The 114228-nt window shown below is 57.7% G+C and carries 104 protein-coding genes, 4 tRNA genes and 7 pseudogenes (2 of these 115 running past the window's edge); 77 read left to right on the top strand and 38 right to left on the bottom strand.

Annotated features, from left to right (window positions below; all coding sequences use genetic code 11):
* The 3 genes in view from ACA058_RS24340 to ACA058_RS24330 are tightly spaced (at most 1 nt apart) and all read left to right on the top strand, a layout consistent with a single transcriptional unit that may run on beyond the window.
* Window positions 1-863, top strand: partial view of a hypothetical protein gene (locus ACA058_RS24340; protein WP_497636255.1) — the 3' portion only. It extends 787 nt beyond the left edge of the window; the window shows 863 of its 1650 coding nt (coding positions 788-1650); the start codon falls outside the window, past its left edge; the stop codon is at window positions 861-863.
* Window positions 853-3147: a hypothetical protein gene (locus ACA058_RS24335; protein ID WP_497636254.1), complete on the top strand. Its 2295-nt coding sequence runs from the start codon at window positions 853-855 to the stop codon at window positions 3145-3147. The genes ACA058_RS24340 and ACA058_RS24335 overlap by 11 nt, the downstream gene beginning before the upstream one ends.
* Window position 3148: 1 nt before the next feature.
* Window positions 3149-3568: a hypothetical protein gene (locus ACA058_RS24330; RefSeq protein ID WP_497636253.1), complete on the top strand. Its 420-nt coding sequence runs from the start codon at window positions 3149-3151 to the stop codon at window positions 3566-3568.
* A 73-nt stretch (window positions 3569-3641) separates the two neighbouring features.
* Here ACA058_RS24330 and ACA058_RS24325 read toward each other — a convergent pair whose 3' ends face one another.
* The gene (locus ACA058_RS24325; protein WP_497636252.1) at window positions 3642-3848 is read right to left on the bottom strand and encodes a helix-turn-helix domain-containing protein; all 207 of its coding nucleotides are present in this window, start codon (window positions 3846-3848) and stop codon (window positions 3642-3644) included.
* A 101-nt stretch (window positions 3849-3949) separates the two neighbouring features.
* Between ACA058_RS24325 and ACA058_RS24320 the strand changes: the two genes are divergently transcribed.
* Together ACA058_RS24320 and ACA058_RS24315 are read left to right on the top strand one after the other, a co-directional pair.
* A complete protein-coding gene (locus ACA058_RS24320; protein WP_497636251.1) occupies window positions 3950-4537 on the top strand; it encodes a VspR family transcription factor in 588 nt (195 codons plus the stop codon).
* On the top strand, window positions 4534-5934 hold the full coding sequence (locus ACA058_RS24315; RefSeq protein WP_497636250.1) for a DEAD/DEAH box helicase: 1401 nt from the start codon (window positions 4534-4536) through the stop codon (window positions 5932-5934). The genes ACA058_RS24320 and ACA058_RS24315 overlap by 4 nt, the downstream gene beginning before the upstream one ends.
* Window positions 5935-6220: 286 nt before the next feature.
* On the opposite strand, the gene ACA058_RS24310 is transcribed toward ACA058_RS24315, so the two are convergent.
* From ACA058_RS24310 to ACA058_RS24300, 3 genes are all read right to left on the bottom strand, one after another.
* Window positions 6221-7768, bottom strand: coding sequence for a TerC family protein (locus ACA058_RS24310; protein ID WP_497636249.1), 1548 nt, complete (start codon window positions 7766-7768; stop codon window positions 6221-6223).
* A gap of 1173 nt (window positions 7769-8941) precedes the next feature.
* Window positions 8942-9187: a hypothetical protein gene (locus ACA058_RS24305; RefSeq protein WP_497636248.1), complete on the bottom strand. Its 246-nt coding sequence runs from the start codon at window positions 9185-9187 to the stop codon at window positions 8942-8944.
* Window positions 9177-9797, bottom strand: a complete 621-nt coding sequence (locus ACA058_RS24300) for a DNA-binding protein (protein ID WP_497639992.1) — start codon at window positions 9795-9797, stop codon at window positions 9177-9179. Before ACA058_RS24300 ends, ACA058_RS24305 begins: the two co-directional genes overlap by 11 nt.
* Before the next feature lie 790 nt (window positions 9798-10587).
* On the opposite strand from ACA058_RS24300, the gene ACA058_RS24295 reads away from it, so the two are divergent.
* The 17 genes from ACA058_RS24295 to ACA058_RS24215 all read left to right on the top strand — a co-directional run bounded on the left by ACA058_RS24295 (window position 10588) and on the right by ACA058_RS24215 (window position 26460).
* Window positions 10588-10836 (top strand): hypothetical protein, encoded by a 249-nt coding sequence (locus ACA058_RS24295; protein ID WP_497636247.1) that lies wholly within the window; start codon window positions 10588-10590, stop codon window positions 10834-10836.
* A 551-nt stretch (window positions 10837-11387) separates the two neighbouring features.
* Window positions 11388-12386, top strand: a complete 999-nt coding sequence (locus tag ACA058_RS24290) for an ATP-grasp domain-containing protein (protein WP_497636246.1) — start codon at window positions 11388-11390, stop codon at window positions 12384-12386.
* Between the two features lie 103 nt (window positions 12387-12489).
* Window positions 12490-13629 carry a trypsin-like peptidase domain-containing protein gene (locus tag ACA058_RS24285; RefSeq protein ID WP_497636245.1) on the top strand — a complete coding sequence of 380 codons (1140 nt, stop codon included), beginning with the start codon at window positions 12490-12492 and terminating at the stop codon, window positions 13627-13629.
* A gap of 72 nt (window positions 13630-13701) precedes the next feature.
* On the top strand, window positions 13702-14829 hold the full coding sequence (locus ACA058_RS24280) for a phosphoribosyltransferase domain-containing protein (protein WP_497636244.1): 1128 nt from the start codon (window positions 13702-13704) through the stop codon (window positions 14827-14829).
* Entirely contained in the window at window positions 14819-15577 is a 759-nt protein-coding gene (locus ACA058_RS24275; protein WP_497636243.1) for an HAD family hydrolase, read from the top strand. The genes ACA058_RS24280 and ACA058_RS24275 overlap by 11 nt, the downstream gene beginning before the upstream one ends.
* The gene (locus ACA058_RS24270; protein WP_497636242.1) at window positions 15570-16664 is read left to right on the top strand and encodes a cysteine protease StiP domain-containing protein; all 1095 of its coding nucleotides are present in this window, start codon (window positions 15570-15572) and stop codon (window positions 16662-16664) included. Before ACA058_RS24275 ends, ACA058_RS24270 begins: the two co-directional genes overlap by 8 nt.
* Window positions 16664-17614, top strand: coding sequence for an HpcH/HpaI aldolase/citrate lyase family protein (locus ACA058_RS24265; RefSeq protein WP_497636241.1), 951 nt, complete (start codon window positions 16664-16666; stop codon window positions 17612-17614). Before ACA058_RS24270 ends, ACA058_RS24265 begins: the two co-directional genes overlap by 1 nt.
* Window positions 17611-18369 carry an HAD family hydrolase gene (locus ACA058_RS24260; RefSeq protein WP_497636240.1) on the top strand — a complete coding sequence of 253 codons (759 nt, stop codon included), beginning with the start codon at window positions 17611-17613 and terminating at the stop codon, window positions 18367-18369. The genes ACA058_RS24265 and ACA058_RS24260 overlap by 4 nt, the downstream gene beginning before the upstream one ends.
* A 2-nt stretch (window positions 18370-18371) precedes the next feature.
* Window positions 18372-18956, top strand: a complete 585-nt coding sequence (locus ACA058_RS24255) for a TerD family protein (protein WP_497636239.1) — start codon at window positions 18372-18374, stop codon at window positions 18954-18956.
* Entirely contained in the window at window positions 18956-20134 is a 1179-nt protein-coding gene (locus ACA058_RS24250; RefSeq protein WP_497636238.1) for a TerD family protein, read from the top strand. The genes ACA058_RS24255 and ACA058_RS24250 overlap by 1 nt, the downstream gene beginning before the upstream one ends.
* Window positions 20135-20179: 45 nt before the next feature.
* The gene (locus ACA058_RS24245; RefSeq protein WP_497636237.1) at window positions 20180-20629 is read left to right on the top strand and encodes a tellurite resistance TerB family protein; all 450 of its coding nucleotides are present in this window, start codon (window positions 20180-20182) and stop codon (window positions 20627-20629) included.
* 44 nt (window positions 20630-20673) lie between these two features.
* Window positions 20674-21672 (top strand): TerC/Alx family metal homeostasis membrane protein, encoded by a 999-nt coding sequence (locus ACA058_RS24240; protein WP_497639991.1) that lies wholly within the window; start codon window positions 20674-20676, stop codon window positions 21670-21672.
* Between the two features lie 31 nt (window positions 21673-21703).
* A complete protein-coding gene (locus ACA058_RS24235) occupies window positions 21704-22279 on the top strand; it encodes a TerD family protein (RefSeq protein WP_497636236.1) in 576 nt (191 codons plus the stop codon).
* A 77-nt stretch (window positions 22280-22356) separates the two neighbouring features.
* The gene (locus tag ACA058_RS24230; RefSeq protein WP_033896483.1) at window positions 22357-22935 is read left to right on the top strand and encodes a TerD family protein; all 579 of its coding nucleotides are present in this window, start codon (window positions 22357-22359) and stop codon (window positions 22933-22935) included.
* A gap of 134 nt (window positions 22936-23069) precedes the next feature.
* A complete protein-coding gene (locus tag ACA058_RS24225; RefSeq protein ID WP_497636235.1) occupies window positions 23070-24083 on the top strand; it encodes a hypothetical protein in 1014 nt (337 codons plus the stop codon).
* Window positions 24084-24170: 87 nt separating this feature from the next.
* Entirely contained in the window at window positions 24171-25124 is a 954-nt protein-coding gene (locus tag ACA058_RS24220; protein WP_497636234.1) for a lysozyme inhibitor LprI family protein, read from the top strand.
* A 142-nt stretch (window positions 25125-25266) separates the two neighbouring features.
* Window positions 25267-26460 (top strand): DUF4236 domain-containing protein, encoded by a 1194-nt coding sequence (locus ACA058_RS24215; protein ID WP_497636233.1) that lies wholly within the window; start codon window positions 25267-25269, stop codon window positions 26458-26460.
* Window positions 26461-26708: 248 nt separating this feature from the next.
* Here the strand turns inward: ACA058_RS24215 and istB (ACA058_RS24210) are convergent, their stop codons facing one another.
* The 8 genes and pseudogenes from istB (ACA058_RS24210) to ACA058_RS24175 all read right to left on the bottom strand — a co-directional run bounded on the left by istB (ACA058_RS24210) (window position 26709) and on the right by ACA058_RS24175 (window position 34966).
* Window positions 26709-27464 carry an IS21-like element ISPsy14 family helper ATPase IstB gene (istB, locus tag ACA058_RS24210; RefSeq protein ID WP_497636232.1) on the bottom strand — a complete coding sequence of 252 codons (756 nt, stop codon included), beginning with the start codon at window positions 27462-27464 and terminating at the stop codon, window positions 26709-26711.
* Between the two features lie 20 nt (window positions 27465-27484).
* A complete protein-coding gene (istA, locus tag ACA058_RS24205; protein WP_497636231.1) occupies window positions 27485-28999 on the bottom strand; it encodes an IS21 family transposase in 1515 nt (504 codons plus the stop codon).
* 245 nt (window positions 29000-29244) lie between these two features.
* Window positions 29245-29825, bottom strand: a pseudogene (locus ACA058_RS24200) (plasmid pRiA4b ORF-3 family protein).
* 3 nt (window positions 29826-29828) lie between these two features.
* The gene (gene tnpC, locus ACA058_RS24195) at window positions 29829-31334 is read right to left on the bottom strand and encodes an IS66 family transposase (protein ID WP_497636230.1); all 1506 of its coding nucleotides are present in this window, start codon (window positions 31332-31334) and stop codon (window positions 29829-29831) included.
* 35 nt (window positions 31335-31369) lie between these two features.
* Window positions 31370-31714, bottom strand: a complete 345-nt coding sequence (gene tnpB, locus ACA058_RS24190; protein ID WP_497636229.1) for an IS66 family insertion sequence element accessory protein TnpB — start codon at window positions 31712-31714, stop codon at window positions 31370-31372.
* The gene (tnpA, locus tag ACA058_RS24185) at window positions 31711-32097 is read right to left on the bottom strand and encodes an IS66-like element accessory protein TnpA (RefSeq protein ID WP_497636228.1); all 387 of its coding nucleotides are present in this window, start codon (window positions 32095-32097) and stop codon (window positions 31711-31713) included. The genes tnpB and tnpA overlap by 4 nt, the downstream gene beginning before the upstream one ends.
* A 41-nt stretch (window positions 32098-32138) precedes the next feature.
* Window positions 32139-33368, bottom strand: coding sequence for a vWA domain-containing protein (locus ACA058_RS24180; protein ID WP_497636227.1), 1230 nt, complete (start codon window positions 33366-33368; stop codon window positions 32139-32141).
* Window positions 33369-33661: 293 nt separating this feature from the next.
* Window positions 33662-34966, bottom strand: coding sequence for a TerD family protein (locus ACA058_RS24175; RefSeq protein WP_497636226.1), 1305 nt, complete (start codon window positions 34964-34966; stop codon window positions 33662-33664).
* A 389-nt stretch (window positions 34967-35355) separates the two neighbouring features.
* Here ACA058_RS24175 and ACA058_RS24170 point away from each other — a divergent pair, with 389 nt between their 5' ends.
* The 6 genes from ACA058_RS24170 (at window position 35356) to ACA058_RS24145 (ending at window position 41768) form a co-directional block, all read left to right on the top strand.
* Window positions 35356-36615 carry a hypothetical protein gene (locus ACA058_RS24170; RefSeq protein WP_497636225.1) on the top strand — a complete coding sequence of 420 codons (1260 nt, stop codon included), beginning with the start codon at window positions 35356-35358 and terminating at the stop codon, window positions 36613-36615.
* A 23-nt stretch (window positions 36616-36638) separates the two neighbouring features.
* Window positions 36639-37493, top strand: a complete 855-nt coding sequence (locus tag ACA058_RS24165) for an SH3 domain-containing protein (protein WP_497636224.1) — start codon at window positions 36639-36641, stop codon at window positions 37491-37493.
* Window positions 37494-37501: 8 nt separating this feature from the next.
* The gene (locus tag ACA058_RS24160; protein WP_497636223.1) at window positions 37502-39448 is read left to right on the top strand and encodes a hypothetical protein; all 1947 of its coding nucleotides are present in this window, start codon (window positions 37502-37504) and stop codon (window positions 39446-39448) included.
* 11 nt (window positions 39449-39459) lie between these two features.
* Window positions 39460-40668 carry a hypothetical protein gene (locus ACA058_RS24155; RefSeq protein WP_497636222.1) on the top strand — a complete coding sequence of 403 codons (1209 nt, stop codon included), beginning with the start codon at window positions 39460-39462 and terminating at the stop codon, window positions 40666-40668.
* Between the two features lie 87 nt (window positions 40669-40755).
* Window positions 40756-41232, top strand: a complete 477-nt coding sequence (locus ACA058_RS24150; RefSeq protein ID WP_497636221.1) for a DUF2059 domain-containing protein — start codon at window positions 40756-40758, stop codon at window positions 41230-41232.
* Window positions 41233-41342: 110 nt separating this feature from the next.
* A complete protein-coding gene (locus tag ACA058_RS24145; protein WP_497636220.1) occupies window positions 41343-41768 on the top strand; it encodes a hypothetical protein in 426 nt (141 codons plus the stop codon).
* Window positions 41769-41914: 146 nt separating this feature from the next.
* Here the strand turns inward: ACA058_RS24145 and ACA058_RS24140 are convergent, their stop codons facing one another.
* Complete coding sequence (locus ACA058_RS24140; RefSeq protein WP_497636219.1) at window positions 41915-42454, bottom strand: DUF1523 family protein; 540 nt, start codon at window positions 42452-42454, stop codon at window positions 41915-41917.
* 256 nt (window positions 42455-42710) lie between these two features.
* On the opposite strand from ACA058_RS24140, the pseudogene istA (ACA058_RS24135) reads away from it, so the two are divergent.
* Both istA (ACA058_RS24135) and istB (ACA058_RS24130) read left to right on the top strand, forming a co-directional pair.
* Window positions 42711-44223, top strand: a pseudogene (istA, locus tag ACA058_RS24135) (IS21 family transposase).
* Window positions 44216-45019 carry an IS21-like element helper ATPase IstB gene (gene istB / locus ACA058_RS24130; RefSeq protein ID WP_497636218.1) on the top strand — a complete coding sequence of 268 codons (804 nt, stop codon included), beginning with the start codon at window positions 44216-44218 and terminating at the stop codon, window positions 45017-45019. The pseudogene istA (ACA058_RS24135) and the gene istB (ACA058_RS24130) overlap by 8 nt, the downstream one beginning before the upstream one ends.
* A gap of 168 nt (window positions 45020-45187) precedes the next feature.
* Here istB (ACA058_RS24130) and ACA058_RS24125 read toward each other — a convergent pair whose 3' ends face one another.
* The 3 genes and pseudogenes from ACA058_RS24125 to ACA058_RS24115 form a co-directional block, all read right to left on the bottom strand.
* Complete coding sequence (locus ACA058_RS24125; RefSeq protein WP_497636217.1) at window positions 45188-46726, bottom strand: IS3 family transposase; 1539 nt, start codon at window positions 46724-46726, stop codon at window positions 45188-45190.
* A gap of 238 nt (window positions 46727-46964) precedes the next feature.
* Window positions 46965-47306 (bottom strand): hypothetical protein, encoded by a 342-nt coding sequence (locus ACA058_RS24120; protein WP_497636216.1) that lies wholly within the window; start codon window positions 47304-47306, stop codon window positions 46965-46967.
* Window positions 47307-47346: 40 nt separating this feature from the next.
* Window positions 47347-48119: pseudogene (locus ACA058_RS24115) on the bottom strand (inositol monophosphatase family protein).
* A gap of 690 nt (window positions 48120-48809) precedes the next feature.
* On the opposite strand from ACA058_RS24115, the gene ttcA (ACA058_RS24110) reads away from it, so the two are divergent.
* The 3 genes and pseudogenes from ttcA (ACA058_RS24110) to ACA058_RS24100 all read left to right on the top strand — a co-directional run bounded on the left by ttcA (ACA058_RS24110) (window position 48810) and on the right by ACA058_RS24100 (window position 51298).
* Window positions 48810-49703, top strand: a complete 894-nt coding sequence (gene ttcA, locus ACA058_RS24110; RefSeq protein ID WP_497636215.1) for a tRNA 2-thiocytidine(32) synthetase TtcA — start codon at window positions 48810-48812, stop codon at window positions 49701-49703.
* A 166-nt stretch (window positions 49704-49869) separates the two neighbouring features.
* A pseudogene (ttcA, locus tag ACA058_RS24105) lies at window positions 49870-50571 on the top strand (tRNA 2-thiocytidine(32) synthetase TtcA); the annotation flags it as partial.
* A gap of 52 nt (window positions 50572-50623) precedes the next feature.
* Window positions 50624-51298, top strand: coding sequence for a DNA-3-methyladenine glycosylase I (locus ACA058_RS24100; protein WP_497636214.1), 675 nt, complete (start codon window positions 50624-50626; stop codon window positions 51296-51298).
* Between the two features lie 114 nt (window positions 51299-51412).
* On the opposite strand, the gene ACA058_RS24095 is transcribed toward ACA058_RS24100, so the two are convergent.
* Genes ACA058_RS24095 through arsC form a run of 3 tightly spaced genes read right to left on the bottom strand, consistent with a single transcriptional unit; the run spans window position 51413 to window position 52787 of the window.
* Entirely contained in the window at window positions 51413-51838 is a 426-nt protein-coding gene (locus tag ACA058_RS24095) for a DUF2069 domain-containing protein (RefSeq protein ID WP_497636213.1), read from the bottom strand.
* 2 nt (window positions 51839-51840) lie between these two features.
* The gene (wrbA, locus tag ACA058_RS24090; RefSeq protein WP_497636212.1) at window positions 51841-52437 is read right to left on the bottom strand and encodes an NAD(P)H:quinone oxidoreductase; all 597 of its coding nucleotides are present in this window, start codon (window positions 52435-52437) and stop codon (window positions 51841-51843) included.
* Entirely contained in the window at window positions 52434-52787 is a 354-nt protein-coding gene (arsC, locus tag ACA058_RS24085) for an arsenate reductase (glutaredoxin) (RefSeq protein WP_083349660.1), read from the bottom strand. The genes wrbA and arsC overlap by 4 nt, the downstream gene beginning before the upstream one ends.
* Window positions 52788-52901: 114 nt before the next feature.
* Here arsC and ACA058_RS24080 point away from each other — a divergent pair, with 114 nt between their 5' ends.
* Window positions 52902-53369: a TlpA disulfide reductase family protein gene (locus ACA058_RS24080; protein ID WP_497636211.1), complete on the top strand. Its 468-nt coding sequence runs from the start codon at window positions 52902-52904 to the stop codon at window positions 53367-53369.
* 123 nt (window positions 53370-53492) lie between these two features.
* Here the strand turns inward: ACA058_RS24080 and ACA058_RS24075 are convergent, their stop codons facing one another.
* The 4 genes from ACA058_RS24075 to ACA058_RS24060 form a co-directional block, all read right to left on the bottom strand.
* Window positions 53493-53897: an META domain-containing protein gene (locus ACA058_RS24075; protein WP_497636210.1), complete on the bottom strand. Its 405-nt coding sequence runs from the start codon at window positions 53895-53897 to the stop codon at window positions 53493-53495.
* Window positions 53897-54331 (bottom strand): hypothetical protein, encoded by a 435-nt coding sequence (locus ACA058_RS24070; protein ID WP_020799714.1) that lies wholly within the window; start codon window positions 54329-54331, stop codon window positions 53897-53899. Before ACA058_RS24070 ends, ACA058_RS24075 begins: the two co-directional genes overlap by 1 nt.
* Window positions 54332-54408: 77 nt before the next feature.
* Window positions 54409-55401, bottom strand: coding sequence for a 2-hydroxyacid dehydrogenase (locus ACA058_RS24065; protein WP_497636209.1), 993 nt, complete (start codon window positions 55399-55401; stop codon window positions 54409-54411).
* Window positions 55402-55422: 21 nt separating this feature from the next.
* Window positions 55423-58176 (bottom strand): response regulator, encoded by a 2754-nt coding sequence (locus ACA058_RS24060; RefSeq protein WP_497636208.1) that lies wholly within the window; start codon window positions 58174-58176, stop codon window positions 55423-55425.
* A gap of 214 nt (window positions 58177-58390) precedes the next feature.
* On the opposite strand from ACA058_RS24060, the gene ACA058_RS24055 reads away from it, so the two are divergent.
* The 3 genes and pseudogenes from ACA058_RS24055 to ACA058_RS24045 all read left to right on the top strand — a co-directional run.
* Window positions 58391-59110, top strand: coding sequence for a response regulator transcription factor (locus ACA058_RS24055; protein WP_497636207.1), 720 nt, complete (start codon window positions 58391-58393; stop codon window positions 59108-59110).
* Entirely contained in the window at window positions 59100-60485 is a 1386-nt protein-coding gene (locus tag ACA058_RS24050) for a sensor histidine kinase (protein WP_497636206.1), read from the top strand. Before ACA058_RS24055 ends, ACA058_RS24050 begins: the two co-directional genes overlap by 11 nt.
* Window positions 60442-60648: pseudogene (locus ACA058_RS24045) on the top strand (DUF1016 N-terminal domain-containing protein); the annotation flags it as partial. The gene ACA058_RS24050 and the pseudogene ACA058_RS24045, both read left to right, overlap by 44 nt.
* A gap of 57 nt (window positions 60649-60705) precedes the next feature.
* On the opposite strand, the gene ACA058_RS24040 reads toward ACA058_RS24045, so the two are convergent.
* Window positions 60706-61965 carry an IS256 family transposase gene (locus ACA058_RS24040; RefSeq protein WP_497635083.1) on the bottom strand — a complete coding sequence of 420 codons (1260 nt, stop codon included), beginning with the start codon at window positions 61963-61965 and terminating at the stop codon, window positions 60706-60708.
* 52 nt (window positions 61966-62017) lie between these two features.
* Here ACA058_RS24040 and ACA058_RS24035 point away from each other — a divergent pair.
* The 6 genes and pseudogenes from ACA058_RS24035 to ACA058_RS24010 form a co-directional block, all read left to right on the top strand.
* Window positions 62018-62839 (top strand): annotated as a pseudogene (locus ACA058_RS24035) (PDDEXK nuclease domain-containing protein); the annotation flags it as partial.
* A 107-nt stretch (window positions 62840-62946) separates the two neighbouring features.
* Window positions 62947-63849 carry a cysteine synthase CysM gene (gene cysM / locus ACA058_RS24030; protein ID WP_497636205.1) on the top strand — a complete coding sequence of 301 codons (903 nt, stop codon included), beginning with the start codon at window positions 62947-62949 and terminating at the stop codon, window positions 63847-63849.
* Window positions 63849-65201 carry a 23S rRNA (uracil(1939)-C(5))-methyltransferase RlmD gene (gene rlmD / locus ACA058_RS24025; protein ID WP_497636204.1) on the top strand — a complete coding sequence of 451 codons (1353 nt, stop codon included), beginning with the start codon at window positions 63849-63851 and terminating at the stop codon, window positions 65199-65201. Before cysM ends, rlmD begins: the two co-directional genes overlap by 1 nt.
* 121 nt (window positions 65202-65322) lie before the next feature.
* A complete protein-coding gene (relA, locus tag ACA058_RS24020) occupies window positions 65323-67566 on the top strand; it encodes a GTP diphosphokinase (RefSeq protein WP_497636203.1) in 2244 nt (747 codons plus the stop codon).
* A gap of 128 nt (window positions 67567-67694) precedes the next feature.
* Window positions 67695-68528, top strand: a complete 834-nt coding sequence (gene mazG, locus ACA058_RS24015; protein WP_497636202.1) for a nucleoside triphosphate pyrophosphohydrolase — start codon at window positions 67695-67697, stop codon at window positions 68526-68528.
* A gap of 28 nt (window positions 68529-68556) precedes the next feature.
* A complete protein-coding gene (locus ACA058_RS24010) occupies window positions 68557-69099 on the top strand; it encodes a DUF2058 domain-containing protein (RefSeq protein ID WP_497636201.1) in 543 nt (180 codons plus the stop codon).
* 231 nt (window positions 69100-69330) lie between these two features.
* On the opposite strand, the gene fabB is transcribed toward ACA058_RS24010, so the two are convergent.
* The 4 genes from fabB to ACA058_RS23990 all read right to left on the bottom strand — a co-directional run bounded on the left by fabB (window position 69331) and on the right by ACA058_RS23990 (window position 74156).
* Window positions 69331-70551, bottom strand: coding sequence for a beta-ketoacyl-ACP synthase I (gene fabB, locus ACA058_RS24005; RefSeq protein WP_007957797.1), 1221 nt, complete (start codon window positions 70549-70551; stop codon window positions 69331-69333).
* A gap of 11 nt (window positions 70552-70562) precedes the next feature.
* The gene (gene fabA / locus ACA058_RS24000; RefSeq protein ID WP_003179264.1) at window positions 70563-71078 is read right to left on the bottom strand and encodes a 3-hydroxyacyl-[acyl-carrier-protein] dehydratase FabA; all 516 of its coding nucleotides are present in this window, start codon (window positions 71076-71078) and stop codon (window positions 70563-70565) included.
* Window positions 71079-71325: 247 nt separating this feature from the next.
* Complete coding sequence (locus ACA058_RS23995; protein WP_497636200.1) at window positions 71326-73227, bottom strand: ATP-binding protein; 1902 nt, start codon at window positions 73225-73227, stop codon at window positions 71326-71328.
* Window positions 73224-74156 carry an ABC transporter substrate-binding protein gene (locus tag ACA058_RS23990; RefSeq protein WP_497636199.1) on the bottom strand — a complete coding sequence of 311 codons (933 nt, stop codon included), beginning with the start codon at window positions 74154-74156 and terminating at the stop codon, window positions 73224-73226. The genes ACA058_RS23995 and ACA058_RS23990 overlap by 4 nt, the downstream gene beginning before the upstream one ends.
* Before the next feature lie 260 nt (window positions 74157-74416).
* On the opposite strand from ACA058_RS23990, the gene ACA058_RS23985 reads away from it, so the two are divergent.
* The 10 genes from ACA058_RS23985 to pyrF all read left to right on the top strand — a co-directional run bounded on the left by ACA058_RS23985 (window position 74417) and on the right by pyrF (window position 83198).
* Window positions 74417-75442 (top strand): NAD(P)H-dependent glycerol-3-phosphate dehydrogenase, encoded by a 1026-nt coding sequence (locus ACA058_RS23985; protein ID WP_497636198.1) that lies wholly within the window; start codon window positions 74417-74419, stop codon window positions 75440-75442.
* 29 nt (window positions 75443-75471) lie between these two features.
* On the top strand, window positions 75472-75819 hold the full coding sequence (locus tag ACA058_RS23980) for a DUF4389 domain-containing protein (RefSeq protein WP_497636197.1): 348 nt from the start codon (window positions 75472-75474) through the stop codon (window positions 75817-75819).
* Complete coding sequence (gene sixA, locus ACA058_RS23975; protein ID WP_497636196.1) at window positions 75816-76271, top strand: phosphohistidine phosphatase SixA; 456 nt, start codon at window positions 75816-75818, stop codon at window positions 76269-76271. The genes ACA058_RS23980 and sixA overlap by 4 nt, the downstream gene beginning before the upstream one ends.
* 109 nt (window positions 76272-76380) lie before the next feature.
* Window positions 76381-78036: an AMP-binding protein gene (locus ACA058_RS23970; RefSeq protein WP_497636195.1), complete on the top strand. Its 1656-nt coding sequence runs from the start codon at window positions 76381-76383 to the stop codon at window positions 78034-78036.
* A 33-nt stretch (window positions 78037-78069) separates the two neighbouring features.
* Window positions 78070-78513 (top strand): hotdog fold thioesterase, encoded by a 444-nt coding sequence (locus ACA058_RS23965; RefSeq protein ID WP_497636194.1) that lies wholly within the window; start codon window positions 78070-78072, stop codon window positions 78511-78513.
* A 119-nt stretch (window positions 78514-78632) separates the two neighbouring features.
* Window positions 78633-79439, top strand: coding sequence for an alpha/beta fold hydrolase (locus ACA058_RS23960; protein WP_497636193.1), 807 nt, complete (start codon window positions 78633-78635; stop codon window positions 79437-79439).
* Complete coding sequence (locus tag ACA058_RS23955; protein ID WP_497636192.1) at window positions 79436-80290, top strand: alpha/beta hydrolase; 855 nt, start codon at window positions 79436-79438, stop codon at window positions 80288-80290. Before ACA058_RS23960 ends, ACA058_RS23955 begins: the two co-directional genes overlap by 4 nt.
* A gap of 118 nt (window positions 80291-80408) precedes the next feature.
* Window positions 80409-81215, top strand: coding sequence for a DUF4892 domain-containing protein (locus tag ACA058_RS23950; RefSeq protein WP_497636191.1), 807 nt, complete (start codon window positions 80409-80411; stop codon window positions 81213-81215).
* Between the two features lie 69 nt (window positions 81216-81284).
* Complete coding sequence (locus tag ACA058_RS23945) at window positions 81285-82337, top strand: AI-2E family transporter (protein ID WP_497636190.1); 1053 nt, start codon at window positions 81285-81287, stop codon at window positions 82335-82337.
* Between the two features lie 162 nt (window positions 82338-82499).
* The gene (gene pyrF, locus ACA058_RS23940; RefSeq protein WP_008016546.1) at window positions 82500-83198 is read left to right on the top strand and encodes an orotidine-5'-phosphate decarboxylase; all 699 of its coding nucleotides are present in this window, start codon (window positions 82500-82502) and stop codon (window positions 83196-83198) included.
* A 134-nt stretch (window positions 83199-83332) separates the two neighbouring features.
* Here pyrF and ACA058_RS23935 read toward each other — a convergent pair whose 3' ends face one another.
* Window positions 83333-84337 (bottom strand): NADP-dependent oxidoreductase, encoded by a 1005-nt coding sequence (locus ACA058_RS23935; protein WP_497636189.1) that lies wholly within the window; start codon window positions 84335-84337, stop codon window positions 83333-83335.
* A 236-nt stretch (window positions 84338-84573) separates the two neighbouring features.
* Between ACA058_RS23935 and ACA058_RS23930 the strand changes: the two genes are divergently transcribed.
* From ACA058_RS23930 to ACA058_RS23920, 3 genes and pseudogenes are all read left to right on the top strand, one after another.
* Window positions 84574-85335 carry an SDR family oxidoreductase gene (locus ACA058_RS23930; RefSeq protein ID WP_497636188.1) on the top strand — a complete coding sequence of 254 codons (762 nt, stop codon included), beginning with the start codon at window positions 84574-84576 and terminating at the stop codon, window positions 85333-85335.
* 134 nt (window positions 85336-85469) lie between these two features.
* Window positions 85470-86576 (top strand): annotated as a pseudogene (locus ACA058_RS23925) (HAMP domain-containing protein); the annotation flags it as partial.
* Complete coding sequence (locus ACA058_RS23920) at window positions 86553-87434, top strand: methyl-accepting chemotaxis protein (RefSeq protein ID WP_497639990.1); 882 nt, start codon at window positions 86553-86555, stop codon at window positions 87432-87434. The pseudogene ACA058_RS23925 and the gene ACA058_RS23920, both read left to right, overlap by 24 nt.
* Before the next feature lie 127 nt (window positions 87435-87561).
* Here ACA058_RS23920 and ACA058_RS23915 read toward each other — a convergent pair whose 3' ends face one another.
* Window positions 87562-88320: a hypothetical protein gene (locus ACA058_RS23915; RefSeq protein ID WP_497636187.1), complete on the bottom strand. Its 759-nt coding sequence runs from the start codon at window positions 88318-88320 to the stop codon at window positions 87562-87564.
* Window positions 88321-88703: 383 nt separating this feature from the next.
* On the opposite strand from ACA058_RS23915, the gene ACA058_RS23910 reads away from it, so the two are divergent.
* The 4 genes from ACA058_RS23910 to ACA058_RS23895 all read left to right on the top strand — a co-directional run bounded on the left by ACA058_RS23910 (window position 88704) and on the right by ACA058_RS23895 (window position 89118).
* A tRNA-Glu gene (locus ACA058_RS23910) sits at window positions 88704-88779 on the top strand.
* Between the two features lie 3 nt (window positions 88780-88782).
* Window positions 88783-88858 (top strand) — tRNA-Gly (locus tag ACA058_RS23905).
* A 105-nt stretch (window positions 88859-88963) separates the two neighbouring features.
* Window positions 88964-89039 (top strand) — tRNA-Glu (locus ACA058_RS23900).
* A gap of 3 nt (window positions 89040-89042) precedes the next feature.
* A tRNA-Gly gene (locus ACA058_RS23895) sits at window positions 89043-89118 on the top strand.
* A 111-nt stretch (window positions 89119-89229) separates the two neighbouring features.
* Here ACA058_RS23895 and ACA058_RS23890 read toward each other — a convergent pair.
* The 3 genes from ACA058_RS23890 to ACA058_RS23880 all read right to left on the bottom strand — a co-directional run bounded on the left by ACA058_RS23890 (window position 89230) and on the right by ACA058_RS23880 (window position 91371).
* Window positions 89230-89868 (bottom strand): LysE family translocator, encoded by a 639-nt coding sequence (locus ACA058_RS23890; protein WP_497636186.1) that lies wholly within the window; start codon window positions 89866-89868, stop codon window positions 89230-89232.
* Between the two features lies 1 nt (window position 89869).
* Window positions 89870-90640, bottom strand: a complete 771-nt coding sequence (locus ACA058_RS23885) for a 2OG-Fe(II) oxygenase (RefSeq protein ID WP_497636185.1) — start codon at window positions 90638-90640, stop codon at window positions 89870-89872.
* Window positions 90641-90744: 104 nt separating this feature from the next.
* Entirely contained in the window at window positions 90745-91371 is a 627-nt protein-coding gene (locus ACA058_RS23880; protein ID WP_497636184.1) for an alanyl-tRNA editing protein, read from the bottom strand.
* Window positions 91372-91462: 91 nt separating this feature from the next.
* On the opposite strand from ACA058_RS23880, the gene ACA058_RS23875 reads away from it, so the two are divergent.
* Window positions 91463-92461 (top strand): LysR family transcriptional regulator, encoded by a 999-nt coding sequence (locus ACA058_RS23875; RefSeq protein ID WP_497636183.1) that lies wholly within the window; start codon window positions 91463-91465, stop codon window positions 92459-92461.
* A 59-nt stretch (window positions 92462-92520) separates the two neighbouring features.
* Here ACA058_RS23875 and ACA058_RS23870 read toward each other — a convergent pair whose 3' ends face one another.
* Window positions 92521-92928: a PA2817 family protein gene (locus ACA058_RS23870; protein ID WP_497636182.1), complete on the bottom strand. Its 408-nt coding sequence runs from the start codon at window positions 92926-92928 to the stop codon at window positions 92521-92523.
* 81 nt (window positions 92929-93009) lie between these two features.
* Complete coding sequence (locus tag ACA058_RS23865; RefSeq protein ID WP_497636181.1) at window positions 93010-95457, bottom strand: acyl-CoA dehydrogenase; 2448 nt, start codon at window positions 95455-95457, stop codon at window positions 93010-93012.
* A gap of 263 nt (window positions 95458-95720) precedes the next feature.
* Between ACA058_RS23865 and ACA058_RS23860 the strand changes: the two genes are divergently transcribed.
* From ACA058_RS23860 to ACA058_RS23845, 4 genes are all read left to right on the top strand, one after another.
* Window positions 95721-96380: a transglutaminase-like domain-containing protein gene (locus ACA058_RS23860; protein ID WP_497636180.1), complete on the top strand. Its 660-nt coding sequence runs from the start codon at window positions 95721-95723 to the stop codon at window positions 96378-96380.
* Window positions 96381-96423: 43 nt separating this feature from the next.
* Window positions 96424-97047, top strand: a complete 624-nt coding sequence (locus ACA058_RS23855) for a glutathione S-transferase family protein (RefSeq protein ID WP_497636179.1) — start codon at window positions 96424-96426, stop codon at window positions 97045-97047.
* A gap of 132 nt (window positions 97048-97179) precedes the next feature.
* Window positions 97180-98112 (top strand): ABC transporter ATP-binding protein, encoded by a 933-nt coding sequence (locus ACA058_RS23850; RefSeq protein WP_497636178.1) that lies wholly within the window; start codon window positions 97180-97182, stop codon window positions 98110-98112.
* A complete protein-coding gene (locus ACA058_RS23845; protein WP_497636177.1) occupies window positions 98109-98888 on the top strand; it encodes an ABC transporter permease in 780 nt (259 codons plus the stop codon). The genes ACA058_RS23850 and ACA058_RS23845 overlap by 4 nt, the downstream gene beginning before the upstream one ends.
* A 158-nt stretch (window positions 98889-99046) precedes the next feature.
* Here ACA058_RS23845 and ACA058_RS23840 read toward each other — a convergent pair whose 3' ends face one another.
* Window positions 99047-100306 (bottom strand): IS256 family transposase, encoded by a 1260-nt coding sequence (locus ACA058_RS23840; protein WP_497635083.1) that lies wholly within the window; start codon window positions 100304-100306, stop codon window positions 99047-99049.
* 449 nt (window positions 100307-100755) lie between these two features.
* Window positions 100756-101283 carry a DUF2062 domain-containing protein gene (locus ACA058_RS23835; RefSeq protein ID WP_497636176.1) on the bottom strand — a complete coding sequence of 176 codons (528 nt, stop codon included), beginning with the start codon at window positions 101281-101283 and terminating at the stop codon, window positions 100756-100758.
* A 136-nt stretch (window positions 101284-101419) separates the two neighbouring features.
* Here ACA058_RS23835 and ACA058_RS23830 point away from each other — a divergent pair, with 136 nt between their 5' ends.
* The 11 genes from ACA058_RS23830 to ACA058_RS23780 all read left to right on the top strand — a co-directional run bounded on the left by ACA058_RS23830 (window position 101420) and on the right by ACA058_RS23780 (window position 110065).
* Window positions 101420-103654, top strand: a complete 2235-nt coding sequence (locus ACA058_RS23830) for a DNA internalization-related competence protein ComEC/Rec2 (RefSeq protein WP_497636175.1) — start codon at window positions 101420-101422, stop codon at window positions 103652-103654.
* A 98-nt stretch (window positions 103655-103752) separates the two neighbouring features.
* Window positions 103753-104388: a flagellar polar localization protein PocA gene (gene pocA / locus ACA058_RS23825; RefSeq protein ID WP_008066570.1), complete on the top strand. Its 636-nt coding sequence runs from the start codon at window positions 103753-103755 to the stop codon at window positions 104386-104388.
* Window positions 104385-104813 carry a flagellar polar localization protein PocB gene (gene pocB, locus ACA058_RS23820; RefSeq protein WP_497636174.1) on the top strand — a complete coding sequence of 143 codons (429 nt, stop codon included), beginning with the start codon at window positions 104385-104387 and terminating at the stop codon, window positions 104811-104813. Before pocA ends, pocB begins: the two co-directional genes overlap by 4 nt.
* A complete protein-coding gene (gene lpxK, locus ACA058_RS23815; protein ID WP_497636173.1) occupies window positions 104813-105823 on the top strand; it encodes a tetraacyldisaccharide 4'-kinase in 1011 nt (336 codons plus the stop codon). Before pocB ends, lpxK begins: the two co-directional genes overlap by 1 nt.
* 25 nt (window positions 105824-105848) lie before the next feature.
* Complete coding sequence (locus ACA058_RS23810) at window positions 105849-106034, top strand: Trm112 family protein (protein ID WP_007945752.1); 186 nt, start codon at window positions 105849-105851, stop codon at window positions 106032-106034.
* Window positions 106031-106795: a 3-deoxy-manno-octulosonate cytidylyltransferase gene (gene kdsB / locus ACA058_RS23805; RefSeq protein ID WP_497636172.1), complete on the top strand. Its 765-nt coding sequence runs from the start codon at window positions 106031-106033 to the stop codon at window positions 106793-106795. The genes ACA058_RS23810 and kdsB overlap by 4 nt, the downstream gene beginning before the upstream one ends.
* Window positions 106795-107259: a low molecular weight protein-tyrosine-phosphatase gene (locus tag ACA058_RS23800; protein ID WP_497636171.1), complete on the top strand. Its 465-nt coding sequence runs from the start codon at window positions 106795-106797 to the stop codon at window positions 107257-107259. Before kdsB ends, ACA058_RS23800 begins: the two co-directional genes overlap by 1 nt.
* Window positions 107256-108275, top strand: coding sequence for a UDP-N-acetylmuramate dehydrogenase (murB, locus tag ACA058_RS23795; RefSeq protein ID WP_497636170.1), 1020 nt, complete (start codon window positions 107256-107258; stop codon window positions 108273-108275). The genes ACA058_RS23800 and murB overlap by 4 nt, the downstream gene beginning before the upstream one ends.
* Entirely contained in the window at window positions 108241-108489 is a 249-nt protein-coding gene (locus ACA058_RS23790) for a hypothetical protein (protein ID WP_497640036.1), read from the top strand. The genes murB and ACA058_RS23790 overlap by 35 nt, the downstream gene beginning before the upstream one ends.
* On the top strand, window positions 108489-109472 hold the full coding sequence (locus ACA058_RS23785) for an XdhC family protein (protein ID WP_497636169.1): 984 nt from the start codon (window positions 108489-108491) through the stop codon (window positions 109470-109472). Before ACA058_RS23790 ends, ACA058_RS23785 begins: the two co-directional genes overlap by 1 nt.
* Window positions 109469-110065 (top strand): nucleotidyltransferase family protein, encoded by a 597-nt coding sequence (locus ACA058_RS23780; RefSeq protein ID WP_497636168.1) that lies wholly within the window; start codon window positions 109469-109471, stop codon window positions 110063-110065. Before ACA058_RS23785 ends, ACA058_RS23780 begins: the two co-directional genes overlap by 4 nt.
* 161 nt (window positions 110066-110226) lie before the next feature.
* Here the strand turns inward: ACA058_RS23780 and rne are convergent, their stop codons facing one another.
* Entirely contained in the window at window positions 110227-113451 is a 3225-nt protein-coding gene (gene rne / locus ACA058_RS23775; protein WP_497636167.1) for a ribonuclease E, read from the bottom strand.
* Window positions 113452-114153: 702 nt separating this feature from the next.
* Between rne and rluC the strand changes: the two genes are divergently transcribed.
* Window positions 114154-114228, top strand: partial view of a 23S rRNA pseudouridine(955/2504/2580) synthase RluC gene (gene rluC / locus ACA058_RS23770; RefSeq protein WP_095963753.1) — the start only. It continues 888 nt past the right edge of the window; the window shows 75 of its 963 coding nt (coding positions 1-75); the start codon lies at window positions 114154-114156; its stop codon lies off the right edge, out of view.

The following is a 114228-nucleotide window of genomic DNA, read 5'->3' as shown; positions in this document are numbered from 1 at the left end:
TCTCGAGGGAGTGCCCCGAGCGCTATCCTATCTATATTTCCGATGATCTTTCAAAAATGCTTATAGAATATAAGAGAGTAATGTTGGAAGGGCTAGCGATGTTAATGCAGTCATTGGAAGTCAAAGTGGACAAGTCCGAGCTATTGTATTTAATGACTGATATGCCTATGTTTCCTCATACTAGTCTTTTTGAAATACGTTTTAAGTCTATCGATGTTTTGAAAAGCCTTTTTACATCACGTTCTACGGCCTACCACGTTTCGGAGGGGGCTGTTACGAACGCAATGAGATGGGTTTCGGTAACCTCTGATCGAACTGCAGATTGCATGGTCACTTCCAATAGAATTCGTCATACCGTATTAACTCGTGGCGCTCAAGATGGTTTGTCCGCTGCTCAGTTGGCAAAAATAACTGGTGTTACTGTGCCAGCTGCAAGGCACTATATAGACTTGGACTACAAATCCAGGCGGGAAATTGACTCCAAATATATCGGAAATGATTTTCTGAAGAAGGCATTCAGCAGTAATGTAACGGTAGGTTCGGCAGACGACGAAACTATATTTGACAATAAATTCAATCCTATTGGCAGCCCTCGAAACAAGCGTTCATGTACTACTTGCTCAACAATAATGGGGAGACCATTGGGGTGCTATGGGTGCCCAAATTTTCGCCCAATGCTTGAAGCCGATCACAGGTCAGTGTTAGAGCTCGCGGAGAATAAGCTTGCGGTAAATCTCAGTTCCTTAATCAATCCTCTTCACGCCCGAAGCATTGAAAAGTTGGAGCGACAAATTGCTTGGGTAAAACTGACAATAGCCGTTTGCGATGAAAACCTTCCAAGGCAGAGCGCAATTGAAGATTAACAAGTACTTTGATCGGTTAGAGTCGTTAATCGATTCATATCGTGACGCCGAACTAAAACAATTTGAAGGGCTTGGTGGTAATGCCGAGTTCGATGATCTGATTTGGTACCACATTGACCCTAATACCGGCCGCCGAACTAGGTATCTATGCGGAGTTCATGGGCGTAAGGGAAAGGGTAACGCCGGTAATCTACCCACAGATGCGCTTCCTTACCCCTATAGTCATCTGATAAAAGTGTGGGTAATCGAAGTAACAAATACACATTTATCTGCCAGCGAAAAAAAAGCTCAAACGTCCGCAGCTAGAAAGCTATTGTCATTTATGGAGGGGGATCTCTATACCCAATCAGAATCTACAATTCGCAGACTTAATTTAGGAGTAAGATCTGCCGACCGTCTACGCCCGTTTCTCGATTTTTGCGCTAAGAAAGGAGTGATGCGAAAGATTGACTTAAAGGGAAGTGATGATAGAGACAGAACTGGGCATGCTTCCGTAGATCACGCGTTGGAGAAATTGCCGGATATCACGACAGTTCTCGCTCTGGGCAATATATTCTCATGTGTGTTTGAACATGTGGATGAATGTGGATCGCTTCTCCCTGGTGAGAACATTATAATGCATGATGCCTTGGTTGTTACGTTTACCACATTATCCCTGGCGTCACCTAATCGTACTTCTGCGGAGATACCGCTCCTTCCTAAACAAAAGCTTAACTGCCACTCCGAAGGAGATGGGGTACCAGTCTACTATCTCGATTGGATTGGAAGCAAAGGATATAGGAACAATAAAAATCATGTACTTTCGGCGCTAGCTGAACCAATCACAAAAGCTACGAATTTCTTTTTTAAGACATGTGAACCGGCAAGAGTGTTATGTAGGTACTACGAAAAGCCTAACCAAAGCTTGAGCCGACTGCTCGGAGAGCTCGAAATTGCGCCAGACCTAAAGCAAAATTTATCTTTGACCCAGCGACCCAATCTTTTCATTTTGGGTTATGCGTTAGGGTTTTATGGAGTTGATCAATGCGTTCCGGTACTGAAGGAAGGTGTTGATCTGACTTCCATTTACCGGACTAAAAAAAGTCAATGCTTTGAAATGAAACCAATTTGGTCTTTGCGGTCTGAAGACCGGTTATCTGTATCATATACTGATTCTGCTTCTTTATCAGCGCTACCACAATTGTTCGGTTACTCTAATATGCCTAGGGTATTTTTCGATAAAATCACTGTCACAGTCGAAGAGGTTCAAAACTGGTGGATTTCCTTTTACAAGGAAAATATTCTTCCAGAGTTTCCACTTTCGTTTTCTAGCGGCGAGTCAAGTATCAATATAAAAAATGCAATGTTTTGCTGCTTGGGAAGCTGGCTTTATGGGAAAACATCGAAAGGAGGCACCGGTGGGAAAATATTTCAAAAGTCGAAGTATTCAGTAGTACCGCTCGCATCTCTAGGGAGCTCGGTGTCATCTCGAATTGGCCTTAATCCAAAAATAAAGTCAATTTTTCAAAGTTACGGATTTTCCTCAGATTTAACGCTGTCCCCGCATAGTTTGCGACACTTGTCCAATACCCTCGCGGATTTAAGTCATATCCCGGTAGAAATAATAACTGCTTGGTCTGGTAGAAAGAATTCTGAGCAAACTCATACTTATATCCATACGGGCGACGACGAGAAGGCAGGCCGAGTGAGTGCGATAATGAATCCACCCGATATCGACAAGCGTAATATTAGGGTTGTCTCTCAAGAGCAGCTTACTAAAGCTACAAATCTGCCGGCGTCGCTTACTTCTACGGGGGTTTGTACTCAAAATCTAAATGTGACTCCATGCAATTATTTGAATGATTTCGTCTCCCAGTGCTTTCTATGTCCAGAGACTTGTCACGTTGCCGGCGATGTAAATGCTATAGAGTTGTTTGAGAAAGATTTATCATTTCAAGTTGTGAGGTTAGAGTCCGTGGCAGCGGATCCTCGTCTACCCTCATCTCAGGCAATGAAAAAATGGTATGTTATTCATTCTCGAAATGTTCATGTTCTTTCAATGTTGATTGATCTGATGAAAAGTTGTTCCGCAGGTATGACAATTCGTTACTCAAACAAAGACTCTGAATTCAATTTAATCGATTTAGATACGATGGTCATAAAAAGGGTTGCGTGTGCCCTCCCAAATTTTGAGGCACGCCTGAAAAGTTTGATTGAAGATGAAGGTATGAACGCTACGGCAGATACCAATCCTAAGCTACGCTCTCTTTTTTCGTCTTTCGGACTGTCCGATAAGGAGGTATGACGTGGTGGAACCAAAAATATCTGCCCAGGCGCAACGTAAGATAGAGATTATGCTGACCAAGTGGACAGGTAAGCTTACTTGGGACGCGCTAGTGATAAAGGTTGAGCTTGAACTCGCAATAAAAACTACAAGACAAACTCTATGCACTTATGTAGGTATAAATACATCGTACAAAAACAAAAAAGCGCAACTTCGGGGTGTATCACCTTCGCTCTATACAAAAATCACGACTTCTGATGTGAAGTTGGATAAACAGATAGAGCACTTAAAGGCTGAGGTTGAGGTGCTAAAAAAAAATAATGCTGAGCAATTACGAATGATTGAAAGAATGCTTTTGAATGCGAATGATATTCCAAATCTAGATCTCTATGCTTTAGTTAAGAGGAGGCCTGAGGAAATACAAGTGTCTAAGAAGTCCTAGACAACAGGGGTGATTCAGTTTTATGCAGCGGTTAAGTGTTGTGTCGTCTAACATATTATCTTTTAAATATTTTCTACGGTAATAGGTCTGCTGGGCCACACTCCAGGCTTTCGGCAATTTGGTATAGCTTTTCGACCGTAATATTGACTTCGCCCCGCTCAATTCGGCCCATGTAGCTTCGGTCTACTTGGCAAATCAGAGCGAAAACGTCCTGCGATAGACCTTTCGATTTTCTCGCTTGCCTGATCTTTTTTCCCAATTCTTTCGCCAGATTCCCCATAGCCGCCTCGACACACATGAGGAAGGACTATCGAGTGTTTGCGGATGAATCGGCCACGGACTATAATCCGCATTTTTTTTAAAGATCATTGAGGTGCCTGCATGAAACAAGATTTATTCGAATTCGACAGGCAGCTCCATTCTTTGCTTTGCCAGCATTTTTCTGAGGAATTCACGACCCGTCAGTTGAGAGACGCGTATGCAGCTCTCCTTCCTCCCTCAAGCTTTCGGCTCGCGGATGTGCGTGTTTATGTTTATGAACAGATCCGTAGGCTAATTCGCGTTGGCTGGGCGGAGACGACAGAGCAGCGCCAGAAGCGGGGGCAAGTGTTTCGTTTGTTGGATATGCCGCAACGGCTGCAGCTCGTACTGGTAGATGGGAACTTCTCCAAGAGCGTCGATTCGCTGGATGTTCTCGCAGATGAGGGAAGAGAAAGACCATGCCGTTCGTCTAACCCAATGGACGAGCAAGACGACCAAGCCCGCCTTCAAGTGATGCTGAAGGAGACCCGGCTTGATCTGCTCTCATCCTTGGGCGAGACCGAGCGCTACAAGCAGTTGTTTGAGGAGATCCCACATCTGAAGGGGCGTCTTGAAGGGGTATATCTAGAAGTTCGCGACAGGAGCTCAAAGCTCCTTGGTCACGTTCGTGCAATCGAGAATACGCTTAAGGCGATTTCTGCCGCATGAACACCACTCTCAGGGTATGGCAACACGACTGCATTACGTTGGCGCTGCAGCATTACATCCAGCAACCTCATTTTTTTTGCCAAGCAACTCCCGGTGCCGGCAAGACGAAAATGGCAGCGGAGTTGGCCAGGCAATTGCTGCAGCAAGACAAGATAGATCTGATCCTCTGCTTTGCGCCGTCACGGCAGACAATGGATGGTTTTCAAAGAACGTTCTCCGCGGTTATCGGGAGGCGCCTGGATGGCTTGATCGGTGCCGTCGGTGCTGCTTGCACGTATCAAGGTATGGAATTTCGAGACGCAGCATTCTGGAGACTCTTCGACGACTATAGGGTGCTCGCAGTTTTTGATGAAATCCATCACTGCGCCGGTCATGACTTACTGTTGAGCAATGCTTGGGGTCAGCAAATTGTCCAGAGGATTCAAGATCGAGCCACCTTCACCCTTGCCCTCTCGGGGACTCCCTGGAGATCTGACCACAAAGCAATAGCGCTTGCTCGATATTCTCAACCAGATGGGATGTTGATCTGTGATTACCGGTATGGCTTGCAGGAGGCAATCGCTGACGGCGTGTGCCGGTCGCCGCGCATCGTCGTATTGGATAACAGCATGGTGAGGTTAACTGAAACGCTCTCCTCGGAAGGCACCGTTACGACGTTTTCGAGTATCGCCAGGCTACTTTCCGAGTCACCCGTGTCCTATGAGGATTTGCTGTTTCACGACGATATTCTGCGGCAGATTCTGTTGCTGGGGTGTACTAAGTTGCGCGAAATTCGCGAGCGACACCCCGAAGCGGGGGGGCTCGTGGTTGCGACAAACATTGAGCATGCTCATCGTATAGCTGACCTTATGCGTGCTCAAGGCGAGGTTTGTCAGGTAGTGACTAATAAGACGCCAAACGCACAGCAGGTCATCAATGATTTTCGAAATGGTGGCTGCACTTGGATTATTGCGGTTGGCATGATCAGCGAGGGAACGGACATACCCAGGCTGCAGGTTTGTTGCCATCTGAGTCGTATACGTACCGAATTACACTATCGCCAGGTGTTGGGCAGAATTCTCAGGCGCTCAAGCAATGCGGACGATAAAGCTTGGCTGTATGTGCTCGCGGAACCGGCGCTCCAGCAGTATTCGGAGCGTTTGGCCGATGATTTGCCCGATGATCATGCCGTACTGAGTGTCGTGCGAGCTTCGGAGTTTGAATGTCACGACCAGATTGAAGACCAACCAGCAGATCCTAGCGGCATCGAGATCGCCATCTTAGGAAGCTCAACGGGTGGAGCTGTTTCCCGAATGGGTAGCGACCACGCAATTTCGATTATCGGCTCATCCGAACCCGCATTGTATGAACTCAATTTTTCTCAGCACTACCGAACTCAGCTTCTGAGCGTGTATTGAGAGCATGAGCTCATTAGCGTGGTTGTGGTTGGAAAGGTTCAGCTTCGGCTTCACAGTTCACCGACCCAGCGGACACAAAATGCCGGCTCCCTAAAGTTAATTTTGGTAGTGGCAGCACTGCGTTGGTGCCAATGCGAGAAACCTCTTGTGCGGAAACAGAAAAACAGACGTAAGAAGGCGCAGCGGCGGCGAGAAAGAAGCAGCACTTAGAGGGCTGACCACGGGCATCGCACGAGTAATACCCTGAAAACAAACAAGGCCGTAAATGCGGCCTTGTTTTCTATTCTCACTCTTTACGCAACAGCACCTTCGTCACTCGTCGCTCTTCGACCTCGACCACGGTCATGCTCCACTCCTGCCAATTGAGCTTGTCTCCTATGATCGGCAGACGATCCAGCAAGCTCATGACCAACCCCGCAAGCGTCTGATAGTCATCAGTAGCTTTAGCTTGGAAGCCTATGTGTTCGCGAATCTGGCTGAGATTCAGCGCACCGCTGACGAGGAAACCGCCATCCTGAGCAACGATGTTCGGGCCTTCAATTTCACTGGCATCCGGCAACTCACCCGCGATGGATTCGAGGATGTCAGTCATGGTGAGAAGACCGATGAAGTCGCCGAATTCGTTCACCACGAAAGCGATGTGAGTCGACTCTTTGCGCATCTGTTCCAGTGCGTTGAGAATCGTGAAGTTGTCCAGCAAGTTGATTGCCTGGCGGGCAATGGTTTCCAGATTGGGCTGGTTACCTGCCAACAGCTCTTTCAGCAGCTCCTTCTTGTGGACGAACCCCAAAGGCTCATCAACGCGTCCCTCCCGGATCAACGGCAATCTGGAGTACGACGAGTGCATCAGCATTGTGCGGATTTCTTCTGGAGAGTCGGCCAAGTCAATGTGGTCGATTTCTGCACGAGGAGTCATAACAGCGCGTATCGGGCGTTCCGCCAACTGAAGCACGCCACTGATCATGACGCGTTCCCGTCGATGGAAGACCTGATCGGCATCTCCGCCTGAGAGCATGTCAGCGATTTCCTCGCCGACTTCATCGGCCCCCAACTTGTGGCCACCCAGCAAACGCAGAACTGCATGCGCGGTACGCTCACGCATAGGGCGATGACCTTGGGCGCTCTTCTTGCGGCGCGAGCGAGCCAACTGGTTGAACAGTTCGATCAGGATCGAGAAACCAATCGCCGCGTACAGATAGCCCTTCGGAATGTGGAAGCCAAGGCCCTCAGCGGTGAGGCTGAAGCCGATCATCATCAAGAAGCCCAGGCAGAGCATGATGACGGTTGGGTGCCTGTTGACGAAGTTAGTCAGTGGCTTACTCGCGATGATCATCAGGCCAATGGAAAAAATCACAGCGATCATCATGATCGACAGGTGTTCCACCATGCCCACAGCAGTGATCACAGCGTCCAGCGAGAAGACCGCATCTAACACCACAATCTGCGCAACGATAGGCCAGAACATTGCATAGGCCGCATTACCTGAACGTTCTGTCACATGCCCTTCAAGTCGCTCATGCAATTCCATGGTTGCCTTGAACAACAAGAACACACCACCGAACAGCATGATCAAATCTCGGCCCGAGAACGTCTTGTCGAAGACCTCGAACAAAGGTTCGGTCAAGGTCACCATCCAGGAGATGCTGGCCAGCAAGCCAAGACGCATCAACAAGGCAAGGGATAGGCCGATGACACGCGCACGATCTCGCTGCTCTGGCGGTAGCTTGTCAGCCAAGATGGCAATGAACACAAGGTTATCGATGCCGAGCACCAGCTCCAGCACGATCAGGGTCAGCAGGCCAAGCCATGCCGTGGGGTCAGCAATCCATTCCATAGGGATTATTCAATCTCTCGTAGAGTTAGGGCGAATGAGTGAACTGCACGAACACACGAACTCCTGCTCGACGGAGCGGATTTGATGTTCAGGGCGAAAATCATAAGAAAGAAAGGTTTCACCGAGCGTATGCAAGTAGGTGAAGCTTTGGAGATGACACAGCACGTCTTGGAGAAGGTAATCGCTGAGAAACCTGCAGCCGAGATTCCGAGATTAAACGATCTTAAAAAACGAGATCTACGCCTGATAGCGGAGATCGAACTGATACGGGGTGTGGATTGAAAAAAGCTACTGGGAGGCTCCAGGAGGGGGCTCATATAGACCTGAAAAAAATTGGGGATGAAATCCTACAATGTTTCGGAACGCCTCATACGAGACGAATTATTACAGAATCTGACAATGCGGCAGTCGATATTGGGAATGGCTCTGCGCCTGATTTTTCCCCCAGTGACTCGTAGCACCATCCGGCCAACACATCTTCCTGGCTCCATCGCTTCAATAATCTGCGTCAGGAAGATGAATTGGCCAGACGGTTACGGAACGTCGTCCTGTGAGGCGGATTGTTCATACAACGCCTGTGGGTGATTGGCACGCTTCTTCCGTTCACCAATGAGGGGATGGAGACCTTGTGCGGTTGCTCCGACTGGACTCGGCTGGCTTACCTGGTTGCACTACTGCGCTGGCGTGCGCTGGACTACATGATCCACAGGTTAAGGCTGCAAAAGAACCTTTGCTGTTATATACAGCTCGTGTGTCTGACGACGCCATACTGCGACTATTGCTCGGAACTTTTATTGGCACTTGCATGCACTCTATCTTCTCGGCCGACTAGGCGGCCGATGCACCTGCAGGCCTTTCAAGCGGCGTTGGAAGAGCAGGAGTTACTGTGGGATACGCTGGAAACTGGTTCCATGAATGGGACGCCTTTAGTGTAACGATGCTCTGACAAGTAGCATCCGAGTGTCGGTTGATAGCGGAGCGATTTGACCAAGGCCAAAATGACTGTCCGCGAGGACTGTTGCGGCGGGCACGCCACTCTTTCAACCTACGCTAAGGCGGTGATCAAGTTGGTTGATTAGCGCTGGTGGCGAACTCGATAATATTGAGGTCATCGCGCTGCTCATCTTGTTACCGTTACCGGCGCGACGACGGCGACATCCAGCCGTTTGCCACCTAAGCGGAGGCCGTTATTTGACGCAGGAGCGTTTGCAGCGTTTCAATTTGGCGCGCTTGTTCGCGCAACTGCCGCCGATCCTCGCGGTGCAGCAGGTACGGTTTGACCCGGTCACGCAGCACCGCTTGTTCGGTCACCGATTGTCGCAATTGAGCGTTCAATGCGTCGTGGGTGTGCTGGCTGTCGCGGACGGTCCTGGCGTGTTGTCGCAGTTGCTCCAGTTGCGCTCGGTGTTCATTGCGCAAGCGTTCGTGCTCGCGGTACACCGCGACCAATTCTTCCTGTTTGGCCAGTTGCGCATTCTGCAGTGTCCGTAGTTCCTGGCGTAATTGCTGGACTAGCTCGTCGTGTCGCCGTAGTTACTGCCCTCGTTGGGCCAGTTGCTCTTGACGATAATTGCTCCAGCGCCTCTCGAGCGTGTCGATGTTTGTCCTCCAGCGATTGCATCTGAGCAGCGCGTTCTTCGAGCATTTGTTGTTGGTCCGTCACCACCTGTCGCAGTCCTTGACGTTCACCGTCGCTGTCTTGTAATTGCTCACGCAGTTGCCGTTCGCATTGGCGCTGGTCCTCCAGTTCGTTTGTTAGATGAGCGATGGTGGCCAGTGATTGTTCAAGGCGTTCACACAGTTTTACGCGCTCCTGCGTACAAGTCGCCTGTTGCCGGTCGAGTTGCCCCCGTTCCTCAGCAACCGCCTTTTGAGCATGCTGGGTCAGGCGCTCGGCTAGACTGATCACAAACGAGAGCACTTCGTCATCGACGGTTGGTGGCAGGATGTCGGTGGTGACGTTGTTGAGTTCCTTCAGGTAGCGCTGAATCGTGCTTTTCGAGCCGGTATTGCCCAGCTCGAAAAGCACCAAGTCGATGCTCCTGCCACCCCAATGTGCGGTCTAGGTAGTCGACCCTAGGCCACATACTGTCCTGCAAATCTAGCAATTGGCGATATAGCTCATTGGGCTGGATTTCTACTGTTCCGTCGCTTGAGTGGCAAGCCATCCATCGAACAAGTGGGCCATTTCCTCTATGTGGTCGAGCGCGGGGGACGGCTAATGACTTCTCTCGCCGCTGAAATGCTGAATCGTACTTGGATGACAGGGGAAATCCACGCTCAGTACATCAGAGGCGGGGCAGAGCTTTTCCGGGTAAGGCCGGCTTTCACTTGAACCCACAATTTGAACATGCGTTCACCGCCGACGGCCGACGCTAGGAGATCAATTTGACCGCGAGAGACATCCACCTTTTGCCTGTTTTTTTTCGAGCGGTACCGTTGGGAAAAAAAACCACCAGGTTTACGGGTATCCCGCGGACACGTTTCCCGGGTTTAATTGGATCAAGTCGCTCGAGGAGCGCGGAGCATGGCTTGCCGCACAGAACAGGATAACTGTTGCCCCAACCAACTTGATCCGCGAACTACTGGACTGAGGAGAGGGCGCGAACAGCCCTCGCACAAAATTCGAAGCGGGCTTGGGCAATGTTTCTCTTCTTGAGTTGTTCCGCCCTGTAGTTGCGGAGCTTCACAATCCCGCCCAGGCAATCAGGAATGCCATGGCCATCCCCGGTTGCGGCCTAACGTACGGATCTAAACTTTTGCGCTTTCTTCGCGGCGACATGCATGCGAGCTTGGATAACCGAATCCGCGGAGCGCTGTTGAAAGAAGGCCTGCTTCCGGTTATCCGCGATGGCAGTAAGTCTTCCATGGTGGAAGGGTATATAGCATTTTTAGATCTCATAGGTGGCCTAATTGCACGCCTCGAGTCTGCTGGTATCGCCCGCCCGGAATGTCAACTCCCGAAGGGGAGAAACACAACGGGTTGGCGGGTAGCCGATGTTGAAATGGCTCTTTTCGCCTGGGCTGATCGCCGCTTAAAGAAAAAAATGTCGGGGATCAGGACCTAGGATAGATACATCACTCGCCAGCTTGATATTCCAGACACTGTTTCGTGGTGCAATCTTCAGCGCCGCATGAAACCTTAATGCCGGACTCGAGCTAGTTGGTTCTATCTCGGAGCTTCGGGTGCACTGGTGGAGCTGGCGATTTTTTTAGCCTAATACGCTGAAATAGTTTGGCAGTGGACGGCCAATACGAGGCCACCGCAGAATAGTTAGGGAAATGCTGTGATCTCACCTCAGATGGTTATTTCGGGATCGACTCAACGAAGATGTCGTGATGCCCTGGTACTGATCACCACCTCTCAACCTGATTTGCTGCACCACTAGACCCACCGAAGTCCCGAGCGTCTTCCCTCATACGTGCAATTCAGGCTCAAACCTGCAAGTTGAAATTGTGGGTGCTCACTTTGCTGGAGAGGTTTGTTACGCAGTAAGCATTGCGCCTCAATACCTTGAAGCTACAGCGGGACGCGTTATGTTCCCGGTACAACCATCAGCATCTGGCAGTCCCCGTACTTTGGTTGACTGGCAGTGCAAATCAACAAGTGAGGTACAACATGATCTGGTTTCTCGAAGGGCAATCCAGCCAGCGCGATATCATTCTTGGCGCGCGTGAGGCGTTGCCACCTGAGGTAAAGGTCTTTGCTTCCCATCGAGACGATCGCCCAGAGATCACGTCGGGAGCAGACATCAGCTTCACCGAGCCACGTGACAATGAGGAACGTATCGCCTGGGTCATTGCCACGGCTCGAGAGCACGGCATCAAGGTGATCCTGGCCGGTCGTGTCGGCGGCGTTTTTGAGCAAGCACGCGATCGGTTCGAGCAAGCCGGTCTGGTGCTGGTCACCGGTGGCACGTCGATGAGCACTTTTGACCTGGTTGACAACAAGAGCAAATTCACTGCCGAAGCTGAGCGGGCAGGCTTGGCGTGTGTGCCGGCAATCACCGCAACGAATGCCGCAGAGATGTTTGCTGCTTACGAAACGCTTGCTGCCTCGGGCGAGGTCTGCGTGAAACCCGCAGTCGGCATCTATGGCAAGGGTTTTTGGCGCTTCAAAGAAGACGCTGATCCCTTTCTTTGCTTTGCCGATCCTGATGCGCGGGTTGCGAACTTCGAAACGTACATGCGTGCTTACGGTGATGGGGCCAACCGGCCGGCAATGCTCGTAATGCCCTACATGGCGGGTAACGAGTGTTCCGTGGACATGGTCTGCGAAGCCGGTCGACCAATTGCCTATGTGGCCCGTCGAAAGTCTGGCGTTCACCAGGTTTTTGAAAATGAAGGACCGGCAGTGGAGCTCGCCCTCAGAGCGGCCGAGCACTTCCAGTGTGACGGCATCGTGAATGTCCAGACTAAGGACGATTCGCACGGTCAGCCCCATTTATTGGAAATCAACCCGCGCTACTCTGGTGGCGTCGGCTACACCCGTTTGGCAGGTGTCAATCTTGCAGGTATTTTTGCAACAAGCCGGCTTGGCCTCCCTGAGCCAGCTACCGTTTGGCGGCCGGATGTAAGAGTGAAGGGTGTCACCGTTGCAGCTGTAGCATCAAAATGACATCCTGATCCATGTCCGTTTCACAACGAGATATCGGAAGTTTGGTACCATTGCACCGCTGCCATTGGCGCGGTGGTTGAAGCACTCAAGGAGAGATCAAGGGATGATGGTGCTCGCGCCTGGCGCAAACACCGCGGTATCAAGCGCACGGAGTGAATGGGCTCTGGAATGCGGAAACTCCTCGGCTTTCGGGGAGTACGCAGCGATTGCCATATTGCCGGTTGATGACAAACGCCGCCCGACTGGTGAGCCTGCGCTTTTTCAAACGTCCCAGTCGTGGATGGAGTGGAGCGGGGATCAGGCAAAGGTCGGTTGCAAACTGAACCTGTCAGGCCTTCCGGCCGGTAGCGATCGGTTGCTTCTCATCGCCTACACCTTTTCTGCAGCAGGTCCGGTCAGCGAACTTCGGACACTGCATTTGCTGGTGGACAACCAGATTGAATACCGCCTCGACCTTCGTGACAACGGTGAGGCGGCAATCATCATCGGCGAATTCTACAGCCGAAATCAGCAATGGAAGTTTCGCGCCCTGGCTGAGGGTTCGGCATATGGCTTGGCGGCGCTTGGCCGCCGTATCGGCCTCGATATCAATGATGCCCATCCAAAGGGGCGCAGCAGCGCACCAGACTCTGATCGTTCTCATAGTGGCGCAACCGGTACCGGGTTTGCAGTCTCGCAGAACCATGTGCTCACTTGCGCCCATGTGATCGAGAGCATGAGTGAGATCTACATTTCTTCTTTCGATGGGCGTTATCGCGCTGAGCCGGTTGTTGTCGATCAGCGAAACGATATTGCACTCCTCCGGGTAATGGAGTCCCCAACACTCAAAGCCGTGTCCTTTAAAGAGGGCTTCGGCTGTGACCTTGGAGAATCCGTTGTCGCCTTGGGTTTCCCAATGTCGGGTTTCGCCGGCGGTGGTGTTCACGTAACCCAGGGCGGTGTGTCGGCTTTATTTGGCCTGCATAACGATTCAAGCCTTCTGCAATTTACCGCGGCCATCCAACCCGGCTCCAGCGGCTCTCCATTGTTTGATTCTTCAGGCGCTGTAGTCGGTTTGGTCACTTCGACAATGCCTGATGCTCAAAACATGAACTTTGCGGTTAAAGCCTCATTGCTCATGTCTTTCCTCGACGCGTGCCGAATTGAGCCAAGCAAAGGGTTCAGCGGCAAAACGTTCACAACTGCTGAGCTGGCGCGTAACGCCCAGGCGTCAATGTGGCGCGTCGAAGCTCGGAATTTTTAACCCCCAATTTGACTTGAAAGCTGCGGACGAGACGTTAGGTTATCGACCTCACGCCAATCTAGGAATTTGTTCATGGAAAGTAACGCAGTTACACAAACGCTAAGCGCGCAACTGATGCGCGGGCGACTTGATGTCACCGTCGACGGTTCAGTAATCGACCCATACTCATTGTTTGGTTTTGCTGAGCGCCGAAATCCCAAGCGTGCGTTTCTGTTCGTGTCCAAAGTACTGGGACGACATATCCCTGTGCGTCCATCGATCATGAACTCGAGCTTCCAAAGTCTCGCGTCGCAGATCCCTGACGATCTCCCAGGCCCTGTATTGGTCATCGGCATGGCTGAAACTGCCGTAGGCCTCGGTGCCGGCGTTCATCGCGCCTACAGCGCCACCCGACCTGACACCGTGTATATGGTCAGCACGCGTCACCCGACGGGCAACGAGGTGTTCGCCCGCTTCGAAGAGGAGCACAGCCATGCGAGCTCTCATATTTTTCACAGGCCCATCGATCGCGATGTTCTGGAAATGATGTTGAACGCCCGCTCTCTGGTGCTGGTCGATGACGAAGCCTCCACAGGCAAAACTTTCATCAATCTGCACCGTGCGTTGGTCGATGCAGGCCTGAACCAGATTGAGCGCGTTGTCACTTGCGTGCTTACGGATTGGTCAGGCGACGCTGTGCGTAAAACCATCGGTGATACAGCACACCAGGTGTCTCTGTTGCAGGGTTCGTACAGCTTCCATGAAGACGCTGACGCACCGCTACCAGAAATGCCGGCCGTGGGTACCATCGAGGCGGGTGAGTGGCCGGTGCCGACCGACAGCGATTGGGGTCGCCACGGTGTACGCGCTGTAGCCGACACTTTGGCTCCAGATCTGCAGATCAAGGCCGGCGAACGCGTGCTGGTGGTGGGTACCAGTGAGTTCGTTTGGCGGCCGTTCCTGCTAGCCGAACGCCTGGAACGTGCTGGCGCTGAAGTTCATTTCAGTTCTACCAGCCGCTCGCCGATTGCGCTTGGTCATTCCATCGAGCACGCATTGTCCTTCGCGGACAACTACGGACTGGGCATTCCCAACTTCCTCTATAACGTCCGTCCTAGCCAGTTTGATCGTGTCCTGATCTGCTCGGAAACCCCTGCTCAGGCTGTCTCTGCCGATCTGATTGCGACCCTGAACGCGGAGGTAATTGTCGATGGTCAATAATCGCCCCCTCGCTTTGGTCGACCTCGACGACACACTGTTCCAAACAGCCCGGAAGATGACCGAGGGTACGCCGCGCTTTCCCGCGACACTGGATGTTGAAGGGCAGCCGAATGGGTATATGAGCCCGGTGCAACTCGCCCTGGTGTCATGGCTGCTGTCCTCGACAGATGTTGTTCCGGTTACAGCGCGTAGCGTTGAAGCGTTCAGTCGCGTTCAACTGCCTTTCAAACTCGGTGCTGTCTGTTCCCATGGCGGCGTGATACTCGGTGCTGATGGGAAGCTTGACCAGGAATGGCAAGCACGCATGAGCGATGTGCTGGCGGACTATCAAGCTCGCCTGCCAGATCTCAGTGAAGCGACCCTCGCCATCGGCAAGGAGTTAGGCATTTCGTTGCGCGGGTGGGTTGTTGAGGAAGAAGGCCTGCGTCATTACGTGGTGACCAAGCACAACGAAACCGACGACGGCGTCTTACAAACCGTCCTGGCCGAAGTCCAGGCCCGAGGGTTGCTGGAAGGGATGCACGTCCACGCGAACAGTAACAACCTCGCCTTTTTGCCGATTGGCCTGTCGAAACAGGTGGCTGTTCAGGAGTTGTTGCGCCGCGATCGTGCAGCGAACGGCGAACGCCCGGTCCTGGGCTTCGGTGACAGCATTACCGATTTAGGCTTCATGGACGAGTGCCACATGTGGGCCACCCCTGCGCGCAGCCAATTGGCCAAGCTGGTTGGGGGAAAAGTCCATGACTAAAGCCATTGCGGGTCTGGTAACTGTCGGAAGCGGCAGCTACGCGCAGGACGATGTTCAGTTTCTGCTGCAGGCTGTCCAGATGGAAACGACGGATGTTGTGGAGAAGGAGCGACTGATTCAGACGAAGCAGAAGCACTACTCCGAAATGATCAGTCTGGAGAGTGCGCCGACTGATGTGCACAAAGCGCTGTACGAACGCGCCCTTGTGCAGAACGGTACCCGCATGGCCATGGATGTTCAGTCCCTGGCGTTGGCGCTGAGCGAAGAGTGCACCGGCCCCTCAATTGTACTAGTGTCGTTCGTCCGGGCTGGCCTGCCACTTGGTGTGTTGCTACGTCGCGCTCTGATCGAGATGGGGCGAGATGCTCACCATTACGGTATTAGCATCGTTCGCGACCGCGGAATCGACAAGACGGCACTTGAGGCGATCATCCAAACCCACGGGGCTGAGAACATCGTCTTCGTTGACGGCTGGACCGGCAAGGGCGCTATCTCGGGCGAGATTCAGCGCAGCCTCAACGGCGACGCCCGCTTCCCTCAAGATCCGCGCCTTGTAGTGTTGGCCGACCCTTGCGGCCGAGCCTGGCTTTCCGCGTCAGCGGAGGATTGGGTTATTCCATCCGGCATCTTGGGTGCGACGGTGTCTGGCCTGGTTTCGCGCTCTATTTGGCCCGCTGACGGTGGTATGCACGGCTGTGTGGTTTATGACCACCTCAGGGATCACGATGTCACCCGCGAGTTCATCGAGCGGATCGAAGCTGAACGGAAGGCGTTGGGCACAGTCCCTAAAGCAACTCCTTGGACCGACAGCCAACAGTTTGAACTTCAAGGTGCGGCCCGCCACGTTGTGGAATCGTTGGCCAATCGCTTCAGCATCACCAATCTCAATCGGGTCAAGCCAGGCATCGCTGAAGCAACCCGAGCTGTACTGCGCCGCGTCCCTGATCATGTGTTGGTACGCAGCCGCAGTGATAGCGATGTTCAGTTGCTCATGCACCTCACAGAGGGTGCTGGCGTATCCGTCGAAGAAGTCGGTGAGGCATTGGGGCCGTACCGGGCCGTGACCATCATTCGGAGTGTGCGCTGATGAAGATTCTTTCTCCATATGCACTTGGTGCCACGCTCTACATGCCGGCCACCCGCGCAGATCTACTCGATGTTGTTTTCGGGACCAAGCTCTCCGAACTGCGCTCTTTGGTTGTTTGCCTGGAGGATGCCGTCGCCGAAATCGATGTTGACACTGCTTTGCGCAATTTGCATGGCCTGTTGACCGCGATCAGTGAGCGCGGTGGCAGGCCGGCTGATGGGCCACTGCTGTTCGTTCGTCCCCGAGATTCGGTTATGGCCGCCGTGCTTAACGAATGGCCTCTGATGGATCACGTTGATGGCTTCGTCGTGCCAAAGCTGACACTGCGCAACCTTGGCAAATGGGAGCAGGCCGTGACTAACCCGGCGCTGTACCTCATGCCGACGTTGGAAACAACGGATGTGTTCAACCCAGGTGCAATGGTCGAGCTGGGCCAGGCGCTGAAGGCCAACCTGAACCAGCGGATCATCGCGCTGCGCATTGGTGGCAATGATTTGATGGGCAGTCTTGGTCTGCGCCGAAATCCTGCAACGACTCTCTACAGCACACCAATGGGGTACGTGATCCCAATGTTGGCCGGCGTAATGGGGTCGCAAGGATTTGCTCTGACCGCTCCAGTTTTTGAGCAGCTTGCAACTCCGCATCTGCTGAAGGAAGAACTGGAACTGGATATCGCCCATGGCCTTGTCGGCAAGACGGCTATTCATCCGTCGCAGATCAGCACGATTCAGGACACGTTGCGCGTGAGCCTGGAGGACCTCAACAGTGCCAAGATGATTGCTAGTGATGTGGCTCCAGCCGTGTTCAAACACAACGATGCGATGTGTGAGCCCGCGACTCACTTCAAGTGGGCTATCAACATCCTTGAGCGTGCGAAGTGGCATGGGGTTCGCCACGCGGAAGCTGGTCCTGTAGAGGCGACCATCCGTTTGGCAGAGGCGACCCGATGACACTGGGGATTGGCGACGCTGGCGAGCTGGGAAAACAGGTGCTGTCGGTTTTTGACTTCGACGGCACGCTGACCCGGCACGATAGCTTCGTTCCTTTCCTCAGGTTTGCGTTCGGTACCCGGGAATTTAATCGACGCCTGTTGCGGCTAGCACTGCCGAGCGTTCGTTACCTGACTCGACGATTGAACCGTGATGAACTCAAAGCGCAGTTGATCAGCACGTTCCTGACGGGTGTTGAAGCGAGCTGGGTCCAGGAGCACGCCGTGAAATTCTGCGGGTTGTTTTGGGAACAGCTCATGCGTCCTTCAGGGTTAACATCCGTCGCCGCCGAGGTTCAAGCGGGTGCAGTGGTTACCCTCTGCTCCGCTTCACCAGCCTTGGTGCTGCAACCGTTCGCGGATCGACTTGGCATCAAGTTGATCGGCACCGAGCTTGAGGTTGTAGAGGGTCAGTTGACCGGGCGCATAACGGGCAATAACTGCAGATGCGAGAACAAAGTACTCAGGCTTGAGGCTGTTTATGGACCACTGAGCCAATACAGGCTCAAGGCCTGGGGCGATACCCGCGGCGACCACGAATTGCTAGCTGCGGCGCAAGAAGCACACTGGCGACATTTTCACCCTGCATGGCGTCGAGGACGTTTGCAGGTTGGTAAAAGCGGGAATCCTGGCGTGAGCGACGTCGCACACGCCAAGCCGCAAGTGACGGTCAACCCTGATCGCCACACGAACACTGATGACCAACAAGGAGCGTAACCATGGCACTTTCTCTGCAAAAACAGCAATCCATCTCCCTGGAAAAAACCGCCGGCAGTTCGCTGTCCAGCATCAGCCTCGGTTTGGGTTGGGACCCAGTTAAAGCCGGGTTCCTCGGCAAGATGTTGGGTGGCGGTTCCGACATCGACCTCGACGCTTCTTGCATCCTGCTGAACAGCGATTTCCAAAAAATCGATCTGGTCTGGTTCCGTCAACTGAAGTCCCAGGACGGTTCGATCAAGCACTCCGGCGACAACCGTACCGGCGACGGCGATGGCGATGACGAAACCATCCACGTTGACCTGCAGCGTCTTCCAGCGTCCGTGAAGTACCTGGTCTTCACCGTAAACGCTTTCACGGGACAGTCCTTCGAGAAAGTTGAAAAGGCCTACTGCCGTATCGTGAATGCTGGCAACAATTCCGAGCTGGCGCGCTTCAACCTTTCGGAAAAGGGTGGCCACACCGGCATCGTCATGGCAAGTCTGACTCGCCAGAACAACGACTGGGAATTCAAGGCGATCGGCACCACCACCAATGGTCGCACTGCTGACGACTTGATCACTCTGGCCGTTCAGGCGCTGCGCTAATGGCGACTCTTGTACCTGGTGGTAATGCGCCGGTTGCCAGCGGCCAGCTTCGCGTTGATGTCAATTATTCGCCAATCCCAGGGGCCGATATCGATGTCTCGGCTTTTGCATTGAGCGCAACGGCAAAAGTCCGTGGCGACGGCGACATGTGCTTTTATGGCCAGCCTCAGATCCTGGGCGGAGCTGTTCAGTTGACTGATTCGTCAGCCGGACGCGCCATGTTCACACTGGATCTGAGTCGCCTAGAGGCTGCGGTCGAGAAAGTGGCGTTGACCGCCACAATTTACGAGAACAAGGCCAGCTTTGACCGCGTATCGCAACTCTCTGTTGTGGTGTCGGGTGGTATTGAAGCTCCGATCCCCACCAGCGGAATGAAGGAAACAGCACTCATCCTCGGCGAGTTTTATCGCCGCAACGGTGAGTGGAAGTTCCGCTGTGTTGCCCAAGGCTTCAATGGTGGCTTGGAGCCTCTGGCCAAGCATTTTGGTGTTGAAGTGGCAGCCCCTGCCGCCGCTCCAGCTCCCGCGCCTGTGGTACCAACACCGCCGCCGCCAGCAGCACCGGCAGCGCCGAAGTCCACAATCAGCCTAAGCAAGGTCACCCTCGATAAAACACGATCGTCGATCAGTCTTGAGAAGACGGCAGCCGGGTTCGGCGAAATCAAGGTGAACTTGAACTGGAACAAAGGCAGCACTGGGGGCTTCTTCAAGCGCAGCCAGTCCATCGATTTGGACGTTGGTTGCCTGTACGAGTTGCAGGACGGCGAGAAGGGCGTTGTTCAAGCCCTCGGAAGATCGTTCGGCAGCCTTACAAGTGAACCATTCATCCAGCTGATGGGCGACGATCGTACCGGTTCTGTGGCCGGTGGCGAGTGGCTGCACATCAACGGGGCCAAATGGAGCGAAGTGCGCCGTATTTTGATCTTCGCCTTCATCTACGAAGGTGCACCGAACTGGCGAGAAACAGATGGTGTTGTGACCATCTATATCCCTGGCCAGCCGGACATTGAGGTGCGTCTCAATGAAGAGGGCGGTCGCGATGGAATGTGTGCCATTGCGATGCTTGAAAATGTGAACGGCGCCGTTAAGGTCTCTCGGCGTGTGGATTTCCACCGTGGCCATTCGGTAATGGATAAGGCATACGGCTGGGGCATGAACTGGCGAGCCGGTTCTAAATAGTAATTATGGCGGGGTCATACGGCCCCGCCCTTGGGGGAACACAACATGTTTGCATGGCTTAAACAAAACGCTGCTGCTGCGCGTGAATCACTGACTAACGAAGTGTCGAAGTTTAAAAATCAGAAGTTTCTCGATGCCATGACAGCCAACTGCGCACTCATCTCGGCAGCTTCTGGCGGTATCTCTTCTGAAGAAAAACAGAAGATGACCGGCTTCATCAAAAATTCGCCAGAGTTGAAAGTGTTCGACATGGGCGATGTGATCAAGGCGTTCAACGCGCATTGCGAAAAATTCGAGTTCGACTTTCAACTCGGCCAAGCCGAAGCACTGAAGGTCATCGGCAAGATCAAGAACGATGCCGGCGCTGCCCGACTCCTGGTGCGCGTTGGTTGCGCCATCGGTGCGTCTGACGGCGACTTTGACGCCCAAGAAAAAGCGGCCTGCCGCTTGGTCTGCCTTGAGCTGGGCCTGAACCCAGCTGACTTCGAACTCTAAGGAGCGGTACTTTGGATACTCACATCGGTTTTCCCCCGCTGACCATGGCGGTATTCGTTGGGATCGCGCTCGGTGCGCTGCTCCTCGACATGGTCACTCACCGCGGTGACAAGCCAATTTCATTGGCGAAGGCCTCGATCTGGTCGATTTTCTGGATCGCGATCTCGTTAGCGTTCGCTGGTTTCCTGTATGTACAGCACGGCCCGGAAGTTGCCAGTCTGTTCGTAACTGGCTACGCACTGGAAAAAGTCCTGAGCGTCGACAACCTGTTCGTGTTCATGGCCATCTTCGCCTGGTTCAAAGTACCGGATGGCATGCGCCACCGCGTTCTGTACTGGGGCATCATCGGCGCGATCGTGTTCCGTGGCATTTTCGTTGCCATTGGTACCGGCCTGCTGGCTTTCGGTCCTTGGGTCGAAATCGTGTTCGCGGTGATCGTTGCTTGGACAGCAGTTATGATGCTGCGAGCCGGCGGGGATGACGAAGAGGAGGAGGACTATTCCAAGCACATAGCCTACCGCTTCGCTCAGAAGCTGTTCCCTGTGTGGCCAAAGCTGCACGGTCACAACTTCTTCGTGAGCCGTAAGCAGCTGCAGGTTGAGCTTCAGAAGCCTGAAAACAAAGGCATGACCCTGGCAGCAAAAGGGACAATTTTCGCCACCCCACTGTTCCTGTGCCTTGTGGTTGCTGAAGTGTCCGACGTACTGTTCGCTTTTGACTCGGTTCCTGCGGTGATCGCTGTTAGTCGCGAGCCCCTGATCGTTTACTCGGCCATGCTGTTTGCCATCCTGGGTCTGCGTACCATGTACTTCGTGCTCGAAGCGCTGAAACGCTACCTGGTACACCTGGAAAAATCGGTTGTCGCATTGCTTTTCTTCATCGCCATTAAGCTTGGCTTGAATGCGACCGACCATATGTTCCACCACGGCTACACCATCGACGCGAACACCAGCTTGCTGATCGTTATGGTTGTATTGGCGATCGGTGTAGTTGCAAGCCTTGTCTTCCCAGGCAAGGAAGAAGCTCAACCCGAAAGCAACTGATTAACAGCCCTCACTACAAGGAGAAGTACCCATGGCTTTGACACTTCAGAAAGGCGGAAATCTCAGTTTGACCAAAACCGACCCGAGCCTGACCAAAATTTTGGTTGGCCTGGGCTGGGACCCACGAGCAACTGATGGCGCGGAGTTCGACCTGGACGCCAGTGCGCTATTGCTGGGTGCAAACGGTAAAGTACGCAGCGAAGCCGACTTCATTTTCTACAACCAACTGAAAAGCGTTGACGGATCGGTTGAGCACACTGGCGACAACCGCACCGGTGCGGGCGATGGCGACGATGAAGTTATCAAGGTAGACCTGAGCCGCATCCCGGTCGACGTCGACAAAATTGTCTTCATCGTTACTATCCATGACGCAGAAGTCCGCAAGCAGAGCTTTGGTCAAGTCGGCGGTTCCTTCATTCGCATCCTTAACGATGTGACCAGCGCCGAAGTTGTTCGCTACGACCTGGCTGAAGATGCTTCGACTGAAACGGCGATGGTGTTCGCCGAGCTGTATCGCAACAACGGCGAGTGGAAATTCCGCGCTGTGGGTCAGGGCTACGCTGGCGGTCTGCGTGCACTGGCAAACAACTACGGCATGAACTTCTAATCTATTGATTTAAAACAGTTTTATGTGTTCAGGTCTCGATTTGTAGGCCTAACTTACCCCACTAAAAGGAATCAAAAATGGCCGTATCCCTTCAGAAAGGCGGAAATGTAAGCTTGTCCAAAGAGGCTCCAGGCCTCACTGAAGTAACCGTAGGTCTGGGCTGGGACGCACGTGTAACTGACGGCTCGAAATTCGACCTCGACGCTTCGATTTTCATCCTCGGTGAAAGCGGCCAAGTGCTCGACGACGCCAGTTTCATTTTTTACAACAACAAAAAATCGGCTGACGGTTCGGTTGAACACCTGGGCGACAACCAGTCTGGCGAAGGCGCTGGTGATGACGAACAAGCCAACGTCAAGCTGACCGGCCTGGCAGCCGCTGTGAAGAAGCTGGTTTTTGCTGTGACCATCCACGACGCAGAAGCACGCAAGCAGAGCTTCGGTCAGGTTGCCAACGCTTACATCCGTGTAGTGAACAAAGCTGACGGTAAAGAGCTGGCTCGCTATGACCTGAGCGAAGACGCTTCGACCGAAACCGCAATGATCTTCGGTGAGCTGTACCGCAACGGCGACGAGTTCAAGTTCAAAGCGATCGGCCAAGGTTTTGCTGGCGGCCTGGCGCCTCTGGCTAAATCGATGGGCGTGAACATCGGCTAACCCGAGCTAGTTGAGAAAGCCCCCTGCGATTGGGGGCTTTTTCTTGCCTACAGAATGACCACAGAGATGGTTTGTGTCGGCGGTGGAAGATCCACTTTATTACGCTAGTTGGAAACACTGAAAAGGATATTTGGATGGGCAGGTTTCGTGGGGTTGCGGCTGTTGGTGTTTTGGTGTCCTTGGCAGGCTGTGGAGCTTACAACGACTTCCAGGCAAACAATGCGGTGCGAAAATATCGAGAGGCTTGCTTCGGTACCTATACGAACGAGTGTGAAAGCAAGTTGGTCGATACCAACATCATCATGCTCGAGCTCGCGCGCAGCAACATCGAACGGGAGAAGGACACGCTTCTGAGTGCTGTCGGCAAAGAGGGATTCGAACGTTTCTCCAAAGCCGCCAACGAAGTGATTGACGGTTTGATCGAGCAGCAAGAAAAGAAGCGCCCCGGAATTTTCGCCCGATGGGTCCTTGGCGAGGGCCAACCATTCAGGAACACACGTAACCAACTTTTCGACATTTCGGACATGCAAGAACTGCGAGCCGCCGTGCTTAGGAAGGTCAGCGCTGGCAATCAGCTTGCTAGCGGCACCCCCGCCAAACCGGTAGAACCGATGTCCGAGACGGCTGCAATTTTGTTGGGCAAGGAAGTCCCACAACAACCTAGCCCGGCACCAGTGTCCTTGAGTGCGTCGGCAGCGCAGCCAGCAAGTCAGCCAGTGGAGCCGGCAGTTCAAGCTAAGGTGGCAGTGCCCGTCGAGCTTGATGCATCAGCAGATCGAATGATCGCTAATGAGATTGCCCAGGATGGTGGGGATGAGTACAAGGATGGTCGTCAGGTCATCTTTGTAGACTTGAACAACGACGGCATCAAGGATGCTGTGGTGCTTTACACCATCGAAGGCCAGGGCGGTGGCAATGGGTACTTCCAGACATTGGCGGCGTTCATAGGCAACTCTGCAGGGTGGGACTATCGCGGTAAAGCTGTTGTTGGCAACGGCGTCCAGAATATCCAGGTGGTCGACTCCCAAATCCTCAGCCTCAAGGTGCTTTCCGTTGGGCCTGAGGACGCTGATTGCTGCCCAACTGTTGAGAGTACGGAAAACTACAAGTGGGACGGCACTACCTTCATCCGGACGCCGAACACGTAAAACTGCACCGCAGGACGATCGCCTGATCGAGTGGCACCAAACATCGGTTAGGCCGCGCTGGAACAAACATAAAAGGGAAAATTGAGTATGTCTCGCTTCAAGAACGGATCAGGCGTTGTCGCTTTGCTGCTGTCACTGTGTTCACTGCAAGCCTACGCAACGAGTTTTGACTGCACCAAGGCAGCGAGTTTTGCCGAAAAATCCATTTGCACCGATTCACAACTCAGTCGGTTGGATGAGCAGCTGAATTCGCAGTACGTCCGTGCGCTCGATGGCGCGCAGGATAAAACTCAGGTACGTCAGGAACAGCGTGATTGGCTGCGGTTGCGCGATAACTGTAAAACCACGTCTTGCCTTACCGCATCGATGTCTGAGCGCCTGAATGTACTCTCTGCCAAGGGCCATCAACAGGCAAACCCTGAGGCTGACTTTGACATCAAGCGTGTTGAGCAAGTGGCAGCGTCTCGGACTTCTGTGGCCGAGACCACCACTACCGCGTCGGCCCCAGTAAAATCGGTTGCCACACGCAGCGCCGCGGACGATCACCAAGCAATCCTGAATTTGAAGATCGGCCTGTTTGTAATGGCGATCATGCTGCTGGTCTGCATTTATCTGCACCGCCGCGGCACCATTACGATTTACCAGGATTACACCGACGCGCTCTGGACCAGTTTGACCCCGATCTTGGGCATCGGAGCTTATTTCGTGGCTAGCGCCTGGCTTGAGATTCCACGCAACTATTCTGTCATCGCAGCCTGTGTATTGGGCGGCCTGATGTCGCTGCAGGTGCTTGTTCAAACGTACCGTACCAACAGAATCTGGTTTTTCCCTTTCTCATTGTTTGCCAAGCTCACACTGCTGACCTTCTACTTCCTGATGATGGCGCTTCTGCTTTGCGGGGGGGCGAAAACAAAAAGCGAAGCGCGGCGTCGTCGCGGTTGGGCCGTCCTCGCGACTACCGTTTTTGTTTTCCTCTCAGGGTGGATGTGTCGTAATCGCCATTTCAGCTCGATCGACGATTACATTGCCGGCCGCACCTGAGTCGTACAGCTTTGGGGGGGCCTAGAAACCGGGGTGGCTTGAATTTAACTGGACGCCGATCACGGCGTCCGGTGATATCTCAGTCGATGCGGATCTTCCAAAATAAACGAAGTAACCAGGAATACTGGATCAAGGAGCAGTCATGGGGTTTCGGTTCAGCAAGCGGATAACGATCGTGCCAGGCGTACGCCTGAATATCAGCGGTAAGGGTTTGAGTACTTCCATTGGGCCTCGAGGCTTGAGCATGACAATGGGTCGCAATGGCACCTTTCTGAATGCCGGTATACCCGGCACTGGCCTTTCATACCGGGAACGGATCGATCGACCCAGCAGATCAAGCAACACACAGCCAGCGCCCGCCGGCAGCGAGTATTCCGGACAGGTAAAAATCAAGGTTTCTGAAGATGGCACCTTGCTGATTACCGACATGGCCGACATAGAACTCCCGCCCGGCGTCATCAAGCGGGTTAAGACGGAGATGGGTGACTCCATTCAGGATTTGCTGGAGAAAGCCGCGGACAAGGTCAACCAAGAGCTTGATGCCTGCCTGGGTGTGCATCTGCTGACGCCACGGCCGGGCACCCTGCCAGTGATTCCAGCGCCTTTCGCAATCGATGAACCACAGAGACCTACACAGCAAACGCCTGGCTTGATGGACAGAATGCTTCTGCGGGGCCCGAAGATCGAACGCGAAGCCGAGTCTGCAGAGGAGCAGTATCGCCAGGACCTGGCCAGCTGGCAGGAAACGCGGGACGCGCATGAGCTCGAACGGACAGAGATCGAGAAGGCTTTCCGGCTAGCGGCCAAGGGTTTCAGTGCGCAGATGGAGAAGGCTCTTGATTACGTCCTGAGCGGCATTGCCTGGCCAAAAGAGACTCTGGTTGAGTATGAATTCACGCAAGACGTGATGGGTGTGGCACTCGATGTGGATCTGCCTGATGAGGGCGATATTCCTCAGCGTACCGCCGAAGCTCGTGGCAACGGAAAGCTGACGTTCAAGAATCGGTCGGACGCCCAAGTACGCAGGGATTTCGTCGCGCTCTGCTATGGGTCTCTATTTCGAGTGGTGGGGGAAGTTTTTGCACTATTGCCGGCGATCCAGAAGATTCTCGTGTCTGGCTACATCCAGCGCGACAATCCAGCTACTGGCGTAGTGGATGATCATTACGTGCTCTCTGTCCTGGTAACCCGAGATCAGTGGGATGGGATCGACTTCAATCGTCTGGATGCGATCGACCCGGCGGCGACCCTGAATGGTTGTGGGGCTGTGGTGAAGCTGGACCGTTCAGCGCGATTTGTAGAGGTGACTCCGATGGACATGTCTGTCCTGGGCTGATGTTTAGATCCCGCGACGGTCTGGCGCCGTCGCGGGAAATCTGAAGTTGTCAGCGAACAATCCCTTTGGCTGTAGCTTCCTTGATCCACAGAGGAAATTCCGTAAGCGTACGCCCAACACCTGCGGATTCCACGACACTTGGACACTCAGCCCACGATCATTTGGACACTCGTTCCATGCTCACTTGGACACCTGATCCACGTCCACTTGGACAGGCAGTCGGAGCGCAGCGACGCAGGTTTGCATTGTTAGTCTGAAGTCTCTGTCGCCGTCAATTTCGTTGCGCGCCTGCGCATCGATTCGCCCTTCAGTTCGATCCGATAAGCGTTGTGCACCAGCCGGTCGAGGATCGCGTCGCCCAAGGTCGGATCGCCGATCAGTGCATGCCATTTGTCCACCGGCATTTGGCTGGTCACCAGTGTCGAGCGGTTGCCGTAACGGTCGTCCAGCAGTTCGAGCATGTCGCGCCGTTGCGCAGCGGTAAACGGCGCCAGGCCCCAGTCGTCCAGGATCAGCAAGTCGGTCTTGGCATAACCCGCCATCAGTTTCGCGAAGCGGCCGTCGCCGTGGGCCAGGCCTAGTTCTTCCATCAAGCGCGGCAGGCGCAGATAACGCACGCTGTAACCGTCCCGGCAGGCCTTGTGGGCCAGCGCGCAGGCGAGCCAGGTTTTGCCTACGCCAGTCGGGCCGCCGATGATCAGGTTCAGGCCGTCGCGCAGCCACTGGCCGCTGCCCAGTTGCAGGATCAGCGCCTTGTCCAGGCCACGGGGGCTGCGGTAGTCGATGTCTTCCAGGCAGGCGTTATGGCGCAGTCGTGCGGATTTGAGGCGAGTCGTCAGGCGGGCATCTTCACGCTCGGTCAGCTCGCGGTCGACCATCAGACCGAGGCGTTCGTCGAAGCTGAGATCGTTGATGTCGGGCGTTGCGTGTTGTTCGCCAAGCGCCTTGATCATGCCGTGCAGTCGCAGGGTTTGTAGCTTGTCGAGGGTCGGGTTAGGCAGCATTTTGGTGCTCCTTTTTCAGGTCAGTGGTAGTAGCCAGGGCCACGCAGGTTGATGTGTTCTTCGGGCAGTAACGGCAGGTTTTGCTGGGCCAGCGGCAGCCGTTCCAGCCCTTGACGCAGGATCGATTCCAGGCTTTTGTAGCTGCACGCGCCCAGTGCCAGCGCTCGCTGGCAAGCGGCTTCCAGCCGCTCTTCGCCGTGCTGTTTGCTCAGGCGCAGGATGCCCAGGCAGGCGCGGAAGCCGTGCTGCGGATGGATCCGGCGTTCGAGGATGTAGGCGATGACGCCGGCCGTATTCGGGCCGGTCTGCTCTGCCCAGTGGATCAGTCGCTGCGGCGTCCATTCGGCATGTTCGCGGTGACTTTTGGGCATGTGCTCGGTTTGGGTGGTGTGGCGGCCTTTGTGCGGCGAGCGCAGATGGCTGGCCACCCGCTGGTTGGCGTGGAAGCACTCGACGGTCTTAGCGGTTAACCGCACTTCGAGTTGGTGTTTCACCAGCTGGTACGGCACCGAGTAGTAATGACCATCGACCTCGACGTGGTAGTCGATGTGTACGCGCACCTTTTTCCATTCGGCGTAGACGTATGGGTGCTCCGGCAGTGGTTGCAGAGCGGGTTGGTCGATGGTATCGAAGGCTGACCGGCGTGAGCCGGGCAGCTTCTTGAAGGGCTTCTGATTGAGGCGATCCAGCAGCAGCGCGATGGCTGTGTTGAGTTCGCCCAGCGAGAAGAACTGACGGTTGCGCAGCGCTGCGAGGATCCAGCGCTCGACCACTTGAACGCCGACTTCAACCTTGGCTTTGTCCTTGGGTTTACGCGAACGCGCGGGCAGCACGGCTACGCCGTAATGCTCGGCGAGATCGCGGTAACTGGGGTTGATATCCGGCTCGTAGCGATGCGCCTTGGTGACGCCGCTGCGCAGATTGTCCGGTACCAGGATCTGCGATGTACCGCCGAGAAAGGCGAAGCAGCGCCCGTGCGAGCCCAGCCAGTCGGGCAGTTTCTGCGACCAGGTGGCCTCGGCGAAGGTGTAGCTGGACGCGCCGAGGACGGCGACGAAGATCTGCGTTTGGCGGATCTCGCCGGTTCGCCGATCAATGACTGGCACGGTCTGGCCGGCGTAATCAACGAACAGCTTCTCGCCGGCACGGTGTTCCTGGCGCATGACCACATCGATCTTCGCGGCCCAGAGGCGGTAGTGCTCGCAGAACCAGCTGTATTGGAAGCCTTGCGGATAGGCGAGTCGATACTCTTGCCAAAGCAGGGCCAGGGTGACGCCGGGGCGGCGCAACTCGGCGTGAACCCATGCCCAGTCCGGCATCGGACGTTGATCACTGGGCACTGTCGGCGCTGGCGGGAATAGACGTCGCTCCAGTTCGGCGTCCGACAACTGCGTGGGCCAAGTCAGCCCGCAAGCGTTGAAGCGGTGCAGGTAATTGCCGGCACTGCCGCTGCTAATGCGCAGGCTGGTAGCAATTTTGCGCACGGACAGGCCGGCGTCGAACTTTAGGCGTAGTACCTCTCGGATTTTACGCATGGATATACGCTCCACGACGACCTCTTCGCTTCGAGAAAAGAGGTCGATGGTAGTGAATAATCCTGCGTTGCTGCCTGCCTGAGCTTGGGTCGGATCAGTGAGAGATCACTGTCCAAGTGCTCGTGGAATCAGTGTCCAAGTGGCCGTGGAATGAGTGTCCAAGTCAGCGTGGAATCGCTGTCCAAGTGTTCGTGGACTGGGTGTCCAAGTGCGCATGGAATCCCCACCCAACACCCTCTTGCTGATCAGACCTTCGCCTGCTTCAACCATTGATTGACCCACTCGCAATCAAACGCCGTCGGATCGAACACATCATCCCCATACCACTCCGACATTGCCTCGTGCTCAGGGTGATTCGGATCCGCCAACGCCGCCAGAAAATCTTCGTACCCTGGGGCGCCACCGATGTCCTCCGGCGGGCGAGCATTGGCTCCTTCGATGCAACACGGCACTTGCGGGAAAATAATCGCGGGCAACGTTTTCTCGACTTTAATTCGCAGCTCCCAGTTGTCGCCGAAGTCATAGACATAGCGAAACGTCTTCTTCCCGTACAACACGCTGATCAGCTTTTTGCGCTGCTCCGAAATCACTGGCGGGCCCATTCCGCGTCCGGCACACCATAACTTTCACCATCAATTTCAAACTCGTGCAGGTGCGTATCGCTCCAGCCAAAAACGGTCTGGATCACGCGATGCAACTTGCTCAAGGTGATGCTTTCAGGCACCGCCACCCGGCGCCAGATCGAAGGTTTTATCCATTTAAATTCCATGTGCAGTATCAGCACACGGTCGGTTTCAACCACGGACAGATGAGATGTTTTTGGCATGGATCAAGCAGCCTCGCAGTATTCAAGAGGGTTAAGAGAAACGTTCCAGGGCAGTAGTTCGTCCACCCGATTGATCGGGTGGTCGGCGATACGCTCCAGCACATGGGTCAAATAGGCTTGCGGGTTCAGGTCGTTCAGTTTGGCCGAGCCTACCAGGCTGTAAATTGCAGCGGCTCGCTCTCCACCGGCATCGGAACCCACGAACAGATAATTTTTGCGACCCAAAGCAACGGCACGTAGCGCTCGCTCAGCAGCGTTATTATCGATTTCGATCCGGCCGTCATCGCAGTAGCACACCAAGGCCTGCCACCGGTTGAGGGCATAGAAAATCGCACCGCCTAATGCCGATTTTTTCGACAGCTGAGTCAGCGTCTGGTTAAGCCACGCGTGCATCTGTTCCAGCAGTGGGCTAGCCCGGCTTTGCCGAGCGGCTTTTCGCAGGTCGGGTGGTTGGCCTCGAATCTCGCTTTCGATGGCATATAAGACCGCGATTCGTTGCAGCACTTCGGCGGCAAGTGGTGAGGCCTGGTCTTTATAAACGTCGTAAAACTTACGCCGGGCGTGAGCCCAGCAGGCAGCTTCTTGAACACCACCCGAGCTATACAACTGAGCAAAACCGGCGTAGCCGTCGGCCTGCAAGATCCCGCTGAAGTTTTTGAGATGAGCACGGGGATGTAGCCCCTTGCGATCCGGCGAGTAAGCAAACCATACCGCCGCCGGCGTCGTGTAGCCGGCGGGTCGGTCATCGCGCACATACGTCCACAGGCGTGCCGTTTTTGTTTTGCCGGTGCCCGGCGCAAGTGCGCCAATCGGCGTGTCGTCAGCGTGGACTTTATGACCACTCATCACGTGGCTCTTGAGGGCGTTGATCAGCGGCCTGAGCAACTGGCTGCTCTGGCCGACCCAGTCGGCCAAGGTCGAGCGCTCCAGATCCACGCCCTCGCGGGCGTAGATCTCGGACTGTCGATACAAAGGAAGATGGTCAACGAATTTGGAGACCAATACATGAGCCAGTAGCCCAGGGCCTGCCAGGCCCCGGGCTATCGGGCGGCTCGGCGCAGGTACTTGGGCGATGTGCTCGCAGCAGCGGCAAACCAGCTTGGGACGAACATGGCGAATCACCTTGAAACGTGCCGGAACGTACTCCAGCACCTCAGACACATCCTCCCCCAACTGACGAAGCGCCCCACCACAACCGGAGCATTGCGACTCGGGCTGATGGACATGGATTTCGCGGGGGAGATGTTCAGGCAATGGTTTACGGCGGGAAACTGTACGAGGTGCTGGCTCAGTGATTGGCATCACTTCGGCCTGTCTGACCTCCAGCTCTTCAAGGCTCAACTGGAGTTGGTCGATCATCGCGTCCAGTTGCTCGGAACTGCGACCGAACTGCGTGCGCCGCAACTTGGCGATCATCATTTTCAGGCGCTCAATCTCTGCCCGCTGGGCAGAGACGAGCGCCTTTAAGGTATAAAGATCATTGGGCAAGGAGTCGGTCATGTGAGTCATGGCCGAATATTACTAAGAATTTTCAGCGCGTAAAGTCAGACCGCGAGGACGGGTGATGTACGAATTGGCCTGCGCCAATCAATGCCCTCCAACAGCATCGACAACTGCGCCGCCGTCAGCGACACGCTGCCGCTGTTCGCTTGCGGCCAAAGAAAACGGCCTTGTTCCAGGCGTTTGCAGAACAGGCACAAACCGTCGCCGTCCCACCACAGCAACTTGATCCGATCACCGCGTCGTCCGCGAAAGGCAAAGATCTGGCCGGAGAAGGGATCGGCTTTTAGCTGTGTTTGTACCAATGCTGCCAATCCGTCGAAGCCACGGCGCATGTCGGTGACGCCGGCGGCGATCCAGATACGGGTTCCTGCGGGAGGGGCAATCATCGCAGCAACTGCTGCAAGGTGAGGTGCAAGGTCTGCGGGTCAGGCGTGCCGGTGATGCGTAGCTTGGCTTTTCCTACTTCTAAAAGGATCTCGGAATGGGATTCTTGCGGCAGCGGCGCTGCTGATGGCAAGTCGACAGGTGCTTTGATCACCTCGACTGGCAAGAACGTTGCGCTCTGGCTGACCGGGCCGAATGCTCCGTCCTGGTATTGCTGCCGCCAGCGAAAGACCATGTTGGCATTGACGTCGTGCTCGCGAGCGATCATCGACACTGAGGCGCCGGGTTGATATGAGGCTTCGACGACTTTGCGCTTAAATGCGGATGGGAAGTTCGGGCGGCGACCGGAGCGACGAGCGGGAGCTATATCCAAGATAGTGTCCACTAAAAAATGGTGTCCACTATCTTGGCTAATTTGGAGAACGGTCAGGAGTGGGTGCTGACCGGACGGTTACGAAATTCCTGCATCAGCCGGTCGTACAGCTGCTCTTCAGTCATGTCGTGCAGGTCATCCAAAGCGAAGAATCCGCAGTTGTCCACGACTCGGCCCTGCATGGTGTCGAGCTTTTCAAGAATGCCGTAATTCCGGCCTGCAAGCCCAACGAACTGCCAGAAAATCCCCAGCTTTGCGGCATCAACCATAAGTTGTGTGATCTTGCGGTTTTCGGACACGCCACCGTCACTGATGAACACTACGAACATAGGCGTTTTGTCACCTGACGCCTGAAAGGATTCGATCACCTTTTGAATCGCTTTCGGCTCATCGTTGTAACGACGACCGACGTCCCACTTCGTCCAGCCGCTGCTGTCGGTATCGATAAAGTTTTGGTAGTTGGTTAGCGTCACAGGTGAGAGCCGCAGCGGTCTCTCCGCAAACGACCAGCATTCAAGTTCGGCATCTGTATCAAGGGCCACGGCGATTGGTACAAGTCGATTGAGGACTTCCTGTACTCGGCCAGTCTTGTACTGATTCCTCATGGAGTCGGTCACGTCTAGAACCAGCACAACTCGCGCCTTTGTTCCAATCAGATTGGCTTTTTCGAGGCTGACCTGTGCCTTCTTGGCCAAGCTGATCAACTGTGGTGCAACGGCACCAACTCGCTTCTCCAGTGAGATTTTGGAAGGCGCGGGTGCCGAGGCGACCTCTTCAGCAACTTCACCGCCGAAATGCCTCACAAGCGCGTCCAGTCCTTCTGCATAGCCCTGCAGGTTCGAGGCAAGCCGCCACTCACCACCTTTACGATAAAGCTCAGTGACCATTACGGCTTTTTCGGTTGAAAACGTGTGGCCAGAGAAATCGCATCTGGCGACTGTCTCTCCGGCCGGGCTGATGATCCGGAAGTTGCTTCCCCGGATCTCGCTCATTACCCCGGAACCGTCGATGGAGGCTGTAAACACGAGGCGGTCGATGGAGGATGGTAGGCCCGCCAGGTTGATTTCAAACTCTCCACCTTTGGCCAGCTTCACGCTGTTGCACGGCGTGACCGGTTGGTTGAAGAAAACCATGTAGCGGTCGTCTGATAGCTTGCCTTGAGCATCAACACCGAAGCAGACAAAGTCGACTACGTTAGAGCTTGCAATGCCGACGGACAGAGTGAGGGAGTGCCCATGAAGGATGTTGGCCAGCGGCATGCGCTGGCCTTGGGTAATCTGCATGCATTGTTCCTTGTGACGAAAATGGAGCCTGATGACGAGATGGAGTTAGCTGGCACCGCCTCGGTATATCCGGTCGGCGGTTCCGCGCCATCCTGATAAGAACCTAACGACGGATGTCGATCCTGCAAGTAAAGAACGGCCAGTGAGGAAGCAGCCCGACCTATCACAAGGGTCGAGGCAGTACCTATGGGCGGGTGGCTTTAGGCTGACTGGTAATCCCGCGGCCGGCAGAACCGGCGCGGGATAACCAGAGTAGTCTTAAATCGGACTATGCCTGATGCACGTCCCACGCCTCAGACGTACTGTTTTTTGCCACTTCTTTCGATGGGGTGCCCTTTGAAGACGTGTGGGCCGTCCATTGTGAGCTCAACCTTTTCACCCTTCCGAGTGAGCCAGGGGGTGGCTTCACTGCCAGTTTTGGAAGTGACTCCGGAGGGGCTTAGGAGAATATGATCTTGGTCTATCTCAATCTGCCCGATCACATAGGTGTAGACCATTGAACTGAAGAAGCCGCCACTCTTGAATTCAAAGGCGCACTCTACAACTTGGTCACCGTACTCCATCCGCATCTTTGGTTTCAGAGATGCCACTGACACAGCACCATTGTCCACTGCTGAGTAAACGCTGCAGACGAGAGCAACTTTCCCACCCATGAGTTGAGAGATCGCAGGGTTGATCTCGACTGTCTCTATGCCCGGGGCGGAAGCGCTGGCGCTGACCACGTCACCGGTGTGAAAAACGAAGGGGTCAGCATCAAATTTGCCGCGCTTGTCTGGAGCCTGGATGATGGACATCCGGCCATCAGGCCGAAGAATTCCGATTCGCAGGTCAAGGTCGTCATTGTCACAGCCGTCCCCGTTATCAACCCATGTAGCACTGACCCGGATCGCTTTTGGAGCCGACGGCCCTTTTTCTAGGGACACCTTATGGCTGCTGCCTGGCTTGTCCAGGGTAACAACGGTCTTGGCGATGTTGACGGGTTTGGGCGCCGGCGTCGGTGTAGCAGCGGGCGCAGATGGTGCTTCGTCTTCAACCTCGATGCCGTAAAAACTGCAAAGACCGGCAAGGCCTGAAGCGAATCCCTGCCATACAGAGCGAGCCTTCAGTTGGCCATTTCGAACGTACAACTCAAGCACGATGATGCCAGTCTCCTGAGAGAAGGACTCAGGTGCCAGTTCGAGAGTTTGATCACCTGCAATAACAACAGATCGAAGATCCTTGACTGCCTCGAAGCCGCCGGCGCTGCCATCTTGAGTCAGGGTGATTGCGATTTTCGTGATGTTGGGTGGGAGGCGAGTTGAATCGAAACTGATGCTGTGGCTGACAGTGCCATCTTTTACTACAGGCTCGGCAAACGCCGCCGCGCCTGAAGCATGCTCCGGGGCATTGAAGAAGACCATGCCGCTATCGTCTACCACCTTGCCGGTTTCGGTGACAAGAAACGCAGTCAGATTTACGTCCAGGCCAGCTCCGGTCGAATGACTGACTACCACCCGTCCTTGGGTAGCGGTGATTGTAGTGTTCTCGCCTGGTTTGAGTGTTTGATTCAATTGAGGTCGCCTATTCCATGGGTTTTTGGCAGCACGCTGTTCGCGCACTGCGCTTTCGTTGAGTAAGTGCGTGATCCGTCCATGGAATGATCCCCTTTTTGGACGGTACCGCATCAATGCAGTTTAACGGCTGATCAACGCGTAGCCGTGACAACCAATCGCCTCCGCGTAACAGACCTCGATAGCCATCTCGCGACCGGCCGGTACCGGCATTTGGAATGCTTTGGAGTGTGTGTTTCACCCGCCATTGAAAGTCCTTTGACTCACGTTAAGTTCTGGTCGTAGGTAACGAACGAATCAGGCTACGCCGCTCTGCTACGGAATTCGACGGGCCATTTTGAGTGGTGCCGCTTCCAGTGAGATGGCAATATGCTACATCTATTCCCGCTCTCCCTCATCATCCAGGGCTTGGCGAAATTCTGACAAGGACAAGTTGGATGCTAATCGCGCTTGTGGTTTTGAACGCCCTTTATTTGCTCTGCAGCTTGCTGTTCAACGCGGAATTATTGAATTACGCGGGCGCTGACATCCCCCTCAGAAAACTTGAAGTCCTTGAGGCGTACAGCCAGGTCCTGGCAGCGACCAGTATGTGTCTGCTGGTCTGGCGGATTTGCTACCGGCGTTATCGAGGTAAGGGGAAGGTGCTGTGGCTCAGCCTCGCGATTTCAACTCTCGTTGTCACACCTGTGACGTGGTGGTTTCAGGGCGCTGCCCCGGACTGGATTGCAGAAAAATTTCCAGGTTCGCTACGGGTTAGCAGCCTCTACGCCTACGTCACGAAAAAGGGACTTCTCTACGACTCCCTGACGATCCCGAAAATCCCCTACAAGGACTATAAGGAACACGGGGAGGGCAAAGCCTTCATCGCCAATCTTGGTGTTCTGATGAGCGTTCAAGGTTCGTACGTTGAACGCATCGACAAGAACTTCCAGGGTTTTGCAGCCGCAGTGTTTCGCGGATATACCGCCCGTAATGGCGATGCTCTTTATGAGCGCCTTCAAGAAACGGTTGTGCCTTCCATTGATGTCATCAGCAGGGCGTACGCCAAGTACGAAGGGTTTCGCGCTGGTGGCATTCCGGGGAACGAATGGCGACCAATCAAGTGGCCTGGTGCCGGTGCGGAGTTGGGTTACCAACCGAGCATTGACGAGTACGCGCGTTCAATCAATCCCGGTGTAAGAAGCCGCGAGGCGCTGGCCAACACCACCGAGGTTCGTCACATGGCGAAGAGCGCGCTGGGCCCTCTCTACGTGCGAGGCATGAACTTGCTGGCGACCCGGGAGCAATTCCAAACCTATCTGCCTGGCATTGCCGACAACATGGCCGATGACGTCGCTCACACCGATATCCACGGCGCGGAGGGCCTGAATGTTCTGAAGAACATGTGGTTCATCCCCTTTTCACTTTTAAGCGGACTTTTCTTCGGCGCCATCAGTTTGGTGGTCCTGATCATTTCCGGTGTTGAAGCGTGGCGACGCCTTCCAGGCCGAATTCGCTTCGTTCGACCTGTCGCCATAGCCTCGATCGTTTTAGTTCCTCTGGTAGTCGGCAACGCGATTGTAGACAGCCCCGGGTACTGGGATGCGTTCAGAAGTTCCGGTAAGCAACCAGTTGTCCTTGCCTCTGTTTTCCACTGGGCCATGTCCTCAGAAGCAATGCTTTACAACATCACAAGGCCTCTGCTGAAAGCAGAGTGAACCTACACAAAGGGAGAGTCACCGTGCGTAAAAAGTTTCTCGTTTCAGTGCTGGCGCTGGCCATTGCCGCAAGTTCGGGCTGTGCTGAGTTGGGTATCAACAAGCAGCAAGCTGGCACAGTTATGGGTGTCGTCGCCGGCGCGGTCGTCGGGCAGTTCATTGGCAAAGGCAACGGTCGTATCGTGGCCACCCTAGTCGGCAGTGCCCTAGGCGGTTACATCGGCAACAAAATCGGCGCTAAGCTCGATGAGCAAGATCGGCAGGCCTTGGCACAGCGCACACAAGACGCTCTGAACGCTTCGCCAACCGCTTCCATTGAGCCAGTGACCTGGTCTTCCGCTCACTCGGGTGCAACCGCTCAGATCGTTCAGGGGCAGGAATTCACCCAAACCAAAACGGTAGAAGTGAAACGTGCTCCAAAGATTGTCGCCGTTCCGTCGATGAAGCTCATCAATGAGCAGTATGTGACCAAGAGCAGTTCCAACGTCCGCGCTGCGCCTGAAAAAGCCGCCGACAAAGTGGGTGGTTTGAAACCGGGTACCGAGTTCACTGCCGTTGGTTCGACCGGCGACTGGATTCTTGTCGGCCGCAAAGGTGTGACCGTCGGCTACGTGCACAAAGACTTGGTCGAGCCTAAGTCTGTCGCGGTCGCGAAGAGTGTGAAGCCCGCCGCCAATCTGGACGAGATGAACGTCTCGGCTGACAAAGAAACGAAGGCCTTCGACTTGGACGCGATCCCGTCGCTGCCGACTCAGCAGGTGGCTGCAGAAACATCTTGCCGCCCGGTGACCGTGAGCCTGAAAGCTGCTGACGGTAACACCGAGCAGGAGAAAAACACCTTCTGCAAACAAGCCAACGGCACCTGGGAACTCATCTAAGGATCTCCATGAAAAACCGCGCACTCGCTCTCGTTGTAGTGGGTGCTTGCGGCCTCGCGCCGCAAGCTTGGGCACACCAGCTCGCCTACTCCAAAACAGAACAGATCCAGGTGAACGTTGAGGGTGAAGCAAGCACCTGGTGCAAACCAGAAGTGACCATCACCATGCAGCGTCCTACGTGGGATGACCAGAAGCCCCTGAACACACTTCTGTCGAAGCTGCCCTACATCCTCGGCCAAGAATGCCCGATGGCGAAGGTTACGTGGAAAGCAGTCAACGCCAAGGGTGCGGTATTCGCTACCGGATCTGGTAACGCAACCAACCTGGGTCTTGCAACCCTTGCCTCTCCTCCAGCAGCATCGGCAACACCGGTTGCTCAGGTGCCCGTTTCATCACCGCCGGTCACCCCAGTTGACGCCGCGCCTGCGCCAGTCTCCAAAGTCGAGCCACCGGCACCGGCGGTTGCTGCTGTCTCCGCTGCCCCGGCAGCAATTGCCCCAGCGGAGCCTGTATCGGCTGCTGTGCCGGTCCCACAAGTAACTGCGCCGGCACCGGTGGCTCAAGTTCCCGTTGTCGAAGCCCCAGCGGCACCTACAGCTGTCGCTCCCGCTCCAGTTGAGCCAGTTGAGCCAGTGGTAGAAGCGCCGAAGCCTGCGGCCCCAGCAGCACCAGAGGCTGTTATTGCTGCGGTACCAACTGGCGATTTCGGCCGTTCGCTGGTGCTGACCAACCAGAGTGTGGTCGGGATTACCGATGCAAGCGGCTGCAAATGGTTCATGAGTAAGTCTGCGGTCGAGGATGAGGCAGGCTTGTCCTTTGCTGCCGCGCCTGTAATGCCATGCGCCGCGTCTGGCTATGCCGAGGGTACATACGACAAACTGCGTTGGGCGGTGCCAAATACTTACCGTGGCGATACGTGGAATAAAACCACGGTGCACCCGAGCGGTCTCATGTTCAGCCAGGCAATTGCCCCGGCTGTGAAAGGTAAGGCGTTGTCCTTCCTGAGCAGCAAGGCCGATCAGGCGCTGTTCCAGGTTGGTGAAATCCTTGCTCGAGGCATGAAGGTTTATATCGCATTCGAGCGTCCGAATTACCGCGTACTGACGCCGTTCTCCAGCGATCCGTACTACGTGGTCATTACTTCTGACGAGTCCTTTGCACTTGACCCGGTCGAGTTGAAGCGCGCAGTCGTCGAGGTCTACCAGTTGCTGAAGGTAACGTCGCCGACCACTGTCGGTGTGTCGAACCTGTTCTTCGCGAAAAACATGGAAGCGCTTTACCCAGAGGGTTACGCCTCTGAGACCAAGGACAATACTGTTCGCGGTCGGATGGGCGAAAACCGCGGAGAGTTCTTCTTTGATCCCCGGCAGGCCACCAATTACGCACTGCGTCGCGAAGAGAACCGCCTGAGAGAGGCGCGTCGGCTGCAGCAGCAAATGGCCGAATTGCATACACGCGTGCTGGAGCGGTACGAGCAGCTCAAATCAGGGATGAAGGAGTTTGAAGGTCGGGAGACTGAAGCTCTGGCACAGATGGCCGGAATCAAAGTCACGTTCCCAGCTCCGATCGCCCTCCAAGATCCGGGCACTTCGAAGTCCGTGCTACCGATGATGATTCACGTTACCGGCAAGAGCGGCGATTTCTACGAGGTCGATTTCCCGAACAAAGGCCGAGTGCAGGCTGATGCTGAACTCGAAAATCAGTGGTACGTGATGCCGGCGGCGAACATGACCCCATACCTGCCGCTGGTGGATGGTCGTGCGATCCCTACCTACCGCGTATACGCCGCTGGCGCGCCCGAGGCCTGCAAGCAGGACCATTGTGCTGATCGTGTTTCCTTCGGGGCTGTCCTGGCCAAGGAGTTCCCTGACGCGGGAATCGATTTCAACTGGACGCCAGAAGTATCCCAGCTGCACGTGGCAGCTTGGCAGCAAGCATCTGCCCAAATTCAGTAAGGCCACCGACTATGAAAACGATGAACAAGAAACACATCCTCGTCGCAGCTGCCGTCGCGGGCATTGCGATCGTTACAGGTGGTGTAATGCTGTCTAGCACCGGTAAGAAGCAGGCGCTCAGCTACTACGACCAATTGAAGCAACAGTTTTTCCTTGAGAATGTGCTGAGCGAAGGGGACATCTCCTATTCCTATTGGTCTGGCAACGTCACAGTGGAATCTCCGGAAATCCGGTTGGCTGCTGTGGAAACGAACGGCGCCGAAAAATTCCTGAAAGGCATCATGGGCATGCTGGGTGGGAAGGATGCTGGCGCGAACGAATCTGGTCTGGCCGCGTGGTCGCGCTACCTGCTCACATCCACTACCGGGGGGCATGCCGGCGGGGTTTACTTGAAGGCCGACGCACTTAAGGTCAGCCGAGATGGTGACAACAAGAAAGGCGAGATTCATGTCCAATTGCTGGGTATGGACATGAGCACCCCCTACGTATCGCGTAAGGGTTCTGATGTAGTATTGCCGGCGGACGTTGCCGACGAGATCCAGCCGCGTGCCGAAATGGACCAGTACGGTGGTGTGGTCAAGTCCTCCTATTCGTGGGGGAGCAACATGGTCCAGCGCCTTCCTTTCGCCGGTGCCTTCATCGTAGGAGCAACTGGAGAGTTCGGGTCAAAGGTTGACTTGGATTTCACCCTCAAACGCTCCGGCGACGGCGAAGGTTCGATCAAGTTTGTGGTGGTGCACCGTAATGACGGCAGTGAGACCGGCCGCATTGTTCGGGAGGCTAAGTTCGCATCGCTTCCTGAATTCGACGACGTCCAGGAACAGCTAAAAAGTGCGCTCAGTGGTTTCATCATGTCGGCATACAGCACTTCGATGGGCCAGGCTGTATTCGCGGATGCGGCAGCCAACTTTGCACGCAAGACCAAAGTGGCCAGCTACTCGCTGACTTACAAGGGGTTCGATCAGCTGAAGGAAGGTTTCGACGAATTCAAGACCGCCACCAAGCGTCAGGAGTTCGCTGCTTACTGCGAGCAATCCGGTCTCTCTGGGTATCAAAGCGATTTCGGTGCAAAGGGCAAGGATCACAGCGACTCGGAATGTGCAATCGCGCAGAAGCTGGCCAGCGACGGTAAGTTCGAGGAGTCCTACACCTTCAAGGAGGACAAATCGCTCTTTGCCGGACTGTTCGTAAGCAAGAGCTTCACGTTGGAAACGAACTGAACAATCACCCCCCTCTGCCAGGAGCTTGGTCCGCCGGGCTTCTGGAACACCCCCGTCTTTCTCGAATACTGCTGGTAAGGGCATTTCATGATCAACGTATCCAAATGGGCAATCACCGGACTGTGCGCATCACTTCTGGTTGGCTGTGGCTCGAGCGCGGATAAAGCAGAAGAGCTTGTAAAAGTGATGGGACTGGATACCCAGTACAAGATGGTCGTGCAGGTCGCGACTGCTGGTTATGCCTCTAAGTATCGAGAAGTTTCGCCAGAAAAAATTAGGGCAGTGATCGAGGAGAACATCTCCAAAGATCTGCTGAAGGAGACTCTGGTCGAGGTCTACTCAGATCACTTTGACGCTGACGAACTAAAGCTCATGATCGAGGCTAACCGCAATCCGGCTAACGCGGCGGCGATCATCCTGCAATCCAAAGATGGGATGGCACTCGCTAAGAAGGCGATGGACGTCCAGGTAGACCTGCAGCGGGATATGGCCAAGGCCTTTGAAGATCGCGACGAAGACATCATCGATGAGCTGGACGACCTTCGTAAAGAAGCACGCGGCTAACCCCTGCGTCGATCGTCACCGGTTGCACGCGCAGTTGGTGGCGCACATCGACGGAGAACAGCAGATCAATCATCGGCAGGGCAGGCCCCGACAAAAACAGGGAGAGTGTGATGAGACTAATCATAGCGATGTTGCTACTGTTCAGCGGCTACGCAAATGCGGGTTGCGGCAGTATCAACGACGACGACCAACGCGCTTACTGCTACTTCACAGAAGGCAATGGCAGTTGTGCAAGCATCAAAAATGCCGACTTTCGTGCGACTTGTTATGTGGAGGCCGGCAACGGCAGCTGCGCAAGCATCCGCGACGACGATAAACGCAAGTATTGCTACGTCAAGACCGGCAATGGGAGCTGCGCAAGCATCAACAACGATGATCTGCGAAACACCTGTTATGTAGAAACAGGGAATGGCAGTTGCGCCAGCATCCGTGACGACGATCAGCGTTACCTTTGCTACGCCAAGACGGGAAATGGTAGTCGCGCAAGCATCAAGAATGACGACTTGAGCCGACAGTGCGAAATGCTGAAGCACTGATTCACGTAACGCTGCAGGCCGCTGCGGTGTGATCGTACTGGTGTCGGTGAAAACAAAAATGCCAGTCAGTTCCCTGACTGGCATTTTTCATTTAGCTGTTTCGTGAATTGTAGCGCTCAAACCATCAACGTGACCGACTTCGGCACTCAACTCAGCACTTGCCCCCGGGTACGCTTGAAGCGGCGACGTAGCACGAACACAAGGAGCAGGATCAGCAGCGTGCCTAGACTGAAAAAGATCGTGTTGAACACTGGGAACGGTTCATCTCGGCTGTTCGTGGCTTCGATGTCGGTAATGTTAGGGAACACCGACAAGATCTGAATGCGCCATCCGTAATAGCGGATGAGAGCGAGCTGCTGTGCATCGCGAGAGTAGCCCTGGGCCTTTGCTTGCACATCGGCGGAGTCAAACTTGAAGTACCATGGGAAACTCCAACCGGTGTCCTCATTGCGGTACACCATGACCTTTTTAGTGTCGGGGTTTTCGGTATTGATGAAGTACACGTCACGAGTGGGACCATCGGCGGGGTTTTCAGCATTGATGACACCATCGTCATCAACACGCTTTACCTCGACACCTGTGATCGACACCACGCTGTACTGAGGCAGGACGTAGTAAAAACCCAGTGCGGAACCAGCGACTACAAGCAGGATTGCACCCAGAATCACGCCTTTAACCCACTTCATGCAGATACTCCATAATTGATCATCAGATTCTGACGCAATTCGGTCAATGGCACTCAGATTTAACAGCGCCGCTGCCCGTAAACTTGTTTAGCAAATGTGTAATGCAATGCTACCCATGTGTGTCCCTCCAATGAAGGACTACAACTGACTGGAAATGGACTGGGGCGGCCATTGGTGTTGCCGCTGACCGAAAACTGACCCAGGTGTTCAACTGCTTATGCTCAATTTCCGGGCAGGAGAACACAGGGTGATCAGCATGGAAATGATTGGAAAAATTCGGCGCATGTATTTTCGCGACAAGCTGTCGCTGCATCAGATCGCCAAGCGTACCGGACTATCGAGAAACACCATCCGAAAATGGGTCAGAGCGCCCGAAGCAACTCAGCCGGCGTACCAGCGGTGCGCAGCCTTCAACAAACTCAGTCCATTCACGAGACGCTGGTGCAGGCGCTCAAGGCCGATTCGTTTCGGGCAAAGCACAACCGCAGGAGCGCCAAAGCACTCTTTGAGCAGATCAAGGCCGAGGGTTACGACGGCGGCTACAGCCAGCTCACAGCGTTTGTACGCGCGTGGCGCGGTGAGCAAGGCAAGTCTTTACGTGCCTTCGTACCGTTGACGTTCGCACTCGGCGAGGCCTTTCAATTCGACTGGAGCGAAGAAGGACTGCTGATTGGCGGCCTGTTCGACGCATCCAGGTCTCCCACATGAAGCTGTGCGCCAGTCGTGCATTTTGGTTAGTTGCCTACCCGAGCCAAGGCCACGAGATGTTGTTCATGCCCATACCCGCTCGTTTGGTGCGCTAGGTGGGGTGCCGCGGCGCGGCATCTACGACAACATGAAGACGGCTGTCGACAAGGTCAACAAGGTCAACAAGGTCAACAAGGTCAACAAGGGCAAGGCCGCACGGTCAATGCCCGGTTTGCCGTAATGTGCGCGCACTACCTGTTCGACCTGGACTTCTGCAACGTGGCCTCGGGCTGGGAAAAAGGCATCGTGGAAAAGAACGTCCAAGACAGCCGACGACGCATCTGGCACGATGCTCAAGATTGCATGTTCCACACCTTTGAAGAACTGAATATCTGGCTCGGGCAACGCTGTCGTGCGCTCTGGAGCGAGCTGTTGCACCCGCAGTACAACGGGTTGACGGTGGCGGACGTCCTGGAACTGGATCGGGTGGAAATGATGCCAATGCCCACTGCCTTTGACGGCTATGTCGAACGAACCGTGCGGGTCTCCAGCACCTGCCTGATCAGCGTGACGCGAAATCGCCGTGTGAGCGGGTCGGTCAGTGGGTTAGCTGCCGCCTGTATCCCTCTCGGGTGGTGGTCATCGCCGATGAAACGATAATTGCCAGTCACGAGCGCCTCTTTGATCGAGACCAGGTCAGCTACGACTGGCAGCATTACATCCCGCTCATCGAACGCAAGCCCGGAGCGTTGCGCAATGGCGCTCCGTTTGCCGATCTGCCGATGCCGTTGCTGCTTCTCAAGCGCGGCCTGAGACGTCACACCAACGGTGATCGAGTCATGACGCAGGTACTGGCGGCTGTTCCCATCGCCGGGCTCGATGCCGTGTTGGTGGCTGTGGAGTTGGTACTTGAATCAGGCAGCTTGAGCGCTGACCCCATCCTGAATGTCCTGGCTCGACTGACATCGACAGCAGCACCTCCGTCCGCCGAAACCAGCCTTCAACTCAAGATAGCGCCTGTTGCCAATACGGCCCGCTACGACCGGCTCCGTACCACCGATGAGGAGACTCGCAATGCGTGATCTTATGGGGGAACTCAAAGAACTGCGTCTGCATGGCATGGCCAGCGCCTGGGAAGAACTGGCTTCCCAAGGAGAAGCTTCGACGGCGTCGTCGAAATGGCTGCTCGAACATCTGCTTCAACAGGAACATGCAGATCGCGCCGTGCGGTCTGTGAATCATCAGATGAATATGGCCAAACTCCCCATGCATCGTGATTTGGCAGGCTTCGACTTCAGCGCTTCCAGCGCAGACGCCCGCTTGGTCAGGGATCTGTCCAATCTGGAGTTCACAGAGACCGCGCAGAATGTCGTGTTCATCGGCGGGCCAGGAACAGGCAAAACACACTTGGCCAGCGCGCTGGCCGTGTCCGGAATCACGACGCATAACAAGCGAGTCCGCTTCTTCTCCACGGTGGATCTGGTCAATCTGCTGGAGCGTGAAAAGTACGACGGCAAGACCGGACGAATCGCTCAAGGGCTGCTTCGCACAGACCTGGTGATACTCGATGAACTGGGGTATTTGCCCTTCAGCCAGAGCGGTGGTGCCCTGTTATTTCACCTGCTGTCCAAGCTATACGAGCACACCAGCGTGGTCATCACGACCAACCTCAGCTTCTCGGAATGGTCGAGTGTGTTCGGCGACGCCAAGATGACCACTGCCTTGCTGGATCGGCTGACGCACCACTGCCACATCGTCGAAACGGGCAACGAGTCCTACCGCCTGCAACACAGCAGCCTGGTCGCCCAGACAAAGATCAAATCACGTGAACGAAAGCGCAAGGACGATGATGGCACGGCGGACGATGAACCAATTTGATCTGCCCCCGAAACACCCTGCCGCATGCCTGCATGTGGTGGGGTCTAGCCTCTGTCAATGGAACACGACTGCTAAGCCTATCCACAATTGCTGGTGCAAAAGCCAGCGATCCGCCCTGGGTCAATTTTCAATCGGCAGGGTGGGGGTGCGGCAAAAAACTTGGACTGGTTATGCCGCTAGGCCCAGGCTCTCACGATACTCAACAGGACTGAGAGCGCCGAGAGAAATCTTGATTCGTTTCTCGTTGTACCAGCGAATGTATGAATCCAGGGCCTGAATGAACTGCTCGATGCTCGTTGACTGCCAGTTGCGAGGATAGAACAGTTCCGTTTTCAGCCGGCCGAAGAAGCCTTCACAAGCCGCGTTGTCAGGCGAGCATCCCTTGCGCGACATCGAACGAATCAGCTTCGCATCAGCGATGCGCGATAACCAGCCAGGCCAGCGGTAGTGAGCGCCGCGATCGGAGTGAACGATAGGCCGTTTGCTGTTGCGGGCCACCGTTTCGACGGCGGCATCCAGCATCGTGTTCACAAGCCCGGCGTCCGGGCGCGTGCCGATCGACCAACTGATGACCTTTCCATCGAAGCAGTCAATCATGGGGGACAGGTACACCTTGCCGGCCGGGATCTGGAACTCCGTGATGTCAGTGAGCCATTTCTCATCCGGAGCAACAGCCGTGAAGTCGCGGTTGACGAGGTTTTCCGGCGCTGGACTGATCTCCCCGAGGTAGGAACCGTATCGACGCCGTTTCGGCTTGGCGACGACCAGGCATTCCTGCTTCATCAAGCGCTGCACCACCTTCTCTGACAGACGCACACGCTGCCTGCTAAGCGAAGCCCGCATCCGGCGGTAGCCATAGCAGCGATGATTGCGCTCGAAGATGTCCGCCATGGCACGACGCACTTCGGTGTATTTTTCCGCGACCTGCATTCGGGCTCGATGATAGAAATAGGAGCTTCGGGCCAAGCCCAGCGCTTCAAGCAGCTCTGACAAGGAGTATGTCTGCCTCAGGGCATCAGCCAGCAATGTCTTCTCCCGATTGGTCAGGACTTGCCGGTCGATGCCCGTATCTTTTTTTATGAGTTCATTCGCCTTCATCAACAGGTCGTGCTCAAGTTGCAGACGGCGCACATCGAGCCGAAGAGATTCAAGTTGCCGCTCCAACTCTTCTCGCTCCGGTGACGATGGAGTTTTTTGTCGGCGTTTCATGGATGCGGATGCCTCTGGGCCGAGTAGCTGATTTTTCCAGTTGTACAAGGTCGGCCTGCACACGCCCAGCTTTTGAGCCACGGCGTTCGCACTTTCTTGTCGCGTGCACAGCGCAATGACCGCAGCCTGCTTCATCGCTGGCGGGCGTGCTAGCCCGTTAGATCGACCAACGACGCGCGTGTGCAGTTCGGGGTGCAACTCGAGAATCCAGGCACGCAACGAATCCCGTGCCGGGTAGCCCAAAGCCTTGATGGTGGAGGCGATGCAGCGCCCGTGGTCGAGATAGTACCCGACGGCCTTTTCCCTATGGGCCAGTGAGTACTTCGGCTTCGAGAGCACGTAGCCACGCGACAGGTCGAGGCATCGCTCGTACTCTTCATGCCAGATCTTCAGAGAGTTCTTCGTCGGGTAGCCCAACTGACGAATAGTTGCCCCGGTGTGCTTCCCCAGTTTGATGTAGAGCTTGACCGCTCGGATGCGGTCTTCGTATGAATACATGAACTACCTCCAGGTAGTCCAAGATTTCTACCGCACCCCCGGTGGGTCAGTTTTCAATCAGCGCCGACAAGGAAAGGTCTGATTTCTGACCAGCCAGCGTTTTTTGAACCTCTACCAACGAGGGCATCAAAAAACGCTGACTACTTCAGACCTTCCCTAAGTCAAGGCTTCCGCCAAGATGGGATGGCGGAGGCATGACTATCCACAGCCTGGTCAATGAAAATGTTCAGTATTGACACTATGTAAGTGGCTCGACGGACACTGTTTTCACATACCTAAACTTCTTTTTTGCAGTCCTTACCGCCTCCTGCTCCGCCAGGAGCGTACTCAGCGTATCGACTTCATGCGTGAAAGGCTTTCGTTCACCCTCGAACTCGTTGCCCACGCTCAGCATCACCCGTAGCCTGGGGGTCAAAGCTCTCGGTACCGTCCTTTTTTGGTGTTCCTGAATAGGCACCACGATCGCCACGTTTGGAATGCCGTCGCTGACAGTTTGTACGTGCACATCCACAGACGCAGAGGCCTGGGCTCCGCCAAACAACGCTCGGCGCATTTCTTCTTCAGTTAGTTCTGTAGGCATTCGTTGTCTCGATGCTGTCTCAATAGTGGCCTCGGCCCGTTTAAGCTCGGAGGACTCGATCCCATTTACGAGTTGTCAGTTCGTGGCATACGGTTGGTGATCCACCGAAGCAGCGTTGCGATACGGTCTCCATATTGACCTCCGAGGCGTAGCTAATGGCAATTCCATTTTCGTTTAGCAGCACACCACCGGCGCCTCTCAACAGTGCATGTCCAGCAACAACATCATGTGCTGAAACAGCGTACAGCGAGACGCCGCATACACCGTCGCCGGCGGCTACTCTAGCCAGTCTGTATGCGATGGATGGCATTGCATGAAAACACCCTGGAGCACATATCTCTTGATTGAGGTCCGGTTTATTTAGAACCGCGGCGCTGACCATTATAGTGCTGTCGCTCGACAGCTTTTTATCAGCAAGGCAGGAACTTACTGGTTGACCATTGCGAATCAGATGGGGCATGCCTTCCGCATCACCCGATGCAGTCTGGTGGCCCCTCAGGAGTCACGGGGGCAAATACAATCCCGAGTACTGGGATGGTTTTATGCAGTAGCCCCACTGATATCGCAGATCCCTTCAAGCCGTTCAGAAAGTACACTCGTACCATAATTAGGGTCCACAACCCAATACCAAGCAATCCCCGTGAGGATGTGTCCCGTCTCTTCACCCCAAAAATCGCAGCTAAGCAGGCTGAGAAGTTCAGGCCTCAAAATATTTTCATTTTCTACGTCAATCGCGGCCTTTTCTCCCTGGCCTCGAGGTCCTTCCGGACGATTCCACTCTTCGGATAACAAAACGCCTGCTCGTTGAACAATTTCGGATGCTCAGGTGAGAAGCTCTATTAGATCTGGACTAGTCATGACGCTCTGTAAAAAAATGATCGTTTAAGGAATGCCTCCAAGCTAGCGGCGATCTATTGTAAGTAGCGGCGCGCGACCTTAGACGAGGCAGCTCATCACATAAATTAGGGCAACGTATGGTATTTGACAAGGCGTTTACAGTCGATTCGACTATTTCTCTGCAGTGGGCCAATCACAGTCCCGACCACGCTGCAACCACCAGCGACGTAACGTCCGCTTGATGATCCAAGCTGCGCTGATGGCGGCTGCAGCCGTCCCAAACGGTAGATGATTATCTATCGCCACGAGTGTCTGTGAGGCCAATCAACCCTGGTCACCAGCAGTACTCCGTGGTGTCGTCAATCACTGAGGCGCCCTAGTGAAGCTGAAAGCGATCGTTGGTCAGGGCACACTTAAAATGTAGACACTATCTTGTTATGATGCAGCCAATTCAGATATCGTACGCTTTATCTTTTTTTCGAGTTTTAAGCGACTAGATAAGATGCGAAGTGTCTGCACTAATGTATTTTATTTGTCATGATTTTTTTCTTTTTTTAGTTTTTGCGGTAACTTACTATCTTATCTCATTGCAAGTGGTGTGGGTGTTTTAGGTAGTTCATTTTTTCATTGATGTTATTTCTAAATTATTGGTCGGAATTTAAAGCCATGATGATAGATGAAAATACAGCTCAATTAAATAAGGCAGCAGAGCTTCGTCGTAAAAAGCTGCGTGGCAATGTCGGAAAGGCTGTTGTAGATTACGCGATGATCGAAGACGGCGATAAAGTTATGGTTTGCGTAAGTGGTGGCAAAGATTCCTTTGTAATGCTGGATGCGCTGCTACACCTCCAGCGCGTTGCGCAAATAAAATTTAGAGTTGTAGCTGTAAATCTTGATCAGAAACAGCCTGGTTTTCCGGAGCATGTTTTGCCTGAGTTTTTTGAGAGTAAAGGCATTGATTATTATATAATTGACAAAGATACTTATTCGGTCGTCAAGCAAAAAATTCCTGAAGGTAAAACAACCTGTTCTCTTTGTTCTAGACTCAGAAGGGGTACGCTTTATAGTTTTGCTGAGGAAATAGGAGCTACTAAATTGGCGCTTGGGCATCATATGGATGATATGGTTGAGACCTTGTTTCTCAACATGTTTTTCCAAGCGCAGATGAAAGGAATGCCGCCTAAACTTCTCAGTGACGATAAGAGAAATATCGTTATTCGACCGCTCGCCTATTGCCGAGAAAAAGATGTAGCGAAGGTCGCTGCTGATAGCGCGTATCCGATCATTCCATGTAATCTCTGCGGCTCACAAGAGAATCTCCAAAGGAAAAAAATTAAATCGATGATTGCGGAGTGGGACTCGGTAAATCCCGGGTGCGTGGAAAACATTTTTCACAGCTTACAAAGCGTAACCCCTTCCCAGATGGCCGATCGCAGTCTGTTCGACTTCGTAAATCTGTCTATTGACAGATCGGAAGAGCGGCCGCCCTACAAGTTTGAAGACGCAGCGGTTTCTTCTTCCCGCGTTGAAAACTGGATAAATGTCGTCCAGGTTTTGTAAAGGTTCAACGTCGTTTTGTGTGAGGAAAGGGAGGTTCTGGAGTTCGCAAAGCCGTGAAATTTACATTATCGACTTTTTTTGTAAAGAATATTGTTTGTAAAACTGAGTGGAATTAGAGGGTTACGAGCATGAGTGTACTGTCTCCTGGGATATCCTTGAGCTATAAGGCAAAGACAGCTACACCATGCTTGATGTGCTGATGCACTTGCAGAAGGTCGCGCCGATCAAGTTCGAGATCGTGGCGGTGAACATGGACCAGAAACAGCCGGGTTTCCCCGAGCACGTGCTGCCGGCCTACCTCAAGGAGCTGGGCATCGAGTACCACATCGTCGAGAAAGACACTTACTCGGTGGTCAAGGAGCTGATTCCGGAAGGCAAGACCACCTGCTCCCTGTGCTCGCGCCTGCGTCGTGGCACGCTCTACACTTTCGCCGACGAAATTGGCGCGACCAAGATGGCCCTGGGGCATCACCGCGACGACATTATCGAGACGTTCTTCCTGAACATGTTCTTCAACGGTTCGCTCAAGGCCATGCCGCCCAAGTTGCGTGCCGACGACGGGCGCAACGTGGTGATCCGCCCGCTGGCCTACTGCAACGAAAAAGACATCCAGGCCTACTCGGACCTCAAGCAATTCCCGATCATCCCGTGCAACCTCTGCGGCTCCCAGGAAAACCTGCAGCGTCAGGTGGTCAAGGACATGCTGCAGGATTGGGAGCGCAAGACCCCGGGCCGTACCGAAAGCATTTTCCGCAGCCTGCAGAACGTGATCCCGTCGCAATTGGCGGACCGCAACCTGTTCGACTTCACCAGCCTGAAGATCGACGAATCCGCCGCTTCGCGCTTCGTCAACGTGGTCAACCTCTAATCAAAACTGTGGGAGCGAGCCCACAGGTCATTTTTATTCCTCAGGAGAGGGCATGCGCGACTACAAGTGGCTGAACGAATACTGCTTGAACCGCTTCGGTTCGGCAGTTGAACTGGAAGCCCATCTGCCCGTACCCAAGACCTCGGCGCAATTGCGCAAGATCAGCGACGACCGCTACCTCTCGACCATGGCATTGCGCGTATTCCGCGCCGGGCTCAAGCACAGCCTGGTGGACGCCAAGTGGCCGGCCTTCGAAGAAGTGTTCTTCAGGTTCGACCCGGAAAAAGTCGTGCTGATGAGCGCCGAACACCTGGAGCGGCTGATGCAGGAGACGCGGATCATCCGCCATTTGGGCAAGCTCAAGAGCGTGCCGCGCAATGCGCAGTTCGTGCTGGACGTGGCCCATGAGAAGGGCAGCTTCGGGGCGATGATCGCCGATTGGCCGGTGACCGACATCGTTGGGCTGTGGACCTTGCTGAAAAAACGCGGTCATCAATTGGGCGGGCTGTCGGCGCCGCGCTTCTTGCGCATGGTCGGCAAGGATACCTTTGTGCCGAGCTATGACGTGGTGGCGGCGTTGAATGCGCAGAAGATCGTCGACAAGGTGCCGAGCAGCCAGCGGGACCTGGCGTTGGTGCAGGATGTGTTCAACCAGTGGCATGAAGAAAGTGGCGGGCGGCCGATGAGCCAGATTTCGATGATGCTGGCGTACACCGTCAATCATTGAGACCGAGTCGGTCGAGCGCGACCTCGGCCAATCGCCAGCAGGCTGGCTCCCACATTGGATCTGTGGCGTACACAAGTCCCCTGTGGGAGCTAGCCTGCTGGCGATTGCAATCTGTCAGGCGACGGAGATCTCCCCCTCGCCAGCCAACTTGCGGTTCAACTGATACCGCCACCGCACATACAACAGTGCCGAACAGAACACCGCCAGACTCGCGGCCATCTCCAGCACACCGAAGATCTGCCGGTTTGGGTCATAAGCGGCCAATGCGCCTTTGATGAAGTACAGGTTCACCACAAAGCACATCCATGAATGCCCCCGGGCATTGCCGACGATCATCCCCGGCGCGAGCAACAGCAAAGGAATCAGCTCAATCAGCAGAATCACCCACGGCCGCGCACCGTGCAGGTCAGCGACCATCAGGTAGTAAACGCACAGCAACCCTACCAGTCCGAAAAAACACAACAGGCTGATAACGCGCATGGCCCGAACCCGTGGTTCAAGCCATTCGATGGCGGGCAGGACCTTCGGCTTCTTGGTCACCCTCAACCCTCCAGTTTCAGAGCAGTCTTGGCCAAACGCATGCCCAGTGCCCGGCACAGTGCCACTTCATGGGCATCCAGGCCGCTTTTACCATCGGCTCCGGCGTGATGGCTGGCGCCGTACGGCGTGCCGCCGCCCTGGGTTTCCAGCAGAGCCGACTCGCTGTAGGGCAGGCCGGTGATCAGCATGCCGTGGTGCAACAGCGGCAGCATCATCGACAGCAGGGTGGTTTCCTGCCCGCCATGCAGGCTTGCGGTGGAGGTGAACACACCGGCGGGTTTGCCCACCAGGGCGCCGGTCAGCCACAGGTTGCTGGTGCCGTCGAGAAAGTACTTGAGTGGCGCCGCCATGTTGCCGAAGCGGGTTGGGCTGCCCAGCGCCAGGCCTGCGCAGTTCTTCAGGTCATCGAGGCTGGCGTAGAGCGCGCCTTCGTCCGGGATGTCTGGCGCCACGGCTTCGCACTCGGTGGAAATGGCCGGTACCGTGCGCAATCGGGCTTCAAGGCCGGCCTGTTCGACGCCACGGGCAATTTGCCGGGCCATTTCATTGGTCGAACCGCTGCGGCTGTAATACAGCACCAGGATGTACGGAGCACTCACGGCAACAGCTCCAGGATCTGCTCTGGCGGACGGCCGATGATGGCCTTGTCGCCGACTTCGAGGATCGGTCGCTCCATCAGTTTCGGGTGGGCGGCGATGGCGGCTATCAATTGCGCCTCACTCAGGCTGCTGTCGGCCAGGGCGAGGGTCTTGTATTCGTCTTCGCCGGTGCGCAGCAGTTGCCGCGCACTGATCCCGAGTTTGCCCAGCAGGCTCTGGATTTGCGCGGCGTCCAGCGGTGTTTCCAGGTAGCGGACCACCGTCGGGGCCAGGCCGCGGGCTTCAAGCAGTTCGAGCGCACCGCGGGATTTCGAGCAGCGCGGGTTGTGATAAAGCGTCAGATCGGTCATGAGCGGGTCGCATCTTGCGTAAGGTGGCGGCTATTCTAACTGGGCAGCGCGTAATCCTGAACCTTGCCAGGCGATGGGTCGCAAGCGCTTTCAATTTTTGACAAGGAACACGACATGACAAGGCGACTGGCAGCAGCATTGACGATTATCGGGGCGTTGATGCTGGGGGGCTGCGGTAACGACTACGGGATCGATCAGAATGGACAGAAGGTCGCCGCCGAGCGCCTGGACGGCAAATGGCTGGTGATCAATTATTGGGCTGAATGGTGCGGCCCGTGCCGTACCGAGATTCCGGAGTTGAACACACTGGCCGACCAGCTCAAGGACAAGAAGATCGGCGTGTTCGGGGTCAACTTCGACAACGTGCAGGGCGAAGAGCTGAAAAGTGCCAGCGAGAAACTCGGGATCAAGTTCACCGTGCTGGCGCAGGACCCTTCCGAGTTGTTCGAACTGCCGCGCAGTGAAGCGTTGCCGGTGACCTACATCATCGATAACAAGGGCAAGGTGCGGGAACAGTTGATGGGCGAGCAGACGGCGGCGGGGGTGGTGGCCAGGCTCGAGGCGTTGCAGGCCGCCAACTGATCGTTTCCCCTGTGGCGAGGGCTTTTGTGGTGAGGGGATTTATCCCCGTTGGACTGCGCAGCAGTCCCTTTCTTTGGGGTCGCTTCGCGACCCAACGGGGATGAATCCCCTCGCCACAGGGGATCAACCCTCCTCCAGCCACCAGCGCAGCGGCTTGCCTTCGGCTGGCCAGAAACGCATCTGGTCGATTGACGAGACGTCCCAGCGCTGCACGTTTTCCAGCGCATCGAGGAAGCGTTTTTCCTGCTCCATCAGCGCCGGCGCACAGAGTTTGCGGGTGCTGCCGATCTTGCCGAAGCTCAGCTTGTTGCCTTCCAGGGTGTACGGCGCGAACCAGTGGTTGCAGCCGCCGTTACCGTAGGCGCGTCCGTCTTCACCCAGGGTGATGGTCAGATTGCTGTAATCCATCAATGGACGTTCGCCGATCCACTCCAGGATGTAGCTGCGATTGTGCTCAAGCTGCACCGGGTCCGCGGCGCAGCCCAGCAGGCTTGCACCGACCATCGCGGTCAGAGCGAGGTGTTTCATCACGCAGGCTCCTGGCATTTGGGGCACAGGTGTTTCTCGCCAACGGTGGTCCAGCCCAACTCGGCAATACGCGCGGTGGCGGCAGGCTTTTCGGCCTTGTTGCCAAGCTTGGCGTCAACGGCGAACTCGAAACTCAGTTCTTTGGCGCAGCTGTCGCAGTTCACCTGCCAGGTATGGATCGCCAGTTCGCCGAACACCGGACCACTGGCCACCGCGACCCATTGGCCAGGCGGATTGATCAGATGGCGAACCGTTTCGACGGTCAGGCGCATGGACAAGTCCTTGGCGCCCTTGAGGGTCACGACCAGCACGTCGTTATTACGAATCGAGCCGCCGTTGCCGGTGACTTGATAACGTCCCGGCACCAGGGCGCGGCATTCGGTGAGGGTGTGTTGCGGGTTCATCAGGGTGTAGCGGAAATCGTGTTCGACCATGGGTCCTCCAAATATGCGCAATATGCTAGCACGGGCATACGCGCAGCATGGCGCGGGCATATGACCTTCGATCAGGTTCAATCACCCTCGACCTGATTCTCTGGCGCTCCGGCCGCCCAGGCCGCGATATTCTGCAAGGTGGTCGCGGCAATCGCGCCCAGGGCTTCGCAGGTCAGGAAGGCCTGGTGTGCCGTAACGATCACGTTGGGGAAGGTCAGCAACCGCGCCAGTACATCGTCCTGCAACGGCAGATCGGAACGGTCTTCGAAAAACAGTTGAGCTTCCTCTTCGTACACATCCAGTCCCAGGTAACCCAGTTGACCGTTCTTCAAGGCATCGATCAGTGCAGGGGTGTCCACCAGGCCGCCGCGGCCGGTGTTGATCAACATGGCGCCTGGCTGCATGTGCGCCAGGGATTGGCGGTTGATCAAATGCTTGCTCTGCTCGTTGAGCGGACAGTGCAGGCTGATGATCTGCGACTCGGCCAACAATTGCGGCAAGCTCAGGTAGCGGGCGCCAAGCGCTTCGACCTGCGGATTGGGGAAGGGGTCGTAGGCCAGCAGATGGCAGCCGAAGCCGTTCATGATTTTCGCGAAGGTCGCACCGATCTGCCCGGTGCCGATCACGCCGACGGTCTTGCCTACCAGGTCGAAACCCGTCAGCCCATGCAGGCTGAAGTCGCCTTCGCGCGTGCGGTTGTAGGCGCGGTGCAGGCGGCGGTTGAGTGCCAGGATCAGGGCTACCGCATGCTCGGCCACGGCGTGGGGCGAATAGGCCGGGACGCGCACGATCGCCAGCCCCAGGCGCTTCGCCGCCGTCAGGTCGACATGGTTGTAACCGGCCGAGCGCAGGGCGATCAGGCGGGTACCGGCCGCGGCCAGGCGTTCGAGCACCGGGGCGCCAAGGTCATCGTTGATGAAGGCGCAGACCACCTCGTGATGCTCCGCCAGCGCGACGGTATCGAGGCTCAGGCGTGCCGACTGAAAGTGCAACTCGATACCAGGCGGCAGGTTGGCGGCGAGAAAGCTGTCGCGGTCGTAGGTCTGGCTGCTGAAAAGAATCGTGCGCATGCGGTCCTCCTGGAAAGTGCATCAGGCATTGATGCGCGCCTGGGCGGCGAGGCGGTTGATCGCCCGGTCGAGATCTTCAAGTGCGCCAAAGGCCTTCGGGTCTTGCTGCTTGAGCAAGGTTTCACTGCGTTGGCAGGCGGCGCGCAGTTGCGGTACGCCGCAATAACGGGTCGCACCGTGCAGGCGATGAACCCGCTCGACCAGGGCGTTGTGGTCGTTGCTTTGCTGAGCCTGGCGGATGGCTTCGCGGTCGGCTTCCAGCGACGCCAGCAGCATTGCCAGCATGTCAGCCGCCAGATCGGCCTTGCCTGCGGCCAGGCGCAAGCCTTCTTCGTGATCGAGCACCTGCAACTCGTAGGTGCTGCCGTGGCTGTCGCCTGCGCGCTCTGGCGTCTGATTGCGCAGTGCCAGCCCGCTCCATTTGAGTACCACTTGCGCCAGTTGCCGCTCGCTGATCGGCTTGGTCAGGTAATCGTCCATGCCGCTTTGCAGCAATGCGCGTTTTTCGTTGGCCATGGCATGCGCCGTGAGGGCCACGATCGGCAGCGGTGTGCAATGCCGCTCGCTTTCCCATTGGCGGATCGCTTCGGTACTTTGGCGCCCATCCATGCCGGGCATTTGCACGTCCATCAGTACCAGGTCGAACGTCTCGTTCTGCACCGCCTTGATCGCCGCGTAACCGCTTTCCACGGCGAGCACCTTGGCGCCCATGTCTTCGAGCAGGGTCTGCACCAGCAGCAAATTGGCCGGGTTATCGTCGACGCACAGCACCTTCGGCGCGCGGCTGGACAGCGGCTCGCTGGACTCGCTGCGCAACTGCCGCGGGTTGACCAGGTCGGACAGCGCGCGCCGTAGCTTGCGGGTACAGGCCGGTTTGGCCTGGAGCTGGCTGTGGGGGTTCGGGACCGACAGGTGGAACAGCGTCTGTTCCGTGGTGGGGCACAACACCAGCACTTTGCAGCCCAGGTGCTCGAGGTCCCAGATGTGCTGGTTGAGGCGTTCCGGTGGCATGTCGTTGCTGGTGATTCCCAGCACCGCGAGTTCGATTGCCTGATCGGTCTGATGCGCGCCGGTGACGCCGTTGGTCAGGCTTTCCAGGGTATTGAACGCGGTGACGTCCAGGCCGCAGTCTTCCAGTTGATGCTGCAACGCCTGGCGCGCCAGCTCATGATTTTCCAGCACTGCAACCCGCCGTCCGAGCAGCGGCGCGCCAGGCAGGTCTTCGGCATCGTCGCGGGTTTTGGGCAGGTTCAGGCTGATCCAGAACTCCGAACCCTCGCCCGGGGTGCTGTCGACGCCAATCTCGCCGCCCATCTGCTCGATCAGGCGCTTGGAGATCACCAACCCCAGGCCCGTGCCGCCGGGTTGCCGCGACAGCGAGTTATCGGCCTGGCTGAAGGCCTGGAACAGCGCGCGCACATCCTGGTTCGACAGGCCGATGCCGGTGTCCTGGATGCTGATGCGCAATTGCACGCTGTCTTCGTGTTCTTCTTCGAGCATGGCCCGGGCGACGATGGTGCCCTCGCGGGTGAACTTGATCGCATTGCTGACCAGGTTGGTCAGGATCTGCTTGAGCCGCAACGGATCGCCCACCAGTGACAGGGGCGTATCGCGATACACCAGGCTGATCAGTTCCAGCTGTTTGGCGTGGGCGGCCGGGGCGAGGATGGTCAATGTGTCTTGCAGCAGGTCACGCAAATTGAACGGAATATGGTCGAGCACCAGCTTGCCCGCCTCGATCTTCGAAAAGTCGAGGATCTCGTTGATGATCCCCAGCAGGCTGTCGGCAGACTTTTCGATGGTGCCCAGATAATCGAGCTGGCGCGGGGTCAGTTCACTTTTTTGCAGCAGATGGGTGAAGCCGAGGATGCCGTTGAGCGGCGTGCGTATTTCATGGCTCATGTTGGCCAGGAACTCGGACTTGATCCGGCTCGCCTCCAGCGCTTCCATGCGCGCCAGGTCCAGTTCGATGTTCTGGATCTCGATGGTCTCGAGGTTTTGGCGCACGTCCTCGGTGGCCTGGTCGATGCTGTGTTGCAGTTCTTCCTGGGCATTCTGCAGGGTGCCGGCCATGCGATTGATGCCGGAGGCCAATTCATCCAGCTCCTGGCTACCCAGTGGCGGCAGGCGGGTTTCCAGGTGACCGTCCTTGAGTTGGGCAACGGCTTGCTTGATCTGGGTCAGCGGCCGATTGATCGTGCGGCCCATGCGCAATGCCAGCAGCGCCGCGCCGCCGAGACCGGCACCGATCATCAGCAGGCTGGCGAACAGGCTGCGGTAGCCATGTAATAGCATGCCGTTGTGGGACAGTTCGAGTTCGACCCAGCCCAGCAGACGGTCGGCTTCATCAGGGATCACGTCGCCTGCCAGGCTGCGGTGTTTGCCGAACACCGGCAGCAGGTAACGTGTTGCTTCGCTGCCACTGCGGCGCAGCATCTGCGAGCCTTCGCCCATTGGCGCCTGGGTCAGCATGATCGGCCCGGCATGGGCCAGTGCCGAGCGGTCTGGCGCAAGGAAGGTCACGGCGCGCACATCCGGTTGTTCCAGGGACTGGGTGGCGATACGTTCCAGCAGTTCGTTGTTGTGGTGCCCCATGGCTGGCGCCACCAGCGGCGCCAGTTGCTCGGCGATCATTTCGCCGCGCTGCAGGAGTTGGGTTTGCAGGTCCGATTGCTGCATCCAGGTGAAATAGCCGCCCAGGACCAATGCCATGAGGCTGGTCGGCAGCAGCGTCAGCAACAGCACGCGGCCCTTGATTCCCAGTTTCTTCAGCACGCCTCTCTCCTGCAACCGGCTATTTATCGGGCTGCGCGTGCGTCCGGCACGCGCCACTTGCGCAGTGTAGCGATTTGCAAGCGGGCAATCCTCGATAATTGATGTCGTCACTCGTCGGATGGCCGCGCGCTTCTGCGCCCTGCGCAAACCCTTGGGTTGCCCCGGGCGAGGCAATCTTGAATAATCCACGACTGAGAATTATTTGCAGATACTAATGACGACCATCAGCGCTGGCCATCCCCGTATCCTCTCCATCGAAGACGACCTCGTACTCGGTGCCTATGTGCATGAACATCTGGGCCGTAGCGGCTTCCAGGTGACCTGGTGCCAGAACGGCCAGGAAGGCCTGGACATTGCCCGCGAGCAAGCCTTCGATGTGGTGTTGATGGACATCCTGTTGCCGGGTCTGAACGGGCTGGCGGTGCTGACGCAACTGCGCCGCAGCCATTCCACCCCAGTGTTGCTGATGTCGGCGCTCGGTGCCGAGGCCGATCGCATTAGCGGCTTTCGACTGGGGGCCGATGATTACCTGCCCAAACCCTTCAGCATGGTCGAGTTGCGCGTGCGCATCGAAGCCATCCTGCGCCGCGTAGCGCTCGATCGCCGGCCGACCCCGGTGGCGATGGTGGCCGAAGTCGACAGTCTGCGTTTTGACGACGAACGCTTCGACGTTTTTTATGGCCAGCAGCCTGCCGGCCTGACTCGAACTGAGTATCGCCTGCTGGAAACCCTGAGCCGCAGCGTCGATGAAGTGTTGAGCAAAGCCTTCCTTTATCAACAGGTACTGCAACGCGGTTATGCCGCCCACGATCGTAGCCTGGACATGCACATCAGCCAGATTCGCCGCAAACTCAAGGCCATCGACTATACCGAGCGGGAGGTGCGCACCGTCTGGGGCAAGGGCTACATCCTGAGTGCCGTCGATGAAATGTAATTTGCCGGGCCGGCATTCGCTGTTCTGGAAACTGGCTTGCCTGTTGGTGGCGTTCTGTCTGCTGATGATCTGGTTGAGCTGGTCCTGGGGCCGCTACATGGAGCAGCGCAACCAGTTCCTCTCGGACGAGGCCCGAGGCACCTTGACCCGTTATGCCGCCGAGGCCGAACAGGCATGGACGCAGCGCCAGCGCGCCGGCGTCGAAGACTGGTTGCAGGGCATGCACCGGCGCGAAAAGGGTTTTACAGGTGTCATTGGCGGTGATTTGCAATCCTTGGGCAGCCAGCGGCTGACCGACAAGGAAATCGAGCGACTGACCTTTTTACGGGGTCTAGACTGGCCCATCCACAAGAAAAGACAACCGTGGATGCGTGTGCCGTTTCCCGGCGATCCGGCCGCCGGCAGCCTGGTGATCGAACTGCCGCAACGCTTCATGCCCGGGCGCTACCGGGTGTTCTGGCGGGTAATCACCAACGGCATCATTCCGGGGTTGTTCACGTTGCTGTTGTGCGTCGGCCTGTACCGCTTGCTGGTGGTGCCGCTCAATCACTTGCGCGAACAGGCCAATGCCTGGCGTGCCGATCAGCTCAATGTGCGACTGTCCCGCCGCACCACCAACCGCGCCGACGAACTGGGAGAGCTGGGCAGGGCGTTCGATCACATGTCCGAACGCTTGCAAAGCACCGTGGCATTGCAGCAACAACTGTTGCGCGACCTGTCCCACGAATTGCGCACGCCGTTGAGCCGCCTACGGGTGGCCAGTGAAAGCGAGCAGGGGCTTGAACAACTGCGCGAGCGCATCGGCCGCGAGGTTGATGGCATGCAACGGCTGGTGGAAGACACGCTGCAACTGGCCTGGCTCGATACAGAGCGCACGCGCTTACCCGACGAAGCGATACAGGTCCAGGCCCTGTGGGAAATGCTCACGGAAAACGCCTGTTATGAAAGTTGTTGGCCGGACGAGCAGTTGCAGTGCTCGGTAGACGCCTCCTGCTGGGTGCGCGGCCATCTCAATACGCTCGCCCAGGCGCTGGAAAACATGCTGCGTAATGCAATCCGACATTCGCCCAAGGGTGGCATTGTCCACCTGGGCGGGCGGCGCGACGGCGACTTCTGGCACCTGTGGCTGGAGGATCAGGGTGGCGGTGTGGCGCAAGACGATCTTGAGCGAATCTTTCTGCCCTTCACCCGACTCGACGGCTCGCGGCCGGGGGATGGTGGATTTGGCCTTGGCTTGAGCATTGCCAGGAATGCGGTGCGGCGACAGGGCGGAAGGCTTTGGGCGCAGAACACCGGGAGCGGGTTGCGGATGAATATGCGCTTGGTGGCGGATGATGGAACTGTCAGTGATAACACCTTCGCGAGCAGGCAATGAAGTGCTTGCGCTTATTCAAAGTGCCAGGCGACAGGCTATACAGGCGGTGAATACCCAACTGATCGAGTTGTACTGGCAAGTTGGTGCCTATATCAGCTGCAAACTGGAGAAAGCCGAATGGGGTGATTCCGTGGTCGGTCAACTGTCTGAGCATCTGGCGAGAGTGTCAGATTTTTTGTGTGCGGGCCGGTAACAGCCTGCCGTAAGGCAGGCCTTCATTTCACCAAGTTGGCCTGATGAATCGATCTCCGTACAAAACCGCGAACTGATTCATTGCGTTCTTCCAGTCATGGGCCGGACTGCCCCAATTGGCGGTGATATTTTGCAGTGCCAGCCAGATCAGCTTTGTCGCCGCATCATCGGTTGGAAAATGTCCTCTTGTCTTGATGATCTTGCGCAACTGAGCATTGATGCTCTCGATGGCGTTGGTGGTGTAGATCACTTTTCGTATGGCTGGCGGGAAGATGAAAAACGGGATGACTCGGTCCCAGGCACGCCTCCAGGCAGCAGCCACCGTTGGATATTGTTTACCCCAAGGTCCAGATTCGAAGGCATCTAAAGCCTGCTCGGCAACTTCAGCGTTGAGTGCTTGATAAATCGGCTTCAGGGCTTTGGCCAGTTCGCGACGTTTATCCCAGGCCGCGTAATCAAGGCTGTTACGGATCAAGTGGACGATGCAGGTCTGCAGCGTCGTCTGAGGGAACACCGCACTCAAGGCTTCTGGCATGCCTTTGAGTCCGTCAGTGACAGCGATCAAAACGTCTTCGACGCCTCGAGTCTTGAGGTCATTGAAAACCTTCATCCAGAACTTGGCACCCTCGGTCGTTTCAATCCAGATGCCCAGAATATCTCGTGTACCGTCCGGCAATACGCCCAGGGCTAAGTAAATGGCCTTGTTGCGAACCACCCCCTCGTCACGGATTTTGACCCGCAGAGCATCGAAGAAAATGACTGGGTACATGGGTTCAAGTGGTCGCTGCTGCCAAGCACTGACCTCTTCCAGAACTGCATCGGTGACTGAGCTGATGAAGTCATGGGAGACATCTGTGCCGTATTGCTCCGATAGAAATGCACGAATCTCGCGCACGCTCATGCCGCGTGCATACATGGCAATAATCTTGTCATCGAAGCCGGTAAAGCGGCGCTCGTGCTTGGGGATCAGAATCGGAGCAAAGCTGCCATCGCGGTCTCTGGGGATGTCCAGGCGAAGCGGGCCGTCATCGGTCAGCACGGTCTTGCCGCTCTTACCATTACGCTGGTTGCTCGACTCCTCAGGGCGCTGCGCGCCCTGAGGGTAGCCAAGGTGGTGGCCGAGTTCGGCTCCCAAGGCTCGTTCAATCAGCGCCTTTTTGAACGCCATCGAAGCGTCCTGAATGGCTTCGGCACTCATCGGACCGTTCACGAACTGGTCGATCAGCTCTTTTGGAATGGATGGAAGGTCACGCTGGGCCTCGCGGGCCGGTTTCTTTTTGGTCGGCATACATGCACCTCTTCAACATGTTATGCCCGAACACAAAATTTATGACAGTCCCCATCTGGCTCAAACTCAACCGGGTTTGCGGGGTTTTACCCGTCCCAATCTGTTTCGTATGCGTCAGTTCTACGAGACTTACCGGGGCGACGAGAAAGTCTCACCGCTGGTGAGACAATTACCCTGGACCCAAAATCTGGTCATCTTCAGCCAAAGCAAACTCCCGGAAGAGCGGGAGTTTTACTTGCGTATGGCGATTCAGGAAAAATGGTCAAAGCGCGAACTGGAGCGCCAGTTCAAGGCGGCACTGTTTGAACGCAGCGTGACCCAGCCTGCAAAAGTCTCCGCAGTTCTGAAACAAACTCATCCCTCAGCACTTGAGATATTTCGTGACGCCTACATGGTCGAGTTTCTCGACTTGCCCGGCGCCCACGCCGAAACCGATCTGCATCGGGGCTTACTGGGTCGCCTCAAGCAGTTCTTGAGTGAGCTTGGCCGCGATTTCTGCTTTGTCGGCTCCGAATATCCGCTGCAAGTCGGCGGGCGTGATTTTGCACTGGACTTGCTGTTCTTTCACCGCGGTCTCAACTGCCTGGTGGCCATCGAGCTCAAGGTCGGGCGTTTTGAACCGGAGTATTTGGGCAAGTTGGGCTTCTATCTGGAAGCCTTGGATCGCGAAGAGCGAAAACCTCATGAAAGCCCTGCAATCGGTGTCTTGCTCTGTGCCAGCAAGGATGACGAAGTCGTCGAGTACGCCCTTAACCGCAGCCTGTCACCAGCGCTGATCGCGGAGTATCAGGTCCAACTGCCGGACAAACAGTTGTTGCAGGCCAAGCTGCATGAGTTCTATGCCTTGAATGTTGCACAGACAGAAGAGGGCTGAATCCGCCGCTTATTCCCATAAACGATAAGCACCACACTTTGCGTGATATGGCCTTCCGAGGATTGCCGGTATGATAGGCGCCCCGCAGTCTGGATTGCGAATACGCCATGATCTTGCAGTACCCAACCATCGCCGATTGCGTCGGCAACACTCCGCTGGTCCGTTTGCAGCGCCTGCCCGGCGAAACCAGCAACACCCTTTTGCTCAAGCTCGAAGGGAACAACCCGGCGGGTTCGGTCAAGGACCGTCCGGCGCTGTCGATGATCACTCGCGCCGAGTTGCGCGGGCAGATCCACGCCGGCGATACGCTGATCGAAGCGACCTCGGGTAATACCGGGATTGCGCTGGCCATGGCCGCCGCGATCAAGGGTTACAAGATGATCCTGATCATGCCGGACAACTCCAGCGCCGAACGCAAGGCCGCGATGACCGCTTATGGCGCCGAGTTGATTCTGGTCAGCCAGGAAGAGGGCATGGAAGGTGCTCGCGACCTCGCCCAGCGTATGGAAGCCGAAGGCCGCGGCAAGGTGCTGGATCAGTTCGCCAACGGTGACAACCCGGAGGCGCACTACACCACCACCGGTCCGGAAATCTGGCGCCAGACCCAGGGCACCATCACCCATTTCGTCAGCTCCATGGGCACCACCGGCACGATCATGGGCGTCTCGCGCTACTTGAAAGAGCAGAGCGACAACGTACAGATCATCGGTCTGCAACCGATGGAAGGCTCGGCCATTCCCGGCATCCGCCGCTGGCCGCAGGAATACCTGCCGAAGATCTACCAGGCCGAGCGCGTCGACCGGATCGTCGACATGGCGCAAAGCGAAGCCGAAGACGTCACCCGGCGTCTGGCCCGCGAAGAAGGCATCTTCTGTGGCGTGTCCTCGGGCGGTGCGGTGGCAGCGATGCTGCGCCTGTCCAAAGAAGTTGAAAACGCGGTGATCGTCGCGATCATCTGCGACCGTGGCGACCGATACCTGTCGACCGGCATTTTCGACGCGCCCAACTGATGGCCAAGCATGAGAGAGGCCTGCGCTTCCAGCCCACCGGCGGCAGCAAGGCCCCGCAAGTCCCGACCGGCAAAAAACAGCGTCTGAGCATCGAGCGCCTGGCCAACGACGGTCGCGGTATCGCGTTTTTCGAAGGTCGCACCTGGTTCGTCATCGGCGCACTGGCCGGTGAAGAAGTCGAGGCGCGTGTGCTCGGTGCCCACGGCAAAGTGGTCGAGGCGCGTACCGAGCGGGTGTTCAAGTCCAGCGAACTGCGTCGCCCGGCGCCTTGCGCCCATGCCGGCCGATGCGGCGGTTGCAGCGTGCAACATCTGCCCCACAACGAACAACTCGCCCTGAAACAGCGCATGCTCGCCGAGCAATTGTCGAAGGTAGCCGGTGTCGAGCCCGAAGAATGGGCCGCGCCATTGAGCGGTCCGGAGTTCGCTTATCGCCGTCGCGCCCGGGTAGCGGTGCGCTGGGACATGAAAGCGAAAAAACTCGAAGTCGGTTTCCGCGCCGCCGGCAGCCAGGACATTGTCGGCATCGATGATTGCCCGGTGCTGGTACAACCCTTGCAGCCGATCATGGCCCGCTTGCCCGAGATGCTGCGGCGTTTGAGCAAGCCTCAAGCCCTGGGTCACGTGGAATTGTTCAGCGGCTCGTCGCTGGCGGTGTTGCTGCGGCACATGGCGCCGTTGTCCGAAAGTGACATGACCATCCTCAAGGATTTCTGCGCGTTCCATGAAGCGCAGTTGTGGTTGCACGGGGACGGCGAGCCGCATCCGGTCGAGGCCGATCAGTCCTTGGGCTATCGTCTTGAACAGTGGGATTTGAATCTGGCGTATCGCCCTGGGGATTTCATCCAGGTCAATGCCGGGGTCAACGAAGCGATGGTTGCCCAGGCGCTGGACTGGCTGAAACCGCAAGCCGATGAGCGAGTTCTCGATCTATTCTGTGGGTTGGGTAACTTTGCCTTGCCGCTGGCCAAAGCCGTTCGCGAAGTCGTTGCGGTGGAGGGTGTGCAGGTGATGGTCGATCGCGCAGCCGCGAATGCTGTCAGCAACAATCTGAATAATGCGCAGTTTTTTCAGGCCGATTTATCCCAGCCTTTGACCGATGCCGAATGGGCGCGTGAAGGCTTTTGTGCGGTACTCTTGGACCCACCGCGTGACGGCGCTTTCGAGGTCGTGCGCAAGCTCAAGTCCCTGGGGGCCGAGCGGTTGGTGTATGTGTCGTGCAACCCGGCAACCCTGGCGCGCGACACGGTTGAATTGATCAAGCAGGGCTACCGGTTAAAACGTGCCGGGATTCTCGATATGTTTCCTCAGACGGCACATGTCGAAGCCATGGCGTTATTTGAAGCGAGCTAGGATGCTCGTCTGGTCCGACTGGCCCGCCCGTGCAGCCGCGTACCAGCCCGACGTGGGCTCATGGGCAACGAAGGTCAGCGATTTGACGCATTGAATCTGCGTCGTAGGGAAGGTAAGCAAGATGGTACAGGTGAGAGCACACCAGCCGATCAACACCGACGGCAGTATCAATCTCGAGGCTTGGCTCGATCACGCGGTCAGTGTCGATCTGGCACTGGATCGCGAAGCCTTGAAAGAAGCCTGCGAGTTCGCTCGCGAGGCCGAACAACAAGCCAATGCGGCAAAGAACCTGTGGTCCGAAGGGACTTCGAGTTTCCGCACGGGCCTTGAGATCGCCGAGATCCTCGCCGACCTCAAGCTCGATCAGGATTCGCTGGTGGCCGCAGTTCTCTATCGGGGCGTGCGCGAAGGCCAGATCCCGTTGCCGGCAGTCAGCCAGCGTTTTGGTCCCTTGGTGGCCAAACTGATCGACGGCGTGCAACGCATGGCGGCGATCAGCGACAGCCTGAGCCCGCGTAAATCCATGGTGATGGGCACTCAGGGCCAGGTGGAAAACCTGCGCAAGATGCTGGTGGCCATGGTCGACGACGTTCGCGTGGCCCTGATCAAACTGGCCGAGCGCACCTGCGCGATCCGTGCGGTCAAAACCGCCGACGACGAGAAGCGCAACCGCGTGGCCCGCGAAGTCTTCGACATCTACGCGCCACTGGCCCACCGCCTGGGTATCGGTCACATCAAGTGGGAGCTGGAGGATTTGTCCTTCCGTTACCTTGAGCCCGACCAGTACAAGCAGATCGCCAAGTTGCTGCATGAGCGGCGACTGGATCGCGAGCGCTTCATCAGCGACGTGATGAGCCAACTGAAAAACGAATTGCAGGCCACCGGTGTCGACGCCGATATCAGCGGCCGGGCCAAACACATCTATTCGATCTGGCGCAAAATGCAGCGCAAGGGTCTGGAGTTCAGCCAGATCTATGACGTGCGCGCCGTGCGTGTGCTGGTGCCGGAAATGCGCGACTGCTACACCGCGCTCGGCATAGTCCACACCTTGTGGCGACACATCCCGAAAGAGTTCGACGACTACATCGCCAACCCGAAAGAGAACGGCTATCGCTCATTGCATACCGCCGTGATCGGGCCTGAGGGCAAGGTGCTGGAGGTGCAGATCCGCACCCACGCCATGCATGAAGAGGCCGAGCTCGGCGTGTGCGCGCACTGGCGCTACAAGGGTACTGACGTCAAGTCCGGTTCCAATCACTACGAAGAAAAAATCTCCTGGCTGCGTCAGGTGCTCGAGTGGCACGAAGAGCTGGGCGACATAGGCGGGTTGGCCGAACAGCTGCGGGTCGATATCGAACCCGACCGGGTCTACATCTTTACCCCGGACGGTCACGCCATCGATTTGCCCAAGGGCGCGACGCCACTGGACTTCGCTTACCGCGTGCACACCGAGATCGGTCACAACTGCCGCGGCGCCAAAATCAATGGGCGCATTGTGCCGCTCAACTACAGCCTGCAAACCGGTGAACAGGTCGAGATCATCACCAGCAAGCACGGCACGCCGAGCCGCGACTGGCTGAACCCGAACCTGGGCTACATCACCACTTCGCGGGCGCGGGCGAAAATTGTTCACTGGTTCAAGCTACAGGCGCGCGATCAGAACGTCGCCGCCGGCAAGACCCTGCTCGAGCGCGAACTCAATCGCCTCGGCCTGCCGCAGGTGGATTTCGAAAAACTGGCCGACAAGGCCAACATGAAAACCGCCGAAGACATGTTTGCCGCCCTGGGGGCGGGTGACCTGCGCCTGGCGCAACTGGTCAACCTGGCGCAGCAACTGGTCGAGCCGGAACGTGGCAACGAACAGCTGGAACTGATTCCACGCAAGGCTACCGGCTACAAGCCAGGCAAGCGTGGCGACATTCAGATCCAGGGCGTGGGCAACCTGATGACCCAGATGGCGGGTTGCTGCCAGCCGCTGCCGGGGGATGCGATCGTCGGCTACATCACCCAGGGCCGTGGCGTCAGTATCCATCGCCAGGATTGCGCCTCGGTGCTGCAACTGGGCGGTCGTGAGCCGGAGCGGATCATCCAGGTCAGTTGGGGGCCGGTGCCGGTGCTCACCTATCCGGTGGACATCGTCATTCGTGCCTACGACCGTTCCGGATTGCTGCGTGACGTCTCGCAGGTGCTGCTCAACGAGCGGATCAACGTGCTGGCGGTCAATACCCGCTCGAACAAGGAGGACAACACCGCGCTGATGTCCCTGACCATCGAGATTCCGGGGCTGGACGCGCTTGGGCGGTTGCTGGGCAGGATTTCCCAGTTGCCGAACATCATCGAAACGCGGCGTAACCGCACACCATGAAATGTACGCAACGGATGCTGATGCAACCGGAACCTGTAGGAGCAAAGCTTGCTCGCGATAGCAATTTACCTGACACACCGCCATCGCGAGCAAGCATTGCTCCTACAGGTCATCAAACGAGATGACAGATGTACAGCCTTGAAGATTTACTGCACCTGATGAACCGCCTGCGCGACCCGCAGTACGGTTGCCCGTGGGACATCAAGCAAACCTACGCCACCATCGTTCCGCACACCCTCGAGGAAGCCTATGAAGTCGCTGACGCCATCGAGCGCGGAGACTTCGATCACCTGCAGGGTGAGTTGGGCGACCTGTTGTTCCAGGTGGTTTACTACAGCCAGCTGGCCCGGGAAGAAGGGCGCTTCGAGTTCGCTGGCGTGGTCGACAGCATCGTTCGCAAATTGATTCGCCGTCACCCGCACGTATTCCCCACGGGTGATCTGTACGCGCCACTGGATGTCCCGCGTTTGAGTGAAGAACAGGTCAAGCAGCGCTGGGAAGAGATCAAGGCCGAAGAACGCGCGGAGAAATCCGTCGCACCGCAACAGCTGTCCTTGCTCGATGACGTCCCCGCTGCACTGCCGGCATTGTCCCGTTCGGCAAAATTGCAGAAGCGCGCAGGGCAGGTCGGTTTCGACTGGCCCGACGCCTTGCCCGTACTGGATAAGGTCCGGGAAGAACTCGATGAAATACTCGAAGCGATGGCCGACAACGACTCGGTGGCGGTTGCCGATGAAGTCGGCGATCTGCTGTTTTCCGTGGTCAATCTGGCAAGGCATCTCAAGGTCGACCCGGAAACCGCGCTGCGGGGCGCCAACGCCAAGTTCGAACGACGCTTCCGTTTTATCGAACAGGCATTGCGCGACACCCACCGTCCCATGGAAGATTGCACCCTCGAAGAGTTGGACGCCCTGTGGGGCGAAGCCAAACGCCAGGAAAAGAATGTGCCCAGCTGCGGTTGAGCAGTTGCCTAAGTGAGTAATAAGCACCATGAGCATTTCCCTTCGCGACCAGTTGCTCAAAGCAGGGCTGGTCAACCAGAAGCAGGCCAAGCAGGTCAGCAAAGACAAACAGAAACAGCAGCGCCTGGCTCACAAAGGCCAGATTGAACTGGATGACTCCCAACAGCGTGCGGCTCAGGAAGCCATGGCCGAGAAGGTCAAGCGCGATCAGGAGCTCAACCGCCAGCAGCAGGAAAAAGCCGAGGCCAAGGCTCGTGTCGCGCAGGTCAAGCAATTGATCGAAGCCACGCGCCTGCCCAAGTTGACGACCGAGGATTACTACAACTTCGTCGACGACAAGAAGGTCAAGCGCCTCTCGGTCAACACCCTGATGCGCAACAAGCTGAGCAACGGTTCGCTGGCCATCGTGCATCACGCCGGAGGCTATGAAGTGATCCCCCGTGAAGCAGCCCTGAAGATCCAGGAGCGCGATCCGCAACGTATCGTGCAGCTGAATGTGCAGACCGAAGAAGTCGCCGCCGAGGACGATCCATACGCGGCCTATCAGATCCCGGATGATCTGATGTGGTAAGTCGTTCAAGGCTGAAGTAAAACGACAGAACCCGCCATGGGGCTGTTCACACTGTAGGAGCGAGCTTGCTCGCGATGGTCGCTAACGATTACGCGTGTTTACTGGCTAAACGCGGCGCTCTTGAGTCCATCGCGAGCAAGCCCGCTCCCACAGGTTTTTGCGTTTTTTCAGGCGCAAAAAAACGCCCCGAACCAGTCGGGGCGTTTTCATGTGCGGCTCAGCGGCGGGGAATTACTTGCCTTCCCAGCGCTTCAGTACCAGCGTGGCATTGGTGCCACCGAAACCGAAGCTGTTGCTCATCACGGTGTTGATGGTGGCGTTTTCGCGGGTCTTGGTCAGCACCGGCAGATCGGCCACTTCAGGGTCCAGTTCGTCGATGTTGGCGGAGCCGGCAATGAAGTTGCCTTCCATCATCAGCATGCAGTAGATCGCTTCGTGAACGCCGGCGGCGCCCAGGGAGTGACCCGACAGGCTCTTGGTGGAGCTGATGGCCGGAGCCTTGTCACCGAACACTTCACGCACGCCTTTCATTTCCGCGACGTCGCCGACCGGAGTCGAAGTGCCGTGGGTGTTCAGGTAGTCGATCGGAGTATCAACGGTGGACAGGGCCTGCTGCATGCAGCGGATCGCGCCTTCGCCGCTTGGGGCAACCATGTCGTAGCCGTCGGAGGTCGCGCCGTAGCCAACGATTTCCGCGTAGATCTTCGCGCCACGGGCCAGAGCGTGTTCCAGCTCCTCGACCACGACCATGCCACCACCACCAGCGATGACGAAACCATCACGGTCGGCGTCGTAGGCACGGGAGGCTTGTTCCGGGGTGTCGTTGCGCTTGCTGGACAGTGCGCCCATGGCGTCGAACAGGAACGACTGGCTCCAGTGTTCTTCTTCACCGCCGCCGGCGAAGACGATGTCCTGCTTGCCCATCTGGATCTGTTCCATGGCGGTACCGATGCAGTGAGCACTGGTGGCGCAGGCAGAAGCGATGGAGTAGTTCAGGCCCTTGATCTTGAACGGCGTGGCCAGGCAGGCGGAAACGGTGCTGCTCATGGTCCGCGTCACGCGGTATGGGCCAACGCGCTTGACGCCTTTCTCGCGCAGGATGTCCAGCGCTTCCATCTGGTTCAGGGTCGATGCGCCGCCGGAACCGGCGATCAGGCCGGTACGCGGATTGGACACCTGCTCTTCGGTCAAGCCGGAGTCAGCGATGGCGTCTTTCATGGCCAGGTAAGCGTATGCCGCCGCGTGGCCGACGAAGCGATAGATCTTGCGATCGATCAGTTCTTCAAGGTTGAGGTCAATGGAGCCGGAAACCTGGCTACGCAGACCCATTTCGGCATATTCCGGGTTGAACCGGATGCCAGGGCGGCTTGCACGCAGGTTAGCGGAGACGGTCTCTTTGTCATTGCCCAGGCACGAAACAATGCCCAGACCAGTGATAACGACGCGGCGCATGCGGATAACCCTTAGAAGTTGTCAGTGGAGGTGAACACGCCGACCCGGAGGCCTTCGGCGGTATAGATTTCGCGACCGTCGACAGTCACCGAACCGTCGGCTATGGCCAGGTTCAGCTTGCCTTTGAGGACGCGCTTGATATGAATGTTATAGGTGACTTTCTTGGCTGTCGGCAGGACCTGGCCGAAGAATTTCACTTCGCCCGAACCCAGGGCGCGACCGCGGCCCGGCAGACCTTGCCAGCCGAGGAAGAAGCCGACCAGTTGCCACATGGCGTCCAGGCCCAGGCAGCCCGGCATCACCGGATCACCTTCGAAGTGGCAGGCGAAGAACCACAGGTCCGGAGTGATATCCAGCTCTGCGACCAATTCACCTTTGCCGTACTTGCCACCCTCTTCGCTGATCAGGGTGATGCGATCGACCATCAGCATGTTCGGGGCGGGCAGTTGCGCGTTACCTGGGCCGAACAGCTCACCGCGACTGCAGCGCAGCAGGTCTTCCCGGGTAAAGGCGTTTTGTTTGGTCATGCGAGCTCCTCAATAGTCCCATGCGGCAGGTGGGGCAAATCTTCCCGGCCGATCGAAGCGTTCATGCCTCGAACCGGCAGCCTACTCATAGACTATTGCGTTGTAGTGAAAGTCACAGCACCAAGGACATGAATGTACACTTGTGCACTGAAATTTTTAATCAAGTCCATTTTCGGACTTGTACGGGTGCCTAAGACTGCCGCACTTTCGCCTTTCACGCCAGTCGCAGATGCTCGAAAGGCCTGTACTACTGCACCCATCGCTGCAGAATTTGCTGAAGATCAATCCGTTTGAAGGGCTTGGCCAGGTAATCGTTCATTCCCGCCGACAAGCAGGCTTCGCGATCCCCCTGCAAGGCGTTGGCGGTCAGGGCAATGATCGGCAAGTCGGTGCAGCCGGGCAGTTCACGGATCTGCCGGGTGGCTTCATAACCGTCGAGGACCGGCAGTCGGCAATCCATCAGTATCGCTTCGAAAATCAGGCTCTCGGCACTGCGCACCGCCTGTGCGCCATCGGCGGCGACGCTGACAGTAAAGCCCAGGCTGCGCAGCATGGCTTCGATCACTGTCTGGTTGACCGGATTGTCCTCGACCAGCAGCACATTGCGCCCTTCGCCGTCACCCTTGTGGGTCGATACGCGAGGTACCCGCGCCGGCAAGGCCTGTTGATACAACGCCAACGGAATTTCCAGGGTAAACACCGAGCCACGGCTTTCCTCGCTCTGAGCGCGCAAGGTGCCACCCATCCGTTCGGCGAGTGTGCGCGCAATCGGCAGGCCCAGGCCGGTGCCACCGTAGCGTCTTGAGATGGAACTGTCGGCCTGCTGAAACGCGTCGAACATCAATTCCAGGCTTTCGGGGGGAATGCCAATCCCGCTGTCGCGTACCGTGCAGGTGAACCACAGCAGTTCGTGATCCAGGGACTGCCACTGCGATTCGATGCAGACGCGGCCCTGTTCGGTGAACTTCAGGGCATTGCCGACCAGATTGACCAGTATTTGCCGGATGCGCGTCGGGTCCCCCTGAACCTGCAGCGCCCGCATGTCCTCCGGAATCTGCAGCTGCAGATCGAGCCCGCGTTGTACGGCGCTGTGCTGGAACGACTGGGCACAACTGCCGATAAGGTCCGCGAGGTTGAAGGGAATATGCTCCAGTTCCAATTCCGAGCGTTCGATACGCGAAAAATCCAGAATGTCATTGATGACTTTGAGCAGGTGCTCGGTGGATTCCGAGGCCAGCGCGGCGTATTCGAGCTGTTCTTCGGTCATCTCGGTGGTTTCCAGCAACTGCAGCATGCCCAGCACGCCATTCATCGGCGTGCGCAGTTCGTGGCTCATCATCGCCAGGAAATCGGACTTGGCGTTGTTGGCTTTTTCCGCTTCCTCGCGGGTCTGGATCAACTGCGCCATGGCCTGGTGCTGTTCGTGGCTGGCCTGCTCGAGCCCCCTGGCGAGATTGTTGATGTGTTGCGACAGGGCGCCCAGTTCGGTGTCGTCAACGATGGGCAGGGGCGTTTTGTAGTCGCCGGCCTGGATCGCCTTAACTGCATTGCCGATATCACGCAACGGTTGCGACAGGCTTGCGGCCAGGCGCCGGGCGACCAGGAAGGTAAACAGCAAGGCGAACAGCGCCAGAATGCCGGCCTTGAGCAGGATCTCCTGCTGGCGCTGGCTGAACGCATCATTGGACAGGCCGACGATCACCCGGCCCAGGTAATCCTCGGCGGGAGCCGTGGGGGCCGCTGTGCCGTCCTGGAAAAAATCATTGTGCAGTGCGATCCGTTGCAGGCGCACGGGGGCCTGGAATACTTCGACCTGGTGCGGCTTTTGGTAACTTGCCGAAGGTTGCTCGACATACACCAGAATCCGGTTGGCGCTGTCCTGCACCTCCAGGAACCGCACGTTGGGCGTGGCCAGTGTGGCCTTGAGCAGGCTGTCGAGCACCTCGTTATTGCCCGATATCACCCCGTATTCGGCGGCCGGCGCCAGTTGGTTGGCAATCAACTGGCCGGTATGGGTGAGCTCCTGGCGCAGGTCCTGGATCCGCACGAAGGTGAAGAAGCTGATCAACAGCAGCGTCAGAAGCAGGGCAGGGCCGAGGCTGATGATCTGGGTACGGGTACTGATGTCCCAGCGGCGACGGAAGGTCATGGGTGGCGTTCTCCTTCTGCCAACAGCGTTGCGACAGCCGCTTCATTTACCTGTTCCAGACCCAGGGAACGAGACACCTGCGGATTGCTCGAGACTTTGAAGCGGTGTGGGTACTGCGTGCGTGGCCACGTGGCCGGCGGCAGGTCGAGCAGCTCATCGAGAATCGCCAGCCAGTCGCTCTGATCGCTGTAGGTACTGGCCAGGCTCCCAGCCCTGACGAATCCTGCATTGGGGCCGATCAAGGCCAGCTGTCGCGTAAAGCTGCTGAGCAACAGGTTTTTCGCGGTTTTCGGGTTGTACAGATCGGGGTCGTCGAGGCCCAGCACTACATCGCTGTTGGCCAGCAAAGCCTGCAAAGGACGACTGTCCTGAGTGTTTTCCCAACGCTCGGTGACCACCTCAAGACCCAGGGGATGGGCGGCCTGGCGCAGTTCCCGTAACAGGAACTCGCTATGGCTGTCGTACAGGACGCCAACCCGTTTGACCTCAGGCAGAAGGACGCGGGTGAGGCGCAATTGCCGGTCCAGTGGCGGATCGCTCCAGAGCAGGCTGAGGTGCGGGGGCAGGGCGTGCCCCAGATGTTGCCGTGCCTGCAGGCGGCTGATGCGCAGCACCAGCGTCGCCGGGCCGCGCGGGTCCTGCAGGCGCCAGTCGAGGCTGGGCAGGTCGAGCAGGATCAAGCGGGTGTCGGCCGCCAGCTTGCCCGGTGGCGGCAGGCTGGCCAGTGCCTGGAAGTGCACGTTGTCGGCCGGTCGCAATTGCCGCAGGGCCTGGGCAAAGAATTGCACGCCGGGGCTATCGTCGACACCGGTGAGGAGAACATCCGCGGCATTGGCCGACAGGCTGTTTAGGCAGCCACCGAATATAAGCCAGGCCATGGCCAGCAGATGGCCAAGGGTTGGCGGCTTGCGCGACGGACGATGCAGCATTTTAAACCGCCAGCTCTGCGCTGAAATACATCATCCGACGCTCGTTATAGTTATTGTTGATAATTGCCGCATTCTTGTTAACGAATGATGGCGCGCATGTTAACCGAGCCAGTTGACTTTTCCAGTCACGATATAAGCATTTCCTTAGGTATTACCGGACCTCTTCCTACGCACGGCGGTAATTGAAGCAGGGACTGGCCGACACGGGGACGCTCCGTATAATGCCGACATCGCCACTGGTATGGATTAACGGATTACATATGACTGAACAGCGCCCGATCGCGGTCTTGGGAGGCGGAAGTTTTGGTACCGCCGTGGCTAACCTGCTGGCCGAAAACGGTCATCTAGTCCTGCAATGGATGCGTGACCCCGAACAGGCCGAGGCCATCCGGGTCAATCGCGAGAACCCGCGTTACCTCAAAGGCATCAAGATTCTGCCCGGTGTGACGCCGGTCACTGATCTGCTGGCCACCCTGGAGGCCTGCGACCTGAGTTTTGTCGCGCTGCCCTCCAGCGCGTTGCGCTCGGTGCTGGCGCCGCACGCCGAACGGTTGAGCGGCAAAATGCTGGTGAGCCTGACCAAGGGTATTGAAGCCCAAACGTTCAAGCTGATGAGCCAGATTCTCGAAGAGATCGCGCCACTGGCACGCATCGGTGTGTTGTCCGGGCCGAACCTGGCCCGTGAAATCGCCGAACACGCGTTGACCGCCACGGTGGTCGCCAGCGAAGACGAAGAACTCTGCCAGCAGGTCCAGGAAGTGTTGCACGGCCGCACCTTTCGCGTGTATGCCAGCGCCGACCGTTTTGGCGTGGAACTGGGCGGGGCGTTGAAAAACGTCTACGCGATCATCGCCGGCATGGCGGTAGCGATGGGCATGGGCGAAAACACCAAGAGCATGCTGATTACCCGGGCGTTGGCGGAAATGACTCGCTTCGCGGTCAATCAGGGTGCCAACCCGATGACATTCCTCGGCCTTGCGGGCGTGGGTGATTTGATCGTGACCTGCTCGTCGCCAAAAAGCCGTAACTATCAGGTCGGTTTCGCCCTCGGCCAGGGCTTGAGCCTCGAAGAGGCGGTCAATCGCCTGGGCGAAGTTGCCGAAGGCGTGAACACGCTCAAGGTGCTCAAGGCCAAGTCCCAGGAGGTTGGCGTGTACATGCCGTTGGTCGCCGGGCTGCACGCTATCCTGTTCGAAGGGCGCACGCTTGAGCAGGTTATCGGGCTGTTGATGCGCGGTGAACCGAAGACCGATGTCGACTTTATTTCCACCAGCGGCTTCAACTGAAACCTTACTTCACAGGAACGGAGCGCGACATGAGTGATCAAAAAGTAGAACCCAAATACGAGTCCATTCTGCTTCGGGTGCTGTGGATGGTGGTGTTCCTGCTGGTCTGGCAGGTGGCGCAGTTCATACTTGGCGCCGTGGTGCTGGTGCAGTTGATCTATCGTTTAATCTATGGCGCCCCGAGCGCCAGCCTGATGAACTTCGGCGACAGTCTGAGCCAGTTCCTGGCGCAGATTGGTCGATTCGGCAGTTTCCACAGCGACCAGAAACCCTGGCCGTTCGCCGATTGGCCGACGCCGCGTACGCCGGAAGGTGAAGCGCCGCACGTCGTGGCGCCTGCGCCACATCCGGCCCGAGATGAGGAACCCAAGCTATGAAACTCTGGGTATTGCGTCATGGGGAAGCTGTGCCACACGGGTCCCGCCCCCACGATTCGGAGCGGGAACTGACGGAGCACGGGCGTGAGGAAGTGCTGCGCAGCGCTGCAAACTTGATCGGGCAACCGCTGACCGCCATCTACGCCAGCCCGTACCTGCGAGCGCAGGAAACGGCGCGACTGGTGCGAGACGCGTTGGGTTTCGAGCCGGAAATCCGCACTGTCGAATGGCTGACACCTGACACGGAACCGGACAAGGTGGCCGAACAGATGGTGGCGGTCAGCGACGTGCTGTTGGTCAGTCACAACCCCTTGGTGGGGAATCTGCTGAGCTACCTGCAACATGGTGCCGGGCATCCGCCGGAGAGGATCGGCACTGCCGGTCTGGCGGAGCTCAAGGGCGATGAGCTGTTGGTAGGGTCCATGAAGCTCAACAGCGTTAAACAACCTTGATCGTGAGGTTGTCGAAAACGGCTTGAATTTTTTTCTGTGAAATAGCCAGCCAAGCAACTGCTTGGTTGGCTACGCTTGCTCCAGACCCAAAAACAAAGGAGCGAGTCGCATGCCTGCTGCTTTTCGTTTGCCCCTGGACATTTTCTACGAGCGCGAGGCCCGACATCCCCGCCAGCGCTTTCTTGTCCAGCCAATGGGCGGTGGTCATGTCGAGACCTTGACCTGGGAGGAAGTCGGTCATCAGGCCCGTTGCGCGGCACATTGGCTACGGTCGCGGGAACTGCCCCAAGGCAGCCACATCGCCCTGATCTCGAAAAACTGTGCGCACTGGATCATTGCCGACCTGGCGATCTGGATGGCCGGGCATGTCTCGGTGCCGTTGTACCCCAACCTCACCGCCGAATCGGTGGCCCAGGTGCTCGAACACTCGCAAGTGCTGCTGGCATTTATCGGCAAACTCGATGACTGGCCTGGCATGTCCCCGGGGGTGAATCCCGATCTGCCGACCATCAGCCTTCCGCTGCATCCGCCCGGCACCTTCGATTTCAGCTGGGACGACCTGCAACGCAGCTCGCCGATTCAGGACGATCCCAAGCCCGCCGCCGATCAACTGGCGACCATCATCTACACGTCCGGCACCACCGGAATGCCCAAGGGTGTAATGCACAGCTTCGCCAATCTGGGGTTCGCCACCACGCGCGGCACGCAACTGTTCGGTCTGAATGAGACGGATCGACTGTTGTCGTATTTGCCGTTATGCCACGTTGCCGAACGGATGTTCGTCGAACTGGCATCGATTTATACCGGGCAAACCGTGTTTTTTGCCGAAAGCCTCGACACCTTCCTCACTGATTTGCGCCGTGCCCGGCCCACGGCGCTGTTTGGCGTGCCGCGAATCTGGACCAAATTCCAGATGGGGGTGTACAGCAAGATTCCGGCAAAACGCCTGGATTTCCTGCTCGGATTGCCGATTATCGGCAAGCGGGTCGGGCATAGAGTCCTTGCCGGGTTGGGACTCGATGCCTTGCGCGTTGCCTTGTCCGGTGCGGCGCCAGTACCGCTGAGTCTGCTGCTGTGGTATCGCAGGCTCGGCTTGGACGTGCTGGAGGTCTACGGCATGACGGAAAGTTGCGGCTACTCGCACATTTGCCTGCCGGGGCAGAACAAACCAGGCTGGATTGGCAAGCCTTGCCCGGAAGTCGAGGTGCGCATCGACGAATCGGGCGAGGTGATGGTGCGCAGCGGCGCAACCATGCTCGGCTATTTCAAGGAGCCGCAGAAAACCGCCGACACCATCACCGAGGACGGCTTCCTGCGCACCGGTGACAAGGGCGAGGAAGATGCCGAAGGCAACTTGCGCCTGACCGGGCGCCTGAAGGAAATCTTCAAGACCAGCAAAGGCAAGTACGTAGCGCCGGCGCCCATCGAAAATCGCCTGGCGGTGCATTCGCGCATCGAGCAGGTGTGCGTGGTCGGTGATGGCTTGAGTGCGCCACTGGGCCTGTGCGTGCTTTCGGTCGTCGGGCAGCAGGAGGCACGGGCCGGGTTGCATTCAAGCCTGGAGAAGCTGCTGGAAGAGGTCAACAACGCCCTCGACAAGCACGAACGCTTGCGGCGACTGGTGGTGGTCAAGGACAGCTGGGCGGTGGAAAACGGCTTTCTCACGCCAACCCTGAAGATCAAGCGCAACGTGATCGAAGCCACTTACGGCGGTCGCTTCGAAGAATGGAGCGAGCGCAGCGAAGCGGTGCTGTGGCAGGATTGAGCCACGAATAAAATACAACAAGGAAAATCTGCTATGAGTTTGTGGCGTACCGTTCCCAGCATCGAACAGTTGAACGCAATTCAGAAAAACACCATCGGCGAACTGCTGGACATCCGTTACGAAGCCTTCGATAACGAGTCCCTGACCGCGAGCATGGTCATCGACCACCGCACTCACCAGCCTTATGGTTTGCTGCATGGCGGCGCTTCGGTGGTGCTGGCTGAATCCGTCGGTTCCATGGCCAGCTACCTGTGCATCGACGCCAGCAAGTTTTACTGCGTGGGGCTGGAAATCAACGCTAACCACCTGCGCGGCTTGCGCAGCGGGCGGGTGACGGCAGTAGCCAAACCCATTCACATCGGGCGTACGACCCATGTCTGGGATATCCGTTTGACCAGTGACGAAGGCAAGGTCAGTTGTGTATCGCGGTTGACCATGGCAGTGGTGCCGCTGGGTGAGAATCCGCCAGCGCGTTGAACCCCGCGTTCCTTTATTTGCATGGCCGGACTGTCATCATTCCTGTCCGTTACGGTCATTGCTGTAGGACGCGGTCTTGCGGACAATCAATGCCTGGTCTCGCTTATGGATTTGCAGGTATGTCGCAACAGATATTTTTCGCCCACGCCAATGGTTTTCCTTCGGGAACCTACGGCAAGTTGTTTGCGGCGCTGGCACCCGAATTTCAGGTGACGCATCTGGAGCAACACGCCCACGACCCGCGTTTCCCGGCGGACGACAACTGGTACAACCTGGTGGATGAACTGATCCACCACCTGCAGCGACAGGCGCAGCCGGTGTGGGGCGTTGGTCATTCCTTCGGTGGCGTACTGCATCTGCACGCGGCGTTGCGTTGCCCCGAGTTGTATCGCGGTGTGGTGATGCTCGATTCGCCGGTGCTGACCCGCACCGATCAATGGGTTATCCGCGCGGCCAAGCGCTTGGGTTTCATCGACCGCCTGACCCCGGCCGGTCGCACCCTGGGTCGTCGTGAAGAATTCGCCGATCTCGAGAGCGCCCGCCGTTATTTCGCCGGCAAGACCCTGTTTCGCAGCTTCGATCCGGAGTGTTTCGATGCCTACCTGCACTATGGTTTACAGCAGGACGGCGACAGGTTGCGTCTGCGTTTCGACCCGGCCACGGAAATCAGTATCTACCGTGGCGTACCGCACACCAGCCCCGGCCGCTTACGGCAGTTGAAAGTGCCGCTGGCGGTCGTTCGCGGGCACGAGAGCCGGGTGGTGATGCGCCATCACACCAGTTCGGTCGGGCGCATGCCAAATGGCGAGGCACTGAGCATGCCTGGCGGGCACATGTTTCCTCTGGAACGGCCGCAGGAGACAGCAGTACTGCTGAAAAACCTGTTCAACCGCTGGGACGGTCGCCAGCAGCAGGATTGCGCATGAGCCAGGTCGTCGAAGAGGTCCGCCTGAGCCTGCCGCATATCGAGTTGGCGGCGCACTTGTTTGGTCCCGAAGACGGTTTGCCGGTGATTGCCCTGCATGGCTGGCTGGACAATGCCAACAGCTTCGCCCGCCTGGCACCGAAGCTCAAAGGCTTGCGCGTCATCGCCCTGGACATGGCCGGTCACGGTCATTCAGGACACCGCCCGCCGGGCGCCGGTTACGCCATGTGGGACTATGCCCACGATGTGCTGCAGGTTGCAGAGCAGCTTGGCCTAAAGAGATTTGCGTTGCTGGGGCATTCGATGGGCGCCATCGCATCGCTGATCATAGCCGGCTCGTTACCGGAGCGTGTCACTCACCTGGCATTGATTGACGGTGTCATTCCGCCCACGGACAAAGGCGAAAACGCTGCTGAACGCATGGGCATGGCCCTGCAGGCGCAACTGGATCTGCGGGAAAAGCGCAAGCCGGTCTACAGCACCCAGGGCCGCGCCATCGAAGCGCGCATGAAAGGTCTGGTGGCGGTCAGTCGCGAAGCCGCCGAGCTGCTGGCCCAACGTGGTTTGATGCCGGTGCCGGGCGGCTACACCTGGCGCACCGACAATCGCCTCACGCTGCCATCGCCGCTGCGTCTCACCACCGAGCAGGCCATGGCCTTCGTCCAACGGATCGCTTGCCCGGCGAAACTGGTGGTCGCCGCCGACGGCATGCTCGCCAAGCACCCCGAGTTGCTGGAGCGTCTACCCTTTAGCCTTGAACAGCTGCCAGGCGGCCATCATTTGCACCTGAATGACGAACCCGGCGCCGACCTTGTCGCAGACTGTTTCAATCGGTTCTTCGCCATTCCTTGACTTGCGCCGGGCAACTGTCGAGGCTGGGCGGGTTGAAAAGGGAGACAACCATGATAGACCTCTACACCGCTGCGACCCCGAATGGCCACAAGGTCATGCAGATCCGATGAGTCTATCCATGCGCTCACTCAGTTTGCTGATGCTCTGTTGTTTCAGTCCACTATCATTAGCCGCCGATCTGCCCGGCAGCCAGGACCTGCCGATCGTCCCGCGCATGACCGATGCGCAGATCGTCGACTACCGCCCCACGGCTGAGCTTGAGCGGGTCTACCCGCTCGGCTCGATCCGCAAGATCAGCGGTCAATTGCGCTTTGACGGGCAGGTCAGTGCCCGTGGGCAAGTCACGTCGGTGACCTATGAGTTGCCGGCGGAGCATTCATCCACCCAGGCCTTCACCGCCGCGCGCGAAGCCCTGCAGCAGCAGGACGCCCAGTTGCTGTTCTGGTGCCAGGCTCGAGATTGCGGCGAAAGCAGCCTGTGGGCCAACGAAGTGTTCGGTAACGCCAAACTCTATGGCGCCGATAATGAGCAGGCGTATCTGCTGTTACGCCTGGCGGCACCTCGGGATGATACGCTGGTGGCGCTTTACAGCATCACCCGTGGCAATCGCAAAGCCTACCTGCACGTCGAACAATTCGACGCCGTCGCCCCACTGGGGGATTTGTTGCCGACGTCCGCGACTTTGCTGCGCGAGCTCAAGAGTACCGGTGAACTCGACTTTCCCAAGCTGACTGAAACACCCGATGACACCTGGCTGCGCCTGATCTCCCGGGGCCTGAACCTGGACACGACCTTGCGGGTCAGTGTGTCCGGGCCCAACGCCGAAGCCTGGCGGCAGTCGTTGATCGAACAGGGCGTACGTGCGGCACGGATGGAGTCCGGTGGTGTTGACGGCTCTGGCCTGCATATCAAATTGCTGCGATAAGCGTTATCCGGCGAACACGCGTGGCGTGTTCGCCTACTCTTTTTGCTGAATGATTTTTTCGAGACTGTGATGATCAATAACGATCGGCTGTTGGTGCAGATCCTGCTCCTGGTGCTGTTTGGCGCGAGCTTCTGGGTGATGGCGCCGTTCTGGTCGGCCCTGTTCTGGGGCGCAGTACTGGCCTTCGCCAGTTGGCCACTGATGCGCCTGCTGACCCGCTGGCTCAATGGCCGCGAGTCCCTGGCGGCAGCCCTGCTGACCGTGGGCTGGATGGTGCTGGTGGCGGCGCCCCTGGTGTGGCTGGGGTTCAACCTGGCGGACCATGTGCGCGACGCCACGGCGTTCATCAAGGATGTGCAGGTCGACGGCTTGCCTGAAGCGCCGACCTGGCTGGGCAGCATTCCCCTGGTGGGCGAGCGGCTGGTGGTCATCTGGAACAGTATCGATCAGCAGGGCGCGGCGATGATGGTGTCGCTCAAGCCTTATCTGGGGCAGGTCGGCAACTGGTTGCTTGCGCGTAGCGCGCAGATTGGCGGCGGCATTCTCGAACTGACCCTGAGCATTGTCTTCGTGTTCTTTTTCTATCGCGACGGCCCACGGTTGGCAGCCTTTGTTCATGGTTTGCTGGAACGGCTGATCGGCCACCGTGCCGGGTATTACATCGAGCTGGTGGCGGGTACGGTGCAACGGGTGGTGAACGGCGTGATCGGCACTGCCGCGGCCCAGGCGGTCCTGGCGCTGATCGGATTCCTGATTGCCGGCGTCCCCGGGGCACTGGTGCTCGGTATCGTGACCTTCCTGCTCAGCCTGATTCCCATGGGGCCGCCGCTGGTATGGATCCCGGCCACTGCCTGGCTGGCTTGGAAGGGTGATTACGGAATGGCGGTGTTCCTCGGCATCTGGGGCATGTTCATCATCAGTGGCGTGGACAACGTGCTCAAACCTTACCTGATCAGCCGGGGCGGGAATTTACCGCTGGTGATTGTGTTGCTTGGGGTGTTTGGCGGGTTGATCGCGTTCGGATTCATTGGCCTGTTTATCGGGCCGACGTTGCTGGCCGTGGCCTACAGCCTGTTGACCGACTGGAGCAAGAGCCAGGCTCGGGTTGATGACCGTCGCTGAATTCAATCCTTGAGCAGCGCGTGACTGTACCGAACTCGACACAATCGCCGCAGAGGCTAGTCTTGCCGGAGCGTTCTCAACGATTTACCGATCATCGGGTCCCGCAGGGCCGTTGGTTCCGCTACAATGCGCGCCGATTTCGACTTGCCTGAGAGCCTACTCATGTCCGCCTGCCAGACTCCTATCATCGTCGCCCTGGATTTCCCTACCCGTGACGCCGCACTGAAGCTGGCCGATCAGTTGGACCCGAAACTGTGCCGGGTCAAAGTCGGTAAAGAACTGTTCACCAGCTGCGCTTCAGAAATCGTCGGCACCCTGCGTGACAAGGGCTTCGAAGTGTTCCTGGACCTCAAGTTCCACGACATCCCCAACACCACGGCCATGGCGGTCAAGGCGGCGGCGGAAATGGGCGTGTGGATGGTCAACGTTCACTGCTCGGGTGGCCTGCGCATGATGGCTGCCTGCCGCGAAGTGCTGGACCAGCGCACCGGGCCAAAACCGCTGCTGATCGGGGTGACGGTGTTGACCAGCATGGAACGTGAGGACCTGGCCGGTATCGGTCTGGACATCGAGCCGCAGGAGCAGGTCCTGCGCCTGGCTGCACTGGCGGAAAAAGCCGGGATGGATGGCCTGGTGTGCTCGGCCCTGGAAGCCCAGGCGCTGAAAGCGGCGCACCCGTCGCTGCAACTGGTGACCCCGGGGATTCGTCCGGCGGGCAGCGCCCAGGACGATCAACGCCGTATCCTGACCCCGCGCCAGGCGCTGGATGCCGGTTCCGATTACCTGGTGATCGGCCGTCCGATCAGCCAGGCGGCGGATCCGGCCAAGGCGCTGGCTTCGGTGGTCGCCGAACTCGCGTAAACGCCGCTAAACCTGTGGGAGCGAGCTTGCTCGCGATGAGGGAGTGTCAGTCGACATTAATGTTGTCTGATACACCGCTATCGTCGGAACGCCGCCCGGAGCAAGCTCGCTCCCACATGGGTTTTGTGGTTACTTCAAACCTTCAACACCAACTTGCCGAAATTCTCCCCGCTGAACAGTTTCATCAGCGTCTCCGGGAAGGTCTCCAGCCCTTCCACAATGTCTTCCTTGCTCTTGAGCTGCCCCTTGGCCATCCAACCGGCCATTTCCTGTCCGGCGGCGGCAAACTGCGCGGCGTAGTCCATCACCACAAAACCTTCCATGCGTGCGCGGTTGACCAGCAGTGACAGGTAGTTGGCCGGGCCCTTGACCGCTTCCTTGTTGTTGTACTGGCTGATGGCGCCACAGATCACCACCCGTGCTTTCATGTTCAAGCGGCTCAGTACCGCGTCGAGGATATCGCCGCCCACGTTATCGAAATACACATCGACGCCTTTCGGGCATTCGCGCTTGAGGCCTGCAACGACATCTTCATTCTTGTAGTCGATGACGCCGTCAAAACCCAGTTCGTCGATGAGGAATCTGCACTTGTCCGCGCCGCCGGCGATGCCGACTACCCGACAACCCTTGATCTTGGCAATCTGCCCGGCAATGCTGCCCACCGCACCGGCGGCGCCCGACAGTACGACGGTATCGCCGGCCTTCGGCGCACCCACGTCGAGCAACGCGAAGTAAGCGGTCATGCCGGTCATGCCCAGCGCGGACAAATAGCGCGGCAGCGGCGCAAGTTTCGGATCGACCTTATAGAACCCGCGGGGCTCACCCAGGAAATAATCCTGCACACCGAGGGCGCCGTTGACGTAGTCGCCGACCGCGAACCCAGGGTTGTTCGAAGCCACGACTTTACCCACGCCCAACGCGCGCATCACTTCACCCAGACCGACCGGCGGGATGTAGGACTTGCCTTCGTTCATCCAGCCGCGCATGGCCGGGTCCAGGGACAGGTATTCGTTCTTGACCAGGATCTGACCTGCAGCCGGTTCACCGACCGGTACTTCCTGATAGGTAAAGGTTTCCCGGGTCGCGGCGCCCACTGGGCGTTTGGCGAGCAGAAATTGGCGATTGGTCTGGGACGTCATGGCAGGCACTCAGGATGAATGAAACCTTGTTGATAGACCTTCAGGGTCGATGTCGCAAGTTCGGCTGATTCGGCGAATACGGTCTGATCCAGTGCAGTGATAGTTGGTACGGTAGTTCCATCACTGCCACTCATGGGGGCTCAACCGGCCTTTTGATAGTGCTGCCGGGCCAGGGGTGGCTGTGGCTATGCTGGGAACCCGCGATCCCCAGCAAACTTCTCTTCGAGGACAGAACAATGAGCATGACGTTTTCCGGCCAGGTGGCAGTGGTGACAGGCGCGGCAGCCGGTATCGGCCGGGCCACTGCCCAGGCATTTGCCGCTGAAGGCCTGAAGGTGGTGGTGGCCGACATGGACACCGCGGGCGGAGAAGGCACGGTAGCGCTGATCCGTACGGCAGGCGGCGAAGCGACCTTCGTGCGTTGCAACGTGACGGTGGAAAGCGATGTAAAAAATCTGATGGATGAAGTGGTCAATACCTACGGCGGTCTCGACTATGCCTTCAACAATGCCGGTATCGAGATCGAGAAAGGCAAACTGGCCGAAGGTACGGTCGACGAGTTTGACGCGATCATGGGCGTCAACGTCAAAGGCGTCTGGTTGTGCATGAAGTACCAGCTGCCTTTGCTGCTGGCCCAGGGCGGCGGTGCAATCGTCAACACAGCGTCAGTGGCCGGTCTTGGGGCTGCCCCGAAGATGAGCATCTACGCGGCTTCCAAGCACGCTGTCATCGGCTTGACGAAATCGGCCGCGATCGAATACGCCAAGAAAAAAATCCGCGTCAATGCCGTATGCCCGGCGGTGATCGACACCGACATGTTCCGCCGCGCTTATGAAGCAGACCCGAAGAAGGGCGAGTTCGCCAATGCGATGCACCCGGTTGGCCGCATCGGCAAGGTCGAGGAAATCGCCAGTGCGGTGCTGTACCTGTGCAGCGATGGCGCCGCGTTCACCACGGGGCACTCATTGGCTGTGGATGGCGGGGTTACGGCGTTTTGAGAGCGGATCGACCTCCAGCGTTCTGAAAACGACGGGGGCGTAGCTTTTTGCCATTATTCCGACGCCAGAGCCTTGTGTTGCTACAGGCCCGTTGCGAATCTGCCGCTACTGATAATGGCGGGGGACTGAGTGCAATGATTTCGGCCGTGCAAGGACGTTTTGCCAACCTCGGTATGGCAAAAAAACTGGGTGTCGGGTTTGCGCTGGTGCTGTTGCTGACGGCCCTGGTGGCGGCCATCGGCGTATGGTCGCTGCAAACCATCAGCCAGCGCTTCGACGGGCTCAAGCAGATGTCTTCGCTCAACAGCGGTTTGCTTAAGGTGCGACTGCTGGAGCAGGAATATGCCTTGCACGGCAGCCCGAAAACCGTCGATGCCTTGCACGCAGGCGTTGACGGCCTGATCGCGCTGGCAAACCAGCTGAAGGCAGCGTCTGCGGCCAACGTCCCGGTCATGAATGACGTCGAGCAGTCCCTGGTAGCTTACCGCAAGGCGTTTGACGAGTTTGTCTCGCTCAGTCAGGCCAAGGACCTGGCGCTGGAAATGGCCAGTTGGTCGGTGTCCAGCGTGGCCAATAATCTCGACGTCCTGCAAGCCGGGCTCGCCGATGACGGCGCTTATACGTTGAAGGAAACCGAAGGCAAGGACGGGGCGTCATTCATCGAGCAAGCCAACCAGGTCAGCCAGGTTTCGCGGTTGATGCTGCAAGCCATGAACGAAGCACGCGTGCGTCTGGACCAGAGCCGCAAGGGCGACGACAGCGCCGGGCAGGGCAACATCGAGCAGGCCAGTCAGGCGCTGACCCAGGCCGAGCAACTCAAGACCATGGTCAAGGATGAGGGCTACCAGACGGTCCTCAATGAAGTCACCGGCCATATCGCCAGTTTCAGCGACAAGCTCGCTGAGTACACCGGCCTGCTGGAACAGGAAAAAACCGTCTACCAGCAATTGCATCAACGCGCTGCCCAAGTGGTGGAGCGGGTGGATCAGGCCTATGTCGCCGAAGACCAGTCGATGCAGACTGAGCTGAAAAACAACTCGCTGCTGATACTCGGCTCTTCCGTGCTGGCCTTGCTGGTCGGGTTGATTGCGGCGTGGGTGATTACCCGCCTGATCGTGGCGCCGCTGCGCACTGTGATTCGTGTGGCGCAGCAGATCGCTGCCGGGGACCTGAGCGCGAAGGTTGAAGTGACCCGCCGTGACGAGATTGGTCAGTTGATGCAGGCCATGCAACAGATGGGCGCAGGGCTGAGCCAGATCGTCAGTGGTTTGCAGGCGGGCATCGAGCAGTTGGCCACTTCAGCGCAGTCCTTGTCTGCCGTGACCGAACAGACCAACCTCGAAGTCAGCAGCCAGAAGGAAGAAACCGAGCAGGTTGCGACGGCCATGAACCAGATGACCGCCACCGTGCACGACGTCGCGCGGAATGCGGAGGAGGCCGCCCTGGCGGCGCAAACGGCGGATGGCAAGGTTGAAAGTGGGCAACAGGTGGTGCGCCAGAGCATGGTGCGGATCGAGCAACTGGCGGATTCCGCCACTTCGGCCAGTTCAAGTATCGAAAGCCTGAGCGCGGAAATCCAGAACATCGGCACGGTGCTCGGCGTTATCAAGAGCGTTGCGGAACAGACCAACCTGTTGGCCCTGAACGCGGCCATCGAAGCGGCCCGGGCCGGTGAACAGGGCAGGGGGTTTGCGGTGGTGGCCGATGAAGTGCGGGCCCTGGCCAAGCGGACCCAGCAATCGACCGAAGAGATCGAACGACTGGTCAGCGCCTTGCGCGCGGCGGCGCAGGCGTCGGTGCAGCAGATACAGAGCAGTGGTGAGTTGGTGAAACTGGCCGTCAGTGATGCACTGCAGACCGAGAGTGCGCTGGGGAGTATTGCTGCGGCCGTGTCCCTGATTCAGCAGATGAACCAGCAGATCGCTGCTGCTGCCGAAGAGCAGAGCTCGGTGGCCGAGGAAATCAATCGTAGCGTCACGAGTATTCGCGCCAGCGCGGACCAGTCTTCGCTGGCGATGCAGGGCAATGCGGCGTCGAGTATTCAGCTGGCGCAGTTGGGAGTTGAGTTGAAGGGGATGGTGGGGCATTTCAGGCTGTAGGAGCAGCCGGTCGACGCTCGAATGCTCGCGATGGGCGTCAACGATGACGCTGGGCACCTGACACCCCTCTGTGCTCTCAGGTTCATCGCGAGCATTCGAGCGTCGACCGGCTGCTCCTACAGGGTGATCAGTCGTAGATCACTTTCTTCTTCCAGTCCGCATCTGCCTCGACGTCTTTGAGGCCTTCGGTCAATTGGTTGACGTCGCCTTCTGCCGGAGCGATGCGGTCCATGACCTGGTCGTTGGCGCGGGCCAGGAGTTTTTCCAGGTATACCAGTTGTTCGGCGTAGACCTGGGGTTCCTGCTGTTTGCGCAGGTACTGCACGCCGCGTTCGAATGCCAGCCTCGCCTGGCCGGGCTGGTTCTGCTGCAGGGAGTGCTGGCCGAGGTTGTTGAAAAATTCGATGTGCAGCAGCACAAGGATATGGCGCACTTCACGGATCCAGCCCTTGGCTTCGCTGGGTGGCAAGAAACCATCCTGGGCCGCGCGGGTGATTTGGCCGTGCAGGGCTTCGAGCAGGAAACGCACGTCCTTGGCCTTGGCTTCAGTCTGGATCGGTGCCGGCGGGTTGTTGACCGGAATCGATTCGCCCTGGGCAACCAGAGCCTCCAGTTCGCTAATCCGTGCCTTGAGGTTGGCGCTGGTCTTTTCCAGGTTCAGCAGGCGTTGGCAAACGTTCAGCTCCAGACGGGTCAGCAACAGCTTGAGCGCTGGCTTCATCAACTGGCCGGGAAACGTCTCGGTGATCTCACCACAGCGACGCAGGCGGTCATTGAGTTCAACCTTGGCGCGGGCCCTTTCCAGCTTATTGTTTTCCACCACATGGTTGATGTAGCCAATGGCGATCAAGAGTGCAATCCCGGCTACGACGAGCAGGGTGATCATGAGTGGTGTCACCGGTAAGACCTCTTTATAGGGTTTGCATGCGAGTGAAGTGGCCTGGCCTCCAGGCGCCTGGAGCCGCTCGACTGCTTGGCTCGGCGTGGCTGAAGTTTTATCGGCCGCGGCCCGCTTATATAAATGCTGGCACTCTGGAGCATATTGCCATCACTCATGGCGTCGACTATAACGTCTTGGCGAGTGTCAGAATATAGGCGCCAGACCCCAGGCGACGGAAAAACCGGGAGGGGCGAAAAGCAGGGCGAAGTCATTGATTTAAATAAATTTATAACAGGGGGTTGACGACCTCTCAATCCATCCATAGAATGCGCGCCACTTGCAGCGTAAAGCGAACAGCGAAACGAAGCAGGGAGTGAATGTTGTAGTGTGTCCCCTTCGTCTAGTGGCCTAGGACACCGCCCTTTCACGGCGGTAACAGGGGTTCGAGTCCCCTAGGGGACGCCATTTGCGGGAATAGCTCAGTTGGTAGAGCACGACCTTGCCAAGGTCGGGGTCGCGAGTTCGAGTCTCGTTTCCCGCTCCATTTTTAAACAGTGTTGCTTTCGGGCGGCACTGAGTGAAACCAGAACCGACATCTTCGGATGCGGATTTGGGCACTGAAATACACACCATGTGTTTCAGTTAGCGTGTCCCCTTCGTCTAGTGGCCTAGGACACCGCCCTTTCACGGCGGTAACAGGGGTTCGAGTCCCCTAGGGGACGCCATTTGCGGGAATAGCTCAGTTGGTAGAGCACGACCTTGCCAAGGTCGGGGTCGCGAGTTCGAGTCTCGTTTCCCGCTCCATATTTAACAAAAACGCCGCTCATTGAGCGGCGTTTTTGTTTTCGCGCGATTTATAGTCATCGAAAAAAAGCCCGCCAGTCAGACTGAGCGGGCCTTTGTGCGCGCGCGGTATTACATCGACAGAACCAACCGCCCGGCAAACAGAATCAGGATCACCCCCATGCTGCGTTCGAACCAGTGCCCCATGCGCATGAACAGCAACCTCACCCTGCTGCTGGAAAAGAACAAGGCGACGATCACAAACCACAGGGCATTCACCACGCACATCCAGACACCGTATAGCGCCTGAATCTTCAGCGGTGTCGTCGCGCTGATGATCGTGGTGAAGATCGCCAGGAAGAACAGCGTGGCCTTGGGATTGGTGGCGTTGGTCAGAAAGCCTGTCGTAAACGCCTTCAGCAGCGTTTGCTCGACGACTGGTTGATCAGTCGGCTGATCGCTTTCCAATACAGATTTCGGCCGGCTGCGCACCAGGCTCACACCCAGATAAAGAATGTAGGCACCACCCACGACCTTGGCCACCGTCAACAGCCAAGGGGTCGTATGCATCAGCGCACCCACACCAAGCAAGGTGTAGAGCACGTGCACGGAAATCCCCGCACCAATGCCCAACGCCGTGCAGATTCCCACCAGTCGGCCGAAGCGCACGCTCTGGCGAATCGTCACGGCAAAATCCGGTCCGGGAGCGACCACGGCCAGAAAGTGAATCGTCGCCAGCGCCAGGAACTCGCCCAGGTAATTCGAAAGCATCTCAACTCCAGAAAGTCAGGGGGGAAGCAGTGCCGCGGTAGCCGATAAAGAATGAAAGGCTCAAGCGGGGATCGACTGCGCCCGGTGTCACCGAGTGCATGCGGCGTGAGTTGAACATGATGAAGTCCCCCGGCCTTGGAAGAATCTCCATGCTCGGGATGCCCAGCAGGGCCGGGTCGATGCCGTAACTGTCGCCACGCATTTCGTCGAACTGCGCGGGGGTGATGTCGTGGCTCCACACTTGCAGCGCACCGCCCTCGGCGGGCATGTTCAGGTAAACGTTGCAGGCGAACTGCGCTTCCAGGCTCCTGGCCTGGAAGCTGTCCGGGGCGTCCTTGGCGAAAATGTCGTGATGGGCGAGAAAGCACACGCCGGGTTTGACCACCCGGGACAGCCCGACGTACATCTTGCGGCCGTAGAGGCTTTCCAGGTGCGCGCCGGCTGGCCAGGATTCGTCGAGGATGCAGCGCAGGGTGTCGACCGGCGACGCATAGGGTGCACAACGATTACGCAACTCTTCGATGTTGCGGGTGGCGCGCTCGAAATAATCCTCTATCAGCAGCGCCTGATTTTCCGCTTCGTAAAACGCCATGCCGATGCGACCGATGCTCGGCGCGTTGATATAGCCTTCAAATCCGGGCGCGAGGATCTTGTCGCCAATCTGAATCGCCAGCGCCGGGGGCAGCCAGCTTTTGATCCGGATGGCGAGCACTTCCTCATTGGCCAGTTTTTTTATGCACGCCTCATCGAGACGCTCGACATCAAGCATCATGGTTCAGGTCCCTCTATCGGAGAGTCAACCAAGCTTGCGGATGCAGGCTTGCGGGGCATCAGGCGGCAGCCGCAACGACAGCGGCAGCGCCATCGCCCAAAGGCTCAGTCCACTTGGTAGTGGACGGACAACGTGCCTTTCTTTTGCGAAAGGGTCGTGATCGTGACCGTGCCCAAATCCTTCAGGCTACGTACATGGGTACCGCCACAGCCATAGGCGGGCAGTTCACCGAAACTGATTTCCCGCGCGCCTTCGCGCAGCGATGTCAGGCGAGGCAGATCATGGGCGATCCACTGTTGGAGGCCGTATTGAACGGTCTGCGCATCAACGTCCTGCGCCGATTCGGCCGGTTTGAATTGCACCCGCCCTTCGCCAGGCCAGTGATGCGCCTTGATCGGCATCCAGCCCATCGCCTGGACGAAGTGGCCAATCAGATGGCCGGCCGAATGCATGCGCGTATTGAACTGACGAGGTTGTTCGTCGACCCGGATCTGGGTCATACCAAGATTGACCGGCTGATCGACGAAATGAACGATCCGGTCCGGGTCCTGGACTACGCGCAGTACCCGGCTGTCGCCGATCCAGCCCGTATCACAAGGTTGTCCGCCGCCCTGAGGGTGAAACAAGGTTGCGCGCAGCACCACGGCAAATTCGCTCTCGTGAGGTGCGCAGTCCAGGACTTCCACATTGGCCTTGAGGTCATCACTATGGAAAAAGAGGCGAAGCGTCATATTCCATGCTCGTATTCAGATTTCTATTTTTTATTATATGAAGGGCGGTTTCGCGTGATAATCCGTTCAAACATCAAAGGACTGTTGCGTTGTGAGCATAAATCTTCCACTGCCGTTACTGGGTGAAATGGCGATTTTCGTCAAGGTCGTCGAAACCGGCAGCTTCTCCGAAGCCGCTCGCCAGTTGGGTTCTTCGCCCTCGGCTGTCAGCCGCAGCATCTCGCGTCTGGAGAAGGCGCTGGCCACTCGCCTGCTGCAACGAACCACGCGCAAGTTACGTTTGAGCGACGGTGGCGAGGAGGTCTTCAAGCGGTGCCGGGAGATGGTCAACGCCGCCCGGTCAGTGATGGAAATCAGTGGTCAGTTCACTGATGAGCCCGAGGGGGTGGTGCGCATCAGCGTCCCTAAAGCGGTAGGCCGAATCGTGATTCACCCGCATATACCGGAGTTTTTGCGCCGTTATCCCAAGGTGGATGTGGAGCTATTGCTTGAGGATCGTCAGGTGGATTTGATCGACGATCACGTCGACCTGGCGATTCGTATCACCGACCGGCCGCCAGCGGGATTGGTCGGGCGACAGTTGCTGACCATTGACCATCTGCTCTGCGCCACGCCCCAATATCTGGCTGAACACGGTACGCCGACTCACCCCCATGACTTGCTCAACCACAGTTGCATTTACTTGGGCGAAACCCCTAGCGATGCGCGCTGGAAGTTCAAGAAAGGCAGCAAATCTGTAACCGTCGGTGTGCGCGGGCGATATGCCGCCAATCACACAGGAGTACGTTTTGGCGCGGTATTGCAGCACATCGGCATAGGCAGCCTGCCGTATTTCACCGCGCGCCGTGCCTTGGAGAAGGGGTTGATGGTGCAAGTGCTGGCGGACTGGACTTTTCTGGCGTCCTACCACGGAGGCGCGTGGCTGCTGTACTCGCCCACCCGATACCTGCCTCCAAAGCTACGGGTGTTGATTGATTACCTGGTGGAGTGTCTGGAGAAGGAGCCGACTTTGGGCAAGCCAGGCAAATCTGGAAGTCTGAGTACGGCTGTATCGGAGTATGAGTTGCCCGAGAGTGACGGTTTGTTTTGACCGCATGAAAAAGGCCCGCAGGTTCAACCATGCGGGCCTTTTGCATTGCGGATTGCGGATCAGTGCTTGATGTCCTGATTCGACAAGGCCAGCAGCTGTTTTTCCTGGTTCCAGTCAAAAGGCTCGTCATTCTGTTCGGCTTCGAAACGACGCTCTTCCAGTGCTTGATACAGGTCGATTTCTTCATCAGACAAGTAGTGCAGGCAGTCACCGGCGAAATACCACAGCAGATCCCGTGGAATCAGGTGGGCGATTTGCGGATAACGGGAAATCACTTGAGTCAGGATGTCCTGGCCCAGGTATTGGCTTTCGATAGGATCGATCGGCAGTGACGCCAGCAGTTCGTCGAAGCGCTCCAGGAACAGGGCATGGCTTTCTTCGGGAACCTGCTCGGCCTCACCTACGGCGACCAGAATGCTGCGCAAATGGTCGAGCAAAACGAGATGATCGGCAACGATGTTGGACACGAGATAAGTCCTCAAGAGCAAAACGGGCGCGGGAGTATAAAGCTCCCGCGCGCATTTTCCCATGATGGAGCGCTGGATGGATCAGCGGATCTTGCCATCGGTCAGTGCTATTTCCTCTTTATCGAAAGCATCGACATCGATCACTTTGCGCCGCGCCACTTCAGCCTCACGTAGAGTGTGGGCCTCCACCGGTTGCAACACGCCGGCTTCCAATGCTGCATCGATGACATTTTCCCCTGCGACCGGTTTGACCTGGCCGCTCTTGAGCGCCACATGCAGTTTTTTTCGCAAGGGTTGCGCAGCGTTCAACTGATTGCAGGTGTGCTGCAGGACGCCAACAGGGTCTTCGACCGATTGCGGGCGGTAGCAACCCAGCAGCACTTCCTCCAGGGCTGGATCGCCCTTGGCGCGGCCAATCACCGCCGCGACTTCGGCGCCGAGTTTGTCCGACGGCCCTTTGTGGCGGCGGCCGAACGGGAACACGATCACCCGCAACAGGCAGGCCAGCACCTTGTTCGGAAAGTTGTTCAGCAGTTCATCCATGGCCCTCTCACCGTGACCGAGGCTTTCCTCCATGGCCCAGGTAAACAGCGGCTTCATGTACTCCGGTGAGTCGAGGTCGTTGTAACGCTTGAGCGCGGCGCTGGCCAGATACATGTTGCTGAGCACATCACCCAGCCGCGCCGACAGGCGTTCGCGTCGTTTCAGTTCGCCGCCGAGCAGCATCATGCTGAGGTCGGCGAGCAGGGCGAATGCGGCAGCCTGACGGTTCAGCGCGCGGAAATAACCCTGGCTGAGCTTGTCGCCCGGCACTTGCTCCAGGTGCCCGAAACCCAGGTTCAACACCAGCGTGCTGGCGGCGTTGCCCACGGCAAAGCCGATGTGCTTGAGTAGCAGGCCATCGAACTCGGTGAGTGCCTGATCCTTGTCCTCCCGAGTGGCCAGGGCCATTTCCTTGAGCACGAAGGGGTGGCAGCGAATCGCGCCCTGACCGAAGATCATCAGGTTGCGCGAAAGAATGTTCGCGCCTTCCACGGTAATGAAGATCGGTGCGCCGTTCCATTTGCGCCCGAGGTAGTTGTTCGGCCCCATGATGATCGCCTTGCCGCCGTGCACATCCATCGCCTGGCTGATGCACTCGCGGCCACGCTCGGTGAGGTGATACTTGAGAATCGCCGACAGCACCGACGGTTTCTCGCCGAGGTCCACCGCGTTGGCGGTCAGCATCCGCGCGGCGTCCATCATCCAGGCGTTGCCGCCGATGCGCGCCATGGCTTCCTGAATGCCTTCGAAAGCGGCAATCGGCACGTTGAACTGCTCGCGAATCTGCGCGTACTGGCCTGTCACCAGGCTGGTGAACTTGGCCATGCCGGTGCCCACCGCCGGTAGGGAAATCGAACGTCCGACGGACAGGCAATTCATCAACATCATCCAGCCCTTGCCGAGCATTTCCTGGCCGCCGATCAGGAACTCCAGCGGCACGAAAACGTCCTTGCCAGAGTTCGGGCCGTTCATGAACGCCGCACCCAGGGGCAGGTGACGGCGACCGATTTCCACACCGGGGAGATCGGTTGGAATCAGGGCCAGGCTGATACCCAGGTCTTCCTCATCTCCCAGCAGGTGGTCCGGGTCGTAGGCCTTGAACGCCAGGCCGAGCAGGGTGGCCACCGGGCCCAGGGTGATGTAGCGCTTTTCCCAGTTCAGGCGCAGGCCGAGGGTTTCCTTGCCCTCCCATTCGCCTTTGCAGATCACCCCGGTATCGGGCATGCCGCCCGCGTCCGAACCGGCCAGAGGACCGGTCAGTGCAAAACAGGGAATTTCGTCGCCGCGCGCCAGACGTGGCAGGTAATGGTTGCGCTGTTCGTCAGTGCCGTAATGTAGCAACAGCTCGGCCGGGCCGAGGGAGTTGGGGACCATCACGGTGGAGGCGAGATCGCCGCTGTGACTGGCCAGTTTCATCGCCACTTGCGAATGGGCGTAGGCCGAGAAACCCTTGCCGCCAAACTCTTTGGGAATGATCAGGGCAAAGAAGCCGTTTTCCTTGATGTAAGTCCAGGCCTCGGCCGGCAAGTCCATGGTTTGACCGAGCTGCCAGTCGCTGACCATGGCGCAGAGTTCTTCGGTCGGGCCGTCGATGAAGGCCTGCTCTTCTTCGCTCAGTTGCGCCTTGGGATAGGACAGCAGTTTGTTCCAGTCCGGGCGACCGCTGAACAGTTCGCCATCCCACCACACGGTGCCGGCTTCGATGGCGTCGCGTTCGGTTTCCGACATCGGCGGCAAGGTTTTCTGGAACCAGTTGAACATCGGTGCGCTGAAGAATTTGCGGCGCAGATCAGGCAATAGCAGGGGGGCCGCCAAGGCGGCGGTCAGCACCCAGAAAATCAACAGCAGCCAACCCGGTGCGCGGCTGAACGCGCCCATTGCCAGCAGATAGACAGCCACGATGCCCAGGGCAGGCAGCGGCGCGATGCGACGGTGGGCTAAATAAGCTATCCCGACAACCAGAACCAGTATCCACAACAGCAGCATATTTAATCCTCCGTGAACCCAGGGCAAACCAACCCAGAGAGCTTAGACGGCATCCGCGAAACGGGGTGGTCAGAGCGATGGGATTGAAATCGTGGGAAACCCTGGATGATTGTGTAGGCCTTTTGCGTGACAGACCGTGAAAAATCGTTCATTGAGCGGGCGGCAAAGCGCCCATGTTTGGCCGAAACGTCGTTATCTCTGTGCTGAACCTCTCGCTAGACTCGGGGCTTGCCCTGGACATTACCAGCACGGAGATTGCCCGCATGCACGAGTATCTGAGCCCCGGCCGCTTCATCGATAGTGACCACCCCTCGGTGGTGGAGTTCGCCGAAGAACATCGCGGTGCCAGTCGCGACCCGCTCGAGCAGGCGATCCATCTCTACTACGCCGTGCGCGAGGCGGTGCGCTACAACCCGTATACCTTCAGCCGTGATCCACAGACCTTGCGTGGCAGTTATGCGCTGGCGACCGGAGAAAGTTATTGCGTGCCCAAAGCCACCTTGCTGGCAGGTGCAGCACGGCATTGCGGGATTGCTGCACGCATCGGTCTGGCGGATGTGCGCAATCATTTATCGACGCCGCGTCTGCTCCAATTGCTCAAGAGCGACGTGTTCGCTATGCACGGCTACACCGAGCTTTATCTGAATGGTCGTTGGGTCAAAGCCACCCCTGCGTTCAACCAGGGCTTGTGCGACCTGTTCAATGTGGCGCCGCTGGAATTCGACGGGATCAACGACAGCGTTTTTCATCCCTTCAATTGCGACGGCGAGAAACTGATGGAGTACCTGATCGACCACGGCCAGTTCACCGACGTGCCGGAAAGGTTCTTTTTCGAACACCTTGAAAAGTGTTATCCGCACTTGTTCGACGAGCAACTTGCGCCGCTGTTGGGGGACATGCAGAGCGATTTGAGTCGCGCCTGATCCGGCGTATGCTGCCTGCGCATTCATCCATAAAGAGGCGGTCATGCTGAAGATCTGGGGTCGGAAAAATTCATCGAATGTCAGAAAACCATTGTGGGCCGCCGAGGAACTGGGTCTGGCCTATGAGGCCATCGATGCGGGCGGTGCCTTTGGTGTCGTCGATACGCCCGAGTACCGCGCCATGAACCCCAATGGCCGCGTGCCAGTGATTGAAGATGATGGATTCGTGTTGTGGGAATCCAACGCTATCGTCCGTTATCTGATGGCCAGGCATGCGGCGAATACCCCGTGGTATCCGGCAGATCTGCAAGCGCGGGCCAGCGCCGAGAAGTGGATGGACTGGACCACTTCCAGTTTTGCAGGTCCCTTCCGCACGGTGTTCTGGGGCGTTTTGCGCACCCCGGCCGATCAACAGGACTGGCCTACGATCAAAGCTGCGATCAAGGAATGCGAAGCGCTGCTGGCGATGGCTGACCAGGCGCTGGCGACCCAGCCCTACCTGTCCGGTGAGGAGATCGGCATGGGCGACATTCCCCTGGGCAGTTTCATTTATGCCTGGTTCGAGATGCCGATCGAACGTTCGCCGCATCCCAATCTGGAGGCCTGGTACGCAAGGTTGAAACAGCGTCCGGCGTATCGCAAAGCGGTCATGACCGCGTTGACTTAATACTCACTATCGACACACTTGACTGTACTTGTAGGGCGGCGACAAGCACCATTGCGTCCATGCGCCGCGGTTGCATTGCTTGCCGCCCGCCCATATTTGTCCTTTTCTTCCCTTCTTGGTGCGTAATCCGATATGAGTTCCGCTCTGTCCATCCGGCAGCTAACCAAAACCTACGGCAACGGTTTCCAGGCCTTGAGTGGTATCGATCTGGATGTCGCCGAAGGTGACTTCTTCGCCTTGCTCGGCCCCAACGGCGCCGGCAAATCCACGACCATCGGCATTCTTTCGACCCTGGTGAACAAGACCAGCGGCACGGTGAATATCTTCGGTCACGACCTGGACAGTAATCCTGCGCAGCTCAAGCGTTCCATCGGCGTGGTGCCTCAGGAATTCAACTTCAACCAGTTCGAAAAGACCTTCGACATCGTCGTGACCCAGGCCGGTTACTACGGCATCCCGTCGAAAGTCGCCAAGGAACGCGCCGAGCAGTACCTGACCCAGCTCGGCCTGTGGGACAAGCGCGATGTGCCGTCGCGTTCGCTGTCCGGCGGCATGAAGCGTCGCCTGATGATCGCCCGTGCGCTGGTCCACGAACCGCGCCTGTTGATCCTCGACGAACCGACTGCCGGGGTGGACATCGAACTGCGTCGTTCGATGTGGACCTTCCTCACCGAACTGAACAAGAAAGGCATCACCATCATCCTCACCACGCACTATCTGGAAGAGGCTGAGCAGTTGTGCCGCAACATCGGCATCATCGACCACGGCATCATCGTCGAGAACACCAGCATGAAGCAGTTGCTCGGCCAGCTGCATGTCGAGACTTTCCTGCTGGATTTGAAGAACGGTGTGAGCGCGCCGCCGCAGCTGATTGGCTATCCATCACGTTTGCTCGATGGCCACACCCTGGAAGTCCAGGTGGACAAGTCCATGGGCATCACTGCGCTGTTCACTCAGCTTGCACAGCAAAATATCGAAGTGCTGAGCCTGCGTAACAAAACCAATCGCCTCGAGGAGTTGTTCGTGTCCCTGGTGGAGAAAAATCTGTCGAAGGTGGCGGTATGAGTTCCGAGCTGCAGCCCAACCTCGTTGCCCTCAATACCATCGTTTACCGTGAAGTCCGGCGTTTTACCCGGATCTGGCCTCAGACCCTGCTGCCGCCAGCGATCACCATGGTTCTGTATTTCGTGATTTTCGGTAACCTGATCGGTCGGCAAATCGGCGATATGGGTGGCTTCACCTATATGGAGTACATCGTGCCGGGGCTGATCATGATGTCGGTGATCACCAACTCCTACGGCAACGTGGTGTCGAGTTTCTTCGGCAGCAAATTCCAGCGCTCCATCGAAGAATTGATGGTGTCGCCGGTGTCGCCGCACACCATTCTGATCGGCTACACCCTCGGTGGTGTGCTGCGCGGCTTGATGGTCGGGATCATTGTGACGCTGTTGTCGCTGTTCTTCACCGATTTGCAAGTGCATCACCTGGGCGTGACCATTCTGGTGGTGGTGCTGACGGCGACCATCTTCTCGTTGCTGGGCTTCATCAACGCAGTGTTTGCGCGTAACTTCGATGACATCTCGATCATTCCGACGTTCGTGCTGACGCCGTTGACCTACCTGGGCGGGGTGTTCTACTCGATCTCGTTGCTGCCGCCGTTCTGGCAGACGGTGTCCTTGGCCAACCCGGTGCTGCACATGGTCAATGCGTTCCGTTACGGTATTCTTGGGGTATCGGATATCCGGATCAGCATTGCGATTACGTTCATGTTGGTGGCGACGATTGTGTTGTACATCGGTTGTGCGCGGTTGCTGGTGAGTGGGCGGGGGATGCGTACTTAAGATCTGTGGCAGCTGGCCTGCCAGCGATGGCGGCCTGACAGCCGACCTATTGTTTGTTGTCGGAGTACATATCCATTGCTGCGGTAACGGCTACTTAGAGAGTGTCAGATTTTTTGTGTGCGGGCCGGTAACAGCCTGCCGTAAGGCAGGCCTTCATTTCACCAAGTTGGCCTGATGAATCGATCTCCGTACAAAACCGCGAACTGATTCATTGCGTTCTTCCAGTCATGGGCCGGACTGCCCCAATTGGCGGTGATATTTTGCAGTGCCAGCCAGATCAGCTTTGTCGCCGCATCATCGGTTGGAAAATGTCCTCTTGTCTTGATGATCTTGCGCAACTGAGCATTGATGCTCTCGATGGCGTTGGTGGTGTAGATCACTTTTCGTATGGCTGGCGGGAAGATGAAAAACGGGATGACTCGGTCCCAGGCACGCCTCCAGGCAGCAGCCACCGTTGGATATTGTTTACCCCAAGGTCCAGATTCGAAGGCATCTAAAGCCTGCTCGGCAACTTCAGCGTTGAGTGCTTGATAAATCGGCTTCAGGGCTTTGGCCAGTTCGCGACGTTTATCCCAGGCCGCGTAATCAAGGCTGTTACGGATCAAGTGGACGATGCAGGTCTGCAGCGTCGTCTGAGGGAACACCGCACTCAAGGCTTCTGGCATGCCTTTGAGTCCGTCAGTGACAGCGATCAAAACGTCTTCGACGCCTCGAGTCTTGAGGTCATTGAAAACCTTCATCCAGAACTTGGCACCCTCGGTCGTTTCAATCCAGATGCCCAGAATATCTCGTGTACCGTCCGGCAATACGCCCAGGGCTAAGTAAATGGCCTTGTTGCGAACCACCCCCTCGTCACGGATTTTGACCCGCAGAGCATCGAAGAAAATGACTGGGTACATGGGTTCAAGTGGTCGCTGCTGCCAAGCACTGACCTCTTCCAGAACTGCATCGGTGACTGAGCTGATGAAGTCATGGGAGACATCTGTGCCGTATTGCTCCGATAGAAATGCACGAATCTCGCGCACGCTCATGCCGCGTGCATACATGGCAATAATCTTGTCATCGAAGCCGGTAAAGCGGCGCTCGTGCTTGGGGATCAGAATCGGAGCAAAGCTGCCATCGCGGTCTCTGGGGATGTCCAGGCGAAGCGGGCCGTCATCGGTCAGCACGGTCTTGCCGCTCTTACCATTACGCTGGTTGCTCGACTCCTCAGGGCGCTGCGCGCCCTGAGGGTAGCCAAGGTGGTGGCCGAGTTCGGCTCCCAAGGCTCGTTCAATCAGCGCCTTTTTGAACGCCATCGAAGCGTCCTGAATGGCTTCGGCACTCATCGGACCGTTCACGAACTGGTCGATCAGCTCTTTTGGAATGGATGGTAGGTCACGCTGGGCCTCGCGGGCCGGTTTCTTTTTGGTCGGCATACATGCACCTCTTCAACATGTTATGCCCGAACACAAAATTTATGACAGTCCCGCTACTTATGGTTCCGCTCTTACAGCGGGTCACTTGGAAGAGCCCCAAGTAACCAAGGGCTCTTGCCCCTGGCGTTCGGTGCCTCGCTAATGCTCGGCATGCCCTCGCTCCGGTCCTGCTCCGTGGGCCCGCCGCCATCGGCCATCCATGGCCGGCGGCGGCTAAACCGGCATCCATGCCGGTTTACCCACTGCGCAGAACCTCCACTCGGCCTCCCGATGGGGCAAGAAAATCAAAAGCCAGATCAAGATCAAACGCCAAAGCGAGGCGGCCTACCAGCCGGCCTGATCGGAAGTTCGTGCGCACTGATCGTTCCCATGCTCCGCGTGGGAATGCCGCCGGGGACGCTCCGCGTTCCCATAAGTAGCCGTTACCGCAGAAATGGATATGTACACGATCAAACGGCCTTTGAACTCCGACTTTTCTTGCGCCGCCGCCACTGCCGCCCAACCCACCAACGCCAATACATCATCACCAGGCAATAGGCCGACGCCCCAAGCACCAGGCCCACTACCACCGACCCCAGCAAAAACGGCTGCCACAAGGTCGAGAGCTGACTGCTGATCCATTCCCAGGTCAACTCATCCGGCAAATGCCGTGCAGGAACATCCATCAGCCAGGCACCAGTCTGATAAGTGCAGAAGAACACCGCAGGCATGGTGATCGGGTTGGTCAACCAGACCAGGCTGACGGCAATCGGCATGTTGCCGCGCACGATGATCGCGAGAATCGCGGCGACCAGCATCTGCAACGGAATCGGCAGGAATGCCGCGAACAGGCCTACTGCCATGGCCCGGGCGACGGAATGGCGATTGAGGTGCCAGAGGTTCGGGTCATGCAGCAGGGTGCCGAGAAAGCGTAAGGACTTGTGTTCCCTGATGCTGGTCGGGTCTGGCATGTAGCGTTTGAATAAGCGCCGGGGCATAAGGCTTCTCGGTCGGTTAAGGCGGCAAGTATGTCTGGATTCCATGAAGCTCCCATTCAGACTTTGTGACAATTGTTAACGACGGACGTGCGCCTGGCCGACTATGCCTAGGGACGGGACTCTAAAGGACGGGCTTATGCGCACAGGGATGATGGCGCTGGCGTTGGGCCTGCTGGCCTTGCGTTTTTTACCGGTGTTACCGCCGGTCTGGTTGTGGTTGGTTATGCCGATCATGGGTTTGATGTTGCTGCCGTTCAGGACGTATCCAGCGGCGTTTTTCCTGTTCGGCTTGAGTTGGGCCTGCGCCCATGCCCAGTGGGCCCTGGATGATCGGTTGTCGCCGGCCCTTGATGGGGAAACGCGTTGGGTAGAAGGACGGATCAGCGGGTTGCCACAGAATACCGAGGGTGTGGTGCGTTTCGAACTGACCGACAGTCAGTCACGACGCACCGTCCTGCCGCGACAGTTGCGTCTGGCCTGGTACGACGGCCCGCCTGTGAACAGCGGCGAACGCTGGCGGCTGGCGGTCAAGCTGAAGCGACCTGTGGGGTTGCTCAATCCGCATGCCTTCGACTACGAAGCCTGGCTGTTGGCGCAACGCATCGGTGCGACCGGGACCGTCAAGGCCGGGGAGCGACTGGCGCCAGCCCGGTGGGCCTGGCGCGACGGTATCCGCCAGAGGCTGCAGGCCGTGGACGCCCAAGGTCGAACAGGCGTGCTCACAGCGTTGGTGCTGGGAGACGGCGCAGGGCTCAGTCGCGAAGACTGGCAGGTGTTGCAAGACACCGGCACCGTGCACCTGCTGGTGATTTCCGGGCAACACGTCGGCTTGTTGGCGGGACTGGTTTATCTGTTGATCGCCGGGCTTGCCCGTTATGGCTTGTGGCCAGGCCGACTGCCATGGTTGCCCTGGGCCTGCGGCCTGGCTTTTGTGGCCGCCCTTGGATATGGGCTGTTGGCTGGCTTCGAAGTGCCGGTTCGCCGAGCCTGTCTGATGATTGGCCTGGTCCTGCTGTGGCGCCTGCGCTTTCGCCACCTGGGTGCCTGGTGGCCGCTGTTGCTGGCGCTCAATGGCGTCTTGCTGATGGACCCGTTGGCGAGTCTGCAACCGGGTTTCTGGCTGTCCTTCGCGGCGGTGGCGGTGCTGATCTTCACGTTCGGTGGTCGCCTGGGTCCCTGGCCATGGTGGCAAACCTGGACCCGTGCCCAGTGGCTGATCGCTATCGGCCTTGGCCCTTTTTTGCTGGTCCTGGGATTGCCGATCAGCCTCAGCGGGCCGCTGGTCAATCTGCTGGCGGTGCCCTGGATCAGCCTGGTGGTGCTGCCCCCTGCATTGCTCGGGACACTGTTGTTGCCGGTGCCCTACGTGGGCGAGTGGTTACTGTGGCTGGCGGGCGGTTTGATCGATTGGCTGTTCACCGGGCTGGGGTTGGTCGCCGGCAAGGTTCCCGCGTGGGTGCCCGCGGCCATCCCGCTGTGGGTCTGGGGTATCGGCACTTCAGGCGCCTTTTTGTTGCTGCTGCCACGAGGCGTGCCGATGCGACCGTTAGGCTGGCCTTTGCTGCTGCTACTGGTTTTTCCTCCGCGGCCGGAAATTCCCGAAGGGATTGCCGAGGTCTGGCAACTGGATGTGGGTCAAGGGCTGGCGATCATGGTGCGCACTCGCCATCACACACTGTTGTATGACGCCGGTCCGCGTTTGCGTGGTCTCGACCAGGGTGAGCGGGTGGTACTGCCAGCACTGCGCAAACTGGGTGTGAAGGCGGTCGACATGATGTTGATCAGCCATGCCCATGCCGATCACGCCGGTGGCGCCCGGGCAGTCGCCAATGGGTTGCCGGTGAAACGGGTGCTCAGTGGAGAACCTGCCGACCTGCCAGCCGAGTTGCAGGCCGAGGGCTGTGAGAGCGGCCGGCAATGGACGTGGGACGGGGTCAGTTTTCAACTGTGGCACTGGCCGCTGGCCAGGGACAGCAACCAGAATTCCTGCGTGTTGCAGATCGAAGCCAATGGCGAGCGATTGCTGCTCAGCGGTGACATCGACACCCGCGCCGAGCGCGCGTTGCTCGACAGCTCATTGGCTGTGCCTACCGATTGGTTGCAGGCACCGCACCACGGTAGTCGCAGTTCGTCTTCGATGGCGCTGCTCAACGTTTTACAGCCCAAGGCGGTACTGATCTCCCGTGGTCATGGCAACTCGTTCGGCCATCCTCACCCTGTGGTGATTGCACGCTATCGACATCGCGCGATGGCGATCTACGACAGCGCGCAGCAAGGCGCCGTTCATCTGCAACTGGGGCGTTTCGAACCACCGCGCTCGATGCGTCAAGAACGGCGCTTCTGGCGCGATCCGCCACCCTCAAGCAATTAACCGGGAATTATCAAAGCCCGACCGGATGCGACATCACAGTCTTCGGTGCGCCCACCCCCTATGTTAGAGTGGCGCACTTTTTCGAGGGGACTGTCACTGTGTGGGAATTGGTCAAATCCGGCGGCTGGATGATGCTGCCGATCATCCTGAGTTCCATCGCGGCAATGGCAATCGTTGCCGAACGTCTGTGGACCCTGCGGGCCAGTCGCGTGACCCCGGAGCATTTGCTCGGGCAGGTCTGGGTCTGGATCAAGGACAAGCAACTCAACAAGGAAAAGCTCAAGGAACTGCGCGCCAATTCTCCCTTGGGTGAGATCCTGGCCGCAGGCCTGGCGAACTCCCGGCATGGTCGCGAGATCATGAAAGAGTGTATCGAAGAGGCCGCCGCGCGGGTCATCCACGAGCTGGAACGCTACATCAATGCCCTCGGCACCATCGCCGCCATGGCTCCGTTGCTGGGGCTGCTGGGTACGGTGCTGGGCATGATCGACATTTTCAGTGCGTTCATGGGCACGGGCATGACCACCAACGCAGCGGTGCTGGCCGGGGGGATCTCCAAGGCGCTGATCACCACGGCAGCCGGTTTGATGGTCGGTATCCCGTCGGTATTCTTCCACCGCTTCCTGCAACGCCGGATCGATGAACTGGTAGTCGGCATGGAGCAGGAGGCGATCAAGCTGGTCGAAGTCGTGCAGGGTGATCGTGACGTGGATCTGGCGGGGGTCAAAGCGTGAAATTCCGCCGCAAGCAACGGGAGAATGTGGACATCAACCTCGCGTCGCTGATCGACGTGGTGTTTATCCTGCTGCTGTTTTTCGTCGTGACCACGACTTTTACCCGTGAAACCCAGTTGCGCGTCGATCTGCCCGAAGCGGTCAGCGGCGCGCCATCCGAGGACCAGACCCGGCAACTGGACGTCGCGATCAGTGCCGACGGGGTGTTTTCGGTGAACAACCAGGTATTACCCAAAAGCGACCTGGCGACCCTGATGGATGCACTGCAGAAGCAATCCAATGGCGACACCAGTCGACCGCTGTCCATCAGCGCCGACGGAAAATCCCAGCATCAGTCGGTCATCACCGCCATGGACGCCGCCGGCAAGCTCGGCTTCAACCACTTGCGCATGACCACAGTCGAGGCGGCGCCGCCCGCGCCCTGATGGCCATGTCCGATCGCCTGCTCGCCGCGTGGTACCGAGGTCATCCGGCCCTGAAACTGTTGCAGCCGCTGGAGTGGTTGTACCGCTGCGTGGTCAACAATAAGCGCAAGCGCTTTCTGGCGGGCGAGGGTGAGATCTATCAGCCACCGGTACCGCTGATCGTGGTGGGCAACATCACCGTCGGCGGCACCGGCAAGACACCGCTGATCCTGTGGATGATCCAGCACTGTCAGCGCAGCGGCTTGCGGGTCGGCGTGGTCAGCCGGGGTTACGGTGCCAGGCCTGCGCAATTGCCGTGGCGGGTCGAGGCGGATCAAAGCGCCGACATCGCTGGCGATGAGCCGCTGTTGATCGTGCAGCGTACCGGCGTGCCATTGATGATCGATCCGGACCGCAGCCGCGCGGTCAAAGCCTTGCTGGCCAGTGAACCGCTGGACCTGATCCTGTCCGATGACGGCATGCAGCATTACCGTCTGGCTCGGGATCTGGAGCTGGTCCTGATCGACGCTGCCCGTGGATTAGGCAACCGGCGTTGCTTGCCGGCCGGGCCATTGCGTGAACCGGTCGAGCGTCTGCAAAGTGTCGACGCGGTGCTCTACAACGGCGCCACGGCTGACGACGGTGATAACTTTGCCTTCCAGTTGCAACCGACGGCACTGGTCAATCTGCAAAGCGGCGAACGGCGCCCGCTCGATCACTTTCCTGCGGGCCAAGCGCTGCATGCGGTGGCCGGGATCGGTAACCCGCAGCGTTTCTTCAAGACTCTCGAAACGCTACACTGGGAGCCAGTCCCGCATGCGTTCGCCGACCACGCCGAATACAGCGTGCAGGCCTTGAATTTCAATCCGTCATTGCCATTGGTGATGACCGAAAAGGACGCGGTGAAGTGCCGTGCCTTCGCCGCCGCCGACTGGTGGTACCTGGCGGTTGACGCTGTGCCGTCGCCAGCCTTCACGGCCTGGTTCGATACACAGTTGATGCGCCTGCTGCCGGCGCGTCTTTTGCCTTAAATCCGTTTCTATCCAGGGAGTGTTCATGGACACCAAATTGCTCGATATCCTCGCTTGCCCGGTCTGCAAAGGCCCGCTCAAGCTCAGCGCCGACAAGACCGAGCTGATCAGCAAGGGCGCTGGCCTTGCGTACCCGATTCGCGACGGCATCCCGGTGATGCTCGAAACCGAAGCCCGTACCCTGACCACCGACGAGCGTCTGGATAAATGACTACAGCCTTTACCGTTGTTATTCCTGCGCGCTACGCCTCCACCCGTCTGCCGGGCAAGCCGCTGTTGTTGATCGCCGGCAAGCCGATGATCCAGCACGTTTGGGAACAGGCGTGCAAGAGCAGCGCCCAGCGCGTGGTGGTTGCCACGGACGATGCACGCATCGCCCAGGCCTGCGAAGGTTTTGGTGCGCAAGTGGTGATGACTCGCGAAGACCACAACTCCGGAACCGATCGCCTGGCCGAAGTCGCGGCGAAGCTGGGCCTTGCGCCTGACGCGATCGTGGTCAACGTCCAGGGCGACGAGCCGCTGATCCCGCCAAGTGTCATTGATCAGGTGGCCGTCAACCTGGCTGCCCACACCGAAGCGCGCATGGCCACGCTGGCCGAGCCGATCGAAGACGTGGAGAGCCTGTTCAACGCCAACGTGGTCAAGGTCGTCAGTGACCTCAATGGCCTGGCACTGACCTTCAGTCGCGCCACCTTGCCATGGGCACGGGACACGTTCGCCAAGAGCCTCGAGCAATTGCCGGAAGGTGTGCCGTATCGCCGACACATCGGCATCTATGCCTACCGCGCCGGTTTCCTGCACGACTTCGTCAGCTGGGGCCCGTGCTGGCTGGAAAACACCGAGTGCCTGGAACAGCTGCGTGCCTTGTGGCATGGCGTACGGATTCACGTCGCCGATGCGCTGATCGCTCCGCCTGCCGGTGTCGATACCGTTGAAGACCTTGAGCGCGTTCGTCGCCTGCTGGAGGCCTGATGCGGGTTCTGTTTGTCTGCCTGGGCAATATCTGCCGTTCACCCACGGCCGAAGGCGTGCTGCGGCATAAACTGCGCGAAGCGGGGCTGGCCGATCAAGTCGAAGTGGCCTCCGCCGGTACCGGCGACTGGCACGTGGGCAGTGCACCGGACAAGCGCAGCCAGGCGGCCGCCAAGCGGCGTGGTTATGATTTGTCTGCCCAGCGCGCCCAGCAGGTCACCCGCGCCGACTTCGCCACCTACGACCTGATCCTGGCGATGGACAATAGCAACCTGCGCAACCTCATGGATCTGCAACCGGCCAAGGGTAGGGCGGAGCTGGATCTGTTCCTGCGTCGCTACCCATCGGAGATCGATGAAGTCCCGGACCCGTACAACGACAGTGAACATGGCTTTGAACGGGTGCTGGACCTGATCGAGCGCGCCAGTGACCTGCTGGTGATCGAACTGAAGGAACGGTTATGAGTTTGCAACTGCGATCACGGGTTTCGCTCAAGCCGTTCAACAGCTTTGGCGTGGATGTCCAGGCCCGCCTGTTTGCCGAGGCTCATAGCGACGCCGATGTGCGTGAGGCCCTGGCCTATGCACGGGAACACCAGGTGCCCTTGCTGGTGATCGGCGGTGGCAGCAACTTGCTGCTGACGGCCGATGTTGAATCGCTGGTACTGCGCATGGCCACGCGCGGAATACGCGTGATCAGCGATGATGGCAGCAAAGTGGTGATCGAGGCCGAGGCGGGCGAGCCATGGCACCCGTTCGTGCAACACACCCTGGTGCAGGGCTTGTCGGGCCTGGAAAACCTCAGCCTGATTCCCGGCACCGTTGGCGCGGCACCCATACAGAACATCGGTGCGTATGGCGTGGAAATCAAGGATGTGTTCGCCGGCCTGACCGCCCTTGATCGCCAGAGTGACGAGCTGCGCGACTTCAGCCTGAAAGAGTGCAACTTCGCTTACCGCGACAGCGTGTTCAAGCAGGAGCCTGGGCGCTGGTTGATCCTGCGCGTGCGTTTCATCCTCGATCGCACTGCACACCTGCATCTGGAGTACGGTCCGGTGCGCCAGCGCCTGACCGAGCAGGGCATCGATCATCCGACGGCGACGGACGTCAGCCAGGCCATTTGCAGCATTCGCAACGAGAAACTCCCGGACCCGGCGGTGCTCGGCAATGCTGGCAGCTTTTTCAAGAACCCCTTGGTGCCAGCGGCGCTGGTCGCACAGCTCAAGGGTGAATATCCGGACCTGGTGGCCTACGCGCAACCCGACGGACAGATGAAGCTGGCTGCCGGCTGGTTGATCGAACGGGCAGGGTGGAAAGGCTTCCGCGATGCCGATGCAGGCGTGCACAAAATGCAGGCACTGGTGCTGGTCAATTACGGCAGTGCGACAGGCTTGCAACTGTTGAGCTTGGCACAGCGCATCCAGAAAGACATTTCAGAGCGTTTTCATGTCGACCTGGAAATGGAGCCCAATAGGTATTAGGGAAGTAGCTGCAAGCTTCAGGCTTCAGTCCGCGAGCTACAATCTCTATATCTTGAGCTGCTCGCTGCTTGCTTCTACTTGCAGCTTGCAGCTAAAAGCCCTGCCTCAGCAGGGCTTTTTTGTTAATGCAGGCTTAACCTGGTCTGCTGACGATGCAAGCATTTTCTCCACCAAAGGCCCGGTGCAGACGGGTTGGCAGAAGGTCGAGGCGTGATGGACAGTGCCGATCTGAATGTCCTGCGCAGCGTGCTGGAGTGGCGCCGCGCCGGCCAGCGGGTGATGTTGTACAGCGTGGTGCAGACCTGGGGCACCGCGCCCCGGGCGCCCGGCGCCATGCTGGCGTTGCGCGAGGACGGCGTGGTGATTGGCTCGGTGTCCGGTGGTTGTGTCGAGGACGACCTGATTGCGCGGTTGCATGACGGTCGCATTGCGGTCGACGGACCGCCGGTGCAACTGATCACCTACGGCGTGACTCGTGAGGAGGCGGCGCGCTTCGGTTTACCCTGCGGCGGCACCTTGCGTTTGACCGAGGAGCGCGTTGGCGATGCGGATTGGGTCGCTGACTTGCTGGCCCGTTGTGAGGCGCATGAACTTGTCGCGCGCGAACTGAACCTGGAAACCGGCGAGGTTGTTTTAGGGCAGGCCGGCAAGTCCGATGTGCTGACGTTCGATGGGTTCACATTGCGCGCTATTTACGGCCCGCGCTGGCGCCTGTTGCTGATCGGTGCGGGGCAGTTGTCCCGGTATGTTGCCGAGATGGCACGGCTACTGGATTTCGAGGTACTGATCTGCGATCCGCGCACCGAGTTTGCCTATGGTTGGGAAGCGCAGCACGGACGATTTGTCTCGGGCATGCCCGACGAGGCGGTACTGAACATCGAGACCGACGAACGTACCGCCATCATCGCCCTGACTCACGACCCGCGGCTGGATGACATGGCGTTGCTGACCGCGCTTGACTCCCGGGCTTTTTATGTCGGCGCACTCGGCTCGCGGGTCAACAGCCAAAAGCGCCGGGACAACCTGGCTCAACTCGGTTTGTCGCCGCAGGCCATCGAACGGCTGCACGGCCCGATCGGTTTGCACATTGGCAGTCATAGCCCGGCGGAAATCGCCCTGTCGCTGATGGCCGAGATTGTGGCGATCAAAAATGGCATCGAGTTGAAACAGAAGAAACCGCTACGGGAGGGTGTATGAGTGAGTCCATCGGCGTCATCGTGTTGGCGGCGGGGCAGGGCAGCCGGTTTCGACAGGTGGCGGGCGCCGAAAAGGACAAGCTGCTAGCTGATTGCATGGGGCGTGATGGCGCTGTTCGATCGGTCATCGAGCAAGTGCTGGTGAACCTGCCTTCCACGTTGGAAAAGCGCATTTTGGTAACCACCGTCGATCGCCCGCAAGTGAGCCGCATGGCCAAGGCCTATGGCTGTGAGATCGTCCTGATCGAATCGACCGGGATGGGCGATAGCATTGCGGCCGGGGTGGCGGCATGTGCGCAGCTTGATGGTTGGCTGATGGTGCTGGGGGATATGCCGTTCATCCTGCCTTCAAGCATCGAACAAGTTGTGGCTCAAATGGCCGATGACTGCATCAGCGTACCGGTACGGGAGGGTGAGTACGGGCATCCGGTGGGCTTTGGGCGCGGTTTTGGTCCGGGGTTGATGGCGTTATCGGGTGATCGTGGGGCGAAGGCGTTGTTTGCGCAAGGGCGTGTGGTTGAAGTGGCGGTGGATGATCCCGGTGTTTTGTGGGATGTGGATGTGCCTGAAAGGCTGGCCTTCAAGTCCACGTAGACCATTTGTAGGAGCAAAGCTTGCTCGCGATGGCCGTGACGCGTTTTGCCAGAAACACCGCGTAATCGTTCATCGCGAGCAAGCTTTGCTCCTACAGGACAACAGGCATAAAAAAGCCCCGCCCGGGATCACCAGGCGGGGCTTAACAATTACCGAGGAAATCAGACGAGAGGTTTAGGCTCGTGCTCTTTTTCCTGGGCTTGCTCGTGTTGCTCTACCGCTTCCTGAACGGAGCGAGGTGCTTCGGCAATCACCGAATCAACCGGCTCGGCAGCGACAACCTGAGCAGCAGCGGCCGCCTGTTCGGCTTCCTTCTGCAGACGCTCTTCTTCACGCTTGCGGCGACGCACTTCACGTGGGTCGTTCGGTGCGCGGCCACTTGGCGTCAGGGCACTGGCAGGAGCGGCTTCAACCACCGGAGCAGGCACTTCAGCAACAACCGGCGCTTCAACCACCGGAGCAGGCACTTCGGCAACAACCGGCGCTTCAACCACTGGAGCAGGCTCGGCAGCGGCAACCACTGGCTCGGAGACCAACGCTTGCGCCACTTCGGCTTCAGCAACCGGCGCTGGAGCAGGTGTTTCGGCAACGGCTGGCTCGGCAACCCAGTTGAACGCGGTTTGCTCTTCGCGAACTTCACGAACGGCTTCGGTCACGGTTTCAGTCACTGTTTCGCTAACCGGTTCTGCAACCACGGCTGGTTCAGCGGCAGCTTCAACCACTGGTTGTGCTTCTGGCGCTGCTGCCACTTCGATTTCCGGCGATGCGGTGGCTTCGACCGGAGTCGTCGCTTCCACGACTGGCGCTTCGACCGGAGCTGTTTCCAGGGTAGCGGCAGTGGCGCGTTCGGCTTGCTCGTTGGCCTGTGCTTCGGCCGGAGCGCTGATCACGCTGCTGGCAACGGCTGCGGTAACAGCCAGGCCGGCAGCCAGGTCGGCAGTGCTTGGCGCTTCATTGTTCTCGCCGGCTTCGGACTCATCCGAACCCTCGATCACGTTGCCGTTGGCATCACGCTGACGCTCGCGACGGTTGCTGCGACGACGCTGGCCACGGGAGCGGCGGCGTGGGCGATCGCCTTCGGCGCCTTCCTGACCGTCTTCCTGCAGTTGCTCTTCGTTGCTGGTCAGCTCTTCTTCGGCAACAGCAGCCGCTTGTTCGGCACGTGGTTGACGTTCTTCACGCGGTGGGCGTGGAGCGCGTTCTTCGCGTGGCGGGCGGGCCGGGCGTTCTTCAGTGGTGGCGGCAGCGATATCGGCGACAGCAGCAGCGGCAGGAGCGGCAGCATCCAGAGGCTCGCGCAGTTCACGCACACGCTCTTCACGCTCGCCACGTGGCTTGCGATCTTCGCGCGGGGCGCGCGGAGCGCGTTCTTCACGTGGGGCGCGCGGAGCGCGTTCTTCTCGTTGGGCGCGTTCTTCGCGGGCTACGGCTGGCGTTTCTTCACGTACTTCGCGGGGCTCGCGTACTTCGCGTGGCTGGCGCTCTTCGCGCGGTTCGCGTGGTGCGCGTTCCTCACGGGGGGCGCGCTCTTCACGAGGCTTGCGCTCTTCATCGCGGCGGCCGTTACGGGTGCGGCTCTGCTGGCGGCCGTTGCGACGTTCTTCGTTGCGGGCTGGACGCTCGGTGGCAGCCGGTTTCTCAACCACGGCTGGAGCGACAGGCTCTTCCTTGGTGGCGAACAGGCTGACCAGCGACTTCACCAGGCCTTTGAACAGGCTTGGCTCTGGTGCTGCGACAGGTACGGCAACCGGAGCGGCGACGACTTCGGTCGGAACCGGAGCATTGGCGCGGGCGGGAGCCGTCTTGACCGCGGCTTCCTGGCGAACCAGGGTGCGGGTCGCGGCAGCTGGCTGCACTTCTTCCACTTCGGCAGCGGCAGCAGCGATTTCGTAGCTGGACTGGTTGATCGCGGCTTCCGGGCTGTCATCACGCAGGCGCTGCACTTCGAAGTGCGGCGTTTCGAGGTGATCGTTCGGCAGGATGACGATGCGGGCACGGGTGCGCAGTTCGATCTTGGTGATCGAGTTGCGTTTTTCGTTGAGCAGGAACGCGGCCACCGGGATCGGCACTTGTGCACGAACTTCGGCGGTACGGTCTTTCAGGGCTTCTTCTTCGATCAGGCGCAGGATCGCCAGGGACAGCGATTCAACGTCACGGATGATGCCAGTGCCGTTGCAACGCGGGCAAACGATGCCGCTGCTTTCGCCCAGGGATGGACGCAGGCGCTGACGGGACATTTCCAGCAGGCCGAAGCGCGAGATGCGACCGACTTGCACGCGAGCGCGGTCGGCTTCCAGGCATTCGCGGACTTTTTCTTCCACGGCGCGCTGGTTCTTGGCAGGGGTCATGTCGATGAAGTCGATGACGATCAGGCCGCCGATGTCGCGCAGGCGCAACTGACGGGCGATTTCTTCGGCGGCTTCAAGGTTTGTCTGCAGGGCGGTTTCTTCGATATCGCTGCCTTTGGTGGCGCGTGCCGAGTTGATGTCGATGGACACCAGGGCTTCGGTCGGGTCGATAACGATGGAGCCACCGGAAGGCAGTTCGACGACGCGCTGGAAAGCGGTCTCGATCTGGCTTTCGATCTGGAAGCGGTTGAACAGCGGAACGCTGTCTTCGTACAGCTTGATCTTGCTGGCGTACTGCGGCATCACCTGGCGGATGAAGGTCAGGGCTTCGTCCTGGGCTTCAACGCTGTCGATCAGCACTTCGCCGATGTCCTGGCGCAGGTAATCGCGGATCGCGCGGATGATCACGTTGCTTTCCTGGTAGATCAGGAAAGGCGCGGAACGATCCAGCGAGGCTTCTTTGATGGCAGTCCACAATTGCAGCAGGTAGTCGAGGTCCCACTGCATTTCTTCGCTACTGCGGCCCAGGCCAGCAGTGCGCACGATAAGACCCATGTCAGCCGGGGCAACCAGGCCGTTCAGGGCTTCACGCAGTTCGTTGCGCTCTTCACCTTCGATGCGACGGGAGATACCGCCGGCACGCGGGTTGTTCGGCATCAGGACCAGGTAACGACCGGCCAGGCTGATGAAGGTGGTCAGGGCGGCGCCCTTGTTGCCACGTTCTTCTTTTTCGACCTGAACGATGACTTCCTGGCCTTCGCTCAGGACGTCCTTGATATTGACGCGGCCTTCGGGGGCTTTCTTGAAGTATTCGCGGGAGATTTCTTTGAGGGGCAGGAAGCCGTGGCGCTCAGAGCCGAAATCGACAAAGGCAGCCTCCAGGCTTGGTTCGATGCGAGTAATCCGGCCTTTATAGATGTTGGCCTTCTTCTGCTCGCGTGCACCGGATTCGATGTCCAGGTCGTAGAGGCGCTGGCCATCTACCAGTGCAACACGCAACTCTTCGGGTTGGGTTGCGTTAATCAGCATTCTTTTCATGTAGTACCGTCGGTTTCCGGGCTGCCGGAAACGGCGTTCGGCACACACGACTTCTCATGGTCGGTGTCAGGTGCGTCGGGAGTGGTTGGCCATTCCCGTGTCCAGCGATGTCCGGCCAATGTGGGCCTTCGTCGCGACGTACGCGTCCTGCTTGCTGTGGCTACTTAAGCACTCAGTCAGGAGGAGGAATCAACCGGCGGCTGTGGACGAGATGAAGCGTCTTGATAAAGCCTATTGCTACACAGGCCAGCGGTTGTGCATCTCCACCCTACACGTATCCCTGATAATTCGGGTGCTGCCGCGCGCAGAATCCGCAGCGGGTTGGCATTTACCGTGAGCTCCGAAAGGGGAGGTCACGCATCATGGCTAATTTAGGCGTTGTTTCCGAAGCGTTTCGCTCGGGGTCATTCGCAGCTGACTGCACTTTGTGAACTGGCCGTGAATATTGGCTCGAAAAGCGAGTGAAAACTCTGCTTTGCGGTTTGATTCAGGCCTCATGTCACCTGCGCTCGTTACAGTTGCAAACTCCACCGTTACGTAGCGAAAGCCCCGTAGGACGGCCTCGCGTCCTGGTGAATTGCGTTGGTCAGGGCCGGTTTTTGACCGTTGGTCCGCTGTCCAGGCCGCTTTTGGCGGCGTTCGCGACTATAGCAGTAATGATTAAGTGCTTCAATTCCATAAAAAATTGTTATCATCCACGACATGACGACGACTACCCCCCCGACTCCAGGCGTACAACTGCTTGAGGTCTCGCCGGAATATGCCGGCCAACGTATT

The organism is Pseudomonas sp. LBUM1649 (assembly GCF_059716155.1).
Note: the sequence above shows the minus strand (reverse complement) of the source record. Positions and strands in the feature narration are given on the sequence as shown.

Excerpts from the sequence above, each read along its gene's own strand:
- ACA058_RS24325 (WP_497636252.1), bottom strand. The coding sequence starts at position 3,848 with ATGGGGAATCTGGCGAAAGAATTGGGAAAAAAGATCAGGCAAGCGAGA.
- ACA058_RS24320 (WP_497636251.1), top strand. The coding sequence starts at position 3,950 with ATGAAACAAGATTTATTCGAATTCGACAGGCAGCTCCATTCTTTGCTT.
- ACA058_RS24315 (WP_497636250.1), top strand. The coding sequence starts at position 4,534 with ATGAACACCACTCTCAGGGTATGGCAACACGACTGCATTACGTTGGCG.
- ACA058_RS24310 (WP_497636249.1), bottom strand. The coding sequence starts at position 7,768 with ATGGAATGGATTGCTGACCCCACGGCATGGCTTGGCCTGCTGACCCTG.
- ACA058_RS24290 (WP_497636246.1), top strand. The coding sequence starts at position 11,388 with ATGATCTGGTTTCTCGAAGGGCAATCCAGCCAGCGCGATATCATTCTT.
- ACA058_RS24285 (WP_497636245.1), top strand. The coding sequence starts at position 12,490 with ATGATGGTGCTCGCGCCTGGCGCAAACACCGCGGTATCAAGCGCACGG.
- ACA058_RS24280 (WP_497636244.1), top strand. The coding sequence starts at position 13,702 with ATGGAAAGTAACGCAGTTACACAAACGCTAAGCGCGCAACTGATGCGC.
- ACA058_RS24275 (WP_497636243.1), top strand. The coding sequence starts at position 14,819 with ATGGTCAATAATCGCCCCCTCGCTTTGGTCGACCTCGACGACACACTG.
- ACA058_RS24270 (WP_497636242.1), top strand. The coding sequence starts at position 15,570 with ATGACTAAAGCCATTGCGGGTCTGGTAACTGTCGGAAGCGGCAGCTAC.
- ACA058_RS24265 (WP_497636241.1), top strand. The coding sequence starts at position 16,664 with ATGAAGATTCTTTCTCCATATGCACTTGGTGCCACGCTCTACATGCCG.
- ACA058_RS24260 (WP_497636240.1), top strand. The coding sequence starts at position 17,611 with ATGACACTGGGGATTGGCGACGCTGGCGAGCTGGGAAAACAGGTGCTG.
- ACA058_RS24255 (WP_497636239.1), top strand. The coding sequence starts at position 18,372 with ATGGCACTTTCTCTGCAAAAACAGCAATCCATCTCCCTGGAAAAAACC.
- ACA058_RS24250 (WP_497636238.1), top strand. The coding sequence starts at position 18,956 with ATGGCGACTCTTGTACCTGGTGGTAATGCGCCGGTTGCCAGCGGCCAG.
- ACA058_RS24245 (WP_497636237.1), top strand. The coding sequence starts at position 20,180 with ATGTTTGCATGGCTTAAACAAAACGCTGCTGCTGCGCGTGAATCACTG.
- ACA058_RS24240 (WP_497639991.1), top strand. The coding sequence starts at position 20,674 with ATGGCGGTATTCGTTGGGATCGCGCTCGGTGCGCTGCTCCTCGACATG.
- ACA058_RS24235 (WP_497636236.1), top strand. The coding sequence starts at position 21,704 with ATGGCTTTGACACTTCAGAAAGGCGGAAATCTCAGTTTGACCAAAACC.
- ACA058_RS24230 (WP_033896483.1), top strand. The coding sequence starts at position 22,357 with ATGGCCGTATCCCTTCAGAAAGGCGGAAATGTAAGCTTGTCCAAAGAG.
- ACA058_RS24225 (WP_497636235.1), top strand. The coding sequence starts at position 23,070 with ATGGGCAGGTTTCGTGGGGTTGCGGCTGTTGGTGTTTTGGTGTCCTTG.
- ACA058_RS24220 (WP_497636234.1), top strand. The coding sequence starts at position 24,171 with ATGTCTCGCTTCAAGAACGGATCAGGCGTTGTCGCTTTGCTGCTGTCA.
- ACA058_RS24215 (WP_497636233.1), top strand. The coding sequence starts at position 25,267 with ATGGGGTTTCGGTTCAGCAAGCGGATAACGATCGTGCCAGGCGTACGC.
- istB (WP_497636232.1), bottom strand. The coding sequence starts at position 27,464 with ATGCTGCCTAACCCGACCCTCGACAAGCTACAAACCCTGCGACTGCAC.
- istA (WP_497636231.1), bottom strand. The coding sequence starts at position 28,999 with ATGCGTAAAATCCGAGAGGTACTACGCCTAAAGTTCGACGCCGGCCTG.
- tnpC (WP_497636230.1), bottom strand. The coding sequence starts at position 31,334 with ATGACTCACATGACCGACTCCTTGCCCAATGATCTTTATACCTTAAAG.
- tnpB (WP_497636229.1), bottom strand. The coding sequence starts at position 31,714 with ATGATTGCCCCTCCCGCAGGAACCCGTATCTGGATCGCCGCCGGCGTC.
- ACA058_RS24180 (WP_497636227.1), bottom strand. The coding sequence starts at position 33,368 with ATGCAGATTACCCAAGGCCAGCGCATGCCGCTGGCCAACATCCTTCAT.
- ACA058_RS24170 (WP_497636225.1), top strand. The coding sequence starts at position 35,356 with ATGCTAATCGCGCTTGTGGTTTTGAACGCCCTTTATTTGCTCTGCAGC.
- ACA058_RS24160 (WP_497636223.1), top strand. The coding sequence starts at position 37,502 with ATGAAAAACCGCGCACTCGCTCTCGTTGTAGTGGGTGCTTGCGGCCTC.
- ACA058_RS24155 (WP_497636222.1), top strand. The coding sequence starts at position 39,460 with ATGAAAACGATGAACAAGAAACACATCCTCGTCGCAGCTGCCGTCGCG.
- ACA058_RS24150 (WP_497636221.1), top strand. The coding sequence starts at position 40,756 with ATGATCAACGTATCCAAATGGGCAATCACCGGACTGTGCGCATCACTT.
- ACA058_RS24145 (WP_497636220.1), top strand. The coding sequence starts at position 41,343 with ATGAGACTAATCATAGCGATGTTGCTACTGTTCAGCGGCTACGCAAAT.
- ACA058_RS24140 (WP_497636219.1), bottom strand. The coding sequence starts at position 42,454 with ATGAAGTGGGTTAAAGGCGTGATTCTGGGTGCAATCCTGCTTGTAGTC.
- istB (WP_497636218.1), top strand. The coding sequence starts at position 44,216 with ATGCGTGATCTTATGGGGGAACTCAAAGAACTGCGTCTGCATGGCATG.
- ACA058_RS24125 (WP_497636217.1), bottom strand. The coding sequence starts at position 46,726 with ATGTATTCATACGAAGACCGCATCCGAGCGGTCAAGCTCTACATCAAA.
- ACA058_RS24120 (WP_497636216.1), bottom strand. The coding sequence starts at position 47,306 with ATGCCTACAGAACTAACTGAAGAAGAAATGCGCCGAGCGTTGTTTGGC.
- ttcA (WP_497636215.1), top strand. The coding sequence starts at position 48,810 with ATGATGATAGATGAAAATACAGCTCAATTAAATAAGGCAGCAGAGCTT.
- ACA058_RS24100 (WP_497636214.1), top strand. The coding sequence starts at position 50,624 with ATGCGCGACTACAAGTGGCTGAACGAATACTGCTTGAACCGCTTCGGT.
- arsC (WP_083349660.1), bottom strand. The coding sequence starts at position 52,787 with ATGACCGATCTGACGCTTTATCACAACCCGCGCTGCTCGAAATCCCGC.
- ACA058_RS24080 (WP_497636211.1), top strand. The coding sequence starts at position 52,902 with ATGACAAGGCGACTGGCAGCAGCATTGACGATTATCGGGGCGTTGATG.
- ACA058_RS24075 (WP_497636210.1), bottom strand. The coding sequence starts at position 53,897 with ATGAAACACCTCGCTCTGACCGCGATGGTCGGTGCAAGCCTGCTGGGC.
- ACA058_RS24070 (WP_020799714.1), bottom strand. The coding sequence starts at position 54,331 with ATGGTCGAACACGATTTCCGCTACACCCTGATGAACCCGCAACACACC.
- ACA058_RS24065 (WP_497636209.1), bottom strand. The coding sequence starts at position 55,401 with ATGCGCACGATTCTTTTCAGCAGCCAGACCTACGACCGCGACAGCTTT.
- ACA058_RS24055 (WP_497636207.1), top strand. The coding sequence starts at position 58,391 with ATGACGACCATCAGCGCTGGCCATCCCCGTATCCTCTCCATCGAAGAC.
- ACA058_RS24050 (WP_497636206.1), top strand. The coding sequence starts at position 59,100 with ATGAAATGTAATTTGCCGGGCCGGCATTCGCTGTTCTGGAAACTGGCT.
- ACA058_RS24040 (WP_497635083.1), bottom strand. The coding sequence starts at position 61,965 with ATGCCGACCAAAAAGAAACCGGCCCGCGAGGCCCAGCGTGACCTTCCA.
- cysM (WP_497636205.1), top strand. The coding sequence starts at position 62,947 with ATGATCTTGCAGTACCCAACCATCGCCGATTGCGTCGGCAACACTCCG.
- rlmD (WP_497636204.1), top strand. The coding sequence starts at position 63,849 with ATGGCCAAGCATGAGAGAGGCCTGCGCTTCCAGCCCACCGGCGGCAGC.
- relA (WP_497636203.1), top strand. The coding sequence starts at position 65,323 with ATGGTACAGGTGAGAGCACACCAGCCGATCAACACCGACGGCAGTATC.
- mazG (WP_497636202.1), top strand. The coding sequence starts at position 67,695 with ATGTACAGCCTTGAAGATTTACTGCACCTGATGAACCGCCTGCGCGAC.
- ACA058_RS24010 (WP_497636201.1), top strand. The coding sequence starts at position 68,557 with ATGAGCATTTCCCTTCGCGACCAGTTGCTCAAAGCAGGGCTGGTCAAC.
- fabB (WP_007957797.1), bottom strand. The coding sequence starts at position 70,551 with ATGCGCCGCGTCGTTATCACTGGTCTGGGCATTGTTTCGTGCCTGGGC.
- fabA (WP_003179264.1), bottom strand. The coding sequence starts at position 71,078 with ATGACCAAACAAAACGCCTTTACCCGGGAAGACCTGCTGCGCTGCAGT.
- ACA058_RS23995 (WP_497636200.1), bottom strand. The coding sequence starts at position 73,227 with ATGACCTTCCGTCGCCGCTGGGACATCAGTACCCGTACCCAGATCATC.
- ACA058_RS23990 (WP_497636199.1), bottom strand. The coding sequence starts at position 74,156 with ATGCTGCATCGTCCGTCGCGCAAGCCGCCAACCCTTGGCCATCTGCTG.
- ACA058_RS23985 (WP_497636198.1), top strand. The coding sequence starts at position 74,417 with ATGACTGAACAGCGCCCGATCGCGGTCTTGGGAGGCGGAAGTTTTGGT.
- ACA058_RS23980 (WP_497636197.1), top strand. The coding sequence starts at position 75,472 with ATGAGTGATCAAAAAGTAGAACCCAAATACGAGTCCATTCTGCTTCGG.
- sixA (WP_497636196.1), top strand. The coding sequence starts at position 75,816 with ATGAAACTCTGGGTATTGCGTCATGGGGAAGCTGTGCCACACGGGTCC.
- ACA058_RS23970 (WP_497636195.1), top strand. The coding sequence starts at position 76,381 with ATGCCTGCTGCTTTTCGTTTGCCCCTGGACATTTTCTACGAGCGCGAG.
- ACA058_RS23965 (WP_497636194.1), top strand. The coding sequence starts at position 78,070 with ATGAGTTTGTGGCGTACCGTTCCCAGCATCGAACAGTTGAACGCAATT.
- ACA058_RS23960 (WP_497636193.1), top strand. The coding sequence starts at position 78,633 with ATGTCGCAACAGATATTTTTCGCCCACGCCAATGGTTTTCCTTCGGGA.
- ACA058_RS23955 (WP_497636192.1), top strand. The coding sequence starts at position 79,436 with ATGAGCCAGGTCGTCGAAGAGGTCCGCCTGAGCCTGCCGCATATCGAG.
- ACA058_RS23950 (WP_497636191.1), top strand. The coding sequence starts at position 80,409 with ATGCGCTCACTCAGTTTGCTGATGCTCTGTTGTTTCAGTCCACTATCA.
- ACA058_RS23945 (WP_497636190.1), top strand. The coding sequence starts at position 81,285 with ATGATCAATAACGATCGGCTGTTGGTGCAGATCCTGCTCCTGGTGCTG.
- pyrF (WP_008016546.1), top strand. The coding sequence starts at position 82,500 with ATGTCCGCCTGCCAGACTCCTATCATCGTCGCCCTGGATTTCCCTACC.
- ACA058_RS23935 (WP_497636189.1), bottom strand. The coding sequence starts at position 84,337 with ATGACGTCCCAGACCAATCGCCAATTTCTGCTCGCCAAACGCCCAGTG.
- ACA058_RS23930 (WP_497636188.1), top strand. The coding sequence starts at position 84,574 with ATGAGCATGACGTTTTCCGGCCAGGTGGCAGTGGTGACAGGCGCGGCA.
- ACA058_RS23920 (WP_497639990.1), top strand. The coding sequence starts at position 86,553 with ATGCAGGCCATGCAACAGATGGGCGCAGGGCTGAGCCAGATCGTCAGT.
- ACA058_RS23915 (WP_497636187.1), bottom strand. The coding sequence starts at position 88,320 with ATGATCACCCTGCTCGTCGTAGCCGGGATTGCACTCTTGATCGCCATT.
- ACA058_RS23890 (WP_497636186.1), bottom strand. The coding sequence starts at position 89,868 with ATGCTTTCGAATTACCTGGGCGAGTTCCTGGCGCTGGCGACGATTCAC.
- ACA058_RS23885 (WP_497636185.1), bottom strand. The coding sequence starts at position 90,640 with ATGATGCTTGATGTCGAGCGTCTCGATGAGGCGTGCATAAAAAAACTG.
- ACA058_RS23880 (WP_497636184.1), bottom strand. The coding sequence starts at position 91,371 with ATGACGCTTCGCCTCTTTTTCCATAGTGATGACCTCAAGGCCAATGTG.
- ACA058_RS23865 (WP_497636181.1), bottom strand. The coding sequence starts at position 95,457 with ATGCTGCTGTTGTGGATACTGGTTCTGGTTGTCGGGATAGCTTATTTA.
- ACA058_RS23860 (WP_497636180.1), top strand. The coding sequence starts at position 95,721 with ATGCACGAGTATCTGAGCCCCGGCCGCTTCATCGATAGTGACCACCCC.
- ACA058_RS23855 (WP_497636179.1), top strand. The coding sequence starts at position 96,424 with ATGCTGAAGATCTGGGGTCGGAAAAATTCATCGAATGTCAGAAAACCA.
- ACA058_RS23850 (WP_497636178.1), top strand. The coding sequence starts at position 97,180 with ATGAGTTCCGCTCTGTCCATCCGGCAGCTAACCAAAACCTACGGCAAC.
- ACA058_RS23845 (WP_497636177.1), top strand. The coding sequence starts at position 98,109 with ATGAGTTCCGAGCTGCAGCCCAACCTCGTTGCCCTCAATACCATCGTT.
- ACA058_RS23840 (WP_497635083.1), bottom strand. The coding sequence starts at position 100,306 with ATGCCGACCAAAAAGAAACCGGCCCGCGAGGCCCAGCGTGACCTACCA.
- ACA058_RS23835 (WP_497636176.1), bottom strand. The coding sequence starts at position 101,283 with ATGCCCCGGCGCTTATTCAAACGCTACATGCCAGACCCGACCAGCATC.
- ACA058_RS23830 (WP_497636175.1), top strand. The coding sequence starts at position 101,420 with ATGCGCACAGGGATGATGGCGCTGGCGTTGGGCCTGCTGGCCTTGCGT.
- lpxK (WP_497636173.1), top strand. The coding sequence starts at position 104,813 with ATGGCCATGTCCGATCGCCTGCTCGCCGCGTGGTACCGAGGTCATCCG.
- ACA058_RS23810 (WP_007945752.1), top strand. The coding sequence starts at position 105,849 with ATGGACACCAAATTGCTCGATATCCTCGCTTGCCCGGTCTGCAAAGGC.
- kdsB (WP_497636172.1), top strand. The coding sequence starts at position 106,031 with ATGACTACAGCCTTTACCGTTGTTATTCCTGCGCGCTACGCCTCCACC.
- ACA058_RS23800 (WP_497636171.1), top strand. The coding sequence starts at position 106,795 with ATGCGGGTTCTGTTTGTCTGCCTGGGCAATATCTGCCGTTCACCCACG.
- murB (WP_497636170.1), top strand. The coding sequence starts at position 107,256 with ATGAGTTTGCAACTGCGATCACGGGTTTCGCTCAAGCCGTTCAACAGC.
- ACA058_RS23790 (WP_497640036.1), top strand. The coding sequence starts at position 108,241 with ATGTCGACCTGGAAATGGAGCCCAATAGGTATTAGGGAAGTAGCTGCA.
- ACA058_RS23785 (WP_497636169.1), top strand. The coding sequence starts at position 108,489 with ATGGACAGTGCCGATCTGAATGTCCTGCGCAGCGTGCTGGAGTGGCGC.
- ACA058_RS23780 (WP_497636168.1), top strand. The coding sequence starts at position 109,469 with ATGAGTGAGTCCATCGGCGTCATCGTGTTGGCGGCGGGGCAGGGCAGC.
- rne (WP_497636167.1), bottom strand. The coding sequence starts at position 113,451 with ATGAAAAGAATGCTGATTAACGCAACCCAACCCGAAGAGTTGCGTGTT.